Source organism: Pseudomonas sp. GW822-FHT02E03 (genome assembly GCF_058802325.1).
Genome location: NZ_JBXAOA010000012.1, coordinates 57182 through 151539, shown reverse-complemented (window position 1 = coordinate 151539; position 94358 = coordinate 57182). Strand labels below are relative to the sequence as shown.

The window sequence follows — 94358 nt, the reverse complement described above, 5'->3', positions numbered from 1 at the left end:
CCCCCCCCCCCCCCCCCCCCCCCCCCCCCCCCCCCCCCCCCCCCCCCCCCCCCCCCGCTCCCACATTGGATCTTCATTGGTCTCAGATACCCGTCGTGCCTTGGGCTGCACCACCTTCAAGCTTGCGCCAGAGCAACCGCACATTGGCCTTGCGCACCAATGCGCAGCGGTACAGACGGATCTCCAGTGGCACATGCCATTGCGGGCCGCCGCAGACGACTAACTCACCGCGAGCCAGTTCGGCGCGCACGCTCAGTTGCGGTACCCAGGCGATGCCAAGGCCTTCCAGCGCCATGCTTTTCAGGCTGTCGGCCATGGCGGTTTCGTAAATAGTGGTAAACCTGAGGGCCCGCTGGCGCAACAGCATGTTGACCGAGCGCCCGAGAAACGCACCGGCACTGTAGGCCAACAGCGGCACGCTGGTTTCGCCTTCCAGGTCGAATAATGGTTTGCCATCGGCATCGGCGGCGCAGACAGGGAGCATTTCGGTGTCTCCCAGATGCAGCGACGGAAAAATCTCCGGGTCCATTTGCATCGCGGAGTCCGGGTCATAAAACGCCAGCATCAAATCGCAGCCGCCTTCGCGCAATGCATGCACCGCATCGCCAACGTTGGTCGCCACCAGTCGCGTGGCGATGTTCAGCCCTTCGTTGCGCAACTGCGCGATCCAGCGCGGGAAGAAACCCAGCGCCAGGGAGTGCGCGGCGGCGACTTGCATCACCTCGCCCTGCCCGCCTTCCAGGTGATGAAGGTGGCGCAGCACTTCACCCAGCTGTTCGACCACGGTTCGCGCGGTAACGAGAAACAACTGCCCCGCCGCCGTCAGCTCGACCGGCGTGCGAGAGCGATTCACCAGGGTCAGCCCCAGCGCGGCTTCGAGGCTGCGGATCCGTCGACTGAATGCCGGCTGAGTCACGAAACGTCGTTCAGCTGCCTGGGAGAAGCTGCGGGTGGCAGCCAGAGCACTAAAGTCCTCGAGCCATTTACTTTCCAGATTCATCACGCCCTCCCGGACACGCACCAATTTAGGTCACACGCTCGCCGCACACGCGGCGTCACACGGGCATTATGCCGAATGTGCATAGGCTAGTGTTTAACAGCATTGGCCCAAAATTCTTCACAAGCCTAGCATTTGCAGTGTTCCGGCACAGACCGGGTCCATATCGAGATGATTTCTATCATGTCCTCCGCTGCATCTTTCCGCACAGAAAAAGACCTGCTTGGCGTACTCGAAGTACCTGCTCAAGCGTATTACGGCATCCAGACCCTGCGAGCGGTGAACAACTTCCGCCTCTCTGGCGTTCCGATTTCGCATTACCCGAAACTGGTTGTCGGTCTGGCAATGGTCAAGCAGGCCGCCGCTGACGCCAACCGCGAGTTGGGTCACCTGAGCGAAGCCAAGCACGCTGCTATCAGCGAAGCTTGTGCCCGATTGATCCGCGGCGATTTCCACGAAGAATTCGTGGTGGACATGATTCAAGGCGGCGCTGGCACTTCGACCAACATGAATGCCAACGAAGTCATCGCCAACATCGCGCTGGAGGCCATGGGCCACAGCAAGGGCGAATACCAGTACCTGCACCCGAACAACGACGTCAACATGGCGCAGTCGACCAACGACGCCTACCCGACCGCGATCCGTCTGGGTCTGCTGCTGGGTCACGACGCGCTGCTGGCCAGCCTCGACAGCCTGATCCAGTCGTTCGCCGCCAAGGGTCAAGAGTTCAACCACGTTCTGAAAATGGGTCGCACCCAGCTGCAAGACGCCGTGCCAATGACCCTGGGCCAGGAATTCCGCGCCTTCGCCACCACATTGGGCGAAGACCTGGCACGCCTGAAGACGCTGGCGCCAGAGCTGCTGACCGAAGTGAACCTGGGCGGCACCGCGATCGGCACCGGCATCAACGCCGACCCGCGCTACCAGCACCTGGCCGTGCAACGCCTGGCGACCATCAGCGGTCACCCACTGGTGCCAGCCGCCGACCTGATCGAAGCCACCTCCGACATGGGCGCCTTCGTGCTGTTCTCCGGCATGCTCAAGCGCACCGCGGTCAAGCTGTCGAAGATCTGCAACGACCTGCGTCTGCTGTCCAGCGGCCCACGCACCGGCATCAACGAAATCAACCTGCCAGCGCGTCAGCCAGGCAGCTCGATCATGCCAGGCAAGGTCAACCCGGTAATCCCGGAAGCCGTGAACCAGGTGGCGTTCCAGATCATCGGCAACGACCTGGCCCTGACCATCGCGGCCGAAGGCGGCCAGCTGCAATTGAACGTGATGGAGCCGCTGATCGCTTTCAAGATCTTCGACTCGATCCGCCTGCTGCAGCGCGCCATGGACATGCTGCGCGAGCACTGCATCGTCGGCATCACCGCCAACGAAGAGCGCTGCCGTGAACTGGTCGAACACTCGATCGGCCTGGTCACCGCACTGAACCCGTACATCGGCTATGAAAACGCCACTCGCATTGCCCGTATCGCGCTTGAAAGCGGCCGCGGCGTGCTGGAACTGGTGCGCGAAGAAGGCTTGCTCGACGAAGAAATGCTCGCCGACATCCTGCGCCCGGAAAACATGATTGCTCCGCGTCTGGTGCCTCTGAAGGCTTGACCAAACGCCGGCTCTTTTGAAGAGCACGCTCACCAGGTCGAGGGACTAGACACCTCTCACCTTTTGAGGGCTTGGGGATTTACTCCCTCAAGCCCTTTTTTTTAACTCTTTGGCAGCCACAAACAGAATGTCTGGAAGCTGAAAAATGTGGGAGCGGGTTTGCTCGCGAAGGCGGTGCGTCAGTCACCCGCAATGGTGGATATCAAACCGCATTCGCGAGCAAGCCCGCTCCCACAAAAGAGCAGCTTCTACATAAGCCCGACGCCGGTAACGTCGGGTGTTTCAAAGCTTCGTTTCGTCGCTTGCACCACAACCGTGCAGACGGATGGCACTCTCCTATGTATAGTGCCGGCCCTCTTCGCGTGAGCGGTCGTCGGTAACGAGGCCCAAACCCATGCGAACCCGAACTAATAACAAACCCGCGAAATGGAACCGGGACGAACCTTCGCCTCACCTGTTGTGCCGCGCACAAGCGGGTGTAACGCGATGTGTCAACCACCCAGCATTCGCACACACAAAAAATAGCGAGGAATAATCCATGCTCGAAGTCATCAACGACTTCCTCTCAGGGAAAGTACTGATCGTGCTCATTGTTGGGCTCGGTAGCTACTTCACGATCCGCTCGCGTTTCGTCCAGTTCCGTCATTTCTTCCACATGTTCGCGGTGTTCCGTGACAGCTTGCGCAGCAGCGCCGGTCAACTCAGCTCGTTCCAGGCCCTGATGCTCAGCCTCGCCGGCCGCGTCGGTGCGGGTAACATCGCCGGTGTCGGCATTGCCGTGACCCTCGGTGGCCCCGGTGCCGTGTTCTGGATGTGGGTGACCGCGCTGGTCGGCATGTCCAGCAGCTTCTTCGAATGCTCCCTCGGCCAGCTCTACAAGCGCTGCGACTCCGAAGGCCAGTTCCGTGGCGGCCCGTCCTTCTACATTCAGCACGGCCTGCAGAAACGCTGGTTGGGCATGATCATGGCGTTCCTGCTGCTGATCACCTTCGGCTTCGCCTTCAACGGCCTGCAAGCCCACGCCGTAACCCACTCGCTGAACAATGCCTTCGGCCTCGACACCACTTACACCGGGCTGGGCCTGGCGGTATTGCTGGGTCTGGTGTTCATCGGCGGTATCAAGCGGATCGCCAAGGTCGCTGACCTGCTGGTACCGGTGAAAACCCTGGTGTACATCGGCGTGACCATCTACGTGATCGTGCTGCAGTTCGATCACGTTCCGGGCATGTTGATGACCATCGTCAAAAGCGCCTTCGGTCTGGACCAGGCGTTCGGCGGCCTGATCGGCAGCGCCATCGTCATGGGCGTGAAGCGCGGCGTGTTCGCCAACGAAGCAGGCCTGGGCAGTGCGCCGAACGTGGCCGCAGTGGCCTCGGTCGAGCACCCGGTCTCGCAAGGCGTGGTTCAAGCGTTCAGCGTGTTCCTCGACACCTTCGTGATCTGCACCTGCACCGCGTTGCTGATCCTGCTGTCGGGCTTCTACACCCCGGGCTTTGAAGGCGACGGCATTGCCCTGACCCAAAACTCCCTGGCTGCCGTGGTCGGTGACTGGGGCCGGATGTTCATCTCCGTGGCCCTGGCATTGTTCGTGTTCACCTCGATCCTCTACAACTACTATCTGGGCGAGAACAACCTGCGCTTCATGGTCGGTGAAAACCGCAAGGCGCTGATCGGCTACCGCGCGCTGGTACTGGTATTGATTTTCTGGGGTGCCATCGAAAACCTCGGCACCGTGTTCGCCTTCGCCGACATCACCATGACAATGCTGGCGTTCGTTAACCTGATCGCGCTGTTCCTGCTGTTCAAGGTCGGCATGCGCATCCTGCGTGACTACGATGACCAGCGCGCTGCCGGCATCAAGACCCCGGTGTTCGATTCGAGCAAATTCCCGGATCTGGACCTGGACCTGAAAGCCTGGCCGGCCAATCCGCCAGCCGCCGCTCCTACGGCCGCAGCCGAGCCGCAAGGCGTGACCGCAGCGCAACGCTGATCGGTAAAAAACCGGGCGCACCCTCTGCGCCCGGCGTGACACAGCTTGCGACCGGCGTCATGCTCGGTCGTAGGTTGTGGCAGCTTTTTTGATGCTGCCGTTCTGGTTCGAGCTTGAGACCGCATCGCTGCCATCGCGAGCAGGCTCGCTCCCACATCGTTTTCGGAGAACCTCCATGAATTCCTCGACTTTTCCTGCTGCCCAGCACGTCATGGTGCTCTACACCGGCGGCACCATCGGCATGCAAGCCAGTGCCCACGGGCTGGCCCCGGCGTCCGGTTTCGAAGCGCGGATGCGCGAGTATCTGCACAGCCAGCCTGAACTGGTGGTGCCGCAATGGCGCTTTCGCGAGATGGCGCCACTGATCGACAGCGCCAACATGACGCCCGCCTACTGGCAGCAACTGCGTGAAGCGGTGGTCGACGCCGTTGATGTCCAGGGCTGTGACAGCGTGTTGATCCTGCATGGCACCGACACCCTGGCCTACAGCGCCGCGGCCATGAGCTTTCAGCTGCTCGGCCTGCATGCCCGCGTTGTGTTCACCGGCTCCATGTTGCCGGCCGGCGTGACCGACAGCGATGCCTGGGAAAACCTCAGCGGTGCGTTGGTTGCTCTGGGCCAGGGCTTGGCGCCGGGCGTTCATCTGTATTTCCACAGCGAACTGCTCGACCCGACCCGTTGCGCCAAGGTTCGCAGTTTCGGCCGTCATCCGTTCAAACGGCTGGAGCGTCAGGGCGGCGGCGTGAAGGCGACTTCCGTGCCGGCGCAGCTGAACTACAACCAGCCTAAACAGCTGGCGAAGGTCGCAGCGCTACCCCTGTTCCCCGGCATCGGCGCCGAGCAACTGGATGGCTTGCTCAACAGCGGTATTCAGGGCCTGGTGCTGGAATGTTATGGCAGCGGTACCGGGCCAAGCGACAACCCCGCGTTTCTCGCCAGCCTGGAACGGGCGCGGGACAAAGGTGTGGTGGTGGTCGCGGTTACGCAATGCCATGAAGGTGGTGTGCAGCTCGACGTGTACGAGGCGGGCAGCCGCTTGCGTGACGCCGGTGTGTTGTCCGGTGGCGGCATGACTCGCGAGGCGGCATTCGGCAAATTGCATGCCCTACTGGGTGCAGGGCTTGAGACCACTGAAGTTCGACGGCTGGTTGAGCTCGACCTGTGCGGCGAACTGAGCTGAATTGAGCTGACACAACACAAAACCCTGTGGGAGCGGGCTTGCTCGCGAAGACGGCAGCATATCCTGCATCAATGTGACTGACAGGACGCTTTCGCGAGCAAGCTCGCTCCCACAGGATCGTCGTTGGGCATATAACTTGCTCGCTTCCAGTTACTTAAAGACTGGAACACCCCATGCTCCACTCTCACCTCACCACCCTCAATGCCGTCTCCCTGGTGCTCAACACCTTCAAGGCCGAAGGCCTGTCCAGCGAAGCGTTATTGGCAGGCAGCGGCATCAGCGCGGCGGATCTGAGCCGGGCGGACACGCGCATCACCACCAATCAAGAGATGCTGGTTTGTGCCAACGCCGTCGCGTTACGTCGCGATATCGGCCTGGAACTGGGCCGGCGAATGCATGTTTCGTCCTACGGCATGCTCGGGTACGCCTTACTCACCAGCGCCACTTTAGGTGACGCCTTGCGGTTGGCGCTGCACTATCCGGCGCTATTGGGAACACTGTTCGAGTTGAGTCTGGAAGAGGATGGCGAGCGCATCTGGCTCACCGCGGGCGACTATCGGGAGAATCCGGCGCTGGCGCCCTTCAATGTTGAGTTTTGCCTGGTCTCGATGAAAGTCACCTGCGAAGACTTGCTCGGCCACCCTCTGCCGCTGCTCGGCGCCCGCTTCGAACACCCGGCGCCGGATTATCAGGCGCGCTACGCCGAGCGTTTCGACTGCCCCTTGCAGTTCGATGCTGTGTCCAATGCCTTTGCCTTCGATAAGCGCTGGCTCGAACAACCCCTGCCTCTGGCCGACGCCATCACGCACCAGGCCATGGCCGAACGCTGTCGCAAGCAAAACACCGAGTTCACCGGGCGCCAGGCCTGGCTCGGGCGTATCCGCCAACTACTCGCTGCGCAACTCAACGCCGCCCCGGGCCTGGATGGGCTGGCCGAACAGTTGAACTGCTCGGCGCGCACCCTGCGTCGACATCTGAAGGACCTGGGCTGCAGCTATCAGGAACTGCTCGATGAATTGCGCTTCGAGCAGGCCAAGCGAATGCTCTGCGAAGATCAATTGCCGATCTATCGGATTGCCGAGGCGTTGGGGTTCAGCGAGACCGCAAGTTTCCGCCATGCGTTTGTGCGCTGGAGTGGCGTGGCACCCAGCCAGTTCAGGCCACACCGATAACCCCTGTGGGAGCGGGCTTGCCCGCGAAGAGGCCAGTACATTCGACGCATCTCCATTGGCTGGGCCACCGCTTTCGCGGGCAAGCCCGCTCCCACAGGTTCGGCATTCCACGCCTGACACGGGAGCATCGCAGCACCAATAAGGGGCGAATTTCGGTCAAATCTTTTGGCCATATCGATCCCCTTTTGGCCTTTCCTGCCGTTCTCCCAAACGCCGCCCGCCGCAAGACTGTGTGCAACCAATCAGCCTGCGGAGAACAAGAATGCTGACGATCTACTCGCACGATCACCACCTGCATCACGGCCGTTGTGAATTGATGGACGGGCAACTGATGCCCTGCTTCGAAATGCCCTCGCGGGCCGACCATGTGCTGGCACGCGTACAGTCCCGCCATCTGGGCCCGGTCGAGGCGCCTCAGGATTTCGGCCTCGGACCGATCGAGCGCATCCACAGCCGCGATTACCTCGACTTCTTCAAAGGGGCCTGGGCGCGCTGGACCGAATTCAATACCGACGGCGACTTGCTGCCCTACACCTGGCCAGCTCGCACGTTGCGCCGGGTCATGCCCACCAGCCTGCACGGCCAGCTCGGCTATTACAGTTTCGACGGCGGTGCACCGATTACCGCCGGCACCTGGCAAGCCGCGTATAGCGCGGCGCAAGTTGCGCTCACGGCCCAAGCGCAAATCCAGCGCGGTGCCCGCAGTGCCTTCGCCTTGTGCCGTCCACCGGGACACCATGCCGCCAGCGACTTGATGGGCGGTTATTGCTACCTCAACAACGCTGCCATCGCCGCTCAGGCATTCCTCGATCAGGGCCACGAAAAGGTCGCGATCCTCGATGTCGATTACCACCACGGCAACGGCACCCAATCGATTTTCTATGAACGCAGCGACGTGCTGTTCACCTCGATCCACGGCCATCCGGAAGCCGAGTTTCCGTTCTTCCTCGGCTACGAAGACGAACACGGTGAAGGCCCGGGTGAAGGGTTCAACTTCAACTACCCTTTGCCCGCCGGCTCAGGCTGGGACCGCTGGAGCGCGGCGCTGGAGCAGGCCTGCAAAGAGATCGAACAGTACGGCGCCGACATCGTCGTCGTATCCCTGGGCGTCGATACGTTCAAGGACGACCCGATCTCCCAATTCAAACTCGACAGCCCGGATTACCTGGCGATGGGCGCGCGCATCGCGGGCCTCGGCAAGCCGACGCTGTTCGTGATGGAAGGCGGTTACGCCGTAGAAGAAATCGGCATCAACGCCGTGAACGTTCTCGAAGGTTTTGAAAGCGCCCAATGAGGAATTAGAACAATGAATCGACTCAAGCGTCTTATCGTTCCAGTGCTATACGCCACCGTATTCAGTGGTGCCGTTCACGCCGAAGAGCGCACGTTGCGGGTGTACAACTGGTTTGACTACATCACCCCCAAAGCGCTGGAAGATTTCAAGGCCCAGAACACCCAGACCAAACTGGTCTACGACATCTTCGACACCAACGAAGCACTGGAGGCCAAGCTGCTGACCGGCAACTCCGGTTACGACGTGGTGGTGCCGTCCAATGTGTTCCTCGCCAAGCAGATCGAGGCCGGGGTGTTCCAGCCGCTGGACCGCAGCAAACTGCCGAACTGGAATCACCTCGATCCCAAGCTGATGAAGTTGATCGAAGCCAACGACCCGGGCAACAAATTCGCCGTGCCGTACATGTACGGGACCATCCTGATCGGCTTCAACCCGGACAAGATCAAGGCAGCTTTGGGCGACAACGCACCGGTGGATAGCTGGGACCTGATCTTCAAGGAAGAGAACATCAGCAAACTCAAACAGTGCGGCGTAGCCCTGCTCGACTCGCCGTCAGAGATCCTGCCGCTGGCCCTGCAACACCTGGGCCTGGACCCCAACAGCAAGAAGCCGGCGGACTACGCCAAGGCTGAAGCGCTGCTGATGAAGATCCGTCCGTACATCACCTACTTCCATTCGTCCAAGTACATGGCCGACATCGCCAACGGTGACATCTGCGTCGCGGTCGGTTACTCCGGCAGCTTCTCCCAGGCCGCCAACCGCGCCAAGGAAGCCAAGAATGGCGTGATCGTCGACATGCGCCTGCCCAAAGAAGGCGCGCCGATCTGGTTCGACATGCTCGCGATCCCCAAAGGCGCGAAAAACCCGGAAGACGCCTACACCTTCATCAACTACCTGCTGCAACCCCAGGTCATTGCACCGGTCAGCGACTTCGTCGGCTATCCGAACCCGAACAAGGACGCCACGGAAATGGTCGACCCGGCGATCCGCAACAACCCGAACCTGTACCCGACCGAAGCGGCGATGAGCACGCTGTACACCCTGCAACCGTTGCCTCGCGATGCCGAGCGGGCGCGGACCCGGGCCTGGACCAAGATCAAGTCCGGCACCTGATCCGGGCGGCGCGACTCACACCGGGCGCCAGATCTCTTTGAGCCTCGCCAGTGCCGATTCGATAGCCGTCTCCGGCACTGCGGCGAACCCCAGGACCAGCCCCGCTCGCTGGTCCTCGGGAAGCGTCGTGTCTGGCAGCCAATAACTGCTCAAACCATTGATCTCCACCCCGACGCTGGTGGCTTGTTCAATCAATTCGCGCTCACGAGTCACGCTGTCGACACGTACCGTCAGGTGCAAACCGGCCGCCACGCTGGGCAGCTTACCGACGCCCGGGATATCCACAGGCCAGCCATTGAGCAACACGTTACGCCGACTCAACGCAGCGCGGCGCATACGTCGGATATGCCGCTGGAAATGCCCGGCGGCCATGAACTCGGCCATTACCGCCTGGGTGCTGACCTCCGAGTGCCGTACGTCCACCGCACGACGCTGGGAGAACGCCTCAACCAATCCGGGCGGCAACACCAGATAACCCAGTCTTAATGCCGGGAATGCGACCTTGCCGAAGGTTCCGACATACAGCACCCGCCCCTGTCGATCCAGTGCAGCCAACGGCGCTAGTGGTGCACCGCTGTAACGGTATTCGCCATCGTAGTCATCCTCGACGATCCACCCTTGGGTGCGTTCGGCCCAGGCCAACAATTCAAGACGTCGCGCCAGACTCATGACCACCCCGGTCGGGTACTGATGCGACGGCGTGACGTAAGCCAATCGACAATCGCTGAGCGCCGCCAATTCGGTGCAATCAATACCCTCACTGTCCACCGCTATCCCGTGCAATCGCGCGCCGGCTACAGCGAACGCATGACCCGCCGCTCGATACCCCGGATTTTCAATCCCCACCCCATCGCCAGGCTCCACCAGCAACTGTGCACAAAGGCTAATCCCCTGTTGTGCGCCACTGGTGATCACAATTTGCTCAGCCGTGCATTGCATGCCCCGCGAACTGCGCAAGTACGCAGCAATCAGCCCACGCAATCGTGCATCACCCGCTGGGTCGCCGTAACACAGTTGTTCTAAATCCGGCTTACGCCAGAAAGCCGCATTCAGCTTGGCCCAGACCTCGAAAGGAAACAGATCGAAGGCTGGAACGCCGACCCGAAATGCCCGAGGCGGACCACTGGGAGGCAAGGTCAAATGGTTCTTTTCAACCCGGCCCAAAGCACCGCTGTGGATAACTTTACTGGATGAAACCACAGGTAAATCCAGCCAATTTGTGGATAAGGCTGTGGGTAACCCTGTTGAAAACCCTGTGGATACTTTTGTGGATAATTTTTTCACCGACACCGCGGCCTGAGGCAATTGCGCGACATAAGTCCCGTCGCCAACACGCCCCTCGATGAAGCCCTCAGCGTAAAGCTGATCGTAGGCACGGACCACGCTGTTACGGGAAATCGATAACGCCGCCGCCAGATCGCGACTGGCTGGCAGTCGTGTGCCGCTGGCCAGTCGTCCGTCGAGCACTCGCACCCGCAGCGCTTGATAGAGCTGACGACTCAGGCCCTGGCGGCGGTCGAGTTCGATACCCGCCGGATTGAACGACGAGGGAAGCGGCGTATTCGACATGGTAATGGACCTATGAAATTGGTCATTAATGGCTCTTACAACAGACCAATAGCCTGCCTAGGATGCAGGCATTCGCCAAGGAATATTTCCATGTATACGCCCAGCAATTTCGCCATCAATGATTTGAATGAGCTGCATCAGCACATCCTCGGCGCCCGTCTTGGCGTTTTGGTCACCCACGGTGTGCAAGGCCTGCAGGCCAGTCATTTGCCTCTGCTGCTGAATGCTGACCACGGCCCGAATGGAACCCTCTACGGCCACTTCGCCAAAGCCAATGCGCAATGGAAGGAACTGCAGAACGGCGCTGAAGCGCTGGTGATATTTGCCGCCGCCGACGCTTATGTGAGCCCAGGGTTTTATCCGGCCAAAGCCGAACACGGCAAAGTGGTGCCAACCTGGAACTATGTGGCCGTACACGCTTATGGCACTGGCGAAGTGTTCACCGATACCGATCGCCTGCGCGATCTGGTCAGCGCATTGACCGAGCGCCATGAAGCCGGTCGCCCCCAGCCGTGGAAGGTTGCCGATGCCCCCGCCGACTATATCGACGGCATGCTCAAGGCCATCGTCGGTTTTGCCTTGCCGATCCAGCGGCTGGAGGGCAAACGCAAGCTCAGTCAAAACCGTAGTCCCGCAGACATCGCCGGTGTGCGCGAAGGGCTGGCCGCCAGCCCTGATGTTCACGACCAGGCCCTCGCCCACTTGATGCCATAAGGAACGAACATGAGTCAGATCGACATCCGCCAGGTTACCGCCGACGATCACGCCGCCTGGCTGCCGCTGTGGCAAGCCTACTTGCGCTTCTACAACACCGAATTGCCCGACGCAGTCACCCAGAGCACCTGGCAGCGCCTGCTCGACCCGAGCGAACCGACTCACGGGGCGCTGGCCTGGGCCGACGGCAAAGCGGTGGGCATGGTGCATTTCATCTATCACCGCTCGAACTGGAGCATCGAAAACTCCTGCTATCTGCAAGACTTGCTGGTGACGCCAGAAACCCGCGGCACCGGCGTCGGTCGGCAACTGATCGAATTCGTCTACACCACGGCCAAGGCCGATGGGTGCTGCAAGGTTCATTGGCTGACCCACGAAACCAACGCCACCGCGATCCAGCTCTATGAGCGCATCGCCGAGCGTCCCGGTTTCATCCAGTTTCGCCACGCCCTATAAGGTTCAAGGAGAGCAGCATGTCGACTTCACTCGCGGACTGGAAAGGTGTTCCGCCACCCTCGGTTCAACTGATCGAAGGGCGTTTCATCCGCCTGGAAAAACTTGACCCGGCCCGTCACGCCGACGGCTTGTGGGAAGCCCTGGAAGGCCCGGGCTCGGATCCGAAGCTCTGGGATTATTTGCCCTATGGTCCTTTCCCGGAACGCAGCGCTTTCAACGATTGGCTGAACAATCACGCGGCCAACAGCGATCCGTATTTCTTCACGGTGATCGACCGTGCCAGCGGCGACGTCCAGGGCATCCTCAGCCTGATGTCGATTGTCCCTGCTCAGGGTCGCATCGAGATCGGCCATGTGACCTTCGGCGCAGCGATGCAGCGTTCCCCGAAAAGTACCGAGGCGGTTTACCTGCTGGCCAGGGAATCCTTTGTCTTGGGTTATCGGCGTCTGGAATGGAAATGCAACAACGGCAATGCCCGTTCCAAGTATGCGGCGCAGCGGTTGGGGTTCACTTTTGAAGGGGTGTTCCGCCAGCACATGGTGGTCAAGGGTCAGAACCGAGACACCGCGTGGTATTCGATTCTGGATTCGGAATGGCCAGCGATTGGCGCGGGGTTCGAACGATGGCTGTCGGATGAGAACCAGACGGGGTCGGGGCAGGTGAAAACGTTGGCGGAGTGCCGGTAAAGTCCCAATAGCAAAAGATCGCAGCCTTCGGCAGCTCCTACATTGGAATGCGTTCCCATGTAGGAGCTGCCGAAGGCTGCGATCTTTTGATCTTTCTTTTTAAGCCAACTTTTGCGCCAACACCGCAATATGCTCCGGCCCGATCCCGCAGCAACCACCCAAATGGCTGGCCCCACGCTTCTGCCAATCAGCCGCCCATTGCAGATACCCCGGCGGGTCGAGATCGTCGCGCAACGGGTCCAGACCGTCGTTGGCCGTGGCCTCTTTCGGCTGCGGCGGGAAGGCATTGGCGTACGCGCCAATGTGAATCTTCACCCCCAAGCGTTCGAAGGTTTCCCGCGCCGCATCAATCGCAGCGCCAATCACTTCTGGCTGGCTGCAATTGAACAGCAAAGTCTCGACGCCCAACTCAGCCGCCACTGCAGCGGCCTCAGCCACAGGCTCACCGGAGCGCAAACGCGGCACTTCGTCGGCGTCTTCATCCTTCAGGGTAAACGACAGCCAGAACGGCTTGCCATCCTTCGGCAGACCGGCATGGATCGCCCGTGCCTCGACGATCGAGCTCTGGGTTTCCGCCAGCCACAGGTCGACATGAGGCGCCAGGCCATTGACCAGAGGCGTCAGCAGCTCAGTCACCCGCGCTGCATCGAACAAGTCCGGGCGATAGGAGCCGAACAACGGCGGCAATGACCCGGCCACGCGCACCGGTTTGCCCGCCGCATCGACTGCACGCCGAGCCAGCTCACCGGCCAACGCCGCAAGAGCCTGACCTTCAGCCGCGAAACGCTCTTCGCCAATATGGAACGGCACCACCGCGTAACTGTTGCTGGTGATCACATTGGCACCGCTTTCGATATAAGCCGCGTGCACCGCCTCCACCGCTTGCGGCGCTTCGCTCAAGGCCAGCGCCGACCATTCAGGCTGCCTGAACGGCGCCCCTCGGCGCTGCAGCTCACGACCCATGCCGCCATCCAGAATTACCGTGCTGCCTGCGCCCATATGCTTTTCACTCATAAGCTTATGAAAATAACTCACTATCAGAGTCGTTCTTATAACTATTTAATACGCACCGTACGGTTAATAACAACCTCTTTTTTTCAGGGATCAACTGTGAAATTTCAACCACTGCTGGCCCTGGGCCTGACGATTCTGGCTGCCTCCACTCAAGCCTTTGCGGGCGCCACACTGGACCGCATCGAGCAAAAGAAAGAACTGGTGGGCGTGTTGATGGAAAGCTATCCACCCTTCTCATTCCTCAACGATCAAAACCAGCTCGACGGTTTCGACGTAGACGTGGCCAAGGCCGTAGCGGACAAACTGGGCGTCAAATTGCGCCTCGAAACGCCGTCCTGGGACGTGATCGCCGCCGGTCGCTGGAGCGGGCGTTACGACATCTGCATCTGCTCCATGACCCCGAGCAAAGCCCGCGCCGAAGTCTTCGACTTCCCGGTGGAGTACTACGCCTCCCCTGCCGTGATCGTGGTCAACGCCAAGGACGACAGTATTCATAGCGCCAAGGACCTGAGCGGCAAAAAAGTCGGCCTCACCAGCGCCTCCAGCTATGAAAGCTACCTGAACAAAAACCTGGTGATCGAAGGCGCCGAAGACACCCAACTGCAATACCCGTTCGAGAATGTGCAGATCGCCCCGTATGACACCGACAACGTCGCGTTCCAGGATTTGGGCCTGGGCACTGGCGTGCGTCTGGACGCGATTCTCACCAACCTGGTGACCGCACAACCACGCCTGAACGAAGACAAGCGCTTCAAGCTCGCCGGTGAGCCCCTGTACTCGGAGCCGAACTCGGTGGCCATCGAAAAAGGCGACGCCCAGTGGGACGCCAAAGTGCGTGATGTGTTTGCCCAGTTGAAACAGGACGGCACCTTGAGCAAGCTGTCGCAAAAATGGATCGGTGCCGACATCAGCAAATGACTTCTTTCCCCAAACCACCTCAGCCGCCGCAACCGGTGGCTGAGTCGATGCTGCAACGGATTTTCGGTTTCCGCACGCGGCTGTACCTGACCTGGGCAGCGATGTTCGGCTTGTTCGCGAGTTTCTTCCTGAGCTTCGACCTGAAGTTCTCGATCATCCTCGACAAACTGCCGAACCTGATCGGCCTGCACCTGGCGCCCAACGGCTTTCTGCAAGGCGCAGCGCTGACGCTGTTTTTGTGCCTGTGCTCGATCGTGGCGTCATCACTGCTGGGCTTCATCACGGCTTTGGCTCGGTTGTCGAAAAGCGCGGTGGCGTTCGGTATCGCGAGCTTCTATGCCTCGTTCTTTCGCGGTACACCGCTGCTGATCCAGATCCTGCTGATCTACCTCGGCCTGCCACAACTTGGCATCGTGCCCGGCGCCATCGCCGCCGGCATCATTGCCCTGTCGCTGAACTACGGCGCGTACCTGAGCGAAATCTTCCGCGCCGGCATCCTCGGCGTCCCCCATGGCCAACGCGAAGCGTCATTGGCCCTGGGCATGCGCGAAACCGTGATCTTCTGGCGCGTCACCCTGCCCCAGGCCATGCGCACCATCATCCCGCCCACCACCAACCAGTTCATTTCCATGCTCAAAGACTCGTCACTGATTTCGGTGATGGGGGTTTGGGAAGTGATGTTCCTGGCGCAATCGTATGGGCGCTCGAGTTATCGCTATATCGAGATGCTCACGACAGCGGCGATTATTTATTGGCTGATGTCGATTGGACTGGAGCTGATTCAGGCGCGGATGGAGCGGCATTATGGGAAGGCGTATTTGAGCCGTAGCCAGGTTTAAAGCAAAAAGATCGCAGGCTTCGGCAGCTCCTACTCGGGATTCACTCGCCTTGTCTCACTGATTCAGCACAGTAAGCCTTGTGGGCGCGGCGGTGCGGAGATCCTGCTTGCTCGCGAATGCGGCGTTACATTCAGCATTCATATTGGCTGATACTCCGCATTCGCGAGCAAGCCCGCTCCCACACAAGGATTGTGGCGCTCCCAAATACCGGGCGAAAAAAAAGGGGAGCACATGCCCCCCCGAGGTTTAAAGCGGTATATCGAGGCTGTTAACTCAGCCTTCGATCTCGATCAGTATTTCGCCCGGGTTCACCCGGTCGCCCTTGGCCACGTGGATGGCGGTGACTTTGCCGGCGATGGCCGATTGGACTTCGGTTTCCATCTTCATCGCTTCGGTGATCAGCACGGCCTGGCCGGCTTTCACGGTGTCGCCTTCCTTGACCAGGACATCGACGATGTTGCCCGGCATGGTGGTGCTGACGTGGCCCGGTGCAGTGGCTTGCTTGCGCTTGCTGCTACCGCCGCTGACGAATTCGTTGAGCGGTTCGAACACCACTTCTTCCGGCATGCCGTCGATGGACAGATAGAAGTGGCGCTTGCCTTCCGACTTGACGCCCACACCAGTGATGTCGACGCGGTAGGTTTCGCCGTGAACGTCGATGACGAACTCGGTCGGCACGCCTTCGCCGCCGGCCGACGTCACGCCGCCCGCTTCCGGAATTGGCAACAGCACCTCCGGTACGAGGGTGCCGGCTGCACGTTCTTCGAGGAATTTGCGGCCGATGTCCGGGAACATGGCGTAGGTCAGAACGTCTTCTTCAGACTTGGCCACGGCACCGATTTCGGCACGCAGTTTGGTCATTTCCGGCTTGAGCAGATCGGCCGGACGCACGTCGATCACTTCTTCGCTGCCGATCGCCTGACGACGCAGTTTTTCGTTCACGGTGCCCGGCGCTTTGCCGTAGCCGCCTTGCAGGTAGAGCTTCACTTCATTAGTGATGGTTTTGTAGCGCTCGCCGGCCAGCACGTTGAAGAACGCCTGGGTGCCGACGATTTGCGAGGTCGGGGTCACCAGCGGCGGGAAGCCGAGGTCTTCGCGAACGCGAGGGATTTCCGCCAGCACTTCGCTCATGCGGTTCAGCGCGCCCTGCTCTTTCAACTGGTTGGCGAGGTTGGAAATCATCCCGCCCGGAACCTGGTTGACTTGAACGCGGGTGTCGACAGCGGTGAATTCGCTTTCGAACTGGTGGTACTTCTTGCGCACGGCGTAGAAGTACAGACCGATCTCTTGCAGCAGTTCCAGGTTCAAGCCGGTGTCGAACTCGCTGCCTTTAAGGGCGGCGACCATCGACTCGGTACCCGGGTGGCTGGTGCCCCAAGCGAAGCTGGAGATTGCGGTGTCGATGTGGTCGGCGCCGTTTTCGATGGCCTTGAGTTGGCACATCGCGGCCAGACCGGCGGTGTCGTGGGAGTGAATGAACACGGGCAGCGATTGCTCGCTTTTCAGAGCCTTGACCAACTCGCCAGTGGCGTACGGGGTCAACAGGCCAGCCATGTCCTTGATCGCCACGGAGTCGCAACCCATGGCTTCCATTTGTTTGGCTTGGGCCACGAACGCCTCGATGGTGTGCACCGGGCTGGTGGTGTAGGCGATGGTGCCCTGGGCATGCTTGCCGGCAGCTTTTACCGCTTCGATGGCGACTCGCAGGTTACGCACGTCGTTCATCGCATCGAAAATGCGGAACACGTCGATGCCATTGACTGCCGCCTTGGCAACGAAGGCTTTGACCACGTCGTCGCTGTAATGGCGGTAGCCCAGCAGGTTCTGGCCACGCAGGAGCATTTGCAGACGCGTGTTAGGCAAGGCCGCGCGCAGTTGGCGCAGACGCTCCCACGGGTCTTCTTTCAGGAAGCGTACGCAGGCGTCGAAGGTCGCGCCGCCCCAGCATTCCAGCGACCAGTAGCCGACTTTGTCGAGCTTGTCGCAGATCGGCAGCATGTCTTCGGTGCGCATGCGGGTGGCGAGCAGCGATTGGTGGGCGTCGCGCAGGATTGTGTCGGTAACGTGGATTTGTTTGCTCATTGTTCTATTCCTCACAGGCCTGCGTGGGCGGCGATGGCGGCGGCGATGGCCAGGGCCAGCTCTTCGGGTTTGCGCTTGATCGAGTAGTTGGTCAGTTCAGGGTGGCTTTCAACGAAGCTGGTGTTGAACTGGCCGCTACGGAATTCCGGGTTACGCAGGATTTCCTGGTAATACGCGGCGGTGGTCTTGACCCCTTGCAGACGCATGTCGTCCAGAGCTCGCAAGCCACGGTCCATCGCCTCTTCCCAGGTCAGCGCCCAGACCACCAGTTTCAGACACATGGAATCGTAGAACGGCGGAATGGTGTAACCGGTGTAGATCGCCGTATCAGTGCGCACTCCAGGGCCGCCGGGCGCGTAGTAACGGGTGATCTTGCCGAAGCTCGGCAGGAAGTTGTTTTTCGGGTCTTCGGCGTTGATCCGGAACTGCAACGCGAAACCGCGGTGCTGGATGTCTTCCTGTTTCACCGAAAGCGGCAGGCCGGACGCGATGCGGATCTGCTCGCGCACAATGTCGATGCCAGTAATTTCTTCGGTGATGGTGTGTTCCACCTGCACCCGGGTGTTCATTTCCATGAAGTACACCTCGCCCTCGGCGAGCAGGAACTCCACGGTGCCAGCGTTCTCGTAACCCACAGCCTTGGCCGCACGCACCGACAGGTCGCCGATGTAGGCGCGCTGTTCCGGGGTGAGTTGCGGGCTCGGAGCGATCTCGATCAGCTTCTGGTTGCGACGCTGGATCGAGCAATCACGCTCGAACAGGTGCACCACGTTGCCGAAGCTGTCGCCGAGGATCTGCGCTTCGATGTGTTTCGGATTGACGATGCATTTTTCCAGGAACACTTCCGCCGAACCGAAAGCCTTGGTGGCTTCGGAAATGACCCGCGGAAAGGCTTGTTCGAGTTCTTCGCGACTGTTGCAGCGACGAATGCCGCGGCCGCCACCACCGGAGGTGGCCTTGAGCATTACCGGGTAACCGATGCGGTCGCCTTCGGTCAGGGCTTCTTCGATGCCCGACACGTTGCCTTCGGTGCCCGGGGTGACCGGTACGCCAGCCTTGATCATGCTGCGGCGCGCTTCGGTCTTGTCGCCCATGCGGCGAATCACTTCAGCCGATGGACCAATGAATTTGATACCGCGTTCGGCGCAGATGTCTGCCAGCTCGGCATTTTCCGAAAGGAAGCCGTAGCCGGGGTGCAACGCGTCGCAACCGGTTTCCACCGCCAGATTCACCAGCTTGCGCGGGTTGAGGTAGCCGGCCAGTGGCTCGGCACCGATGCTGTGGGCCTCGTCCGCACGCTTCACATGCAAGGCATGGCGGTCGGCGTCGGAATAGATCGCGACCGAGCGAATGCCCATTTCGGCGCAGGCGCGCACGATTCGTACGGCAATCTCACCACGGTTGGCAATCAGGATCTTTTTTATCACTTGGAGGTTCCCTTGAGCCGGTGGTACCCACGACCTGTCACACCAGGTCGACGCGTGACCAAATGTTTCAATTCAGTCGCAGCTCCACACTAGCCTTCGCAAGGGATTAACAAAAATGAATAATAATTGGGTTACACATAAGCAAAGACTTATAGTTGAAGCATCAGCCTCCGCTCAGGGTCTCTAGAAAATGCGTAAGTCATTGATGCGTATGACGTTGCGTCAATTGCAGATCTTCAATGAGGTGTGCGACTTAAGGTCCTACAGCCGTGCAGCCGACGAAATGTCTCTCACACAACCTGCCGTGAGCCTACAGATTCGTCAACTCGAAGAGCTGATCGGCCAACCGTTATTCGATTATGTCGGCAAAAAACTCTACATGACCGAGGCGGCCGAAGCACTGCAGCGCGCCAGCCGGGACATTTTCGGGCGCCTGGAAAACCTCGATATGCAGCTGTCGGACATGCAAGGCTCACTGCAGGGTCAGCTGAAACTGGCGGTGGAATCCAGCGCCAAGTATTTCGTACCGCACCTGTTTGCCGCCTTCAAACGCCAGCATCCCGAAGTGAACCTGCACCTGACGGTGGTCAACCGTGGCCAGGTCATCCGGCGCCTGTCGGATAACCGTGATGATCTGGTGATCATGTCGATGGTCCCACAGGACATGGGGCTGGAGTTTCTACCGTTCCTCAACAACCCGATTGTCGCCGTGGCGCCGCCGGATCATCCACTGTGTCACATGGGCCCGCTGCGCTTGCAGGATCTTGAGCCCTACACGTTGCTGTTGCGCGAACACGGTTCCGGCACGCGACTGGCTTGCGAAGAGTATTTCAAAGAGAAACGTGTGCACTTCACCCAAACCCAGGAGGTGGCCTCGGCCGAAGCGCAGCGTGAATGCGTATTGGCGGGTCTGGGCGTGGCGCTGTTGACGCGCCACGCCCTGAACCTTGAATTGGCAACCGGCGGATTGATCGAGTTGCCAGTCGAAGAGCTGCCGCTGTACCGCAGTTGGTGCCTGGTGCAGGCCAAGGCCAAACGGCTGTCACCGGTGGCCCATGCATTCCTTGCGTTTATCCGCAGCGAACGGGCGCAGATCAGCGCGCTGGTTGAGCGTTTCGACGGGAAGCTGCGGGAGCCGCCTGCCAGTAATTGAGTTCCAGATCGTCAGGAAAATCGCCAATTTCGGCCAGTAGCTGGCGGCGTTCGCAGCGATCTTCGATGGCGCGGCGAAATTCCATGCGGCGCTGATCTTCTTGCTGGCGACGGGTTTTGACGGCGCTGTTGCGTTCTTCGTAGGGCTGAGCCATTTCGAGTCTCCCAAGGCGAGTACGGGAGTTACAAGATAGGTGCCAGGGATGACGGTTTGGCGGCGGGAGGGTTACAGAGGTGTGAACAATGGCGGATGACAGGGGTATTTTTAAGGACGCCTTCGCGGGCAAGCCCACTCCCACAGGGTTCGGTGGTGTTCACGCCTTTTGCGCAACACCGCCGATCCTTATGGGAGCGGGCTTGCCCGCGAATGAAGGTCGGAACGACCTTCCAGCAATCTCAGATCAGAATCAATCGTCCAGCGCTTTCACCGATTTGGGCGACAGCCGCAAGCTGCGAAGGCTGCGTTTGACGCTTTTCAGGTGATTGACCAGGCTCGGACCGCGGGCCATGGCCACGCCCATCGCCAGCACATCGATCACTACCAGGTGCGCAATGCGCGACGTCAGTGGCGTATAGATTTCGGTGTCTTCATGCACATCGATCGCCAGATTGACGGTCGACAACTCGGCCAACGGTGTCTGGCTCGGGCACAACGTGATCAGCGAAGCGCCGCTCTCGCGCACCAGATTGGCCGTGATCAACAGGTCCTTGGAACGCCCGGATTGGGAAATACAAATCGCCACGTCGCTCGGCTTCAAAGTGACCGCCGACATCGCCTGCATGTGCGGGTCGGAATACGCCGCTGCAGTCAGCAGTAAACGGAAGAACTTGTGCTGGGCATCCGCCGCCACTGCGCCCGACGCACCGAAGCCATAGAACTCGACACGCTGGGCCTGAGACATGAGCGACACAGCCCTCTGCAACTCCACCGGATCGAGTTTCTCGCGAACCTCCATCAGCGTATGCAGGGTGGTGTCGAAGATTTTCAGGCTGTAATCGGCGACTGAATCGTCTTCATGGATCGCGAACTGCCCGAAGCTCGCGCCAGCCGCCAGGCTCTGCGCCAGTTTCAATTTCAAATCCTGGAACCCGGAGCAACCAATGGCGCGGCAAAACCGCACGATGGTCGGCTCGCTGATGCCCACGCTGTGGGCCAGGTCGGCCATGGAGCTGTGCATCACCGCCGCAGGGTCAAGCAGCACGTGGTCGGCGACTTTGAGCTCCGACTTGCGTAACAGGTGGCGGGACTGGGCGATGTGTTGCAGCAGATTCAAGGGGCTGGACTCTTTGTTATTGGCAGGTGCCGGGGATGTAGCACGCTTGTAGTTATACTACATGAATCGGCTTTTTGCCTGCTCAATGCGTAACTCAATGCCCCCATTTCATGCGCCATGCGCTCCATGTAGCCCTCTCGGTCCTTGTCGCAGCTGGCGAAGCCTGCTGCTACAAAGGGTTGGCGTCGCGACGTAAAAGCTCGGCCAGGTTGGCGGCCTCGACCGGACGACTGATCAAATACCCCTGCACTTCATCGCAGCGCTCGACTTTCAGAAACTCCAGCTGCTCCGGCCGCTCCACCCCTTCAGCCACCACCTTCAACGACAGGCCATGGGCCATGGCAATGATCGCCCGGGTGATCGCCGCATCCTCACTGCTCTCCCCCAAACCGCGGATAAACGCCTGATCGATTTTCACGTAGTCCACAGGGATGCGCTTGAGATAGCTCAGCGACGAATAGCCAGTGCCAAAATCGTCGATGGCCAGTTTCACCCCAAGGTCGCGCAACTGCTGGAAGGTCGCAATGATGTGCTCGACGCTGTCCAGCAACTGGCTTTCGGTGAGCTCCAGTTCCAGGTAGTGCGGCGCCAGGCCGGTTTCCTCCAGCACCTGGCGCACCAGGCTCACCAGTTTCCCCTGTCGCAACTGATGCACCGACAGATTGACCGACACCCGAATCGGCTCCAGTCCCTGACGCTGCCACTCGCAGGCTTGCCAACAGGCCTGGCGTAAAACGAACTCGCCAATAGCGCCGATCAGCCCCGTTTCCTCGGCCAGGCCGATGAAACTCCCCGGCGGCACTTGGCCCAGAGTCGGGTGATGCCAGCGTACCAATGCCTCGGCGGCATTCAGCCGGCCGGTGGCGAGGCAGAGTTTCGGTTGATAAAACACTTTCAACTGCTTTTCTTCGATGGCTTTGCGCAACTGGTTCTCGAGCTGCAAACGCTCGAGCGTGCTGGCTTGCAGGCTGTCGGTATAAAACTGGAAGTTGTTGCCGCCCAAGTGTTTGGCATGCTGCATGGCCATGTTCGACTGGCTGACCAGCGCAGAAATCTCCCGCGCGGTGTCCGGTAACAGGCTGATGCCCATGGACGCGCTCATCACCAATTCATGACCCTCGACGGTGATCGGCAAACGCAGCTTGGTCGACAATCGGGTCGCCACGCGCGCCAGGCTCGACAGGTTGCCGTAGGTATCGAACAGCACTGCAAATTCATCACCGGACAACCGGGCGATGGTGTCCGCTTCCGGCAGCGCATTGACCAGACGCCGGGACATTTTCTGCAATAACTGATCGGCGATTTCGTGGCCGAGGCTGTCGTTGAGCAGCTTGAATCGATCCAGATTGATGTGCAGCAGTGCCAGGCTACGCCGACCGCCCTGACGCACCCGTTGATGAGCCTCATGCAGCCGTTCGCGGAACAACGATCGGTTGGCCAATCCCGTGAGCTCGTCGTAATGGGCGAGGTAACGCATGCGCTCTTCGGACTCACGCCGAGCAGACAGATCAGCGAAGAAGCCGACAATATGACTCACTTTTCCCCGTGAATCACGCACCGCATTCAATTGCAACCATTGCGGATACAACTCGCCATTCTTGCGCGTTTCGACCAACTCGCCTTGCCAGCTACCGTGCAGCTCCAGCGCCTGACGAATCGCTGCGTAATGCCGGCGCGCGTCGCGACTGCAGGGTAACTCGACCACATTGCGCCCGAGCATGTCGTCGATGTCATAGCCAGTCACCCGACTGAAGGCCTGATTGGCAGCAATCAGCGCGTAATTAGGGTCAAGAATGACGATGCCCTCGCTGGCGGCCTCGAACACCGTCGCCGCCAGTTGACGCTGCTCTTCCAGGTGCTTGCTGGCACTGATATCGCGTCGAGTGCCGACCATACGGATCACCCGGCCGTTTTCGCTACGCTCAACCGCTCGACCACGGTCCTCGATCCAGACCCAATGGCCATCGCTATGCCGTACTCGATATTCGATCTGATAATCCTCGGTACGGCCCTTCAAATGCTCGACCAGCGCCCTCTTCAGCGCTGGCAAGTCGTCGGGGTGCAGCCTCGGCTTGAGGTGGCGGAGCATCGCCGTCACGTATTCCGGCTCTAGCCCGAACAACTCCTGGAGCTGAGTGTGATGGACTTCGTCTGTCTGCAGGTTCCAGTCCCACAAACCGAGTTCGCTCGCCTTCAACGCCAGCGCCAGCCGCGCTTCGCTCTTGCTCAGGGCCTGGTTGGCCGCGTCCAGCTCCAGACTGCGTTGGACGACCCGATTTTCGAGATCGACCTGGGTTTCACGTAATTCGTCTTCGGCGCGGCGGCGCTGGTCGATTTCCTTGGCCAGTTCGTGGTTGAGCTGATCGCTGCGACGTTGCGCCTGCTGCAAGTGCTCGATCAGGGCCTGATTTTGAAAGCGCCGCAACAACCCCTGGTTGATCAGCCGATTGACCTGCCAGGCGACCACGCTCAACGAACCCAGCAATATCAGCCCAAACCAGCCCCAGCCCTGTTCCTGTTCATCCCCGCCCCAGAACAGATAGCCGATGGCCGGCAACAGACAGGGCAAGGTAAAGGACAGAAAAGCCGGCAGGCTGACGGCATAGGCGACGCTGGCCGAGAGCGCCGCGGCGCCGATCAGGCCGAACACCCAGGCTTGCTGCATGAAATTGTCCGCGGGCACCAACGCGATGCCGGCACCGGCCAGGGTCAGGCCAGTCATCGCAGAGCCGAGCATGAACATACGACGCCAGACCGGATGGGCCTGACGGTTGGGAATCGCCGAATCGAAAGCCGCGACTTGAATCACCCGCAACGCCACCAGCGACAATAACCAGATCAGCCAGACGCTCACCACGAAGTAACGCTGCGGGCTCCAGAGCAAGCCGGCGCACACCAGACCGTTGATCAGCATGAACAGCGTAGGCAACAGTGAGCCCTGGTACAGCAGACGCGTGCGTTCTACCGCCATTTCCATGGCGTACTGTTTGCGGATAACCCGGGGCTCCACAGAGGGGCCCGACAGGTCGGAGCTGAGGGTCATAGGCAATGTTCTTGTTCTTATAGTGAGCATGCGAGCCCGAATTGTGAACGGAGCATACACAAGCAAATGCCCGGACCAAACTGCCTCAGGTCATAAAACAGACAAAAATATCGGCTACCCGCATAGACTCCAAAAGCAGCCAGACGAGCCCCGCCAACGCTTGCAGCCGGTGACCGACCGGTCGTCATCGGTGCTTCTTTCATCGGCTAATGCAAAGCTCGGTTTGCCCGGTGTGACGGCGCACCCTAGAATGCCCCGATGCGCGATGATCTCTCCCTTCTGCTGAACTCCCTCAACGATGCCCAACGTCAGGCCGTAGCCGCCTCCGTGGGTCGTCAGTTGGTCCTGGCCGGTGCTGGCTCCGGTAAAACCCGAGTGCTGGTGCACCGTATTGCCTGGTTGATCCAGGTCGAAAACGCCTCGCCCCACTCCATTCTGTCGGTGACCTTCACCAACAAGGCCGCTGCCGAGATGCGTCATCGCATCGAGCAGCTGATGGGTATCAACCCGGCCGGCATGTGGGTCGGCACCTTCCACGGCCTGGCGCACCGCTTGCTGCGGGCGCACTGGCAGGAAGCCGGCCTGAGCCAGACCTTCCAGATTCTTGACAGCGACGACCAGCAACGGTTGGTCAAGCGGGTGATCCGCGAGCTGGGTCTGGACGAGCAACGCTGGCCGGCCCGACAGGCCCAGTGGTTCATCAACGGGCAGAAAGACGAAGGTCTGCGCCCACAACATATTCAAGCCAGCGGCGATTTGTTCCTGGCAACCATGCGCAGCATTTATGAAGCCTATGAGGCCGCGTGCCTGCGCGCCGGCGTCATCGATTTCTCTGAACTGCTGTTGCGCGCCCTCGATCTGTGGCGCGATCACCCGGGCCTGCTCGCCCATTATCAGAAGCGCTTCCGGCACATTCTGGTGGACGAATTCCAGGACACCAACGCCGTGCAGTACGCCTGGTTGCGTCTGCTGGCCAAGGGTGGCGACAGCCTGATGGTGGTCGGCGACGACGATCAGTCGATCTATGGCTGGCGCGGCGCGAAAATCGAGAACATTTATCAGTATTCCGACGACTTCCCCGATGCCCAGATCATTCGTCTGGAGCAAAACTACCGCTCCACAGCCGGGATCCTCAAAGCCGCCAACGCCCTGATCGCCAACAATACCGGGCGCATGGGCAAAGAGTTGTGGACCGATGGCGGCGAAGGCGAAGCAATCAATCTGTACGCGGCGTTCAACGAACACGATGAAGCACGCTACGTGGTTGAAACCATCGAAAGCGCGCTGAAAACTGGCTTGGCTCGCAGCGATATCGCGATTTTGTACCGCTCCAACGCCCAATCGCGCGTTTTGGAAGAAGCCTTGCTGCGTGAGCGCATTCCATACCGCATTTATGGCGGTCAGCGCTTCTTCGAACGGGCAGAAATCAAGAACGCCATGGCGTACCTGCGTTTGCTGGAAGGCCGTGGCAACGATGCGGCCCTTGAGCGTGTGATCAACGTTCCGGCCCGTGGCATTGGCGAAAAAACCGTCGAAGCCATACGCGATCATGCGCGCCACAGCCATGTGTCAATGTGGGAAGCCATGCGTCAGCTGGTGGCGAACAAAGGCCTGACCGGTCGCGCTGCCGGTGCCCTTGGGGCATTTATGGAGCTGATCGAGAACCTCGCCGCCAAGTGCCTGGAAATGCCGCTGCATTTGATGACTCAGACCGTCATTGAGCAATCGGGGCTGATTGCCTACCACCAGGCGGAGAAAGGCGAGAAAGGCCAGGCCCGGGTAGAAAACCTTGAGGAATTGGTCAGCGCCGCGCGTAACTTCGAAAACCCGGAAGAGGATGAAGAGCAGTCGCCATTGGCGGCGTTCCTCGGTCACGCCTCGCTGGAGGCCGGAGATACCCAGGCCGACGAACACGAAGACAGCATTCAGTTGATGACCCTGCACAGCGCCAAGGGCCTGGAATTCCCTTACGTGTTCCTGGTGGGCATGGAAGAAGGCCTGTTTCCGCACAAGATGAGCCTGGAAGAACCCGGCCGTCTTGAAGAGGAGCGCCGCTTGGCCTACGTCGGTATCACCCGGGCGATGCAGAATCTGGTGCTGACTTATGCTGAAACCCGACGCCTGTACGGCAGCGAGACCTACAACAAGGTGTCGCGTTTCGTACGTGAAGTGCCGAAAGGCCTGATTCAGGAAGTGCGGCTGTCCAACAGCGTCAGCCGCCCGTTCGGCGGTGGCCAGCAGCAGAGTTCCAGCAGCCTGTTCGGCGGCAGCGAGATCCCGGACACCGGGTTCAGCCTCGGTCAGACCGTGCGGCATTCGGTGTTCGGCGATGGTGTGATCCTGAATTTCGAAGGCGCCGGCGCTCAGGCGCGGGTGCAGGTGAACTTCAGCGAAGGCAGCAAGTGGTTGATGCTGGGTTACGCCAAGCTGGAAGCGATCTAATCAGGCCTGATCGTTCCCACGCTCTGCGTGGGAATGCATCCCGTGACGCTCCGCGTCACAGTGGACGCAGAGCGTCCATGGCGGCGTTACCACGCAGAGCGTGGGAACGATCTATCTGCGTTCAGCCCGCTGCGGTCATTCCTACAGAACCTATCCACTCGTCCTACAGACCAAAGTTAACAAGTCTTATTGCGTGACCGGAGGCTGAACACTACCTGTCAGGCAAAAGCCCGAAACACTCTGCCGCTAGCCAGCAACACTTCAGCTGTGCAACATGGCGCGCGTGCCTTCCACAAATTGGGAATTCCCTTTATGAAACGTTTTCTTAGCATCGCCATGGCGTTGTGCATTGGCCTGACGATGAGCCTCGACGCCAATGCCGCCAAGCGCTTTGGTGGCGGCAAGAGCTCCGGCGCTGCGCCGACTCACCAGACCAGCCAAATGGCTCCTTCTTCTGCTGCAGGCGGCGCTGCTGCCACTGCGGGCGCGGCCGGTGCTGCTGGCGCCGCCACCAAGGCCAGCGGTGCTTCGCGCTGGCTCGGCCCTCTGGCCGGTATCGCCGCCGGTGGCCTGCTGGCCTCCATGTTCATGGGCGACGGCTTTCAGGGCATGCAGATCTTCGACATCCTGATCATGGCGGTCATCGCCTTCCTGGCCTTCCGTTTCATCGCCGCCCGTCGTCGCAAGCAGCAGGAGCATATGGCTCCAGCCGGCGCGCCGATGCAGCGTGAAGTGTTCGAACAGAAACCAACAGCCATGGGTTCGATCTTCGGCGGCTCGGCAGCACCGGTTGCCGCTCGTCCGGTGATCAACGCGCCGGCCTGGTTCAATGAACACAACTTCATTGAAGCGGCCCGCAACCACTTCCAGTCCCTGCAGCAACATTGGGACGCCAACGAAATGGACAAGATTGCCGAGTTCGTGACTCCGCAACTGCTGGAGTTCCTCAAGCGCGAACGTGCCGATCTGGGCGACGGCTTCCAGTCGACCTACATCGACAACCTCCAGGTACAACTGGACGGCGTTGATGACCGTGCGGACAAGACTATCGCCACCCTGACCTTCAGCGGTGTGTCGAAGTCCTCGCGCTTTGATCAGGGCGAAGTGTTCAGCGAAAGCTGGAACATGGAACGTGCACAGGGCGAAAACCAGCCTTGGCTGGTGGCCGGTATCCGCCAGAACGGCTGATCACTTCCCGCGTTTCACCTGTTGTAATAAAACCCCGGCCTCGGCCGGGGTTTTCTATTTCGCGGTTGCATCTATAGCGAGCTACTGTATAAACCGCCCCAACTAAACCGCGCCATCAAGCAAGAGGATCCCGGACGTGGAAGAAATCATCGAACAACTGCGTGAAGCCAACGAACCGGTACCGGTCCCCTTGGAATTGCCTGACGAAGATCAGATTGTGGAAATCGAAGAGCAACTGTTCATCGACATCCCATTCGTCTTCAGAGAATTTTTGCTGACCGTCAGCGACGTGGTCTACGGCAGCCTGGAGCCGGTGACCGTCACCGATCCGCAGTCCCACACCTACCTGCCGGACGTTGCCGCCAACGCCTGGGATGCTGGCGTCGATCGCAGCATGATTCCGATCTGCCAGGACGGTGACAATTATTACCTGGTCGAAGAAGACGGCACCGTGGTGTTGTGGCTGGCTGAGGAAGAGTTGCTCGCCGAAGAAACCTGGGAATCGGTATGGCACTGGGCGCGGGACGTCTGGCTGGAAAGCTGATTTACCCTGATGCATCGCGTGTTCAATGCCCGGACGATTCCTTGTGATTGTCCAGCGTTTCCAGCAAAGCCACCTGCATCCGCGTATGCACGCGGATGAACCAGCGCCAGAGCAGCGCCGCCACCGCGGCCGCGACTATGACGATCAGCACCAGCAACTTGTTGGTCGGCAGAATACTGGCCGACAAGGCTGTCAGCAGCAGGAAAATCACTAACAGCGAGAGTATCGGGATCACTTCGGCGATCACCCGACGCACTCGCTGTGTGTGGCGGCCGGCCATTTCCGGTTTCACACCCATCTCTGCCAGCAGCATCGACAGCGCCTTGAGCTTACGATAGGCGGCGATCAGGAACGGCAGTGACAACAGCAACGCCCCGCCCCAGATCAACGCTTTCTGCCAGCTCGGGTCGCTGACCCAGGCTTGCAGGTAAACGGACATGCGCTCGGCGAAGAACGCGCCCGAGAGAAAGATCGCAATCACCAACGCCAGATTCACACCTACCTGCAACAGAATCCGCCGGATCATCGACGCCAACAGTGCGCCCTCGCCCTGAGGCTGAATGCTGCGCAGCCATTCGCCATACATCCCCAGCACACGGCTCAGACGCTGCGGCATCACTGCCGCAAGCTTGATCGACAGCGGATCGGCCGCGCGGATCAGATACGGCGTCAACAGCGTGGTGATCACCGAGACGGCCACCGCCACCGGGTAGAGAAAGTTGCTGGTGACCTGCAGCGTCATGCCCAACGCCGCGATGATGAAAGAGAATTCGCCAATCTGTGAAAGCCCCATCCCCACGCGCAGTGAGGTGCGTCCGTCATTGCCGGCGATAAAGGCACCGAGGCCGCAGGACAACATCTTGCCCAGCACCACTGCCACCGTGATCACCGCGATCGGCCAGGCGTATTGCAGCAGGATCATCGGGTCGAGCATCAGGCCGATGGCGACGAAGAAAATCGCACTGAACAAGTCGCGAACCGGCTCGATCAACTGCTCGATCTTCAGCAGTTGTCGCGATTCAGCCATGATCGCGCCAATCAGGAACGCGCCCAGGACCATGCTGTATTCAAGTTTGACCACCAACAGGCAGAAGCCGAAACACAGGCCCAGTACGGTGATCAGCAGCATCTCGTTGCTGTCGAACTTGGCCACATAGGCCAGCAGCCGCGGCACCAGCAGAATGCCAATAACCAGTGCGACAATCATGAACAGTGAAAGCTTGCCGACCGTGGAAAACACTTCTCCGGAACTGACGGTTCCGCTGACCGCGATGCTCGACAGCAACGCGATGATGCCAATGCCGAGGATGTCTTCGACGATCAGCACGCCGAAGATCAGCTGTGCAAAACGCTCGTTCTTCATCTTCAGGTCGTTGAGCGCCTTGACGATGATGGTGGTCGAGGAAATCGCCAGGATCGCGCCGAGGAACAGCGAGTCCATGGTATTCCAGTCGAACCAGCGGCCGATTTCATAGCCGATCCAGATCATCAGGACGATTTCCAGGAACGCTGCGATGAACGCCGTGGCACCGACCTTGAACAGCTTGCGCAGGCTGAACTCCAGCCCCAGGCAGAACATCAGGAAAATCACCCCGAGTTCGGCGAGGGTCTTGATGGTTGCTTCATCGTGGATCAGGCTGAACGGAGGCGTGTGCGGGCCGATTATGAAGCCGGCGACGATATAGCCGAGCACCACCGGTTGTTTGAGACGATGAAAGAGCACGGTCACCACACCCGCGATCAACATGATCACTGCCAGATCCTGAATGAAACTGATGGCATGCATGGCGTAGGCTCCTTGGAGTGGCCTTTCGAAGGGTAACACCGCGACTTCTGGCAGAAAGGCGGTGCAATATATGGAAACAGATCGATCCGGGAGTGACGGCGACCATCCGCCCGGCGTCCCGATAACTGTTGGTTTGAAAAACCAAGCACCCGCAGAGGTGTAACCCCGAATCCTGCCTTGAACCCGTGAGTACGTTATGGAACCCGGAAACGCCCAGCTGTCGATGACGGTATTGATGACCCCCGACATGGCCAATTTCTCTGGCAATGTCCACGGCGGCACCCTGCTCAAATACCTCGATGAAGTGGCCTACGCCTGCGCCAGCCGCTATGCCGGCCGCTATGTGGTGACCCTGTCGGTGGATCAGGTGATCTTCCGCGAGCCGATTCACGTCGGCGAACTGGTGACCTTTCTGGCGTCGGTCAACTACACCGGCAACACCTCGATGGAGGTGGGCATCAAGGTCGTGACCGAGAACATCCGCGAGCGCTCGGTACGCCACACCAACAGCTGTTTCTTCACCATGGTCGCGGTGGATGACCAGCGCAAACCGGCCGCAGTCCCACCGCTGCAACCGCAGAACAGTGAAGACAAGCGTCGGTACATGCAGGCCCAGCAGCGTCGGCAGATTCGTCAGGAACTGGAAAAGCGTTATCAGGACATCAAGGGCGACGCCTGAGCTATTCAGTCAGTTTGACGGTGTTCATTAGATCGTCTTCGCGAGCAAGCCCGCTCCCACAATGGATCTTCAGTGCACACAGATTTCGTGTACGACAGAGAGCCAGTGTGGGAGCGGGCTTGCTCGCGAATGGGGTCGACGAGAAGCTCAGAGGCTGATCGCCGTCGCTTCGAACCGCACCCGCGGATGGGCAATCCGGTCCTGCGCCCGCACCAGTTCCAGCTCATAGCTGGCGCAGGCCTGGGTTTCCAGCATCACTTCATGCACCGCCGCCGCGGTGAATTCGAAGGCACTCACCAGACTGTCACCCAGCAGCACGCGCGCCAGGAACAGCCCGGCAGTCAGATCGCCAACGCCCACCGGCTGACGCGGAAACGCCAGCAGCGGCCGACGCAGGTGCCAGCTGCCTTCGGCGGTCACCAGCAACATCTCGAAGCCATCCGCCAATTTGCCGGGATAGTCCAGATGCTTGACCAGCACCGCCTTCGGACCGCGCGCCAACAGCGCTCGCGCCATGGCCAGGCAATCGAACAGTGACTGCGCCTTGCGCCCCGAGAAGCTGTTCAGCTCCAACTGGTTCGGGCACATGAAGTCGGCCACCGCTGCCGCCTCTTCCAGCAGAAAATCGCTGACCTCGGCTGGAACGGTACAGCCCTTCTCCGGATGGCCCATCACCGGGTCGCAGAGGTATACCGCTTTGGGATTGATCGATTTGATTCGATCCACGCCCGCGAGAATCGCTCGGCCCTGGGCCGCGCTGCCGAGGTAGCCGGACAACACGGCATCGCAATTGCCCAGCTCACCAATTGCAGCGATTCCTTCTACCAATTCCGGAATCTGATGCGGAGCCAGCACTTCCCCGGCCCACTGGCCATATTGCGTATGGTTGGAGAACTGCACGGTATTGAGCGGCCACACGTTCACCCCGACCCGCTGCATCGGGAAAACCGCGGCGCTGTTGCCAGCGTGGCCGAACACCACGTGGGACTGGATGGCGAGCACATGGGGCGTACGTTTCATGCGGTGAGTTTTCCGTCAAACGATTGAAATTCGAGCCGCGCAGTATGCGACTAAACGCAGCCTGTACGACAGACCGGCGACGCAGTTAAGCTGGCACTATCTTGTTGGAGCACCCTGTTGATGCTGACCCTCGGAAATATCTTCGTGCTGATGCTGCTCGCCACCGGTGGCGCGTGGTTGTGGCACAACCACGGCTTGCGCGAACGTGCGCTGGAGCGGGTCATGCAGCATTGCGCCAAGCTTCGGATCGAGCTGCTGGACGGCAACGTAGCCTTGAAGAAGATCGCTTTCATTAAAGACGCCAACGGCCGTCGGCGCCTGGCCCGTGTGTATAACTTCGAATTCACCGTGACCGGCGAAACCCGCCACACCGGCACCATCACCCAGTTCGGCGCCCACAGCGCACAGATCGAGCTTGCGCCCTACCCGATGCCGTTCGACGACACTCCGCCGGTGGTCGATATCGCGAAGCCCAGAGCCGAGGTGATTGAACTGAGTCAGTGGCGGCAAGAACACACCAAGTGGCGGCCTTGAAGGTAGTTGTTGTCAGTTAAATCCATTCGCGAGCAAGCCCGCTCCCACATTTGATCTGTTGTGCTGCACAACTTGTGTGCACATCACAGTCCCTCTGTGGGAGCGGGCTTGCTCGCGAATAGGCCTTCTCAGGCGGTGAAAAATCAGCTAGTTCGCTTGAACCCTGCACCCCACCAGCCCCTCCTGCAGCTCTTCAACAGCCTGCTGCTCACTGAAAATCAGCTCAATACGCGAATCCCGACGCCATTCGCTGGGTTGCCAATCCAGTAACGAGTTATCCAGCGCATTGGCCGACACCCAACCCTCAACGCTGTGGATAACCAATTTCGCCCGCCGCCATTCAAGGCGCTCAAGCCACTCCCCGATCAATACGGCATCAAATACCTGACTCGGATGCCACCGCCATCCAACACTCCAGCCACCCTCTTGCGCCTGACTCAAGCAAATCGGCAGCGTGGGGTCGGTCCAGATGGCCGGCATCTGCGCCAATCCCTTGGGCATGACAAAGTTATCCACACCCCCGACAGCCTGAGCCCCGAGCCCCGGCAACTCACTCAATGGCAAAACGGCTTGCTGCGTCCAGTACAAGGGACGCGTCGGCAACTGTGCGGCGATTCGCTGGCGATCACTGTCGTCGAGGCCTTCTGCCTTGTTCAGCAACAGCAACCCGGCACTGTCCAAGGCTTGCTGTTGCGCCGCAGGCAGCGGTTTTCCGGCCGCGAGCGCCTGGGCATCCAGCACCAGCACGCACGGCTGCACCGCCAGGACGCCTTGCCACGGCGCCTCACTCAATTGCCGGAGTAACTGCGCCGGATGCCCTAGCCCGGAGGGTTCGATGAACAGTCGATCCGGTCGTGCCTTGCGCAGCAACCGCCCGAGGCCGATCTGAAACGGTGCACCATTGACGCAACACAAACAGCCCCCGGCCACTTCCCCCAGTGCGATACCATCGGCATCCTGGGTCAACAGCGCGGCATCCAGACCGATCTGGCCGAACTCGTTGATCAACACTGCCCAGCGCTCACCCACGGGCCGTTGCGCCAGCAGGTGCTTGATCAGGCTGGTCTTGCCAGCGCCTAGCGGGCCGGCAATGACGTGGGTGGGAATGTTCTGCAACATGGTCGAGGTTTTCTGAGGAGGTAAAGAGGTTGATGGGATTGTCGTTGCTTCTGGCGCTCACGTCGGGCGAAGCGCTGGCTCAGGCCTGCGTGGTGCACAGCACGGCTGAGCGGCTCGACGTGAAGGTCTGCCAGCAAAACCGCAACATCCCGGAAAAACTGTTCGCCGACGGATTCTGCCAGCCGAATCTGCCCGGGCAGAAAGTCGAAGTGCAGTACGTCGACCAATGCCCTACCGGCGCGTTCGGGGTGTGCAGCAACGCTCAAGTCGCCAATATGCCCTACCGGCAGGATATTCACTATTACGGCGTGGCCACCGATGCGGCGTATTTGAAGCCGTTTTGCGAAGCCCAGAGCCAGGGAACCTGGCTCAAACCTTGAGCGGCTAGCTCAGCCAGTCAAGGGTCAGGATCAAACGACGCTCTCCCGGCGCTGGTTGCGGCGAACGGTGGATCAAACCGAAGCCTTCGTTGCCGTGCCACTTCTCCCCTTTAAGCAACGCCACTTCGCCGCTGGTGATTTGCTGGATCAGCGACTCGTCCTGCGGTTCGGCGTCAGGTTTACCTAATTGCCAGCGATCCATCGCCCCTTCTTTCAGCCATTGGCTGCCGATACCTGCGTAGGTGGTGATCAACCGCACGGGCACGTGATCGACGTGGAAACGCGGGCACATGGCTGTGTCCAGAACCCGCAGGCGCAGGCCGATACGCTGGGCGCCCAACAGGCAAGCGAAAGCGCTGACCAGCCAGGAAATATCGGCGATAAAGCCTTCGTAGCCCTCAAGGTCGCTGAAGCCTGAGGCTAAACCGTGGAGATTGGGTTCGGCGTCATCGCCGGGCATTTCCAGGGACAGTGACTCGGCCAGCGGCTCGTTCAGGGACAACAACAAACGACCGAAATCGGCAATGTGCGCCGGGAGTTGGCGTTGCCAGAGGGCGAGGTTCACGCCGTCGTCCAGAATTCCGGTCAGCGCTTTGGGCGTATCACCTTGAACCTGACGAATGACCGGTCGCAGCTTCAGACTGGGCGCCAACATCAGGCGGCCGCCTCTTCGTGCCAAGGACCGAACGGATCGGGCAGTAACTGCCAGCCCTCGACGCCCAAGGCCATTTCAGCATCCGTCAGCAGGCAGTTATCGAGTTCGGCGGCGAGTTGCGCAAAGTCGATGTTCTGGCCGATAAACACCAGTTCCTGGCGGCAATCACCGGTGGCGGCCGTCCAGTTTTCCATGATCCCGGCGGTGCTTTCTTCGTCTTGCGGCCACTGGTTTTTCGGCACGAAACGCCACCAGCGCCCGGCAAAACCGTGGCGCATCAAGCCGCCGGCCTGGGACCAGCTGCCAGCATCCCTGTGTTTGCTGGCCAGCCAGAAATAGCCCTTGGAGCGCAGCAATTTGCCGTTCACCCACGGACGATCGATGAAGCTGAAGAAGCGTTGTGGATGAAACGGTCGCCGCGCCCGATAGGCCGTGGAGGCGATACCGTACTCCTCGGTTTCCGGCACGTGTTCACCGCGCAATTCCTGCAACCATCCCGGCGCCTGAGCGGCTTTTTCGAAGTCGAAGCGCCCGGTGTTGAGGATTTTCTTGAGCGGCACTTCGCCCATGACCATCGGAATGATTTCCGCCTGGGAATTGAGCCGTTCAAGGATCGCGATCAACTCTTGGCGCTCGTTACTGCCGATCAAATCGATCTTGCTGATCAGGATCACGTCGGCGAATTCGATCTGCTCGATCAACAGGTCAGTGATCGAGCGTTCGTCCTCCTCGCCCAGGGTTTCGCCACGGGAAGCGAGGCTTTCGGCGGCTTGATAGTCGAGCAGGAAGTTCATGCCGTCGACCACGGTAACCATGGTGTCTAGCCGCGCTATGTCCGCCAGGCTCTGCCCTTCTTCATCGCGAAACGTAAAAGTTTCCGCTACGGGCAAAGGCTCGGAAATCCCCGTGGACTCGATCAGCAGGTAATCGAAACGACCGTCTCTGGCGAGTTTGCTGACTTCTTCGAGCAAATCTTCCCTCAAGGTGCAGCAGATGCAGCCGTTACTCATTTCCACGAGTTTTTCTTCGGCACGATTCAAGCTGACATCGCGCTGAACTTCGCTGCCATCAATGTTGATCTCACTCATGTCATTGACGATCACCGCGACACGCAAATTTTCGCGATTACGTAGTACGTAATTAAGAAGTGTACTTTTTCCGGCACCGAGAAAGCCCGACAGGACGGTCACGGGGAGACGATTGGGCATCAGGTATTCCTCATCAGGATGTGGCCGGTCAAATCGCCCGTTGATGGCGTTCGCGCAGCTCTTCACGTTCTTTGGCTTCAATACACAAAGTGGCGGTGGGTCGCAGCAGCAGGCGCTTGAGACCAATCGGCTCACCGGTTTCGCGGCACCAGCCGTACTCGCCGCGAGCCACGTGCTCGAGGGCTTCGTCAATCTTGTCCAGGAGCTTCTTTTCCCGCTCCAGCAGGCGCAGTTGCCACTGGCGCTGTTCTTCGGCGCTGCCGATATCGGCGGGATCGCTGTGGGGTTCCTGCTCGCGTAACGCGTCGAACTCGCCGGCAATGCGCTCCTGCAGCTCGCTGCGCTGAGCCAGCAACAGCTCGCGAAAGAAACCTTGCTGGGCGTCGTTCATGTAATCGGCGGCGGGTTGAGCGAGGAGTTCTTGTTCAGTCATGGCGGTGAATCATCAGAGCGGGTGTATTTTTATGTTATAGTATAACAATGCAAATAAGCCACTCCCCTCTTGTTACTCACGACAAAGGGCACGATGCTTTAAACCGTCCGCCCTTTTGAGAAATGCCATGGGAAACGCCCTGAAACTCTCGCTATTGAGCCTTTCGCTGCTGATTGCGGTCGATGCCTGGGGACAAATCCCGAGTCTGGCCAACTGCACCCGCAGCGCCAATCTGCTGGCCTGCGTAGATGCCGACGGCAATGCCTACAGCGTTAACACTGTCGGTAGCACGATCTATCTGCGCGGCTTCGAAGTAGCCGGCAAACGCCAATGGGCACAAACCAACAGCCGCTACGGGCAACTGACATTCTTCACGGGCATCGCATCCGATGGTGAAGCCTGGGTCGGTTACAACCGCCGGGTTGGCTGGACAACCATCAATCGGTTTTCCAGTTCCGGCGGCAGCAGCGGCAAGTTCACGTGTAGCCGGATGACCGGCTGCTAGGCCTGCATCTTCTTCTGTTCCTGTTGCCAGGCGATGTAGCTGTTCACCGGTGGGTTCTTCTGAAAATAGCGCTGCAAACCTTCGAACAAACCATCCGCCACGGCTTGTTGATGACGGGCAGTCACCAGTCGCTGGCTGTCGCGGGGGTTTGAGATGAAGCCGGTTTCCACCAGAATCGACGGCACATCCGGAGACTTCAATACAGCGAATCCCGCTTGTTCCACGCGCTTCTGATGCAGTGTGGTGATGCCTGCCAGGCTGCCAAGCACCGTACTGCCCAGTTGCAAGCTGGCGGCGATGGTGGCATTCATCGACATGTCGAGAATCACCCCGGCGAGCATCGGATCCTTATCCTTGAGATTGAGCAGGCTGGTGGCACCCAGCAGGTCTGCACCGTTCTCCCGTTGCGCCATGAAACGCGCCGTGGCCGAGGTCGCGCCGCCTTCGGACAGGCAGTACACCGACGCACCTGAAGCGGTGAGACGCGGCGCCGCATCCGCATGAACCGAGATGAACATGTCGGCATTGTGCTTGCGGGCGATCTCCACGCGTTTACGCAGCGGGACGAAGAAGTCGTCGTTGCGCACCAGTTTCACGTCGAAGCCCTTCTCGCGCTTCAGCCGCTTGGCCAGCAATTGGGCGATCGACAGCACCACGTCTTTTTCCCGCTCACCTTTGGCACCGACCGCGCCCGGGTCTTTGCCACCGTGACCCGGGTCGACCACCACGATGATGTCGCGCTTGGGGTGAGCCTTGGCGGGGACGGGTTCAGGTTTTTCCGACGGCACCGCCGCAATCTGTAGCGGCGCGGCGGTCTTCAGATCGAGCACCAATCGGTGCCCCTGCCCGTCCTGGGGCGGCAGCAGGAAACTGTTGAGCTGCACCGGGCCGCTGAGGTCGAGGACAATCCGCGTATCGCCCCGACCGAAATGTCCGGAGCGGATTGAGCGAATCACCGTATTGCTGAGTGCTAACTGACTGAAATCGCCACTGAGATTGGCGCCACTCAGATCAATGATCAGCCGCTGCGGAGCGCTCAGGGAAAACGTCTTGTATTGCACCGGCCCGCTCAGATCGAACACCAGTCGCAGCTTGTCGTCCGAACGCCACAGTCGTGCATTGCGAATTTGCGTGGCCGACACACCAAAGGGTAAAGCGAAGGCCGCGCTGGCCAGAATCAGGTTGAGCAAGTGACGTCTGTGCATGGTGAAAGCCTGCTCACGAAAAAGGCATCGTCGATTTGATTGTTATAATATAACATGCCAAATCAACTCCCACGATGGACCTGCTCATGAATGCGCTGACTCTGCCGGATATCGCCGCGCAGGCCTCACGCCAAGCCCTGCCACTCGATTGGGTGGGCATGTGCGGCATTGCTCTTCCTGTTTTATTCGATGGCCAGCGACTGAGCGCAAAGGCCGACGCTGGCGTTAGCCTCGACGATGGAGAGGCGCGCGGCATCCATATGTCGCGGCTGTATCTGGCGTTGGAAATGCTTGAGCAGGAAAACCTTTCGCCCGCGTTATTGCGGCGAGTCTTGCAAAATTTTCTCGAAACCCATGAAGGACTTTCCCGCAACGCTTACCTAAAAATTCACACCGATCTATTGCTCAAAAGACCTGCGCTCGTCAGTCCACTGGCCGGCTGGAAAACTTATCCGGTGAGCATCGAAGCCAGTTTGAAAAACGCGATGTTCCACGTGGAACTAAAAATCGATGTTCCTTATTCCTCAACCTGCCCGTGCTCAGCGGCACTTTCGCGGCAGTTGATTCAACAACAATTCGTGGATGACTTTGCCAACAAGTCGCTGCAACACGCCGACGTTCTGGTTTGGCTCGGTTCCACGAAAGGCATCGTCGCCACGCCGCATAGCCAACGCAGCAATGCGCGATTGCAGTTGCGTCTGGTCGATTATCTGGATGACCTGCCGTTGATCGCCGCGATCAACGATGCGGAAGCAGCCCTCGGCACCGCAGTGCAAACCGCCGTGAAACGCGCCGATGAACAAGCCTTCGCCCTCGCCAATGGACAGAACCTGATGTTCTGCGAAGACGCCGCTCGACGCTTGAACCTGGCCCTGAAACGCTCCGCCGGAATCAACGCCTTTCACGTGCGAGTCGTTCACGCCGAAAGTCTTCATGCCCACGATGCTGTCGCCGAAAGTCGCTGGAATTGGGAGGCCGCATGATCCAATGCCAAGCCTTGCGCTGGGGCGCACCCGGTCAACCGCTCACTCCGTCGGTGGATTTCCAGTTGCCCAAAGGAAGTCTGACCGCTGTCATCGGTGCCAACGGTTCGGGTAAAACCAGCCTGCTGAAAGTCATCGCCGGTCTGCAAAAGCCACTGGCTGGAAAAGTCATCATTGATGTTCCACGCAAAGGCGGCCTTTCGTTCCTGCCTCAGCAACAACATCTGGATCGGCAGTTCCCCATCAGCCTGCAAGAGTTGGTGGCCGCAGGTTTCTGGGGCAGCAAGCAAACTCCGGAAATTCGCAGCCAACGCCTCAAGTCTGCGCTGGAAGACTGGTGCCTGAGTGGCCTGGAACATCGCCCATTGATGGCTCTCTCCGGGGGCGAATTGCAGCGTGCCCTGCTCGCCCGGTTGAGTCTCGCCGAAGCCCCCTTGCTGCTGCTCGACGAACCCCACGCCGCACTCGACGAACTCGGCCAGGCGCTGCTCTGGAAACACATCCATGCCTGGCATGCCGAAGGTCGAACGCTGGTGGTGGTGTGTCATGACCTGGCCGCCGTGCGCCAACACATCCCACAAGCCCTATTGATCAAAAGCAGCGGCTGCGTCCTCGGCCCCAGTACCGATCTGATTCGCCAACAACCCCAGACGCAGGTGGCTTGATGATCGCTGCCGCTCAGCTTTGGCAACCGTTCCACGAATTCGCATTCATGCGCCGGGCATTGCTTGGTGGTCTCGTTCTGGCGTGCAGCACCGCTCCGCTTGGGGTGTTTTTGATTCTACGGCGCATGAGCCTGATCGGCGACGCGGTGGCTCACGGCATCTTGCCGGGCGCCGCATTGGGCTTCTGGTTCGCCGGTTTGAGTTTGCCCGCGTTGACCATCGGTGGCCTCGGTGCTGGTCTGAGCATGGCCGGACTGGCGGCCTGGATCACCCGCCGCACCGGCCTGCGGGAAGACGCGAGCCTGGCCGCGATCTACCCGATATCGCTGGCCAGCGGCGTGCTGATCCTCGGCATTGCCGGCAAGCGACTGGACCTGTTGCACCTATTGTTTGGCTCGGCGCTCGCGGTCGACGGGCCGACTTTGACCGGCATGATTTGGGTCTCGGGCTTCAGCCTGATCGCCATGGCCCTCATCTACAAACCCCTGTTGCTGGACACCCTCGACCCGCTATTTCTGCAAACCGTCAGCCGCCTCGGGCCACTGGCTCATGGGGTATTTCTGACGCTGGTGGTGCTGAACCTGGTGATCGGTTTCCAGGCCATCGGCGCCCTGATGGTGGTCGGTTTGATGATGCTGCCGGCCGCAGCTTCTCGCTTCTGGAGTCGTCGCTTGCCGGTACTGATGGTCATCGCCACGCTGCTCGGCTGCCTCTCGGTCTGGTTCGGCTTGTTGCTGTCGTTTTACTACTCGCTACCCAGCGGCCCGGCGATTGTGCTGGTGGCTGGCGCTTTGTATCTGCTGTCCGTGGTGTTCGGTCCGGTGCACGGTTTGCTGCGCCGCCCGCCTTTGCTCACATCCCAATGAGGTGTAACCCGATGCGCGCTTTACTCGTGCTGTTCAGTCTGATGCTTTCGATGTCGCTGTCTGCCGCGGAAAAACTCCAGGTAGTCACCAGCTTCAGCATCCTCGCCGACATGACCCATCAGGTCGGCGGCGACCATATCCAGATCACCAACATGGTCGGGCCGGACGCCGATGCCCATACCTACGAGCCGACCCCGGACGATGCCAAAGCATTGCTCAAGGCCAGATTGATCATCAAGAACGGGCTAGGTTTCGAGCCATGGCTGGACCGTCTGGTGACCAGCACCGAGACCAAAGCTGCGGTCATCAGTGCCAGCCACGGTGTCATTCCACGCTCGCTGGATGAAGACGGCGAAACCATTCCCGACCCACACGCCTGGCACAACCTGGCGAACACCGAGCTGTACATCAGCAACATCACCAAAGCGCTGATTGCCGCCGACCCTGCCAACAAAGCCGACTACGAACACAACAGCCAGGCCTATCTGAAAAAGATCTACGCCTTGCTCGCCGAGGCCAAAGCCAAGCTCGGTTCGCTGCCGCAGGGTAATCGCAAAATCGTGACCTCCCATGACGCCTTCGGCTATCTCGGTCAGGCGTACGGCATCGACTTCATGGCACCTCAAGGACTGTCTACCGAACGTGAACCGTCGGCCGCCGAAGTCGCTGCGCTGATCACCCAGATCCGTCAGGCCAAAGTCAAAGCGGTGTTCATGGAAAACATCAAGGACGCACGCCTGCTCAAGCAAATCGCCGATGAAAGCGGCGCGCATATCGGCGGGACGCTGTACTCCGATGCCCTCGCGGCGACCGGCCCGGCCAGCACGTTCGCCGGGTTGTTCGAATACAACCTCAACACCCTGTACAACGCGTTGAGCAAGCCATGATCCGCAAGAATCCTTCAGGCGATCTGCCGTTGATTGCCGAGTCGGCGTACGTGGATAAAACCGCCATCATCTGCGGCAAAGTGTTGATCGGCGAGAACGTGTTCGTCGGTCCTTATGCGGTGATTCGCGCCGATGAAGTGGACGACTCGGGCGAGATGGAAGCGATCACCATCGGCGCCAATTCGAACATCCAGGACGGCGTGGTGATCCACTCCAAGTCGGGGGCGGCGGTGACCATCGGCGAGTTCAGCTCTATCGCCCACCGTTCCATCGTGCATGGCCCCTGCACCGTTGGTAATCGCGTATTCATCGGGTTCAACAGCGTGCTGTTCAACTGCGCGGTGGGCGACGGTTGCGTGGTGCGGCACAACTCGGTGGTCGATGGTCGTGACTTGCCTGAAGACTTCTACGTGCCCTCCACCACGCGCATCGGCCCCAACACTGACCTGTCGCAGTTCCCACCGGTGAGCGTCAGTGCCTCGGAGTTTTCCGAGGATGTGGCGCGCACCAACGTTGATCTGGTGCGGGGCTACAAGCCCTGCAAAACGAATTCTGACCATGAGCAGCGTGTTGATTCGCAACGCCCGGCTGGTCAATGAAGGTCGTGAATTCGACGGCGATCTGTTGGTGAGCCACGGTCGCATCGTCAAGATCGCCAGCAGCATCGAAGGTGAAACGGCCGCCGTGGAAATCGACGCCAACGGCCAATGGCTGCTACCGGGCATGATCGATGACCAGGTGCATTTCCGCGATCCCGGAGCGCCGGACAAGGGCAGCTTCCATACCGAATCCAGGGCGGCAGTTGCCGGCGGCATCACCAGCTTCATGGACATGCCCAACACCTCCCCGGCCACCCTGACCCTCGCCGCGCTGGCCGACAAGAAGCGTCGAGCGGCGACCAGCTCAGTGGCCAATTACGGTTTTCATTTCGGCGTGAGCAACAACAATCTCGATACCGTCGCCGCGCTCAATCCTTGTGAGGTGGCCGGAGTCAAAGTGTTCATGGGCGCCTCCACCGGCAACATGCTGGTGGACGATCCACGGATTCTCGAGCGGCTCTTCGCCGAGGTGCCGACCATTTTGTTGGCTCACTGCGAACACACACCCAGCATCGAAGCCAATGCCGCAAACCTGCGAGAGCTGTTCGGCGAGCACCTTCCACCCGCCGCTCACCCGCTGATCCGCAACGCCGAAGCGTGCTTTCGCTCCTCCTCAATGGCCGTTGATCTGGCCAGGCAACACGGCACCCGACTTCACGTTTTACACTTGAGCACGGCCCGCGAACTGGCGCTGTTCGAAGACCAGCCGCTGGCACAGAAGCGCATCACCGCCGAAGTCTGCCTGCACCACTTGCTGTTCGATGATCGCGACTACCCGAGCCTTGGCAACCTGATCAAGTGCAACCCGGCGATCAAGACTCAGGCCGACCGCGATGCTTTGCGCAAAGCATTGTTGAGCAATCGACTGGACGTGATCGGCAGCGATCACGCGCCTCATACCTGGGCCGAAAAGCAGCGGCCCTACAGCCAGGCGCCGTCCGGTTTGCCGTTGGTGCAACACGCCCTGCCCGCGTTGCTGGAGCTGGTGTCCGATGAGATATTGCCGATCACCACCCTCGTGGCCAAGACCAGTCACCGGGTCGCCGATTTGTTTGCCATCCCCGACCGCGGCTACCTGCGCGAAGGCTATTGGGCAGATCTGGTATTGATTAAACCCGAGCCCGGTGGCGTTGCGGTTTCCCGGCAGCCGATCCTTTCGCAATGTGGCTGGACGCCCTTCACCCACCACTGTTTTCGCCACAGCGTCACCACTACGCTCGTGTCGGGGCAAATTGCCTGGCACGACCAACGTCTTAATGACAGCTGCCAGGGTTTAGCCCTACGGTTTATGCGCTAGCGCGTTATCGAAAACATTCGAGAACACGATCATGATCCACATCACCCTGCCCGATGGTTCATTGCGTGAGTACGATCAGCCGCTGTCTGTGTATGAGGTCGCTGCGAGTATCAGTCTCGGGTTGGCCAACGCGGCGGTGGCCGGGCGGGTCGACGGCGTGTTGATGGATTGTGGATTCCTGATCAAGGGCGATGCCCGAGTCAGTATCGTCACGCCTCAGGAGCCCGATGGCCTGGAAATCCTTCGCCGGTCCTGTGCGCTGATGTTGGCCATGGCCGTCAAACAGCTTTTTCCGCACGCGCAATTGCGGACCGGATCGTCGCTAGGTGACGGTTTCTTTTATGAGTTTGCTTTCCAGCGCTCTTTAACTCTGGCCGAGCTGCCAGTTATCGAAGCGCGCATGCATGCACTGGCGGCGACCAACCATTCGATCCGCCGGGAACCAGCTCCCCAGGCGACGTCAACTGAACGGTTATCGCTGTATCGCTTGGGGGATTTTGAAAGTTTCGCAGCAGGCCCGCATGTTCCCACCACCAAGGTATTGCAAGCATTCACTCTGGACCATATCAGCGGCACGTCGCAGCAACGGATCTACGGCACGTGCTGGTCCAGCCAACAGGAGCTGGACACCTGGCGAGCGCCGCCGCAGGTGATGGTCGTGAACATCGATGAACGTCAGACCGCTTATGCGCACTCAGTAACCCAGGCACTGCGCCGCCGCGAACTGCGGGCCAACTCGGACCTGCGTAACGAGAAAATCAGCCACAAGATTCGCCAGCACAGCCAGAAAGTGCCGTATCTGCTGGTAGTGGGAGAGAAGGAAAAGGAAGGCGGGTTTGTCAGCATGCGCAGCGGCAGTGGAGAGGATTTCGGGGAGAAAGGGATTGAGGCGGTGTGTGAATTGTTGAATCCGCCCAAGATTCAAGGTGACTAAACGGACGTCATCGCGGGCAAGCCCGCTCCCACAGGGATCGCGTATGACCTTGTGGGAGCGGGCTTGCCCGCGAAGCGTTTAGGCCCGTGGTTTAACGGTCCCGCAATCCTGCCCCAACCACACAGCGCGAGTATCGAGGCTACCCTTCTGCTGAATGCCAGTGGCGTTGAACGTGCCGTTGACCTTGGTGGTGAATTCACGATCGCTGAGGAATGTGGCGACACCCGCACCTTGCGCTTTCGGACAGCTGAAACGGAATTTCCATTGGTTGCCGGTACGTTCGGTGATTTGCTGCTTACAGCCCGATTGTGGGTCCGTCAGTGGAATGTTGTCGGTCTTCACCTGCTCAGGCGTCAGGCACGCCCGAATCCCTTTGCCGCCCATAGTGATGCCCTGCTTCTCCAGCTGCGCGCGCTGTTCAGGGGTCATCTGACTCTGTATCTGGCCGAGGATCAGTTGCAAATCGGGCAGGTTCTGGTCATCGACCTTCATGTTGCTTGAAGTCATTTCCCACAAGCCCGGCTGCAACATCTGCGCCTGAGCAGCCACAGGAAGTGTCAAACCAAACGCAATGGCCAAACCCAGCAGACGAACGTTCATCGAGTAACTCCTGATCATTAGTGGCCGTTAGACGTCAGCCACGGGCTTCGGTTCATGGGCCAATTAAATAGCGACATTCTGCCCGGAACATGGTCTGTTAAGCATTGAATCTTCAGGAGCAAGGCTGCCCCATGGATTATTTTGGACCGCATGTTTTCGGTTATCTGATCGCAATCCTGCACACGCTGGGTTCGATTGCCGCCATCCATGCCGTATTGACCGTTCGGACCGCTCAGGGCTCGATCGCCTGGGCTCTGTCACTGCTGTTCATTCCCTACCTCACGCTTATCCCTTATCTGGTCTTCGGCCGCAGCACCTTCGATGGCTATATCAAGGCCCGGCGGCAAGCCAACGAGGAAATGCGCAAGGCCATCTCCGAGCTGAACTGGCGCCCCTGGGTAGAAGAGGCACTGGCTGCTCGTGCCTCCAGCGCCTACGCGTCTTTGAGGGCCATGCCGAAACTGGGGCGCATGCCGTGTCTGGCGAATAACGAAGTACACCTATTGATTGATGGCCAAGCCACCTTCGATGCGATTTTCGACGCCATCAGTAACGCCCGGCAAGCGGTGCTGATCCAGTTCTTCATCATCCACGATGACCGCCTCGGCCAACGCCTGCACACCTTGCTGACCAAGAAAGCTGCCGAAGGCGTGGCGATTTACTTGCTCTACGACCGCATCGGCAGCCACTCCCTGCCCCACAGTTACGTGCAACCGTTGCGCGATGCCGGTATCGAGGTCAAAGCCTTCGCCACCCGCAGCGGCTGGCTCAACCGCTTTCAGGTCAATTTCCGCAACCACCGCAAGATCGTCGTGGTCGACGGGATTGTCGGTTTTGTCGGCGGGCTCAACGTCGGCGACGAATACATGGGCGAAAAACCGCCCCTGGCACCATGGCGCGACACCCACGTGCAAGTGCGCGGGCCGGTGGTGGCCTGCATGCAGGAGTCCTTTGCCGAAGACTGGTTCTGGGCGGCCCGTTCGCTGCCGCCGTTGATCCTGCCGGAGGTTTATCCAGATCACGGCGTGCTCTGCCAATTGCTGGCCACCGGCCCGGCGGATTCCTACGAAACCTGTTCGCTATTCTTCGTCGAAGCCATCCATGCGGCAACGGAACGGGTGTGGATCACCACCCCTTACTTCATCCCCGACGAAGCGGTGTTCGCCGCGTTACGACTGGCAGTATTGCGTGGTGTGGATGTACGGATTTTGTTGCCGTCGCGGGCGGATCACCGGATCGTCTACGCCGCGTCCAGCCTTTACGCCTTCGAAGCAGTACGTGCTGGCGTACGCTTGTTCCGTTACCAGCCGGGGTTCATGCATCAGAAAGTGGTGCTGATCGACAGCGAAATCAGCGCCATTGGCAGCGCCAACATGGACAACCGTTCGTTCCGGCTGAATTTCGAAGTGATGTTGCTGACGGTCGACAGTCCGTTTGCTGCCGAAGTGGAACAGATGCTCAACGATGACTTCGCCCAGGCTCACGAAATCGCCAAAGAAGAAAGCCGGGAGACCCACCGTCTGCAACAGATCGGCATGCGGATCGCCCGGCTTATTTCACCGATTCTTTAAGGGTTGTAAATGTCGTCGCGGGTCCAGGGCAGTTCATGGCTGCCATCGGGATGGGCTTTCACCGCGAGAATTTGATGCAGGTTGATCCAGCCTCTGGCAAAGGCATAGGCGCACCCTGCCAGGTACAACCGCCAGATCCGTAAAGCCTGTTCTGGCACCAGTTTGCTGGCGGCTTCCAGATTGTCTTCCAGGCGTTCGCTCCAGTGGTCCAGGGTTCGCGCGTAATGCAGGCGCAGGCTCTCGACATCGACGATTTCCAGCCCCGCTTCGCTGATCTCGGCCGAGATCATCGACAGATGCGGCAGCTCGCCGTTGGGGAACACGTACTTCTCAATGAATTCACCAGCGCCGCGCCCAACCGGACGACCATCGGTGTGCTTGGCGGTGATCCCGTGGTTCATCACCAGGCCACCCTCTTTCACCGCGCCGAACAAGGTTTTGCAGTACTCGGACAGGTTCGCGTGGCCAACGTGTTCGAACATGCCGACGCTGACCACCTTGTCGAAGCGTCCGTCCTGAGGCAAATCGCGGTAGTCGAGCAGTTGCAGTTCGATCTGATCCTCCAGGCCTTCGGCTTTCACCCGTTCACGGGCCAGTTCCAATTGTTCCTTACTGAGCGTGATCCCGAATACCTTCGCGCCGAACTCACGAGCGGCATACCGCGCCAACCCTCCCCAGCCGCAACCGACATCCAGCAGATACTCGCCTGGTTGCAAGCGCAACTTGCGGCACAGGTGGCGAAACTTGGCTTGTTGGGCTTGCTCAAGGGTTTCACTGCCGGTCTCGAAGTAGGCGCAGGAATATGCCATGTCGCTGTCGAGCCACAGTTGGTAAAACGCGTTGGAAAGGTCGTAGTGGTAGGAGATGGCTTTGGCATCGGTTTCTTTGTCATGAACCGTGCGCACCGGTTGTGCATCTTGATCTTCGTTGATCAGCGCCTGACTCCACTCATCGCAGACACGAATCACATCGCTGATAGAGCCTTCCAGCTCCAGCTTGCCTTCGACAAACGCCGCCCCCAACGCGTCGAGGCTGGGATGGGTGAACTGGGTAACCATGTGTGGGTCCTTGACCACAATGGTGACGCTGGGCGTCGGCCCCAGATTGAACTCATGGCCGTCCCAGAGTCGCAAGCGAAGCGGTAATTGCAGATTCTGTAAGGCCGGTGGAAGTTGCGCGAGCATGAAAAGTCCCCCTTGTTTCAGACGTCAAATCTGAGGGTAGACCATCCTTGAAAAATAGCAGGCTATCGAATTAATAGCCTTTTTCTATTCCCGGTATTGCCTGCAACACTGAAACCATCCAACGGACGATCGTTGAAAATGACCGCCTTACCCTAGATGACTACAAATCCGGTACACAGTTCTGAAAAGTTGTAGACGCTCACACCTCATCCTTAAGCTTGAGTAGGGGTTCCTGAAAGCGTAGCAAACGCCCGGCATTCCCGAGCACTAATAACGTGCTCAAGTTGTGTAACAGCGCGGCAATCATCGCCCCTGCCACGCCGAGCCAGCCGAATGCGGCGAACGCGACGATGGCCAGGGTCCAGCCCAACCCGATAATCACATTGACCTGCAAGGTCTGGCGGCATTGGCGACTCAAGCGCACACAGGTCCCGAGCCGGCGCAGGTCGCTGCCGATCAGTACGATATCGGCCGAAGCCAGCGCGATGTCCGCACCGCCTGCGCCCATCGCCACGCCGACCACACCGGCCTTGAGCGCCAGGGAATCGTTGATGCCGTCTCCCACCACCATCGGCCGGAACCCGCTGCCGATTTCTTTCAGCACACGATTGAGTTTGTCCTCGGGTAAGGCCTGGGCTTCGACATCGCTGATGCCCACATTCCGGGCCAGCGTATGCGCAACGCTTTGCCGATCCCCGGTGAGCAACAACTGACGACCCAAACCCAGTTCACGCAACTCACTCAGGGCAAACCGGGCCTCGGGTTTGATACTGTCAGCGAGCAACAGCCAGGCGAGAAATTCACCGTTGAGTGCCAGCCCGGCAATCGGGCCGTCGTGTTCGGGCACAGCTGATGTGGCGATGCCCAATTGTGCGAACAGCTCCGGACGACCGAGGGCCGCTTCTCCCTGTTCGGTCATCGCCACGACACCCAGCCCCTGACGCTCATGAATGTCAGAGAGCAGCAGAAAGTGTTCCTGAGTGACCAATCCGGCCAAGGCGCGGCTGACCGGGTGACTGCTGGCGGAACCGAGGCTGGCGGCGAGCTTCAGTACGTGACTGCGATCTTCCAGCGGACTGTCGATGGATTGCAGGCGCAAGGTGCCGAATGTCAGGGTTCCGGTCTTGTCGACCACCAACGACGTCAGGTCAGCCAACTCTTCGAGGAACGCCGAGCTGCGAATCAGAATCCCGTGCCGAGCCGCCACCGCCACCCCGGCAATCGCCGTGGCCGGTGCCGACAACACCAGCGCGCAAGGGCAAGCTGCGACCAACACCGCGAGCATCGCTTGCGCATCGTTGGTCACAAACCAGGTCACGGCGGCCAGCAGCAACACCAGCACCATGTAGCTTCCGGCGTAGCGTTCGAGCAAGCGGGTGATCGGCGGCTTGGAACGTTCGGCACTTTGCATCAGCGCAATGACTTTACCCAGGGTCGATTCGTTACCGGTGCGGGTCACTTCAATGCGCAGCAGGCCATCGAGATTGATCGCCCCGCCGAACACCGGCATGCCCACGCCGGCTTCTATTGGCACCGACTCACCGGTAATCGATGCGGTGTCGAGGCTTGCCTGACCGGACAACACCCGGCCATCCGCCGGCACTCGATCACCGGCACGCACCTCCACAAGGTCACCGGCCTTGAGGGTGCCGTTGTCGACTTCAACGACGGAACCGTCAGCCTGAATCTTGCGCGCGTGGCTGCGGGTCAGTTTGCCGAGGGCATGAATCGCTTCCTGGGAACCGATTACGCTGCGCTCTTCCAGCACGTGGCCGAAGATCATGATGATCGGCAGCAACGCCGCAGTGAGCAGATCGCCTGTGGCCCAGGCACCGAGCATGGCCAGGGCGATCAGTTGATCGGTGATCCCGTGCAGGCTCGGATAACGCAGGCTGTACCACGCCGAGCGCATGACCGGCACGGCGACCAGCAAGGAGGCAAAACCCAATAGCAATTGGCTGACTCCGGTCTGCTCCGGCGACAACCAGCGCCAGATCAGGCCCAGCGCAAGCAACCCAAGCGCGAGCATGGCCAGGGTCAACTGGCGCGCGGCGCTACGTTGTTCAACCGAGGACAACATGCTCGGCGCGGCGGCGGTTTGGGCAGTCATTGCGCAGCTCCCTGAATGATCAGGCGGGAATCGTCTTTCGGATCAACCGTAGTCACCGAGCCGGCCTGCCCGAGAATCTTCGGCATCCGCTCACGGTAAATACGCAGCAGCATTTGTGGGTCAGTGCCCTGCTGTTGCGCCTTGGCCAAACTCAGCACTGTGGCGGTGTCGGCAGAGGCTTTGGCCAGGCGTTCGCTGGCTTGGGCGTGAGCCACTTGCAGCGTGCGGTCGGCTTGTTCGTTGGCGGACTGAGTCAGCTTCTCGGCTTCAGTGCGCGCGTTGGCCACGGCTTTGTCGGCCTGCTGGCTGGCGGTTAACACCGCGTTGAACGCGTTCACCGCCGGGCCGGGCAGACTCGATTGCACATCGACCCGCGCCACTTCAATGCCCATCCCCTGCCCGGTCGCCGTCAGTTCGGCCAAGCGTTGATTGATGCCCCGTACCAGATCACCGCGTAGACGTTCGCGGCGCTCAGCGGCCTGATTGTCGGCGCCGATCAGTTCCGGTCGAGCCACCAGGATGGTATCCAGGTCTCGCGCAGCGGTGAGTGCCAAGGCACTGCGGGTCACCAGCCGATCCAGTGCCGGCAGCACATGTTCACCTTGGAGAACGAAGGCATAGGGCTCGGTGACTTTGTAGAACACCCGCACATCCAGTTGCACGACGCCCGCATCACCGGTCAGCAGATAACCGGAACCGGCGAGCGCATCGCTGAGGGGCGTGGCGAAACTCGCGACTCGATCGGCCTGCAATGCAGCATCCGAGCGCAGCAGACTTTCCACCCGACGTTCGATCACCCGATCCGCTGCCGGTAACAAGATGACCTGCTCGAACGGGCGCGGCCATGCCAACAGCAAACCGGCATTTTGAATGCGATCCAGTGCGCCAAAGTGCAGCACCACGGCACGATTTTGCGGGTCGATTTGCCGCACATTTGAGAATGCCCACGCCAGCGCAGCCAGCACGGTCACGGCGTACAGCGCCAGAAAAGCCAAGCGCCCGGCCTGAATCCACGGGCTGCTCAACTCATGTGTTCCACGTGGAACTTTTAAATTCATGGCTGCAACCCGGGCTTGCTATCGAGCGTCGGCGGACCGTCAACCAACACCCGGAACGGTGCGGCATCGGTACGTAAAATCAGTTTGGTGCCTGGCGTGACGATAGTGCCCAAGGTGTCGAGAGAGCGCAGCAAGTTGTAGAGCTGCGGCGAACCGGCGTAGGCACGGCCGTAAATCTGCGCGGCTTCGACGCGGGATTGGGCTTCGATGTCCGCAGCTTTCACCGTCGCATCGGCTTGCACAATTCGCGCATCACGCTCGGCCGCAGAGCGAATTTGCGCAGCTTCCCGCTTGCCGATGGCCGTGCGTTCAGTGGCGATGGTTTCACGCTCGGCGCGCATACGATCGACAGTCGCGGTGAGCGTCACCGACGGCAAGGTCAAACGCTCGATGCCGACTTGCAGCACTCGCACGCCATAAGTGGTGAGCAACTGCTGATCGATCTGCTGACGCAGCTGCGCTTCAAAATCGGCGATGCGCACTTGGTTGGCATCGGTGTTCACCAAATTGGCCAGATCAAAACTGCTGGCGGTGGTTTCCAGCGCCGAGCCGACAAAGGTGCGGATCTGCCGCGCGGCTTCGTCCGGCTGGTTCTGTACGGCGCGCATAAAGCGTTGCACGTTGTCCGGATCACCCTGCACCTGCCAGGCCACGTAGGCTTGCACGATGATGCGCAGACCATCGCGCGTGCCCACATCCTGCAAACCGCTGGAGGTGGTACGCAGCCGCAGATCCACCGGGATCGCCGCCTCGAACGGTGCCGGCAAGCGCCAGCCAAGACCGGGTTCCAGCAACACCCGCGATGGATTGCCGAAGCGAGTGATGACCGTGGCCTCCCCCGAGCGCACCTGCACCAGGCTCGCCGCCGCAATGGCAAACGCCACCAGCAGCGCCGCCCATCCCATTCGCCGCCACGGGAAAGGGCCAGCTTCGTGTGGATCACCGTGGTGATGATGGTGATGGCCGTGGTGATGCCCGCCATGGCCATGATCGTGACCAGCGTGGTCATCGTGATCGCGATTGTGTGTAGGCGTCGGCTGGCTCAATGGACGGCTCCTGGCTGAACGGTATTACGCGGCGGCGCAGGGTCAGCCGGCAGCGTGAATGTACGTAGGTCGATGGTCGGCGCATTGCTGTTGCCGCCCAGACGATGATCGAGAACCAGCAGCCTGGCGTTGGCCAAACCTTGGGTCAGCTGGCTGAGGTATTGCTCCAGCACGAAGGCCTGGCCGGCGCTGGAAAAAGCCTTTCGCTCGGCGGCAAATTTCAGGTCGGCGGCCTGAGCGGTCGAGTTGATTTCATGAGCACTGGCCGTGGCTTGATCGTGAGCGATGCTGGCCTGCAATTGCGCCTGGTTAGTCGCCTCCGCCGCGGCACCGCGCTCGCGGGAGATCAACGCCTGAGCAGCAATCTGCGCCGCTTGCACGCCGTGATAAGCATTAGCCGCCCCCGCAGGCGGGTGGATGGCCTCGACCACCGTGGCGAGAATTTCCACACCGCTATCGAGTTTTTGCAGATCAGCCTGCACGGCGCCGCCGATCTCTTCGGCCAGCCCTACCCTGTCCTCGCCGAGCAAACCATCGAGGGTTCGCGAGGCGAAATCGTGCACCAGAATCCGGCTGGCGGTGCTGCGGATCAACGTTGGCACATCGGCGCTGTTGTACGTTGCTGCCAGCGCCGCCTGATCGCTCAGGCCGATGCGATAGACGAAGCGCACGTCCATATTGACGATCTGGAAGCTCTGTTTGTCGGCGCGGCTACTGGCGATGACCTGGGATTTGTCGTTCACATGGCTGGCGTCCCACAAGCGATTGGCAATCGCCGGTGCCGGGCCTTCGGCTGGTTCGGCCTCGACCGGTGCCGACATTTCGCCGACGCTGGTGGCCAACTCGTGGACCACACCGTTCTCGACGCTCAGCACACGACCCAGCGGCCATGGCAAACCGGCGTGCAAACCAGGACCGAACACCTCCACCGGTTTGCCGAAACGCTCGTAGATACCGCGCCCTTGCAGGGGTATTTCGTGAATACCGGTGAGCGACCAACCGACGATAGCCACCACCGCCAGCACCGGCAAAAACGCCCGGCGCATGTAGGTAAAGGCCCAGATTTGCCGCAGGTCGATACCGAAGCGGTTGTGCAGTTCGTGCTGCAATGCGAGCAAAGGTTGCGGCGGCCAACGCAGCATGTCGGCGACGAAGCTTCGCGCCAGCAAGGCCGGTTCCAGCTGTTCACGACGAGGACTGAACAGCGACAACACGGCCCGCAGCAGCAACTCGACGGCGACCAGCCCCGGCAGCACACCGATCAGCACCGCCAGACGCACCGGCCAGACCGACGTTTCGCTGCCAAATAACAAACACAGGGCGCTGAGCACCAGGCAAACAATCGCGACCCGCGTCAGCTGCGCCAACGGCCCTGCTTCGGGCCACTGGGCGACGTTTTCCTGCGCCAGTTGCCGCTCCAGCACCAGCAAACCGAAAGCCAGCAGCAACGCCAGCGTGGCGCCGACACTGGCCGACAACCCCAGCGCGGCGGGCGGCAAGGTCAGATTCCAGACTTGCCCGATGCTGTACAACATCAATAACGCCCAGCCAGCCAACCATAGCGTCGGCGCACCAATCTGCCCCAGCAAGCGCAACCATCGTTGGCTGATGCGGTCCAGCAACCGCTCGTACCAGCCTTCAGCGGCAACGACTTCCTCAGCGACAACCACCGGCACCGACAATGCTGGACTCATCGCCCGTGCGCGCCACTGCGTTACCCACCAGGCCGATTGCAGGCCGGCGACCAGCACCAGCAAACCGGCGCTCTGATTGACCAGCAACGCCGGCCAAAGCGACTGCGGCGCAAACAGTCCGACAAAAAACGCCAGCACCAACCCTGCGCCAGCCAAGGCCGCCAAACCGATCGCGAATTGCCGCAATCGACGTCCTTGAACGACCGCCTGCTGGAAGCGCGGTAGTGCTGCTATTTGTGCCTTATCGTCATCGAGATCGACTTGCATACCACCCCAGCCATCGCTCACATCACAGTTCGTTACGATATAACGAAAGTAGTGAAATATTCGTCGTAAATCGCTCTATCTAAAAGCGCCGGACCTGTCGCCAAGCTGAAGCCTTGACCGAAATGGCTCGAAACGCACATATTACGTTCGTAATTTTTATCCGAGACTACGTTTATCGATCCTGCCCTCTTTCATCAGGAGTACCACCACCATGAGCACCTATGACGTCGTGATTCTGGGCGCAGGCCCCGGCGGTTATAACGCAGCGATCCGCGCCGGCCAGCTGGGTCTGAAAGCAGCCTGCGTGGAAGGCCGCGCCACTCTTGGCGGGACCTGCCTGAATGTCGGCTGCATGCCATCCAAGGCGCTGCTGCATGCCTCCGAACTCTACGACGCGGCCATGGGGGCGGAATTTGCCAACCTGGGGATTGAGGTCAAACCTGTCCTCAACCTTGCTCAAATGATGAAACAGAAAGATGAAAGCGTTACCGGGCTGACCAAAGGCATCGAGTTTCTGTTTCGCAAAAACAAAGTCGACTGGATCAAGGGCTGGGGCCACATCGACGGGCCGGGCAGCGTCACGGTGACCGACAGCCAGGGTGGCAAGACCCAGCTGACGGCCAAGGACATCGTCATCGCCACCGGTTCCGAACCCACTCCCCTGCCCGGCGTGGACATCGATAACAAACGCATCCTCGACTCCACGGGCGCGCTGTCGCTGAGCGAAGTGCCGAAGCACTTGGTGGTGATCGGCGCCGGGGTGATCGGCCTGGAGCTGGGCTCGGTATGGCGACGCCTGGGGGCTCAGGTGACGGTGGTCGAATTTCTCGACCGGATCTGTCCCGGTGTGGATGGCGAAGCGGGCAAGACCCTTCAGCGCTCATTGAGCAAGCAAGGCATCCGCTTCAAGTTGAGCTCGAAAGTCACCAGCGCCACGACATCGGCGAGCGGTGTTCAGCTCAGCGTCGAGCCGGCCGCGGGTGGCACCGCCGAGTTGCTTGAAGCCGATTACGTGTTGGTGGCCATTGGTCGGCGCCCTTATACCCAAGGCCTGGGGCTGGAGAACGTCGGTCTCGCCACGGACAAACGCGGCATGCTCGCCAATAAGGGCCACCGCACCGAGGCCGCTGGCGTCTGGGTGATCGGTGATGTCACGTCTGGGCCGATGCTCGCCCACAAGGCCGAAGACGAAGCCATGGCCTGCATCGAGCAAATCGTCGGCAAGGCCGGCGAGGTCAATTACGACCTGATCCCCAGCGTGATCTACACCAAACCGGAGCTGGCCAGCGTCGGCAAGACCGAAGAACAGCTGAAAGCCGAAGGTCGCGCCTATAAGGTCGGCAAATTTCCCTTCACCGCCAACAGCCGGGCGAAGATCAATCACGAAACCGAAGGCTTCGCCAAAGTATTGGCTGATGAGCGCACCGACGAAGTCCTCGGCGTGCACCTTGTGGGCCCCAGCGTCAGTGAGATGATTGGCGAATATTGCGTAGCCATGGAGTTCAGCGCCTCGGCCGAAGACATCGCCCTGACCTGTCATCCGCACCCGACCCGCTCCGAAGCTTTGCGTCAGGCGGCAATGGATGTGGAGGGGATGGCGACGCAGATGTAAGGCCGATGGTCTGGCGATGACTGAACTGGCGCTTTCGCGAGCAAGCCCGCTCCCACACTGGTTCTGTGAACACCACAGATCAAATGTGGGAGCGGGCTTGCTCGCGAATGGGGCGACGCGATCTAAAGCGGCAAATGCCCCAACGGCAACGCCCCTGGGGTCTTCACCGTGTGAATCGCAAAGTTGCTGCGAATGTCGCTCACACCCGGCAATTTCAGCAATCGCCCGGTGAGAAAACGGTCATAGGCGCGCAAATCCGGCACCACCACCTGCAGCAGAAAATCCGATTCCCCTGACACCAGGAACGCCGAAATCACCTCGGGCAATGCCGTCACGGCCAGGCGAAAGGCTTCGGCCTGTTCATCGTTGTGTCGTTCAACTTTGACCCCGACAAACACCGTCAGTCCAAGGCCCACTTCATCTCGATCCAGATTGGCCTGATAGCCGCGAATCACGCCCGCCTCTTCCAGCATCCGTACCCGACGCAAACAGGGCGAGGCGGACAAACCGATTTCGTCAGCCAATTGCACGTTGCTCAGGCGACCGTCCCGTTGCAGCGCCGCGAGAATCTTGCGGTCGTAGGCGTCCAGTTTCATGATTTGGCAGATCCCGATAGTTCGCTCATCAAAAAATAGCAGGTTATGCTAAATATCGAGCCTTTAGAAGCTGACTACGCAACCTCCTGCCCTGCCCCTCGGACTTAGACTGATCCCCACCAGATCGACAACGAATGGGGTGCAACATGGCAGGACTCTGGCTGTTTTTCATGGCATTGGCGGTGGTGTACCTGTTGCCGGGCCCGGACATGATTCTGCTGTTGCAGACCGGCGCGCGTCAGGGCAAAGGCGCGGCGCTGGCCACGGCATTGGGGCTGGGCATAGCGCGCGGTTGTCATGTGGCCTTGGCTGCGTTGGGTTTGGCGGCGCTGTTCAAGACGGCACCCTGGACCTTCGACGTGGTGCGCCTGGTCGGGGCCGCGTACCTGCTGTGGATCGGCATTCAGTGCCTGCGCACCACGATGCTGCCGAGCTTGAACAGTGCAGGTTCCACGACTGAAAAATCGCATTGGCGCGAGGCGATCCAGCGCGGTTTGCTGACCAACCTGCTCAACCCCAAGGCGCTGCTGTTCTGTTCGGTGCTGTTGCCGCAGTTCATCGAACCTCACGCCGGGCCAGTGCTCGCGCAATTCGCAACGCTGGGCGTGATGCTGGTCGGTGTCGGGTTGTTGTTCGACAGTGCCTACGCACTGGTCGGCGCCGCACTGGGCCGCTGGCTGCAACGCAGTCCATCGGCCCAGCGGGTGCAACAGTGGTTGTTCGGCAGCCTGCTGATCGGCTTCGCGGTGCGGCTGACCTTTGTGCAGCAGGCTTGAGGGTTATTGCGCTCTACGACGGCGGCGACTGATCAATAACAGCGCCGCTGCCGTAATCGCTAACACTCCGCCAATCTGCAATGGTTTTTTGTAGGGCCGCAGAGCAGATCGCGCAGCGTCGGTGACTTGAGTCACATAACGCTTATCAGCGCTCTGGAAGTCTGGATCCTGGCATTGATGACCGAAATCACCGGCCCAGATCACATACGGTCCCTCCTCTACGTAACGGCGGTAGAACGCGCTTTGCTCTTGCAGGCCGGTACCCCACGTTGAAGCCTTGCACAGCACTGAAGCAAACGCCTGACTGGTATGAGGAAGGTGATCAGCGGCCTTACTCGCCAAGGCTGTGGCGATATAACGGTAATGGAAACGTTCATCCGGTTGCGCCGCCGTGGCTTGCCGGCGCTGCACCTCACCCTCGGCTATCAGCGGCCCGACCTTGAGATCGGGAGCCTCCAGACTGTAATTGCCGCCGAAGGTCGCGTAATCCGGGGACATTTCGTAGCCCAATAACTCCATCCCATCGTAGCGGGCCACTGTCGCGGCGTAGTAGTAAGCGAATGCCCGTTTGGTCGGCCACCACTTTGATTCGGCGTCGTTGCGCAACTCCCCATACCACTTGGCTTTAGCCTGCAAGACCGCATTATCGAAATACCCTGGCGCTTCGTCATAACGCCCTTCACGCAACAGGCGCCGCCCGAGCAAATTGCGCAGGTTCGCGGCTACCGGCAACGGCACATAATTATCGCGATCCTGTTGGCTGAGCGGCGGCGGTGCGGGCACCTGAGTGTCGACGTAGTGCTTGAGTTCATCGAGGGTCAGCACCCGCTCGGCAACAGTGGCCGCGTCGTACCAGTAAATGCTTTGGCTGCGATAGAGCTGATCAAAGGCTTGCAGATAATCCCCGCGTTGCAGGGCAAGGATCGCGCTTTCGCCGTCGACCCGGCACTTGGGCTGCACTGTTTCGTAATCCCAATCCGGGGTCCGTCGCTCACCCCAGGATTCGTTCTGCGGGAAGGCCTGGGCTGCCTTGGCATAGGCCGCGGCGGCAGCGCCTTTGTCGCCATCACGCAACGCGAGTTTCGCCCGCAGCCACCACGCTAGGCCGCCGTCACCGGCGTGTTCGAGGAAGGCTTTGGCACTGGCGTAATCGCCCTGCTGATAGTTCATCGCCGCCAGGCGATCCGCGTTATCCAGGCTGCCGCGGGTGCTGTTTTGCAGCAGCTTGATCAGTTTCTGTTCGCTTGGCGGCTGATCACCGAATGACCAGCCCAGTCGACTGATCAACGACGCCGTCACCAGTTGCTGCACCGCTTTACCCTTGAGCAACACGGCCAGTTGATCGTCGGGCATTACCATCAGATCGGCCATCAACAACTTCAACGAGCTGTAGCCCACCGCCGAACCGTGGAGGTTCTGCGTCGCATAAAGTTCGATGGCGCTGTCCCAATCGCCAGCGGTGCGGGCCACTCGCGCTTCTTCGCCGAGGCTGGCAACACCCAGTTCCAGCGGGTCGCTGAAGCCGTCGATACTCAGCTGACGAGTTTGCTCGAAAGCCTTTCGGGATTGAGCCAACAGGTCGGGACCTGCGCCCGCCTCTGAACTCATGGCAAACAGTGTCCGCCCCAACGAGTAAGCCGCCCAGGTACTGCGCAACGCGCGTTGATCCGCCGGCAGCGCCAGCACTTTCTGAAAATATTCAGCGGCCAAACCATGGTCACCCGCGTTGAACGCCACCGCGCCCGCCAGATAGAACATGTGTTCGGCCGGCAGGCTCGCGCCTTGCTCTTCAACCTGACGGGCATCGGTCAGGCTGCGCAGCTGTTGCACCAGCGCTTGCTGCTCAGGCGTCAGACCGGCCTGTTCGGCGGTGTTGCGCTGACCCGCGTAATCCGGCGCATCGCCGTAACCGTCCCCCGGAATGTTGGTGGCAGCCGTGACATTTTTCAGTCCCGCGATGGCATGCCCGAGGCGACTGATCTCAAAGTTGAAGTTACCTTCCGGCAGTTCCGCCAGCGACTGGCCACGGTTGTCCAGCAGGCGCATAGGGAATTCCGGCCCGCAGGCCAACGCTGAACCCAACGGCAGGCTGAGGCTCAGGCAAAGCAGATGGCGGGGCCAGTTACGGGTGAACATTCGAACCTCCTTGATCAATAGTTGCGCAGCGTGCCCAACCGATGGCGCGCTGCCCGCCGGCCGGGATTCGACCCTCGCGCAGGCGGGTGAAGGTAAGCAGATCCGGGCGCTGTTGCAACGCATAACCGGCCAATGCATCGGCGCCATCGCAGCCCTGCACCGCCAGAGTCAGGCGTTCGGGCCAGGCGCTGTCGAGGTTGCCTTGGTTGCTGACGCTGATGTCGTAGAGGCCGTCCTGCGCCGAGAGCTTCAGCCCCACGCGGCTGTCGAGCATATCGCCACGCGCCACAGCGATTAGCGTCGTCAGGCTCCAGGCCCTGCGATCATTGGTCAGCGGCAGGCGAAACCAGATCAGTCCGGCCAAATGAGCCGGTGGATCGGCGCGCAACTCGGTGCCGAGTTTGCTCAGTTGCAGCGGATCCGCCAGTAACTCCCGGCGTTTGCCGCCCCGCTCGATGGGCACTTCGCTTTCCACGACCGGCGCGCCACTGGCCCCTGGCAACAACGCCACGCCATAAGCCGGCAGCGCCAGATAAAATGGTTTCGAGGTGATACGGCTCCAGGCCTTGGCCCATTGCCGGGCCTGATCCGGGTCGAACAGCCCACGCCGTGGATCGCTCACCGCGTGCACCTGCAATACGCTGCTGTCGACCGTCGCCAGCAGCGCCGGCAATTCGGGGCTGTCGAGCCAGGCCGGCAACGCGGTGATGCTCAGTGGCAAGGAGGCCGGCAGAACCGCGCGTAAATGCGTGAGGAATTCGCGGTAGGCCGGTAGCCGAGCGTTGCCCGCATCGTGGTCGATTTCCACGCCGGAGAGGATCAGCCCCTGCCCTTGCCAATCGCTGAGCACCTGCTGGATGTGCGCCGTGACCTCGTCCTGATCCAGCCCCTTGAGCTGGCCATCCAGACGAATCACCGCAATCAGCGGTCGACCATCACGCTTGAGCAGCGTCGGATCGATCCGCGCCCGGCTCCAGCCGGCCTGCGGAAACGCCTGCAAGGCCAGTACACGCAAGGTCGAGAAATCGGCGCGGCTGTCGCGTAGCGCGGCGTCATGGGCCGACGTCCATTGGCGTTGCCAGACGTAGAGTTGCTGATCGAGCGGCGGCGCGTCCTGTTGCTCGCAACCGTTGAGCAACACCGCTGCCAGCAAAACGATCAAGCGTGTGAAAAAAGCCATGAAAAACCTTATCCCTGAAATACAAAAAGGGCCTCTGAAGGCCCTTTGTCGCTCTGCTCATTACCCTACTCAGCCATTGGCTTGCGGGCAATGATCACCTGACTTTTCGCCACCACCGCATCCAGCGCCTGTTTAATCTGCGCCCCCCGTGGCGAGGACAGAACGGCTTGCCAGGTTTCGGCCCAATGGTTGAGCAACGGATGGTCGGCATTACCGAGATCAACCTTGGCCTCCCAGAACAACAGCATCCACATCGACCAATAGAAACCGTATTGGCTGTGACTGAGAACTTCCAGCCCAGCATCGCCGACCATCGCCTTGAACTGCTCTTCACTGATGATGCGAATGTGGTTGGGCTTCTGGAAATACTCCGGCGCGGCGATGTCTTTTTGCAGGTCTTCGGAACTGGGGTGCGGAACACTGAGCAAATACAGCGCCCCGGGCTTGCCGACCCGCACCAGTTCGGCGAGGAACTGTGCCGGATCGTCGACGTGCTCGATAACTTCGGTGGACACGACCCGGGTCGCGGTCGCGTCGGCAATCGGCAGCGGATTGCAGTCCGTGACGTGGCACTCGATGCCCCGCGCCGGCGTGTCGCTCAGGCGCTGACGAGTCGCTTCGACCTTGGCGGCGTCGATGTCGGCAATGATGATCTTCGCCCCGCGCATGCCGCAGAAATGCACGTTGCCCCCGTCACCGCAGCCCACATCCAGCAACGTGTCCTCGGGGCTGACCGGGAAACCGGTGAACAGCTCGTTAGTTTGCTGGTTGAACCAGCCGCTGAGCGTCGCGTCGTGCAAACCGAGCATGAACGGGTCGACCTTGTCCGGGACCGACGGTTCTGGCGTCAGCGGCTGCGCGGCAGCGGAGCTGCCTGTGAGTTTCTTCAAAAGGCTCAGCATGAGGTAGCTCCAGAGGATGGGATAGCGGTTCGGGACGCGCCCAAACGTTGCACCAGCGAGGCGCCGCGATTACGCAGGGGCATTTCAATGAAGCGGTAGTTGAATTCACTCAATAGGACGACCAGCCCGCAAGCGATCAGCAACATCAGGATCGGCTGGCCGGCCGGGCTGGGCAGACCGACCGCCTGCAAGCGAAAGGTGAATTCGCGCACCAGAAAGTAGGCCGGGATGTGGATCAGGTAAATCCCGTAGGAACGGCTGCCGACCCAAGTCATCAGATTTTTCAGCCATCCACGGGGTATCAGGTAATCACGGTTGTAGGACGCTACCCAAACCAGCATCGCACTGAGCAACGCAATCACGCCGACACGGTAATGGGTAGGCTGAAATCGATCGGTCGCCAGCATACTCAGCAGCGCGACAATGACCGCCAACACCGAAACGCCAACCAACGGCCGACGCAAGAACGTCGGTTCCCAGCGCCTGTATCCAGGTTGCACACTCCACATCGCCAACAACACGCCGAGGGCCAGTGCATCGGTTCGCACCACCATCAACATCGGCGTGCGCGACGTTAATAACTGCACCGCCACCAGCGCCAGCAGCGCCCAAGCCAGGTACTTGCGGCAGAGCAGAATCATCAACGGAAACAATAGGTAGAACTGCTCCTCCAGAGACAGGCTCCAATAGACGAAACTGGCACCGTATTCGTAATGGAGGAAGCTGTCGGCGAAACGGAAATTAGCGTATTGCGCCAGCCCGGCCAGGGTGGCCTGCACATTGGCATGGAGCGAACCGAAGGCGCCGGAGCGGTTGAGAAATACACAGGCCAGCAGCGTCAACGTCAACCACAACCACGCTGAAGGCAACAAACGAAAAGCTCGGCGCAGCCAGAAATTGCGAATCTGCTGCCAGTAGTCCTGGCGTGTACGGCAGCCTTGCAACGCCGGTATCAGACTGCGTGCGATGACGAATCCGGAGATGGCAAAAAACAGATCGACGCCCCACCACAATTGCCCATAGACACTGATGGTCTGCAGCAGTGGCGACGTAAACAAGTTGATTTGCAGGTGCTGGAACAACACACCGAGTACCGCAATGCCCCGCAACAACTCGATATCCATGATCCGCTTGTTGCTCATGCCGTCCTCCTGGACGTTACCTGAGCCTCCACCGGTTTGCGGGCGATGATCACCTGACTCTTGGGCATGAACTGATCAAGCAGCTGCTTGATCGCCAGACCGTTGGGTTGCGCCAGCAGGTCTTGCCAGGTTCTCGCCCAGCTCTCCATCAGAGGGGGGTATGGCCCGTGAATCCGGTCACGAACGGCACCACTGAGATCGTTGCCCCCGGCGCGTTCGCTGGCCCAGAAAAAAATCATGCCCATGACCCAGAAAAAACCGCTGGATTGACGGTGCTCGATGACCAGTCCTGCGTTCTCGACAAGCTCGGTAAAGCGCTCACGGGAAAAGATCTGGATATGGTTGGGAGACTGGTAGTAACTCGGCGGCGCGATGCCTTTTTGCAAGTGCTCACCCACCGGGTCCGGAACACTGATCAAATATTGCGCACCCGGACGCCCCATGCGCACCAGCTCAGCCATGAACTGCTCGGGCTCATCGACATGCTCAAGCACTTCAGTGCAGACAATCTTGCTCGCGCAGCCGTCGCGCAACGGTAGCGGCAGACTGTTACTGACCAATCCCAGGCTGGCGACACCAGATTCCGCCCTGACGCGTCGGGCAAGGTCCTGCACCTTGTCCAGCTCGCTGTCGGTGAATATCACAGAAGCGCCCTGACGCACGGCAAACAGCGTTGAACCACCCTCGCCACACCCCACATCCAGGAACGTGTCGTGCGCCGTGATAGCGAAGCCCTTGAGCAGCTCACCGCTGTCGTTGAGAAACCAGCCATCCAGCACAGCATCGCGCAGGCCGCAGTCGCGGGGCGAGGCAGCGCCTTCGAAGACGTTCGCCGCTTGCATGGCAGTCTCGTCCTTGCGCTGGAGTTGGGCCGCCACGCGATCAACAGGTTTGCCGTGGACCTTGTGGTGTTCCAGTACATCGGCGATGAATGCTTTCAACCGCGTGTAAGTACGGTCCTGGCTGCAGAATGCCTCCAGCCGGTCTATGGCATGGGCCGACATGGTCGCGTAGCGATCGTCGTCGTGTCGGGCCACGTCATAACTGGCCTGATAGGCCTGGCACAGCGACTCCCAATTGGCGGTATAGCGCAACGTGCGGTAGGCAGAGCGTGGATCATGAGGCCAGTTGGTCAGCTCTTCTGTCGACTCGATGATGAAGGCGTTATCGGCATCGACGTAATCACCCATCGCCGTGTTCGACGGAGCCACTGCGGGTTTGCCGCAGGACATGAATTCCATCAGCGGCAGACACTGCCCTTCCCCATACGACGTGTTCACCACGTAACGGGTTGCCTGCACCAACTGCTCGTAATCGGCGTCCGCCAGATACCCGTAGATCAACACGATCCGGCAACGATAGGGCTGATTCTGGTACAGCTTGGGCAGCAGATCGCTCAGCGCCTGCTCGGCATCGAAATGGGTCAGCTTCAAAACCAGCGTCGCGTCTTCCACATCACGGAATGTGGAGCAAAAAGCGCTGAGCATATCCTCCCAGTTTTTACGGCCATCGCAGGGGTTGAACACCGACGTGTAGACAACGCCGTCGAGCATCAACTCCCGCTCGCCAACCGGAGCCTTGAAATCAATGCCCGTGCCTGTGCGCAACGGCGCTGGAGCATAAGCCCGCAGATCGACTGCCCGGCTATCGACCAACAGCCCCTTGAGCTTGAGTCTGACCTGACCTGCCAGCGGTCGCCGTTCCAATTGCCGTCCCCGTGCACAGAACCGGTCCCACACCGGAGACGGTATCGCGGTGATGGGATAATCGGCGCCCATGGCATTGCGCACCGCATTGACCGTGTAGCTGGAATGGGTAATCGCCGCACCTGTCGACGCCAGAACATTGCGCCAATCGTTGCGCGGATCGTCGTACCAGCTTTCGTCCGGAATGGTGCTGAATTCCCATGCAAATACCGGAACGGTCGGGCACGCATAGTGAGTGGCCGTGCGGTGGGGAGGCGAGAACGACAGAAACACGCATTCTTCATTCCGGGCCAGGCATTCACCGTAAAGGCGGTCGACCTCCTCATCGGGGTTGGTGACTTCCAGCACCGTGCCCAGTCGTTCGAGCACGGGGCGAAATTCCTTGAGTACGAAGTAGTAACTGTATTCAGCACGACCAAGATTTTGGGTGATGGTGCTCTGATTGGTTTCCGAATAAATCAGGATCAGCATGATGCGTTATCCGCCACGTTGACGGCCGAGGCCGTTTCCAACTCGCCCGCCTCCGGCCGCCCGAGAAACGCCAGCAGGCGCGGTTGCCATGAAGTGACCAGGCAGTAATCGTGCATGCGCGCGATGGCAGCACTCGACATGGCCTCGTAGGCCTGTGGTTGTTCCTTGGCCATCGCGTAACTTTGCTGGAACGCGATTTTCAGCGAGCCCCAATCCGGCCGATATTGCCGGGTGCGATAAAGCGTGCGGACATCCTGCGGCCAGGCCGCAGGCTCGGCACTGGACCTGACCACAAACGCCACGGTGTCGTCGATGTAGTCCTCCATGGCACTGTGATCCGGCGCGATGGCCGGCGTACCGCGGGCCATGAACTCCATCACTGGAAGACACACTCCCTCACAATGTGAGGCATTCACGTAGAAGCTCGCAGCCTGGTAAAGCCGTGTCGATTGCGACTCATCCAGTTCGCCATGCAATACCAGCACTCGACAGGCAAACGGTGAGAGCTGCCTGAGCACGGTGAGTACTTCGACGTAATAAGCCGCAAGATCGGCCTGGGTGATTCTCAACACCAGCGTGGCGTCCGACGTGTCACGAAACGCCCAACAAAACGCCGAGATCAATCGCGGCCAATTGCTGCGGCCATCCTTGGGGTCGAACACGCTGACATACACCACGCCATCGACCCTGGTTTCGGCCCGCTGGCCGAGGTCCGGCAAATCGAGTGCTGGCGGTGCAGGTATGGGCAGCGGACCCGCCACGCCCGGCAGGTACTTGGCCAGCCGCGAACGCAATGTGTCCGATAAAAGATCCTGGACGCCTTCCCAATACCACTGCTTCAGATACTGGATTCGATGGCCACGCTCCGGCAGTGACGGCCCTCGAACAACGTCCCTAATCCAGGCCCGCAGATAGTGCTTGGCAATAATGAAGCGTCGATGTGGCGTCAGGGGTGGAGGTTTCAGCGCCTCAATGCGCGCCAGCTCTTCAGCGGTAGGCACCGGGGGAAGCAGATCGTCGGCGTGCAGCCTAAGCACCCGCGTATCGAGAATGCAGCCGGTGATATCAACAGTGCTCCCCGGGTTAATCGGCACTGGCTGCACGGGTTCGCTGGCGGTGGCGAAAGCTTGCCAAAGCGGCACGGGCAGGACCAGCACCGGGAAGTCCTCGCCCAACGCCTTGCGGATCGCCCGTGCGGCGTGGCTCGAGAGCGTGATGACTCGACCGTGAATACCAAGGATGCGACGCCAGTCTTGCTGCGGGTCGCTGCTTTCTTGCCCAGTGGGGATCGAGTCGAACTCCCAGGCCATCACGCAAACGGTCGGGCAGCTGAGGTCCGTGGGGGTGTCATGTGGCGCGGCGAACGAGAGGAAAATACTTTCCTGACGCTCTTGCGACAGTCGCCGGACAAGGGGGTCGACCTCTGCGATCGACGCCACAATATGAACGCTTCCAAAGCTCCCGAGCACCCGTCGGTAAGCCTGGAGGATAAACGCGTAATCGTATTGAGGACGACCGACCGTTTGACCAGTCAGGTTATCGTTCACGGCTGAGTAAAGAATGAAATTCATAGCATCCCACAATGAAACTGCCATCCCGGCAGCCCCACTTTATGACGGTAGAGAAACGGATAAAGCCAGGTATCACCTGTGCCCTTCCATCGTCTTCGTACCCGTCTACGTTCTTGTTTTAGTGGTCAGTTTCGCGGAGTTTCAAAATAACCCTGCCGAACCCTGGGCGATCGTGACGAGGGGCATTCTAAACACATCCGTTAAGGGTTCGTGAACCGCTCGGCGAGAATAAATAGGCCTGCGAAAACGAGAACTGACCGGTCACGGTGGGACCTGTTGAAATTGCTGCGCAATTGGCACAGATTGACTACCAAACAACTACAACAACGACTTTGCCTGTCTTCCTACGAAGATTTTTCTTCGGTCTGACAGACTTTCCCTAAAGCCTGCGGGAAATGGCAGAAGTTTAGACATTGAGGGGACCGCTGCTTGAAAAAGCGTCTGTTCGTAACGGGTCTGAGTGGATTCGTAGGACAACACATCCAATCTCGTCTGAAGGCTGATGCCTCGGAATGGGAACTGCTGCCTGCCCCTTCCCGTTACGATCTCGTACAGCCAGAAAGCCTTGAAGGCCTGTGGCCGCAGATGCCCGATGCGGTCATTCATCTGGCCGGCCAGACCTTCGTTCCCGAAGCCTTTCGTGATCCGGCACGTACGCTGAATATCAATCTGCTGGGCACCCTTAACCTGCTTCAAGCCCTCAAAGCCCGTGGCTTCGCCGGTACGTTCCTGTACGTCAGCTCCGGTGACGTCTATGGCCAGGTCAACGAAGCCGATCTGCCCATCACCGAACGCCAGCCACCCTGCCCGCGCAATCCTTATGCCGTGAGCAAACTGTCGGCGGAGTTCCTGAGCCTGCAATGGGGCCTGAGCGAAGGCTGGCCGGTGCTGGTCGCTCGTCCGTTCAACCACATCGGCACCGGGCAGAAGGACAGCTTCGTCATCGCCAGCGCGGCGCGGCAGATCAGCCGAATCAAGCAAGGCCTGCAAACACCGCAACTGGAAGTCGGTGACATCGACGTCACTCGCGATTTTCTCGATGTGGGCGACGTGGTGTCGGCCTACTTCGCCTTGCTGGAAAAAGGCACGTCGGGACAGGTCTACAATATTTGCTCGGGGCGCGAGCAGAGCATTCGCAGTTTGATCGAACAGCTGGGGGATCTCGCCCAGGTCGATGTGCAACTGATTCAGGATCCGGCGCGTCTTCGCCGCGCGGATCAACGTCGCGTTTGTGGCAGCCATGCCAAGCTTGCCCAGACCACAGGCTGGACGCCTGAAATCACAACACAACAATCCTTGCGGGCGATCCTGTCCGACTGGGAGAAGCGAGTACGACAAGAATGACAAAAAGTGCATTGATCACAGGGATCACCGGTCAGGACGGCGCCTATCTGGCCAAGTTGCTGCTCGACAAAGGTTATAAAGTCCATGGCCTGGTGGCGCGGCGCAGCAGCGATTCACGTTGGCGACTGCGCGAGACCGGGATCGAGGGCGATATCGTCTATCTGGATGGCGATATGGCCGATGCCTGCTCGGTGCAGCGCGCCGTAATCAAATCGGCACCGGATGAGGTTTACAACCTGGCGGCGCAAAGCTTTGTCGCCGCCTCCTGGGATCAACCGGTGACCACCGGCATCGTCGACGGCCTGGGCGTGACTCACCTGCTCGAAGCGATCCGTCAGTTCAGTCCGCACACCCGTTTCTATCAAGCGTCCACCAGCGAAATGTTTGGCTTGATTCAGGCCGAGCAGCAGGACGAAAACACGCCGTTTTATCCGCGCAGCCCTTACGGCGTGGCCAAACTCTATGGCCACTGGATCACGGTGAACTATCGCGAAAGCTTCAACCTGCACGCCAGCAGCGGGATCCTGTTCAACCACGAATCACCGCTGCGCGGCATCGAGTTCGTGACCCGTAAAGTCACCGACGCCGCCGCCCGCATCAAACAGGGCAAACAGCAGGAACTGCGCCTGGGCAACATCGACGCGAAACGCGATTGGGGATTTGCCGGCGACTACGTCGAAGCCATGTGGCTGATGCTGCAACAGGACACGCCTGACGATTATGTGGTCGCCACCGGCGTGACCACCACCGTGCGCGAAATGTGCCGCATCGCCTTTGATCACATTGGCCTCAACTACCGCGACTACGTGAAGATCGACCCGGCGTTTTTCCGCCCGGCCGAGGTAGAAGTGCTGCTTGGCAACCCGGCCAAGGCCCAGCGCGTACTGGGCTGGAAGCCAAAAACCGATCTGGACACCTTGATCCGCATGATGATGGATGCGGACATCAAACGCGTTGCCAAGGAGTAGGCCATGCTGATTCCCGTGATTCTCTCCGGCGGTGCCGGCACCCGGTTGTGGCCGGTGTCCCGCGAAGGCCATCCCAAGCCGTTCATGATCCTGCCCGACGGTCAGTCGCTGCTGAGTAAAACCTATCGGCGTGCGGCCGGCTTGCTCGATGGCTGGGGCGATATCGTCACGGTGACCAACCGCGACTATTACTTCCAGAGCAAGGATCACTATCAGGAGGCGTGCCTGGAGCGCCATCGCGGGCATTTTCTGCTCGAGCCGACGGGCCGCAACACAGCCCCGGCCATTGCGGCGGCAGCCCTTTCGCTACAAGCCCTGCACGGCGACGAAGCGATCATGGTGGTGATGCCCGCCGACCATCTGATTCTCAACGAAGACGCCTTGAAAAGCGCGGTCGAGCACGCCGTGGCGCTGGCCAAGTCTGGTCATCTGGTGACGTTCGGCGTCGTGCCGACAGCCCCGGAAACCGGCTTCGGCTACATCGAAACCGGTGCCCCGCTGGACGACAAAGGCGCCGCCAAGGTGCAGCGCTTCGTCGAAAAACCCGACCTGCAAACCGCCACGCATTATCTGGAGAGCGGCAACTTCCTGTGGAATTCGGGGATGTTCTGCTTCTCGATCGCCACGCTGCTGGCCGAGTTGCACCTTCACGCCCCCGCATTGCTGGAACAGGCTCGGGCCTGCATGGCGGCCAGTGCGCCGGTGGAAACCGGCGGTTGCCTGCAACAGGAACTGTCGCCAACGCACTTCGCCGAAATCACCGACATCTCCATCGACTACGCCTTGATGGAGCGCTCCGACAAAGTGGTCGTGGTGCCAGCCTCCTTCGACTGGAGCGACATCGGTTCCTGGGGCGCCGTGGCCGCATTGGTGCCAGCCGATGCACAGAACAATCGCGCCAGCGGCGAGGCGATCTTCATCGACAGCCACAACAACTTCGTCCAGAGCGAAGACCGGTTGGTCGCCGCAGTGGGTGTGGATAACTTGATCATCATTGACACTGCCGATGCAGTGCTGGTGGCCCACGCCGACCGCGCCCAGGATGTGCGCCGGGTAGCCCGGCAGCTCAAGGACAAAAAACACGAAGCCTATCGCCTGCACCGCACAGTCAGCCGCCCGTGGGGCACTTACACCGTGCTCGAGGAAGGTCCGCGCTTCAAGATCAAGCGTATCGTGGTCAAACCCGGCGCCAAGTTGTCGTTGCAGATGCACCACCACCGCAACGAGCACTGGGTGGTGGTCGAAGGCATGGCCAAGGTCACCAACAACGGTTCCGGGTCGCACCTGGTGGCCAAGAACGAGTCGACGTTCATTGCCGCCGGGCACAGGCACCGTCTGGAAAACCCCGGCGTGATCGACCTGGTCATCATCGAAGTGCAAAGCGGTGAATACCTGGGGGAGGACGATATCGTTCGCTTCGAAGACCAATACGGCAGGACGGTTTGAATGTTGCTTTCCCTGTATCGCTCGCTGTGGGGCTATCGAGGTTTCATCCTCGGTAGCGTCAAGCGAGAGTTTCAAGCACGTTATCGCAATTCGCTGTTCGGTGCCCTGTGGACCGTACTCAACCCGTTGTCGATGATCGTCGTCTACACAGTGATTTTTTCCCACGTCATGCGCGCACGCTTGCCGGGTGTGGATGACGGCATGGCCTACAGCATCTACCTTTGCGCCGGGTTGCTGACCTGGGGCCTGTTTTCGGAAATCACCCTGCGCAGCCAGAACATGTTTCTGGAAAACGCCAACCTGCTGAAGAAAATCAGCTTCCCGAGAATCTGCCTGCCGGTGATCGTGCTGTTCAATGCCGGCATCAACTTCGCGATCATCATCGGGCTGTTCCTGGGCTTTCTGCTGATCACCGGGCGCTTGCCGGGCATGGCCCTGCTGGCGTTGCTGCCGCTGATCGCGCTGCAAGTCATGTTCTGCGCCGGTCTGGGGATGATCCTCGGCGTGTTGAATGTGTTCTTTCGCGATGTCGGGCAACTTTTCGCCATCTGCCTGCAATTCTGGTTCTGGCTGACACCGATCGTTTACCCGCTGAGCATCCTGCCCGAGTGGGTCCAGCGGCTGTTGCAACTCAACCCGCTGACGAACCTGATGGGCAGTTACCAGAACCTGTTCCTCTACGGCCAATGGCCGGTCTGGAGTTCGCTGCTGCCGATTTTCGTGATCGGTGTGTTGTTCTGCGTGATCGGGCTGCGACTGTTTCGTCAGCGGGTCGGCGAAATGGTGGATGAACTCTGATGGGACACATACGCGTGACGGGCCTGGGCAAGGCCTACAAGCAATACCCCACACGCTGGAGCCGACTGGCTGAGTGGCTGATCCCGTTTTCGCCGATCCGCCATCGCCAACACTGGGTGCTGCAAGACGTAGCGTTCGAAATTGCTCCCGGTGAAGCGGTGGGCATCGTCGGGGTCAACGGTGCCGGCAAAAGTACCTTGCTGAAGATGATCACCGGCACCACCCAACCCACCTGTGGGCAGATCCAGCTCGAAGGCCGCGTTGCCGCCCTGCTGGAACTGGGCATGGGGTTTCACCCGGAGTTCACTGGTCGACAAAACGCGATCATGGCCGGGCAACTGCTGGGCATGCAGGTCGAAGAAATCGAAGCCCTGATGCCACAGATCGAACATTTCGCGGAAATCGGCGAAGCCATCGACCACCCGGTGCGCACCTACTCCAGCGGCATGCAGATGCGCCTGGCGTTCAGCGTGGCCACCGCGCGGCGCCCGGACATCCTGATCGTCGACGAAGCGCTGTCGGTGGGCGACGCCTACTTCCAGCACAAGAGCTTCGAACGCATCCGCAGCTTTCGCAGGGCCGGCACCACATTGCTGATCGTGTCCCACGACCGCTCGGCGATTCAGTCGATCTGCGACTCGGCGATTCTCCTGGAGAACGGTCGCATGGCCATGCACGGCAAGCCCGAAGCCGTCATGGACTACTACAACGCCCTGCTCGCCGAGCGCGAAGGCCAGACGGTGCGTCAGGAAATGCTCGCGGACGGCCAGGTGCAAACCGTTTCCGGCACCGGTGAAGCCGGGATCCTCAGCGTGCGCATGCTCGATGAGCGCGAACGTGCCATCGATGCCGCCGAAGTCGGCCAGCCGGTCGTGCTTGAGGTGCAAGTCGAAGTGCGCCAGGACATTGAACGCCTGGTGCTGGGTTTCATGATCAAGGATCGCCTGGGCCAGGCCATGTACGGCATCAATACCCATCGTCAGGACCTCGCCCTCACCGATCTGCAGGCCGGCGAGCGGCTGACCTACCGCTTTGCCTTCGTCATGGGCCTGGGCAAGGGCAATTATTCCGTGGCCCTGAGCCTGTCGCGACTGGACTCGCACCTGGACCGCAATTTCGAGTGGCGCGACTACGGCCTGGTGTTCCATGTGATCAACAACCGACACGAAGACTTCGTCGGCTGTTCGTGGCTGGCGGCGAAAACCACCATCACCCGCGCGGCCGAATCGATTGTTTCGGAGCACACGCCATGACCCGTCTACTGGTGGAGTGCACGTACGTGTTCCAGCACCCCAAGGTCAATTCGGGCATTCAGCGGGTGGTGCGCAACGTCATCAACCAGTTGCCTGAACGCGTCGATGGCGTTGAGTGCATCCCGGTGGTGATGCTCAAGGGCAAGCTCTACCGGGTTCTGAAACTGAGCCCTTCAGGCATCCCTTTTTTCAACGGGCTGATGGAGTTCGGTGGGCGCCTGGAGCGATTGGCTCATCGTTTCTGGCAACTGCACCAGCGCCTCGACAAACGCTGCACCTCGCGATGGACCCGGCGCGCGCTGTACGCGGCTTACCGCCTCACGGCGCTGGCGGGTTTCAGCGTACCGCTGCGTCTGATTGATCAGATCAATCACTATCACCTGCCCAAACGTTGCTCGCCGCTGCAGCATCAACCGGGCGATCAACTCGTGTTGCTGGATTCGTCCTGGCACGCCGATTTCTTCCCGTTGGCCGAACAACTCAAACGCGAAGGCGTGGGCATTGTCTCGGTGATCTACGACCTGATTCCCCTGACCCACCCGCAGTTCTACGACACGCGACTGGTGCAGATTTTCAACGAGTGGTTCGACTGGATCGCCAAAACCGCCGACGGCTACGTGGCGATTTCCGCCACGGTGCGCGATCAGGTGCGCGATGAATTGCATCGTCGCGTCGGTCCTGCCAAAGCCGACACCTTGTGGTTCGACTACTTTCACCTGGGCTCGGAGCTGGACCTGCGCGAAGAAACCGCCGCTGTCGAAACACGCCTGACCCGGCTGTTCGATACCCCCGAACCAGTGTTCCTGATGGTCAGCACCATCGAGCCGCGCAAGAACCACGACTACTTGCTGGACGCCTTCGAACTCGCCTGGGCCGCAGGCTCCACTGCCCGTCTGTGCATCGCCGGGCGCATTGGCTGGAAATGCGATGCCCTGCTCGCCCGGGTGCGCAATCACCCGGAGCTGAACAGGCGGTTGTTCATGTTTAACGACCTGAGCGACACCAGCCTTGAACACGCCTATTCCCACGCCAGTGCACTGGTGTTTCCGTCCTACGTCGAAGGCTTCGGCCTGCCACTGGTAGAAGCCATGCAGCGCGGTTTGCCGGCCATGGGCAGTGACATCCCGGTCTTCCGCGAAATAGGCGGCGAGTTCATGGCGTACTTCGACCTGGCCGAACCACAAAACCTGGCCGATCTGGTTGCCCGATTCGAGAGCAGCAAACAATTCCCGGCCGCCCGCGATGTGGCGGACTGGCGCTGGATTGGCTGGCGTGAAGCCAGTGCGCAACTGGCCGAGCGAACCCTGCGCAACCTGGTGGAAACACCCGTCGTGCAAGAGAGGCAACATGCGAATTGCCCTTAACGCCCGAATCCTCCAGGCCCCGCGCACCGGCATCGGCCATTACGTCGCCGAACTGGTGAATGCCCTGGCCGGTGAGCCCGATGTCGAGTTGTCGCTGTTCCATGGCTGGGGCTGGAGTTCTTCGCTACCCGATGCTGCCATGCCGGGCTACTCGCGACTGACGCCGTTGCTGCGGCAGATACCGGGGGCGTATCAGGCTCGACGCTGGCTGGCGCAGAAACGCTTTGATCAAGGCCGTGCGCAGGCGATCGACCTTTATCACGAACCCAGTCTGTGGCCGTTGTCGTTCGACGGCCCGACGGTCATCACCCTGCATGACCTGACACACCTGCACTATCCCGAGACACAACCCCCGGCACGCCTGCGAGAAATCGAGCGGCGACTGGCCGATGGCGTGCAACAGGCGCAGCTGATTCTCACCGACTCGCAGTACATTGCCGACGAGGCTCAAGCCTGTTTCGCACTGCCGGCCGAGCGTTTTGTAGTTGCCCCGCTGGGCGTGGCGGCACGTTTCCACCCACGCGAACCCGAGGCCATCGATACGTTGCTCAAGGCCCACGGGGTCGAGATGCGGGATTATTTTCTCTGCGTAGGCACCCTGGAGCCACGCAAGAACCTGACGCTGGCCCTGCGCGCCCACGCCCAACTTCCGGAAGCATTGCGTCAGCGCTTTCCGTTATTGATCGTGGGCATGGCCGGCTGGCAGCGCGAACACTTCAACGATGAGCTGCGCCAGGCATTGGCCAATGGTCATGTGTGTTTGCTCGGTTATCTGCCCGACGAGCAGGTCGCGCAGCTGTTGGCAGGCGCCCGGGCGCTGATTTTCCCGTCGCGCTATGAAGGCTTTGGTCTACCGGTGCTGGAGGCCATGGCCAGCGGCACGCCGGTCATCCTGACCCGACGTTCGGCCATGCCCGAAGTCGCAGGCGTTGCGGGCAACTATATTGAACCTGACGATCCAGACGGCTTGCGCGATGCCATGCGCCGTCTGATCGACGATCAAACACATTGGCAGGCATGCTCGAACGCCGGATTGCAGCAGGCAAGGCTATTTTCCTGGGAGCGCTGCGCGAAGATCACCGCCCGCGCCTACCGCCAGGCCATGGGAGGTTGAATGCGAGTTCTTCATTTTTTCAAGACGTACCTGCCTGACTCGGTCGGCGGGATCGAACAAGTCATCTTCCAGTTATGTGAAAGCGGCGCCCAGCATGGCATTGAAAGTCAGGTGTTGACCCTCAGTGCCGATCCGACACCGCCGGTGGTGCAACTCGGTCAGCACGAAGTCCATCGGGCCAAACTCGACATTCAGTTCGCTTCCACAGGCTTTTCTTACAGCGTCTTCAAGCAATTTCGCGAAATGGCCGCTGAGGCGGACGTGGTCAATTACCACTTCCCGTGGCCGTTCATGGACCTGGTGCATTTCTTCAGCGCCATGAACAAACCCAGCGTAGTGACCTACCACTCGGACATCATTCGTCAGAAGCACCTGCTCAAACTTTACCGGCCACTGATGAACCGCTTCCTTGCCAGCGCTGACCGGATCGTCGCCGCCTCTCCTAACTATCTGCACACCAGTGATGTGTTGCAGCAGTTTCAGGACAAGACCCGCGTCATTCCCTATGGCCTGAACAAGGCAGGTTATCCACAGGCCGATAACGAACGCATGAACCATTGGCGGCAAAAGCTTGGGGATAAGTTTTTCCTGTTTGTGGGCGTGATGCGCTATTACAAAGGCCTGCACATTCTGCTCGACGCCTTGAAAGACGTGGATTACCCGGTGGTGATTGTTGGCGCCGGGCCGCTGGAAGCCGAACTGCACGCCCAGGCCGCAGCGTTGGGTTTGCGCAATATTCACTTTCTGGGGCGTCTTGGCGACGAAGACAAAGTCGCGCTCCTGCAACTGAGTTACGCGATCGTATTTCCTTCGCACCTGCGCTCCGAAGCGTTCGGCATCTCGCTGCTCGAAGGCGCGATGTACGGCAAACCGATGATCTCCAGCGAAATCGGCACCGGCACCAGCTACATCAACATCCACAACGAAACCGGGCTGGTGGTGCCGCCGAGTCATCCACAAGCGTTCCATGAAGCCATGCGCACACTCTGGGAAAACCCGACGCTTGCAGCCGAAATGGGCGTGAAGGCAGAGGCGCGTTATCGGCAGTTGTTCACGGCGGAAGAAATGGGTCGCAAGTGGACGACGTTATACGAAGAACTACTGGAAGAAAAATCCCTGTCCTACGCCTAACTCATGTGGGAGCGGGCTTGCTCGCGAAAGCGATTTATCATTCAACACTTGTGTTGTCTGACACTCCGCTTTCGCGAGCAAGCCCGCTCCCACATTAAATCAGCTGTGTGGCGCAGGTTTTGGTACGGCAACGTTATCCAGCATCCGGTTCACCGCCAGTTCTGCCAGCATGACGATCTGTTGAATCGCCATCGCCGTATACCGATGTGGCCCTTCCAGATACCCCGCAAAATCACTCGCCATCACACTGGCCTGGGCCAACGATTCACAGGTGTGGGCCAACAGGTCTTCGTCTTTGATATCCGGCGCAACCATGTACATCGTGCTCGGTTTGCGGGCCATGGGGGATTTGAGGGCTGAGGGGTTGAGGTAGTGATCGAGCGCGCGGTTAGCGGCTTCGTTGAGTTTTTTGGAATCGAGGGATTCGTAGGGGGAAACGTCGTCGGTTTCAGGGGGATTTGGTGTTGCTTTGAACATGGTGAAACTCCATTCGAGGACTGGAGTTCGCCAACACTGCGACCAAGCAGAAAGGTGGCGAACCGTACGCGGGTTGGTCGACCAGGGAATGGAAACCCGGCAGGGCCTAAGCCCTCCCACGCACAGCTCGCCATGAAGCAAGCATAAAAGTGCGCCATTCTAAACCTGGGCGACCAAACCCGATCACTGAATTTGCAGCGACCCCCAAAGCCTATCCCTCCGACTTCTGACACGACAACCGCTAGAACGTGTCGGAATCGTCCTTCAGAACAGCCAAATCTGTAGGATATTCGCAATTGTTTTCAGGCCAGCCGAGATCAAATGTGGGAGCGGGCTTGCTCGCGAAGGCTGTTTAACATTCAACATGGAAGTTGTCTGACACACCACTTTCGCGATCAAGCCCGCTCCCACAGGGGATTTTCTCTGTTGTCTGGTTCAATTACAGATCCAACACCAACGCTGCAAACCCTGAGCCGGAATCGCGCAAAAAATCAGCATCTGTCCGTTATCCAGTCCTGCCGCCGGCGGCTGTGGATAACTCACCTGACCGCTGATCAACCGGGTTTTGCGGATGCATTCGCCTGCGCCCAGGTCCCGGTCAGCAAACTGGTGGGTGACACGCCGTCAAAGCGCCAGCGCAAGGCCAGTGCCGCGGGCCGTCGCACCACGTGCTCCACCTCGAATGTCCACAACCGCTCGGCCCCTTGAAAGGCTTCGACTTGCGGGCCTTCGAGGATGATTTGCGTGCGACCGCTGAGGTGCAGCAAGTCACCGGAATCGAAATCGATGAACAGCAAACCGGCTCGAGGATTGATCAGCAGATTGCCCAACGTATTGAAGAACAGATTGCCGGCGAAGTCCGGGATAGTCAGGCGATTGCCCTCTACCTGGACGAAACCGGCCTGCCCACCCCGGTGAGAAACGTCCACCGAGCGTTGGCCATCGACGTCCACATAACTGGCGACAAAGAAGGTATCGGCGCCGGCAATCATGGCTTTGGCCGCGTCATCCAGCCCGTTGAGGTGCTGCGCGACACGGGTCGCCGGATCCGCCAAGGGCACCGAGCGAAATTGGCGCAATTGAATGTATTTCGGGCAATTACCGAAAGATTGCTGCACCGTCACCTCGAAGCCGCTCGTTGTCACAGCGCCAACTCGGCCATTGAGACGGTTGCGACGTCGGGTGTGCAGCTCAATACCGAGCAGACCGATCGCCGCTCCCTCTTGCAATTGCGCAGGGTCGTCGTGGCCAGGCAGGCTGCCAAACTGCAACAGCGCAGGCTCTGGAGAATGGGCAAAACCTGGCGCCCCTTCCAGAATGCTGGCCCAAGCGTTGCCGTCAGCATCCACCGCGCCGTACAGCATGAACGGCAGTTGCTGATAGAAGGTGCGGTGCTGATCCGGCATCTCGCTGCGAATCACCCTACGACCTAACTCCTCCATTCGCTCGGCGACACCCACGTGAGCCTGCAACTGTGTCTCGCCTGCGTGCCAAGGTGAACGTTCCATAACGGCTTCTCCCCTGCGCTCATCGCGCAACAAGAACAGCCCGACTGAGGCGGGCTGTGAACATCAGGCAGTTTTTTGCAAACCGGCCACGGTGCGTGGCATGCCGACAAACCCTGGCAAGACTTCAACCCGTGCCAGCCAGGCCCGAATGTTGGGGTAGTCATCCAGCGACACATTGCCTTCCGGAGCATGGGCGATGTAGCTGTACGCGGCGATGTCGGCGATGGTCGGCTCGCCACCGGCCAGATAGGCCGTTGCGCCCAGTTCCTGATCGATTACTTTGAGCCAGCTGTGGGCGTAAGCGATCACCTCTTGCGCGTTGTAAGGCGCACCAAATACGGTGATCAGCCTTGCCCTGCCCGGGCCGAAGGCAATCGGCCCGGCGGCGACCGACAACCAGCGCTGAACCTTGGCCGCACCGACCGGGTCGGTTGGCAGCCAGCGACCGTTGCCGTATTTCAGCGCAAGGTAGACCAGGATCGCGTTGGAATCAGCCAGCACCACGCCTTGATCATCAATCACCGGCACTTGCCCAAACGGGTTGAGCGCCAGAAAATCCGCTTGCTTGTGGGCGCCCTTGGCCAAATCGACGAAGATCAGCTCGGTCGGCAGTTGCAACAAAGCCAGCATCAGCTCTACACGGTGAGCGTGGCCAGAGCGGGGGAAGTTGTAGAGTTTGATCGCTTGCATGGTCGACTCCGCTGGGTGGTGGCGCCGTCCAGGAAAGATCAGCGCCGATAGGGGGCTATCTTCCATCCGCAACCAAAACAACAGAATAACCAGCAAACGCAATCCATTATTTCAGCCAGTGCAATAACCCTTCAGCCAAGCAGGGCTGGGTGTTCGCGCAGGACGTTCACCGCGAAGTCCACGAAACTACGGACCCGCACCGGGGCCTTGCGCCCACCCTGGTAGACCACGTGAATGGGCAATGGCGGCAGTTCGAAGTCAGCCAGAACAATTTCCAGCTCACCGGCCGCGACTTTGCTCGCCACTTGATACGACAGCACTCGAGTCAGTCCCAGCCCCATGGCGGCAGCCGTGATAGCCGCCTGATTGGCGGTGACCACAAGACGCGGTTCCAGACGAACGCTGATCGGCTCTCCCGCGTCAATGAACGGCCAGCTTCTGTGCTGACCGATAGACGAGGTGGCGATGATCGGGGCTGTGCTCAAATCTGCAGGATGGCGGGGCCGACCATGGTCGGTCAGGAATCCAGGGGACGCGCAGATCACCCGCCGCACTTCGCCCACGCGAATTGCATGTTGATTGCTGTCAGGCAACTCACCGATGCGCACAGCCACATCGATGCCCTCCTCGACCATGCTCACCACCCGGTCGACCAGTAGGGCGTTGATGCTGACTTCAGGAAATTGAGACAAGTAACCGACCATGACCGGCGTAACGAACAAGTCACCGAACAACACCGGCGCCGTGATCGTCAGTTGCCCACGGGGTTGGGCGTGGCTCCCGGCCGCCGAATCCTCCGCTTCCTGCACCTCGGTGAGAATTCTCCGACAATCCTCCAGATAACGCTGACCCGCCTCGCTCAAATGCACGCTGCGGGTGGTACGTGTCAGCAATTGGGTGCCAATGCGCTTCTCCAGTGCCGCCACGGCGCGGGTGACACTGGCCGCCGACATCCCCAAACGCCGCGCCGCCGCCGAGAAGCCTTGTTCCTGGGCGACGGTGGCGAAGACTTGCATTTCCTGGAAGCGGTCCATGGATTAACTCCTGAGCACTGAAAAACGCGAGGCCGACAGTTCCCGATTGGACCTGGATATCGCTGGAAGAGGATGAGCCGTGCAGTTTTACTGGCATTCTGATTATTGTGACGTATAACCCTGAACGTTCACGCTTTCAATTGCTGAGACCGTATCCAGATGCCCTCCATCTACCAACTTAAACCTGCCTTCCAGAATCTGTTGCGACCGCTGGTGCAGCGATTGTTCGATAACGGCACCACCGCCAATCAAATCACCGTGCTGGCCGGCGTCATTTCGGTCGTGACGGGCGTCGCGATTGCCTGTTTCGCCAATCACCTGTGGGTATTTCTGCTAATTCCCGTGTGGATGATCCTGCGGATGGCGCTGAACGCCATCGACGGCATGCTGGCCCGGGAATTCGGCCAGCAGTCGCGCCTCGGCGCCTACCTTAATGAACTGTGCGATATCGTTGCCGACAGCGCGCTGATCCTGCCTTTCGCCCTGATTCCCGACGTGAGTGTGTTGATTGTGCTGTTGGTCACGCTGCTGGCATTGTTCAGCGAGTACAGTGGCGTCCTCGGGCCAATGATAGGCGCATCGCGGCGTTATGACGGCCCGATGGGCAAGAGCGATCGCGCGTTTGTACTGGGCGTCTTGGCCACCGGCATTGCCATCGGCTGGATCAACGCATTGTGGATTAACGTTGTGTTTGCGGTGGTCGCCGTCCTGCTGGCTTACACCTTGGTCAACCGGGTCCGTCTGGGCCTGAAAGAAGTGCAGGAAAACGCTCCCTCGGCATAAGGCCCTCAGCGTAAGGCTCCCCAAGCATAAGGAAAGTGCAATGCGTGAAACTCAGAATAAGACCTTCACTACCCACGACGGCGTTGAACTGTTCTACCGCCATTGGCCGGCCACGGCGGATAATTCGGGCGAACCGCGCAAGGCAGTGCTGCTGTTTCATCGCGGCCATGAACACTCGGGGCGTATCGCTCACCTGGTGGATGAACTGGACCTGCCAGCGTTCGACTTCTTTGCCTGGGACGCGCGCGGCCATGGTCAGTCGCCGGGCGCTCGCGGCGACAGCCCGAGTTTCGCCACCAGCGTGCGGGACGTGCAGACCTTTTGCGATCACCTGAACGCGACCCATCAGATCGACGAAGAGAACATGGCCGTGATCGCCCAGAGCGTCGGCGCGGTGATTGCCTCGACCTGGGTCCACGACTATGCACCGCGCATCCGTTCGTTGGTGCTCGCGTCACCCGCATTCAAGGTCAAGCTCTACGTCCCTTTCGCCCGTCCGGGCCTGGCACTGATGCGCAAGTTTCGCGGCAACTTTTTCGTCAACAGCTACGTAAAAGCCAAGTTTCTCAGTCACGACCCGGAGCGCGTCGCCTCCTACGACAGCGATCCGCTGATCACCAAGGCGATTTCGGTGAATGTGCTGCTCGGCTTGTATGAAGCCGCTGACCGTGTGGTGGCCGATGCGCAGGCGATTCAAGTGCCGACCCAGCTGCTGATTTCCGGTTCGGATTTTGTGGTCCACCGCAAACCCCAGGAACAGTTTTTCGAACGTCTGGGCAGCCTGAAAAAGGAAAAACACATCCTCCCGGGCTTCTTCCACGACACGCTTGGGGAACGTGATCGCGCCGTGGCCGTCGCCAGCGCCAAACGCTTTATCCTGCAAAACTTTGAATACCCGCTGGACCGGGCCTCGCTGCTCGATGCCGACAAGATCGGCCTGACCTGCGCCGAATCCGAATCCCTCGCCGCCCCGCTGCCGCACAACTCGTTGCGTGACCTGTACTGGCGCATGACCCGCGCCAGCATGCGCTTGGGCAGCCGACTGTCAGATGGAGTGAAACTGGGCTTCGACACCGGTTTCGACTCCGGCAGCACCCTGGACTACGTGTACCGCAACCAGCCCACCGGCAAGGGCGGGCTTGGGCGGATGATTGATCAGAACTACCTGAATTCCATCGGCTGGCGCGGCATTCGCCAGCGCAAACTCAACGTCGAAGAGTTGCTGCGCCTGACCATGGCCAAGCTGCGCGAAGAAGGCCGACCGGTGCGCATCGTCGACATCGCCGCCGGTCACGGCCGCTACATTCTCGAAGCCTTGCAAGGCGTCAGCCCGCTACCGGAATCGATACTGTTGCGCGATTACAGCGACATCAATGTACGTGACGGTGGTGCGCTGATTCGCGATAAGGGCCTTGGGGACATCGCGCAGTTCGTGAAAGGCGACGCGTTCGACCGCGCCGACCTGGCGGCACTGGAGCCAAAGCCGACACTGGCGGTGGTGTCCGGGTTGTATGAACTGTTTGCCGACAATGCACTGGTCGGCGGCTCTCTGGCGGGCCTGGCCGAGGCCGTGGAGCCCGGTGGCTATCTGGTCTACACCGGTCAACCCTGGCACCCGCAGCTGGAACTGATCGCCCGCGCCCTCACCAGCCACCGTCAAGGCCAGGCGTGGGTGATGCGTCGGCGCAGCCAGGCGGAAATGGATCAACTGGTGGAAGCAGCGGGTTTTCGCAAAATCACCCAGCGAGTGGATGAATGGGGGATCTTCACCGTGTCCCTCGCGCAACGGGTGCAATGATGGGCGCTGCCCCGAGAGAGCCGGGTTTGCTGAAACCCGCCGTGCTCCGGTTGCTGGTGCTGGCACCGCTGTTTTTCGCCAGCTACGGCTTTGCCACATGGGTCACGGCCCAGCGCAGCGATGTCGCCACCTTCGTTTTCGATTGGGAAAGCGCCATGCCCTTCTGGGCCTGGACCATCGTCCCCTACTGGACGATAGATCTGCTGTACGGTTTTTCGCTGCTGCTACCCGATAGTCGCCATGAGCTCAAGCGCCACGCCTTGCGCCTGCTGAGTGCTCAAGTGATCTCTATCAGTTGTTTCCTGTTATGGCCGCTGCGCTTCACCTTCGAACGGCCTGAACTGGATGGAGTGTTCGGCTGGCTGTTCGCGGTGCTGGCCGGGTTCGACAAGCCGTTCAATCAGGCACCATCGCTGCACATCGCCCTGCTGGTGATTTTGTGGGTGATGTACCAACGGCACTCTCAAGGGCTGTGGCGCTGGCTGGTGCACGGTTGGTTCGCATTGATCGGGATTTCGGTGCTGACCACTTATCAACATCACTTTATCGACTTACCCACAGGCGCCCTCGCCGGCTGGCTGTGCGTGTGGTTGTGGCCACTGGATCGGCCCAGCCCCTTGAGTAGCCTGCGGTTGGCCAAGGACCCGAAACGCTGGCGCCTGGCCCTGCGTTATGGCGTCGGCGCGGCGATATTCGCCCTTCCAGCCTTTGGCCTGAGCGGCGGATGGCTGTGGCTGATCTGGCCCGCCGTGGCATTGCTGTTGGTGGCGCTCAACTACACGCTGCTGGACGCCGCCGGGTTTCAGAAACGCGCTGACGGCCGCCTTAGCCCGGCCGCCCGTTGGTTATTTGCGCCTTACGTGGCAGCGGCGTGGATCAACTCACGGCTTTGGACCCGCAAACATCCACAGCCCAATGAGGTTGTGGATAACGTTTGGCTCGGCAGGCTTCCCGACGCTGAGCAATTGGCGCCGTTCAAAGCTGTGGTCGATCTATGCGCTGAGCTGCCGCTCAACCCGAGAGGCCGCGCCTATCAAAGCGTTCCGATACTCGACCTGACCGCGCCCAGCGCTGAGCAATGCCTCGCCGCCGCCCAGGCCATTGAACACCTGCGCCAGCAAGGTCCATTGCTGGTCTGTTGCGCTTTGGGCTATTCACGCAGCGCCACCGCTATCGCGGCCTGGTTGCTGCACAGCGGTCGAGCGGCCACTGTCGATGCCGCCGTGGCGATGATCCAGGCCGCACGCCCGCAAGTGGTGCTCCATCCGGCTCATCGCCAAGCCCTGGAGAACGCCTATGCCGGTTGATATGGAACTGCACGTGGTCGCCAGCCTGCTGCGCCGGGGCCGCACCCTCGACCAGTTATCCACAGGGCTGACCTTGCTGGGTGTGTTGTTCGGCCTGCTGCAACTGCTGCTGATCACCCCGACGGCGCCATTCTTGATCCTCAGCGCCTGGCTGATCATCCTCGGGCTATGGCAAAAATACTGGGCGCTGCGCGTGGCCTTCGACGCTGACCTGTTTACCCTGATGGCCCGAGACGCTGACGCTTTGTCAGACCGCACTCAAGCCCTCGACCAGGCCCTGCAAAACCTCGGCCTGCAACCGGCCAACCGTGCTGGCCGGCCCTGGACCGAACGTCAGCGCGGGGGGCTTAAACTGCTGCGCAAACAGGCTGTCCTGCTGGCCGCCCAAGTGCTGCCACCCTTGGCTGTCATCCTGGCCAGCCCTTGGCTGCCCTTCGCTGGATAAGGAAATCGTTCATGTTCGAACCTGTGGTCGCCACCCTCATCACCTCCATGGCCCGAACCGTTACTGGCGCCCGCAGCCTGTGGATGGGTTGCGCGCCGGAACCCGTGCAGCGCATTTATTTTGCCAACCACAGCAGCCACGGCGACTTCGTGCTGCTTTGGGCCTCGCTGCCTTCCACCCTGCGCAAACTTACGCGACCGGTGGCCGGCAGCGACTACTGGAACAAGAGCGCCTTACGCCGTTACATCATCAGCCGGGTGTTCAACGGCGTGCTGATCGATCGCGAGCGCAAGGACCCTGTGGATAACCCGTTGCAGCCCATGCTCGACGCCCTGGAGAACGGTGATTCGTTGATCATCTTTCCTGAAGGCACGCGCAATCTGGAAGAGGGTTTGCTGCCGTTCAAAAGCGGCCTGTATCACTTGGCAAAACGTTACCCACAGGCCCAGGTGATTCCGGTGTGGATCGCCAACCTCAACCGGGTCATGCCCAAGGGCCGTGTGCTGCCACTGCCGCTGTTGTGTACCACCAGTTTCGGCGCGCCCCTGCAACTGACTGAAGGCGAGAGCAAAGAGCAGTTCCTTTCACGCAGCCGCGACGCACTGCTGGCCCTCGCCCCGGAGCATTCCTGACATGGATAGACAAACCCTGATGCTGTTCGGCGGGATCGGCATGATCCTGGTGCTGGCTTCACTGATTGGCCTGATCCTCAAACTGCGCACCCGGGGCACGCCCAATGCAGTCATCGAGAACCTCAACGCCCGCATCAACGCCTGGTGGGTGATGGTGGTGGTGATCGGCATCGCTTTTTGGCTGGGCACCGGCGCGGTGATCCTGCTGTTTTACGCGGTATCGTTCTATGCGCTACGCGAATTCCTCACCCTCATGCCCACCCGACGCAGCGACTACCCGGCGCTGGTGGCAGCGTTTTACCTGGCATTGCCACTGCAATATCTGCTGATCTATTCCGATTGGTACGGACTGTTCTCGATCTTTATTCCGGTGTACGTATTTTTGCTGCTGCCGATCCTTGCGTCTCTCGGCGGCGACAGCACGCACTTCCTCGAGCGGGCGTCGAAAGTGCAATGGGGCTTGATGATCGCGGTGTTCTGCGTGTCGTTCGTCCCCGCCCTGCTGACACTGGACATCGTCGGTTATGAAGGTCGCAACCTGCTGCTGATCGCGTACCTGGTGATCGTGGTGCAGCTGTCGGACGTGCTGCAGTACGTTTGCGGCAAGTTGTTCGGCAAACACAAAATCGCGCCCACTCTGTCGCCGTCGAAAACCGTTGAAGGCTTTGTCGGCGGCGTTCTGTTGTCCTCGCTGATTGGCGCAGCCTTGTGGTGGACCACACCATTCAGCCCGTGGCAGTCGTTCTTGATTGCGCTGCTGATCAACCTGCTGGGGTTTGCCGGCGGCATCGTGATGTCGGCGATCAAGCGTGATCGGGGCGTGAAGGATTGGGGACACATGATCGAAGGCCACGGCGGGATGCTGGATCGACTGGATTCAGTGTGTTTTGCGGCACCGATCTTCTTTCATCTTGTGCGGTATTGGTGGACTTGAAATAGCTGACCCTCAAAAAAAAAGACCGCAGCCAAAGCTGCGGTCTTTTCATTTCATGGCTTGTGGATAACTTATTCCACAGTCACCGACTTCGCCAGGTTACGCGGCTGGTCAACGTCAGTGCCTTTCAATACGGCCACATAGTACGAAAGCAGCTGCAGCGGAATGGTGTAGAGGATCGGCGACAAGATGTCATGGATGTGTGGCATATGGACGACATGAGTGCCTTCGCCATTGGTCATGCCAGCCTGTTCGTCGGCGAAGACGATCAGTTCACCGCCACGGGCGCGGACTTCCTGGAGGTTGGATTTCAACTTCTCCAGCAGTTCGTTGTTCGGCGCCACAGTGACGACGGGCATGTCGTTATCCACAAGTGCCAACGGGCCATGTTTCAGTTCGCCCGCCGGGTAGGCTTCTGCGTGGATGTAGGAGATTTCCTTGAGCTTGAGGGCCCCTTCCATCGCCACCGGGAATTGCGCGCCGCGACCGAGGAACAGTGTGTGGTTCTTCTCGGCGAACAGCTCGGCGATTTTCTCCACAGTGCTGTCCATGGCCAGGGCTTCGCCCAAACGGGTCGGCAGGCGACGCAGTTCTTCGACCAGTGTGGCTTCGACACCTTCGGCCAACGTACCGCGAACCTGACCCAGAGACAGGGTCAGCAACAGCAGGCCAACCAGTTGAGTGGTGAAGGCTTTGGTCGAGGCCACGCCGATTTCGCGACCGGCCTGAGTCAGCAGCGTCAGGTCCGATTCACGCACCAGGGAGCTGATGCCGACGTTGCAGATTGCCAGGCTGGCGAGGAAACCGAGCTCCTTGGCATTGCGCAGCGCGGCCAAGGTGTCGGCGGTTTCACCTGACTGGGAGATGCTCACGAACAGGGTGTCGGGCTGCACCACTACCTTGCGATAGCGGAATTCGCTGGCGACTTCGACCTGACATGGGATGCCAGCCAGTTCTTCGAGCCAGTAACGGGCAACCATGCCGGCGTGATAGCTGGTGCCGCAGGCGACGATCTGTACATTGCGTACCTTGGCAAACAGCTCGGCCGCTTGGGGACCGAATGCCTCGACCAGCACCTGGTTCTGGCTCAGACGACCTTCGAGGGTGCGCTGCACCACTGCCGGTTGCTCGTGAATTTCCTTGAGCATGTAATGGCGGAATTCGCCCTTGTCAGCCGCTTCGGCCCCGTCACGGTACTGAACGCTTTCACGCTCGACGAGTGCGCCGTTGATGTCCCAGATCTGCACGCTCTCGCGGCGAATTTCGGCGATATCGCCTTCTTCCAGGTACATGAAACGGTCAGTGACCTGACGTAGCGCCAATTGGTCCGAAGCCAGGAAATTCTCCCCCATACCCAGACCGATCACCAATGGGCTGCCACTGCGGGCCGCCACCAGGCGATCCGGTTGAAGGGCGCTGATCACCGCCAGACCGTAAGCACCGTGCAGTTCTTTGACGGTCGCTTTCAGGGCGACTGTCAGGTCGGGTTGCAGCTTGAGTTTTTCGTGCAGCAAATGCGCGATGACTTCAGTGTCAGTGTCCGACGTGAACACGTGGCCCAAAGCCTTGAGTTGCTCGCGCAGGGCTTCATGGTTCTCGATGATGCCGTTGTGCACCACCGCCAGATCGCCCGAAAAATGCGGGTGCGCGTTGCGTTCGCACGGCGCGCCGTGGGTCGCCCAGCGGGTGTGGGCAATGCCCAGACGGCCGACCAGAGGCTCTTCGATCAGCGCCTGTTCCAGTTCGCTGACTTTGCCCGGACGACGCGTGCGCAAGAGTTTTTCATCGTTGGTGTACACCGCCACACCGGCGCTGTCATAACCACGGTATTCCAGACGCTTGAGGCCTTCGAGCAGGATGGCGGTAACGTTACGTTCTGCGACTGCACCGACAATTCCACACATGCTAGTTCTCCTGACTGACGGCGGCGCAAATCAAATTAATGCCGCGGGCCTGAATCTGATCGCGTGCCGCAAGTGGCAGACGATCATCGGTAATGAGGGTATGGACGCTGCTCCATGGCAGCTCCAGATTGGGAATTTTTCGGCCGATCTTGTCGGCCTCGACCATCACGATCACTTCGCGGGCAACCTCGGCCATGACACGGCTCAAGCCCAGCAATTCATTGAAGGTGGTGGTCCCGCGTACCAGATCGATGCCATCGGCACCGATAAATAGCTGATCAAAGTCATATGAGCGTAGTACTTGCTCGGCCACCTGACCCTGGAAGGACTCGGAATGCGGATCCCAGGTCCCGCCGGTCATCAACAGCACCGGCTCGTGCTCGAGTTCGCTCAAAGCGTTGGCGACATACAGGGAGTTGGTCATCACCACCAGACCCGGTTGCTGACCGAGTTCCGGGATCATTGCGGCGGTGGTGCTGCCGCTGTCGATGATGATTCGCGCATGCTCGCGGATCCGCGTGACGGCGGCGCGGGCAATCGCCTGCTTGTATTTGGAAACCGGTTGGCCGAGATCGGCGACCAGTTCCTGAGGCATGGTGACCGCCCCGCCATAACGACGCAGCAACAGACCGTTGCTTTCAAGCGCGGCCAAGTCCTTGCGAATCGTAACTTCCGAAGTTTCGAAGCGCTTGGCCAACTCATCCACACTGACTTCCCCCTGCTCATTGAGCAAGGCGAGGATGTTGTGGCGGCGTTGGGGCGTGTTGCGCTTTGACATGGCTTGGTAAGTTTCGATTCGAAAGATAACGTAAGCAATCAAAACCCATTAGCGAAACTTCGTCAAGCGCGACACGATAAAAATGATCTGTGGATAAAAAGCTTCGCGGGCAAGCCTCGCTCCTACGGACGGTGATATTCCGTAGGAGCGAGGCTTGCCCGCGAAAGCGATCTCATGGCCAGCACATCATGAACTGTGGATAACTCAGCTCTTCTTGAGCTTCTCTGGCCGTTTCCAGCCATCGATGTTCTTCTGCCGAGCGCGACCCACGGCCAACTGAGCTTTATCCACATTCTGGGTAATGGTCGAACCCGCCGCCGTGGTTGCACCCGCTGAGATATCCACAGGCGCCACCAACGAATTGTTGGAACCGATGAATACATCTTCGCCCAACACGGTTTTCCACTTGTTCGCCCCATCGTAGTTGCAGGTAATGGTGCCTGCGCCGATGTTGGTGCGCGCACCGATCTCGGCGTCGCCCAGATACGTCAAGTGACCGGCCTTGGCGCCCTCGCCCATATGGGCGTTTTTCAGTTCAACGAAGTTACCCACATGCGCGCCAGCTTCCAGCACCGTACCCGGACGCAAACGAGCGAACGGGCCGGCATCGCTGCCTTCACCGAGTATTGCGCCTTCGATATGGCTGTTGGCCTTGATCACTACGCCTTTGCGCAGGGTGCTGTCCTTGATCACGCAGTTCGGGCCAATCACCACGTCGTCCTCGATGACCACTTTGCCTTCGAGGATGACGTTGATGTCGATCAGTACATCCCGACCGACGGTGACCTCACCACGTACATCGAAACGTGCCGGGTCGCGCAGGGTCACGCCCTGAGCCATCAAACGACGAGCGGCGCGCAGCTGATAGTGACGCTCAAGCTCGGCCAGTTGCTTGCGATCGTTGGCGCCCTGCACTTCCATAGCGTCATGGGGGTGTTCGGTAGCCACCACCAGACCATCACTGACCGCCATGGCGATCACGTCGGTCAGGTAGTACTCGCCTTGGGCATTATTGTTGGACAACCGGCTCATCCAGTCGCCCAAGCGTTCAAAAGGAACTGCCAGGATGCCTGTATTACCTTCAGTAATGGCGCGTTCGGCGTCGTTGGCGTCTTTCTGCTCGACGATGGCGGTAACCTTGCCGGCAGCATTGCGGACGATGCGGCCGTAACCCGTCGGGTCATCCAGCTCGACAGTCAACAGGCCCAGTTGCTGCGGTGCAGCCAGCTTGAGCAACCGTTGCAGGGTTTCGACTTCGATCAAGGGTACGTCGCCGTAAAGAATCAGCACGGTATCGGACTCGATGAACGGCACAGCCTGGGCCACCGCATGTCCGGTACCCAGCTGTTGATCCTGCAGGACGAAATTCAGGTCATCGGCCGCCAGACGCTCGCGCACCGCTTCGGCACCATGTCCGATCACCACATGGATGCGTTGTGGATCTAGTTGCCGGGCCGTGTGGATAACATGGCCAAGCATTGAGTTACCGGCAACAGGATGCAGGACTTTAGGCAAGGCCGAACGCATGCGCGTGCCTTGGCCGGCAGCGAGGATAACGATTTCAAGAGACATGACAGACTACTAATCCTGGGGGTCAGCGGCTGCGACCGGTGATGAAAGTCGGAAAAGAAAAAAGGGTAGCCGAGGCTACCCTTTTTAATCAATCGCGCAATAAGTCGATGGCCTATTAGTGGCCGAACTTCTTGCGGATCTGCTGGACGGTGCGCAGCTGAGCTGCAGCCTCGGCCAGACGTGCGGCAGCAGCTCCGTAATCGAACTCTGCGCCTTTGTCATGCAGGGCCTTCTCGGCAGCCTGAACTGCTTCCCGAGCGGAGGCTTCATCCAGGTCGGCAGCACGTTGCACGGTGTCGGCAAGAACCTTGACCATGTTCGGCTGAACCTCGAGGAAACCGCCGGAGATGTAATACACCTCCTCTTCCCCGCCCTGCTTGATCAGGCGGATCGGACCCGGCTTGAGATTGGTGATCAGCGGCGCGTGACCCAGGGCGATACCAAGATCACCCAGTGCACCGTGCGCAACCACCATCTCGACCAGGCCGGAAAAGATTTCCCCTTCCGCGCTGACGATATCGCAATGGACTGTCATAGCCATCTGATTGCCTCAACCTAAATTAGCGCCCGTTGCCGGGCGCCGGGATTACAGTTTCTTGGCTTTCTCGATCGCTTCTTCGATGCCGCCGACCATGTAGAACGCTTGTTCTGGCAGGTGGTCGTAGTCACCGTTGAGGATGCCTTTGAAGCCAGCAATGGTGTCTTTCAGGGAAACGTATTTACCCGATGCACCGGTGAAGACTTCAGCCACGAAGAACGGCTGCGACAAGAAACGCTGGATCTTACGAGCACGGTTTACCAACTGCTTGTCGGCTTCCGACAGCTCGTCCATACCCAGGATCGCAATGATGTCCTTCAGTTCTTTGTAACGCTGCAGAACATACTGTACGCCGCGAGCGGTGTCGTAGTGGTCCTGGCCGATTACGTTCGGGTCCAGCTGGCGCGAAGTCGAGTCGAGTGGATCGACCGCCGGGTAGATACCCAGGGATGCGATGTCACGGGACAGAACGACGGTGGCGTCCAAGTGGGCGAAGGTGGTCGCTGGCGACGGGTCAGTCAAGTCATCCGCCGGTACGTATACCGCCTGGATCGAGGTGATCGAACCGTTTTTGGTCGAAGTGATACGCTCTTGCAGAGTACCCATCTCTTCGGCCAGGGTCGGCTGGTAACCTACTGCGGAAGGCATACGGCCCAGCAGTGCGGATACTTCAGTACCGGCCAGGGTGTAACGATAGATGTTGTCGACGAACAGCAGAACGTCGTTACCTTCGTCACGGAACTTCTCGGCCATGGTCAGGCCGGTCAATGCTACGCGCAGACGGTTACCCGGCGGCTCGTTCATCTGACCGTAAACCAGTGCCACTTTGTCCAGAACGTTGGAATCCTTCATCTCGTGGTAGAAGTCGTTACCCTCACGAGTACGCTCACCCACACCGGCGAACACGGAATAACCGCTGTGCTCGATGGCGATGTTACGGATCAGTTCCATCATGTTTACGGTTTTGCCTACACCGGCACCACCGAACAGACCGACTTTACCACCCTTGGCGAACGGGCAAACCAGGTCGATAACCTTGATGCCGGTTTCCAGCAGGTCGTTGCCGCCCGCTTGTTCAGCGAAGGTTGGCGCAGGACGGTGAATGCCCCAGCGCTCTTCGGTGTCGATCGGGCCAGCTTCGTCGATCGGGTTACCCAGAACGTCCATGATCCGGCCCAGGGTCGCTTTACCGACTGGTACGGAGATAGCTGTGCCAGAGTCAGTGACTTCCAGACCGCGCTTCAAGCCCTCGGTGGAACCCATCGCAATGGTACGAACCACGCCGTCGCCCAGCTGTTGCTGAACTTCCAGGGTGGTTTCGGCCGCGCTCACTACTTTCAGCGCGTTGTAGATGCTCGGTACGCTGTCGCGTGGAAATTCCACGTCGATAACGGCGCCGATGATTTGAACGATACGTCCGCTACTCATAGCTGGATCCTCTGAATATTTGAACCGTTAAACCGCGGCAGCGCCGCCGACGATTTCCGAGATCTCTTGGGTGATCGCAGCCTGACGCGCCTTGTTGTAGACCAGCTGCAAATCGCTGATCAAATCACCGGCGTTGTCGGTAGCGTTCTTCATCGCGATCATCCGCGCAGCTTGTTCAGCCGCGTTGTTCTCGACCACCGCCTGGTAGACCTGCGACTCCACGTAACGGACCATCAAGCCGTCAAGCAGCTCTTTGGCGTCCGGTTCGTACAGATAATCCCAGTGGTGCTTGAGTTCTTGATCCGGGGTTGCCACCAGTGGAATCAACTGCTCCACGGTAGGCGATTGCGTCATGGTGTTGATGAACTTGTTGGATACCACGGACAGGCGGTCAATACGGCCGTCCAGGTAGGCATCCAGCATCACCTTGACGCTGCCGATCAAGTCATTGATCGACGGCTCTTCACCCAGGTGGCTGATAGCTGCAACGACGTTACCGCCGAAGTTGCGGAAGAAAGCCGCACCCTTGCTACCCACTACACACAGATCAATCTCGACGCCGTTTTCGCGGTTTACCGCCATGTCCTTGACCAGGGCCTTGAACAGGTTGGTGTTCAAGCCACCACACAGACCACGGTCACTGCTCACCACAACGTAACCGACGCGCTTTACTTCACGGTCGATCATGAATGGGTGGCGATATTCCGGGTTGGCGTTGGCCAGATGGCCAATAACCTGGCGGATGCGCTCCGCGTAAGGACGGCTAGCAGCCATGCGCATTTGTGCCTTGCGCATTTTACTGACCGCCACTTTTTCCATGGCGCTGGTAATCTTTTGCGTGCTTTTGATGCTCGCAATCTTACTGCGAATCTCTTTTGCGCCTGCCATGTAACACCTATCAGGTTAGCAAGCGGGAGCCTTGCGGCTCCCGCTGCGGCTTACCAGGTTTGGGTGGCCTTGAACTTCTCGATACCGGCTTTCATGCCAGCGTCGATTTCGTCATTGAAGTCACCCTTCACGTTGATCTTCGCCATCAATTCGGCGTGATCGCGGTTGAAGAAAGCAATCAGCGCTTGTTCAAAGCTGCCGATCTTGGCGATTTCGACGTCAGTCAGGAACCCACGCTCAGCGGCATACAGCGACAGCGCCATGTCAGCGATCGACATTGGTGCGTATTGCTTCTGCTTCATCAGCTCGGTAACGCGCTGACCATGCTCAAGTTGCTTACGGGTCGCTTCGTCCAGGTCAGAAGCGAACTGGGCGAATGCCGCCAGTTCACGGTACTGAGCCAGAGCGGTACGGATACCACCGGACAGCTTCTTGATGATCTTGGTCTGAGCGGCACCACCCACACGGGATACCGAAACACCGGCGTTCACTGCAGGACGGATCCCGGAGTTGAACATGGCCGATTCCAGGAAGATCTGACCGTCGGTGATGGAAATCACGTTGGTCGGAACGAACGCGGAAACGTCGCCAGCCTGGGTTTCGATGATCGGCAGTGCGGTCAGGGAACCGGTTTTGCCGGTCACTGCGCCGTTGGTGAACTTCTCTACGTATTCTTCCGAAACGCGGGATGCGCGCTCCAGCAGACGGGAGTGGAGATAGAACACGTCGCCTGGGTAAGCTTCACGGCCTGGTGGACGGCGCAGCAGCAGGGAAATCTGGCGGTAAGCCACTGCTTGCTTGGACAGATCGTCATAAACGATCAGCGCGTCTTCACCGCGGTCGCGGAAGAATTCACCCATGGTGCAACCGGAGTATGGAGCCAGGAACTGCAGTGCTGCAGATTCCGAAGCGCTCGCCGCCACGACGATGGTGTTAGCCAGTGCGCCGTTTTCTTCCAGCTTGCGAACAACGTTGGCGATGGTCGATTGCTTCTGACCGATTGCTACGTAGACGCAGAAAATGCCGCTGTCTTTCTGGTTGATGATCGCATCGATCGCCAGAGCGGTTTTACCGATCTGACGGTCACCGATGATCAGCTCACGCTGGCCACGGCCGACAGGGATCATGGCATCGACAGCCTTGTAGCCAGTCTGTACAGGCTGGTCTACCGACTTACGCCAGATCACGCCTGGAGCAACTTTCTCGACCGCATCGGTCTCGGTGTTGTTCAGCGGACCTTTGCCGTCAACTGGGTTACCCAGTGCGTCGACTACGCGACCCAGCAGTTCCTTACCAACCGGAACTTCGAGGATGCGGCCGGTGCACTTGGCGCTCATGCCTTCAGCCAGAGACTGGTAGGAGCCCAATACAACGGCACCTACAGAGTCTTGCTCAAGGTTGAGAGCCATACCGAAGACGCCGCCCGGAAACTCGATCATCTCGCCGTACATGACGTCGGCCAGACCGTGAATCCGCACGATACCGTCAGATACGCTGACGACAGTGCCTTCGTTACGGGCTTGAGAGGTCACATCGAGCTTGTCGATGCGGCCCTTGATAATTTCACTTATTTCGGAAGGATTGAGTTGCTGCATTGCTCTGCTGCCCCTTCAAACTCAAGATTTCAATGCTTCGGCAAGGTTCGCGAGTTTGCCGCGAACCGAGCCATCGATAACCAGGTCGCCGGCGCGGATGACAATGCCCCCAATCAGGGATTTGTCTTCCTCGACTTGCAGGCGCACTTCCCGGTTGAGTCGTGCACTGAGAACCTTGGCGAGTTTGTCTTGCTGTTCTTGGTTCAATGCAAAAGCACTGGTCACTTCAACGTCTACCGACTTCTCTTGTTCAGCCTTGTACAGGTCGAACAGAGCGGATATCTCCGGCAAAAGCGGGAGACGGTCGTTTTCGGCAACGACGTTAATGAAGTTCTGTGCCTTGGCATCAAACTTGTCGCCGCACACGTCAATAAACGTGGCGGCCTTGTTTGCGCTCGTCAGTCGCGGGGCCTTGAGCACGCGCTGCATGGTGTCGTCTTGCGACACTGCTGCAGCCAGGCCGAGCATGGCTGACCAAGAGGCCAGTTGCTGGTGGGCCTGGGCGTGCTCGAAGGCTGCCTTAGCGTAAGGTCGGGCCAACGTGGTCAAT

General features: G+C 59.8%; 81 protein-coding genes and 3 pseudogenes (1 of these 84 cut by a window edge). 43 read left to right on the top strand and 41 right to left on the bottom strand.

Annotation, left to right across the window (positions count from 1 at the left end; all coding sequences use genetic code 11):
- Nucleotides 1-82 precede the first annotated feature (82 nt).
- Nucleotides 83-1000, bottom strand: coding sequence for a LysR substrate-binding domain-containing protein (locus AC1RQB_RS12135; protein ID WP_008073533.1), 918 nt, complete (start codon nucleotides 998-1000; stop codon nucleotides 83-85).
- Between the two features lie 180 nt (nucleotides 1001-1180).
- On the opposite strand from AC1RQB_RS12135, the gene aspA reads away from it, so the two are divergent.
- The 6 genes from aspA (at nucleotide 1181) to AC1RQB_RS12105 (ending at nucleotide 9354) form a co-directional block, all read left to right on the top strand.
- Nucleotides 1181-2605, top strand: coding sequence for an aspartate ammonia-lyase (aspA, locus tag AC1RQB_RS12130; RefSeq protein WP_008073535.1), 1425 nt, complete (start codon nucleotides 1181-1183; stop codon nucleotides 2603-2605).
- 538 nt (nucleotides 2606-3143) lie between these two features.
- Nucleotides 3144-4595 carry an alanine/glycine:cation symporter family protein gene (locus tag AC1RQB_RS12125; protein ID WP_008073537.1) on the top strand — a complete coding sequence of 484 codons (1452 nt, stop codon included), beginning with the start codon at nucleotides 3144-3146 and terminating at the stop codon, nucleotides 4593-4595.
- A gap of 175 nt (nucleotides 4596-4770) precedes the next feature.
- Nucleotides 4771-5775 (top strand): asparaginase, encoded by a 1005-nt coding sequence (locus tag AC1RQB_RS12120; protein ID WP_063342074.1) that lies wholly within the window; start codon nucleotides 4771-4773, stop codon nucleotides 5773-5775.
- Nucleotides 5776-5948: 173 nt separating this feature from the next.
- Nucleotides 5949-6947 (top strand): AraC family transcriptional regulator, encoded by a 999-nt coding sequence (locus AC1RQB_RS12115; RefSeq protein WP_063342073.1) that lies wholly within the window; start codon nucleotides 5949-5951, stop codon nucleotides 6945-6947.
- 262 nt (nucleotides 6948-7209) lie between these two features.
- Nucleotides 7210-8241, top strand: a complete 1032-nt coding sequence (locus AC1RQB_RS12110) for a histone deacetylase family protein (protein ID WP_063342072.1) — start codon at nucleotides 7210-7212, stop codon at nucleotides 8239-8241.
- A gap of 12 nt (nucleotides 8242-8253) precedes the next feature.
- On the top strand, nucleotides 8254-9354 hold the full coding sequence (locus tag AC1RQB_RS12105; RefSeq protein WP_063342071.1) for a polyamine ABC transporter substrate-binding protein: 1101 nt from the start codon (nucleotides 8254-8256) through the stop codon (nucleotides 9352-9354).
- A 15-nt stretch (nucleotides 9355-9369) separates the two neighbouring features.
- Here the strand turns inward: AC1RQB_RS12105 and pdxR are convergent, their stop codons facing one another.
- Nucleotides 9370-10923: a MocR-like pyridoxine biosynthesis transcription factor PdxR gene (pdxR, locus tag AC1RQB_RS12100; RefSeq protein WP_063342070.1), complete on the bottom strand. Its 1554-nt coding sequence runs from the start codon at nucleotides 10921-10923 to the stop codon at nucleotides 9370-9372.
- Nucleotides 10924-11013: 90 nt separating this feature from the next.
- Here pdxR and AC1RQB_RS12095 point away from each other — a divergent pair, with 90 nt between their 5' ends.
- From AC1RQB_RS12095 to AC1RQB_RS12085, 3 genes are read left to right on the top strand one after another with little or no spacing between them, the layout of a single operon-like run.
- Nucleotides 11014-11637, top strand: coding sequence for an FMN-binding negative transcriptional regulator (locus tag AC1RQB_RS12095; RefSeq protein ID WP_063342069.1), 624 nt, complete (start codon nucleotides 11014-11016; stop codon nucleotides 11635-11637).
- 9 nt (nucleotides 11638-11646) lie between these two features.
- Complete coding sequence (locus tag AC1RQB_RS12090; RefSeq protein WP_008073550.1) at nucleotides 11647-12093, top strand: GNAT family N-acetyltransferase; 447 nt, start codon at nucleotides 11647-11649, stop codon at nucleotides 12091-12093.
- A 17-nt stretch (nucleotides 12094-12110) separates the two neighbouring features.
- The gene (locus AC1RQB_RS12085; RefSeq protein WP_063342068.1) at nucleotides 12111-12779 is read left to right on the top strand and encodes a GNAT family N-acetyltransferase; all 669 of its coding nucleotides are present in this window, start codon (nucleotides 12111-12113) and stop codon (nucleotides 12777-12779) included.
- 99 nt (nucleotides 12780-12878) lie between these two features.
- Here AC1RQB_RS12085 and AC1RQB_RS12080 read toward each other — a convergent pair whose 3' ends face one another.
- Nucleotides 12879-13778, bottom strand: a complete 900-nt coding sequence (locus AC1RQB_RS12080) for a homocysteine S-methyltransferase family protein (RefSeq protein ID WP_063342067.1) — start codon at nucleotides 13776-13778, stop codon at nucleotides 12879-12881.
- Between the two features lie 111 nt (nucleotides 13779-13889).
- On the opposite strand from AC1RQB_RS12080, the gene AC1RQB_RS12075 reads away from it, so the two are divergent.
- Together AC1RQB_RS12075 and AC1RQB_RS12070 are read left to right on the top strand one after the other, a co-directional pair.
- Nucleotides 13890-14711, top strand: a complete 822-nt coding sequence (locus AC1RQB_RS12075; protein ID WP_008073557.1) for an ABC transporter substrate-binding protein — start codon at nucleotides 13890-13892, stop codon at nucleotides 14709-14711.
- Complete coding sequence (locus AC1RQB_RS12070) at nucleotides 14708-15550, top strand: amino acid ABC transporter permease (RefSeq protein ID WP_207267419.1); 843 nt, start codon at nucleotides 14708-14710, stop codon at nucleotides 15548-15550. The genes AC1RQB_RS12075 and AC1RQB_RS12070 overlap by 4 nt, the downstream gene beginning before the upstream one ends.
- A 273-nt stretch (nucleotides 15551-15823) precedes the next feature.
- On the opposite strand, the gene oadA is transcribed toward AC1RQB_RS12070, so the two are convergent.
- Entirely contained in the window at nucleotides 15824-17632 is a 1809-nt protein-coding gene (gene oadA / locus AC1RQB_RS12065; protein WP_063342066.1) for a sodium-extruding oxaloacetate decarboxylase subunit alpha, read from the bottom strand.
- An 11-nt stretch (nucleotides 17633-17643) separates the two neighbouring features.
- Nucleotides 17644-19059 (bottom strand): acetyl-CoA carboxylase biotin carboxylase subunit, encoded by a 1416-nt coding sequence (locus AC1RQB_RS12060; RefSeq protein WP_007896523.1) that lies wholly within the window; start codon nucleotides 19057-19059, stop codon nucleotides 17644-17646.
- A gap of 190 nt (nucleotides 19060-19249) precedes the next feature.
- Between AC1RQB_RS12060 and AC1RQB_RS12055 the strand changes: the two genes are divergently transcribed.
- Complete coding sequence (locus AC1RQB_RS12055; protein ID WP_008073561.1) at nucleotides 19250-20212, top strand: LysR family transcriptional regulator; 963 nt, start codon at nucleotides 19250-19252, stop codon at nucleotides 20210-20212.
- Here the strand turns inward: AC1RQB_RS12055 and AC1RQB_RS12050 are convergent.
- The 3 genes from AC1RQB_RS12050 to AC1RQB_RS12040 all read right to left on the bottom strand — a co-directional run bounded on the left by AC1RQB_RS12050 (nucleotide 20154) and on the right by AC1RQB_RS12040 (nucleotide 24528).
- Entirely contained in the window at nucleotides 20154-20366 is a 213-nt protein-coding gene (locus AC1RQB_RS12050; RefSeq protein ID WP_008073563.1) for a PA3496 family putative envelope integrity protein, read from the bottom strand. The genes AC1RQB_RS12055 and AC1RQB_RS12050 overlap by 59 nt on opposite strands.
- A gap of 252 nt (nucleotides 20367-20618) precedes the next feature.
- Nucleotides 20619-21485 (bottom strand): transcriptional regulator HexR, encoded by an 867-nt coding sequence (gene hexR, locus AC1RQB_RS12045; RefSeq protein ID WP_007896526.1) that lies wholly within the window; start codon nucleotides 21483-21485, stop codon nucleotides 20619-20621.
- A 169-nt stretch (nucleotides 21486-21654) separates the two neighbouring features.
- Entirely contained in the window at nucleotides 21655-24528 is a 2874-nt protein-coding gene (locus AC1RQB_RS12040) for an EAL domain-containing protein (RefSeq protein ID WP_008073565.1), read from the bottom strand.
- 258 nt (nucleotides 24529-24786) lie between these two features.
- Between AC1RQB_RS12040 and uvrD the strand changes: the two genes are divergently transcribed.
- From uvrD to AC1RQB_RS12025, 3 genes are all read left to right on the top strand, one after another.
- A complete protein-coding gene (gene uvrD / locus AC1RQB_RS12035) occupies nucleotides 24787-26970 on the top strand; it encodes a DNA helicase II (RefSeq protein WP_063342065.1) in 2184 nt (727 codons plus the stop codon).
- A gap of 312 nt (nucleotides 26971-27282) precedes the next feature.
- The gene (locus AC1RQB_RS12030) at nucleotides 27283-28158 is read left to right on the top strand and encodes a Tim44 domain-containing protein (RefSeq protein ID WP_008073568.1); all 876 of its coding nucleotides are present in this window, start codon (nucleotides 27283-27285) and stop codon (nucleotides 28156-28158) included.
- A 136-nt stretch (nucleotides 28159-28294) separates the two neighbouring features.
- Nucleotides 28295-28702, top strand: coding sequence for an SMI1/KNR4 family protein (locus AC1RQB_RS12025; protein WP_008073570.1), 408 nt, complete (start codon nucleotides 28295-28297; stop codon nucleotides 28700-28702).
- A gap of 22 nt (nucleotides 28703-28724) precedes the next feature.
- Here AC1RQB_RS12025 and AC1RQB_RS12020 read toward each other — a convergent pair whose 3' ends face one another.
- Nucleotides 28725-30488: a cation:proton antiporter gene (locus AC1RQB_RS12020; protein WP_008073572.1), complete on the bottom strand. Its 1764-nt coding sequence runs from the start codon at nucleotides 30486-30488 to the stop codon at nucleotides 28725-28727.
- 196 nt (nucleotides 30489-30684) lie between these two features.
- On the opposite strand from AC1RQB_RS12020, the gene AC1RQB_RS12015 reads away from it, so the two are divergent.
- The gene (locus AC1RQB_RS12015; protein WP_007896533.1) at nucleotides 30685-31167 is read left to right on the top strand and encodes an acyl-CoA thioesterase; all 483 of its coding nucleotides are present in this window, start codon (nucleotides 30685-30687) and stop codon (nucleotides 31165-31167) included.
- A gap of 147 nt (nucleotides 31168-31314) precedes the next feature.
- Here AC1RQB_RS12015 and pdxY read toward each other — a convergent pair whose 3' ends face one another.
- Nucleotides 31315-32187, bottom strand: coding sequence for a pyridoxal kinase PdxY (gene pdxY, locus AC1RQB_RS12010; RefSeq protein WP_063342064.1), 873 nt, complete (start codon nucleotides 32185-32187; stop codon nucleotides 31315-31317).
- Between the two features lie 120 nt (nucleotides 32188-32307).
- Between pdxY and AC1RQB_RS12005 the strand changes: the two genes are divergently transcribed.
- Nucleotides 32308-32721 carry a DUF3301 domain-containing protein gene (locus AC1RQB_RS12005; RefSeq protein WP_007896535.1) on the top strand — a complete coding sequence of 138 codons (414 nt, stop codon included), beginning with the start codon at nucleotides 32308-32310 and terminating at the stop codon, nucleotides 32719-32721.
- A gap of 147 nt (nucleotides 32722-32868) precedes the next feature.
- Here the strand turns inward: AC1RQB_RS12005 and AC1RQB_RS12000 are convergent, their stop codons facing one another.
- On the bottom strand, nucleotides 32869-33840 hold the full coding sequence (locus AC1RQB_RS12000; RefSeq protein WP_207267420.1) for a CobW family GTP-binding protein: 972 nt from the start codon (nucleotides 33838-33840) through the stop codon (nucleotides 32869-32871).
- 32 nt (nucleotides 33841-33872) lie between these two features.
- Here AC1RQB_RS12000 and AC1RQB_RS11995 point away from each other — a divergent pair, with 32 nt between their 5' ends.
- Nucleotides 33873-34220 (top strand): hypothetical protein, encoded by a 348-nt coding sequence (locus AC1RQB_RS11995; protein ID WP_063342063.1) that lies wholly within the window; start codon nucleotides 33873-33875, stop codon nucleotides 34218-34220.
- A gap of 4 nt (nucleotides 34221-34224) precedes the next feature.
- On the opposite strand, the gene AC1RQB_RS11990 is transcribed toward AC1RQB_RS11995, so the two are convergent.
- From AC1RQB_RS11990 to dksA, 3 genes are read right to left on the bottom strand one after another with little or no spacing between them, the layout of a single operon-like run.
- The gene (locus AC1RQB_RS11990) at nucleotides 34225-34875 is read right to left on the bottom strand and encodes a DUF1826 domain-containing protein (RefSeq protein WP_063342062.1); all 651 of its coding nucleotides are present in this window, start codon (nucleotides 34873-34875) and stop codon (nucleotides 34225-34227) included.
- Nucleotides 34875-36083 (bottom strand): zinc metallochaperone GTPase ZigA, encoded by a 1209-nt coding sequence (zigA, locus tag AC1RQB_RS11985; protein WP_008073586.1) that lies wholly within the window; start codon nucleotides 36081-36083, stop codon nucleotides 34875-34877. The genes AC1RQB_RS11990 and zigA overlap by 1 nt, the downstream gene beginning before the upstream one ends.
- A gap of 28 nt (nucleotides 36084-36111) precedes the next feature.
- On the bottom strand, nucleotides 36112-36516 hold the full coding sequence (dksA, locus tag AC1RQB_RS11980; protein WP_008073587.1) for an RNA polymerase-binding protein DksA: 405 nt from the start codon (nucleotides 36514-36516) through the stop codon (nucleotides 36112-36114).
- 127 nt (nucleotides 36517-36643) lie between these two features.
- On the opposite strand from dksA, the gene AC1RQB_RS11975 reads away from it, so the two are divergent.
- Nucleotides 36644-37021, top strand: a complete 378-nt coding sequence (locus tag AC1RQB_RS11975; protein ID WP_063342061.1) for a hypothetical protein — start codon at nucleotides 36644-36646, stop codon at nucleotides 37019-37021.
- On the opposite strand, the gene AC1RQB_RS11970 is transcribed toward AC1RQB_RS11975, so the two are convergent.
- Nucleotides 37018-38226, bottom strand: coding sequence for an N-acetylmuramoyl-L-alanine amidase (locus AC1RQB_RS11970; protein ID WP_008073589.1), 1209 nt, complete (start codon nucleotides 38224-38226; stop codon nucleotides 37018-37020). The two genes, AC1RQB_RS11975 and AC1RQB_RS11970, sit on opposite strands and share 4 nt — an antisense overlap.
- A gap of 86 nt (nucleotides 38227-38312) precedes the next feature.
- Here AC1RQB_RS11970 and folE2 point away from each other — a divergent pair, with 86 nt between their 5' ends.
- The 7 genes and pseudogenes from folE2 to AC1RQB_RS11935 all read left to right on the top strand — a co-directional run bounded on the left by folE2 (nucleotide 38313) and on the right by AC1RQB_RS11935 (nucleotide 44457).
- Nucleotides 38313-39209 (top strand): GTP cyclohydrolase FolE2, encoded by an 897-nt coding sequence (gene folE2, locus AC1RQB_RS11965; protein WP_063342060.1) that lies wholly within the window; start codon nucleotides 38313-38315, stop codon nucleotides 39207-39209.
- Entirely contained in the window at nucleotides 39206-39874 is a 669-nt protein-coding gene (locus AC1RQB_RS11960; protein ID WP_063342059.1) for a metal ABC transporter ATP-binding protein, read from the top strand. Before folE2 ends, AC1RQB_RS11960 begins: the two co-directional genes overlap by 4 nt.
- The gene (locus tag AC1RQB_RS11955; protein ID WP_063342058.1) at nucleotides 39874-40740 is read left to right on the top strand and encodes a metal ABC transporter permease; all 867 of its coding nucleotides are present in this window, start codon (nucleotides 39874-39876) and stop codon (nucleotides 40738-40740) included. The genes AC1RQB_RS11960 and AC1RQB_RS11955 overlap by 1 nt, the downstream gene beginning before the upstream one ends.
- An 11-nt stretch (nucleotides 40741-40751) precedes the next feature.
- The gene (locus tag AC1RQB_RS11950) at nucleotides 40752-41627 is read left to right on the top strand and encodes a metal ABC transporter substrate-binding protein (protein WP_063342057.1); all 876 of its coding nucleotides are present in this window, start codon (nucleotides 40752-40754) and stop codon (nucleotides 41625-41627) included.
- A pseudogene (locus AC1RQB_RS11945) lies at nucleotides 41624-42183 on the top strand (gamma carbonic anhydrase family protein). The gene AC1RQB_RS11950 and the pseudogene AC1RQB_RS11945 overlap by 4 nt, the downstream one beginning before the upstream one ends.
- Before the next feature lie 2 nt (nucleotides 42184-42185).
- Nucleotides 42186-43523 (top strand): dihydroorotase, encoded by a 1338-nt coding sequence (locus AC1RQB_RS11940; RefSeq protein ID WP_063342056.1) that lies wholly within the window; start codon nucleotides 42186-42188, stop codon nucleotides 43521-43523.
- A 31-nt stretch (nucleotides 43524-43554) separates the two neighbouring features.
- The gene (locus AC1RQB_RS11935; protein ID WP_063342055.1) at nucleotides 43555-44457 is read left to right on the top strand and encodes a His/Gly/Thr/Pro-type tRNA ligase C-terminal domain-containing protein; all 903 of its coding nucleotides are present in this window, start codon (nucleotides 43555-43557) and stop codon (nucleotides 44455-44457) included.
- Between the two features lie 78 nt (nucleotides 44458-44535).
- Here the strand turns inward: AC1RQB_RS11935 and AC1RQB_RS11930 are convergent, their stop codons facing one another.
- Nucleotides 44536-45057: a DUF3617 domain-containing protein gene (locus AC1RQB_RS11930; protein ID WP_008007839.1), complete on the bottom strand. Its 522-nt coding sequence runs from the start codon at nucleotides 45055-45057 to the stop codon at nucleotides 44536-44538.
- A gap of 131 nt (nucleotides 45058-45188) precedes the next feature.
- Between AC1RQB_RS11930 and cls the strand changes: the two genes are divergently transcribed.
- Nucleotides 45189-46628: a cardiolipin synthase gene (cls, locus tag AC1RQB_RS11925; RefSeq protein ID WP_063342054.1), complete on the top strand. Its 1440-nt coding sequence runs from the start codon at nucleotides 45189-45191 to the stop codon at nucleotides 46626-46628.
- Here cls and cfaB read toward each other — a convergent pair.
- The 5 genes from cfaB to hflK (AC1RQB_RS11900) form a co-directional block, all read right to left on the bottom strand.
- Nucleotides 46625-47812 (bottom strand): C17 cyclopropane fatty acid synthase CfaB, encoded by a 1188-nt coding sequence (gene cfaB, locus AC1RQB_RS11920; protein WP_063342053.1) that lies wholly within the window; start codon nucleotides 47810-47812, stop codon nucleotides 46625-46627. The genes cls and cfaB overlap by 4 nt on opposite strands.
- A gap of 199 nt (nucleotides 47813-48011) precedes the next feature.
- The gene (locus AC1RQB_RS11915; RefSeq protein WP_063342052.1) at nucleotides 48012-49922 is read right to left on the bottom strand and encodes a cation-translocating P-type ATPase; all 1911 of its coding nucleotides are present in this window, start codon (nucleotides 49920-49922) and stop codon (nucleotides 48012-48014) included.
- Entirely contained in the window at nucleotides 49919-50980 is a 1062-nt protein-coding gene (gene hflK, locus AC1RQB_RS11910) for a protease modulator HflK (RefSeq protein ID WP_063342051.1), read from the bottom strand. Before hflK (AC1RQB_RS11910) ends, AC1RQB_RS11915 begins: the two co-directional genes overlap by 4 nt.
- The gene (gene hflC / locus AC1RQB_RS11905; RefSeq protein ID WP_081235254.1) at nucleotides 50977-52026 is read right to left on the bottom strand and encodes a protease modulator HflC; all 1050 of its coding nucleotides are present in this window, start codon (nucleotides 52024-52026) and stop codon (nucleotides 50977-50979) included. Before hflC ends, hflK (AC1RQB_RS11910) begins: the two co-directional genes overlap by 4 nt.
- Complete coding sequence (gene hflK, locus AC1RQB_RS11900; RefSeq protein WP_063343914.1) at nucleotides 52023-53987, bottom strand: protease modulator HflK; 1965 nt, start codon at nucleotides 53985-53987, stop codon at nucleotides 52023-52025. The genes hflC and hflK (AC1RQB_RS11900) overlap by 4 nt, the downstream gene beginning before the upstream one ends.
- A gap of 211 nt (nucleotides 53988-54198) precedes the next feature.
- Here hflK (AC1RQB_RS11900) and lpdA point away from each other — a divergent pair, with 211 nt between their 5' ends.
- Entirely contained in the window at nucleotides 54199-55599 is a 1401-nt protein-coding gene (lpdA, locus tag AC1RQB_RS11895; RefSeq protein WP_063342049.1) for a dihydrolipoyl dehydrogenase, read from the top strand.
- 122 nt (nucleotides 55600-55721) lie between these two features.
- Here the strand turns inward: lpdA and AC1RQB_RS11890 are convergent, their stop codons facing one another.
- On the bottom strand, nucleotides 55722-56195 hold the full coding sequence (locus tag AC1RQB_RS11890; protein WP_007896573.1) for an Lrp/AsnC family transcriptional regulator: 474 nt from the start codon (nucleotides 56193-56195) through the stop codon (nucleotides 55722-55724).
- Nucleotides 56196-56341: 146 nt separating this feature from the next.
- On the opposite strand from AC1RQB_RS11890, the gene AC1RQB_RS11885 reads away from it, so the two are divergent.
- A complete protein-coding gene (locus AC1RQB_RS11885) occupies nucleotides 56342-56971 on the top strand; it encodes a LysE family translocator (protein ID WP_063342048.1) in 630 nt (209 codons plus the stop codon).
- Between the two features lie 3 nt (nucleotides 56972-56974).
- Here the strand turns inward: AC1RQB_RS11885 and AC1RQB_RS11880 are convergent, their stop codons facing one another.
- From AC1RQB_RS11880 to AC1RQB_RS11850, 7 genes and pseudogenes are all read right to left on the bottom strand, one after another.
- The gene (locus AC1RQB_RS11880; RefSeq protein WP_063342047.1) at nucleotides 56975-59107 is read right to left on the bottom strand and encodes a hypothetical protein; all 2133 of its coding nucleotides are present in this window, start codon (nucleotides 59105-59107) and stop codon (nucleotides 56975-56977) included.
- Entirely contained in the window at nucleotides 59094-60287 is a 1194-nt protein-coding gene (locus AC1RQB_RS11875) for a DUF3142 domain-containing protein (RefSeq protein WP_063342046.1), read from the bottom strand. The genes AC1RQB_RS11880 and AC1RQB_RS11875 overlap by 14 nt, the downstream gene beginning before the upstream one ends.
- A 65-nt stretch (nucleotides 60288-60352) precedes the next feature.
- The gene (locus AC1RQB_RS11870; protein WP_063342045.1) at nucleotides 60353-61189 is read right to left on the bottom strand and encodes a class I SAM-dependent methyltransferase; all 837 of its coding nucleotides are present in this window, start codon (nucleotides 61187-61189) and stop codon (nucleotides 60353-60355) included.
- Nucleotides 61183-62331: an acyltransferase family protein gene (locus tag AC1RQB_RS11865; protein ID WP_063342044.1), complete on the bottom strand. Its 1149-nt coding sequence runs from the start codon at nucleotides 62329-62331 to the stop codon at nucleotides 61183-61185. The genes AC1RQB_RS11870 and AC1RQB_RS11865 overlap by 7 nt, the downstream gene beginning before the upstream one ends.
- Nucleotides 62328-63173, bottom strand: a complete 846-nt coding sequence (locus AC1RQB_RS11860) for a class I SAM-dependent methyltransferase (RefSeq protein WP_081235355.1) — start codon at nucleotides 63171-63173, stop codon at nucleotides 62328-62330. The genes AC1RQB_RS11865 and AC1RQB_RS11860 overlap by 4 nt, the downstream gene beginning before the upstream one ends.
- Nucleotides 63174-63230: 57 nt before the next feature.
- Nucleotides 63231-64508, bottom strand: a pseudogene (locus AC1RQB_RS11855) (glycosyltransferase); the annotation flags it as partial.
- The gene (locus AC1RQB_RS11850) at nucleotides 64502-66103 is read right to left on the bottom strand and encodes a glycosyltransferase (RefSeq protein WP_063342043.1); all 1602 of its coding nucleotides are present in this window, start codon (nucleotides 66101-66103) and stop codon (nucleotides 64502-64504) included. The gene AC1RQB_RS11850 and the pseudogene AC1RQB_RS11855, both read right to left, overlap by 7 nt.
- 405 nt (nucleotides 66104-66508) lie before the next feature.
- Between AC1RQB_RS11850 and AC1RQB_RS11845 the strand changes: the two genes are divergently transcribed.
- Genes AC1RQB_RS11845 through AC1RQB_RS11810 form a run of 8 tightly spaced genes read left to right on the top strand, consistent with a single transcriptional unit; the run spans nucleotide 66509 to nucleotide 75497 of the window.
- Nucleotides 66509-67423, top strand: a complete 915-nt coding sequence (locus AC1RQB_RS11845) for a GDP-mannose 4,6-dehydratase (RefSeq protein WP_063342042.1) — start codon at nucleotides 66509-66511, stop codon at nucleotides 67421-67423.
- Nucleotides 67420-68391 carry a GDP-mannose 4,6-dehydratase gene (gene gmd, locus AC1RQB_RS11840; protein ID WP_008073617.1) on the top strand — a complete coding sequence of 324 codons (972 nt, stop codon included), beginning with the start codon at nucleotides 67420-67422 and terminating at the stop codon, nucleotides 68389-68391. The genes AC1RQB_RS11845 and gmd overlap by 4 nt, the downstream gene beginning before the upstream one ends.
- 3 nt (nucleotides 68392-68394) lie before the next feature.
- Entirely contained in the window at nucleotides 68395-69837 is a 1443-nt protein-coding gene (locus tag AC1RQB_RS11835; RefSeq protein ID WP_063342041.1) for a mannose-1-phosphate guanylyltransferase/mannose-6-phosphate isomerase, read from the top strand.
- Complete coding sequence (locus tag AC1RQB_RS11830; protein WP_063342040.1) at nucleotides 69838-70635, top strand: ABC transporter permease; 798 nt, start codon at nucleotides 69838-69840, stop codon at nucleotides 70633-70635.
- Entirely contained in the window at nucleotides 70635-71888 is a 1254-nt protein-coding gene (locus AC1RQB_RS11825) for an ABC transporter ATP-binding protein (RefSeq protein WP_063342039.1), read from the top strand. The genes AC1RQB_RS11830 and AC1RQB_RS11825 overlap by 1 nt, the downstream gene beginning before the upstream one ends.
- Nucleotides 71885-73252: a glycosyltransferase family 4 protein gene (locus AC1RQB_RS11820; RefSeq protein ID WP_063342038.1), complete on the top strand. Its 1368-nt coding sequence runs from the start codon at nucleotides 71885-71887 to the stop codon at nucleotides 73250-73252. The genes AC1RQB_RS11825 and AC1RQB_RS11820 overlap by 4 nt, the downstream gene beginning before the upstream one ends.
- Nucleotides 73236-74366 carry a glycosyltransferase family 4 protein gene (locus AC1RQB_RS11815; RefSeq protein ID WP_063342037.1) on the top strand — a complete coding sequence of 377 codons (1131 nt, stop codon included), beginning with the start codon at nucleotides 73236-73238 and terminating at the stop codon, nucleotides 74364-74366. Before AC1RQB_RS11820 ends, AC1RQB_RS11815 begins: the two co-directional genes overlap by 17 nt.
- Nucleotides 74367-75497 carry a glycosyltransferase family 4 protein gene (locus AC1RQB_RS11810; RefSeq protein ID WP_063342036.1) on the top strand — a complete coding sequence of 377 codons (1131 nt, stop codon included), beginning with the start codon at nucleotides 74367-74369 and terminating at the stop codon, nucleotides 75495-75497.
- Between the two features lie 99 nt (nucleotides 75498-75596).
- Here AC1RQB_RS11810 and AC1RQB_RS11805 read toward each other — a convergent pair whose 3' ends face one another.
- The 4 genes and pseudogenes from AC1RQB_RS11805 to AC1RQB_RS11790 form a co-directional block, all read right to left on the bottom strand.
- Entirely contained in the window at nucleotides 75597-75974 is a 378-nt protein-coding gene (locus AC1RQB_RS11805) for a DUF6124 family protein (protein ID WP_008073624.1), read from the bottom strand.
- A gap of 572 nt (nucleotides 75975-76546) precedes the next feature.
- A pseudogene (locus tag AC1RQB_RS11800) lies at nucleotides 76547-77482 on the bottom strand (pyridoxamine 5'-phosphate oxidase family protein); the annotation flags it as partial.
- Between the two features lie 63 nt (nucleotides 77483-77545).
- The gene (locus AC1RQB_RS11795; protein ID WP_063342035.1) at nucleotides 77546-78172 is read right to left on the bottom strand and encodes a glutathione S-transferase family protein; all 627 of its coding nucleotides are present in this window, start codon (nucleotides 78170-78172) and stop codon (nucleotides 77546-77548) included.
- 131 nt (nucleotides 78173-78303) lie between these two features.
- Nucleotides 78304-79206 carry a LysR family transcriptional regulator gene (locus tag AC1RQB_RS11790; RefSeq protein ID WP_063342034.1) on the bottom strand — a complete coding sequence of 301 codons (903 nt, stop codon included), beginning with the start codon at nucleotides 79204-79206 and terminating at the stop codon, nucleotides 78304-78306.
- 159 nt (nucleotides 79207-79365) lie between these two features.
- On the opposite strand from AC1RQB_RS11790, the gene AC1RQB_RS11785 reads away from it, so the two are divergent.
- From AC1RQB_RS11785 to AC1RQB_RS11760, 6 genes are read left to right on the top strand one after another with little or no spacing between them, the layout of a single operon-like run.
- A complete protein-coding gene (locus tag AC1RQB_RS11785; protein WP_007896586.1) occupies nucleotides 79366-79989 on the top strand; it encodes a CDP-alcohol phosphatidyltransferase family protein in 624 nt (207 codons plus the stop codon).
- A gap of 40 nt (nucleotides 79990-80029) precedes the next feature.
- Entirely contained in the window at nucleotides 80030-81787 is a 1758-nt protein-coding gene (locus tag AC1RQB_RS11780) for a bifunctional alpha/beta hydrolase/class I SAM-dependent methyltransferase (RefSeq protein ID WP_008073629.1), read from the top strand.
- The gene (locus AC1RQB_RS11775; RefSeq protein ID WP_063342033.1) at nucleotides 81784-83094 is read left to right on the top strand and encodes a phosphatase PAP2/dual specificity phosphatase family protein; all 1311 of its coding nucleotides are present in this window, start codon (nucleotides 81784-81786) and stop codon (nucleotides 83092-83094) included. Before AC1RQB_RS11780 ends, AC1RQB_RS11775 begins: the two co-directional genes overlap by 4 nt.
- The gene (locus tag AC1RQB_RS11770; RefSeq protein ID WP_063342032.1) at nucleotides 83084-83539 is read left to right on the top strand and encodes a hypothetical protein; all 456 of its coding nucleotides are present in this window, start codon (nucleotides 83084-83086) and stop codon (nucleotides 83537-83539) included. The genes AC1RQB_RS11775 and AC1RQB_RS11770 overlap by 11 nt, the downstream gene beginning before the upstream one ends.
- An 11-nt stretch (nucleotides 83540-83550) precedes the next feature.
- On the top strand, nucleotides 83551-84171 hold the full coding sequence (locus AC1RQB_RS11765) for a lysophospholipid acyltransferase family protein (protein ID WP_007896593.1): 621 nt from the start codon (nucleotides 83551-83553) through the stop codon (nucleotides 84169-84171).
- Nucleotide 84172: 1 nt separating this feature from the next.
- On the top strand, nucleotides 84173-85105 hold the full coding sequence (locus AC1RQB_RS11760; RefSeq protein ID WP_008007875.1) for a phosphatidate cytidylyltransferase: 933 nt from the start codon (nucleotides 84173-84175) through the stop codon (nucleotides 85103-85105).
- Nucleotides 85106-85176: 71 nt separating this feature from the next.
- On the opposite strand, the gene glmS is transcribed toward AC1RQB_RS11760, so the two are convergent.
- The 8 genes from glmS to AC1RQB_RS11720 all read right to left on the bottom strand — a co-directional run.
- Nucleotides 85177-87009 (bottom strand): glutamine--fructose-6-phosphate transaminase (isomerizing), encoded by a 1833-nt coding sequence (gene glmS, locus AC1RQB_RS11755; RefSeq protein WP_063342031.1) that lies wholly within the window; start codon nucleotides 87007-87009, stop codon nucleotides 85177-85179.
- Nucleotide 87010: 1 nt separating this feature from the next.
- Complete coding sequence (locus AC1RQB_RS11750; protein WP_007903040.1) at nucleotides 87011-87787, bottom strand: DeoR/GlpR family DNA-binding transcription regulator; 777 nt, start codon at nucleotides 87785-87787, stop codon at nucleotides 87011-87013.
- Nucleotides 87788-87991: 204 nt separating this feature from the next.
- Nucleotides 87992-89359, bottom strand: coding sequence for a bifunctional UDP-N-acetylglucosamine diphosphorylase/glucosamine-1-phosphate N-acetyltransferase GlmU (gene glmU, locus AC1RQB_RS11745; protein ID WP_063342030.1), 1368 nt, complete (start codon nucleotides 89357-89359; stop codon nucleotides 87992-87994).
- 115 nt (nucleotides 89360-89474) lie between these two features.
- On the bottom strand, nucleotides 89475-89900 hold the full coding sequence (locus AC1RQB_RS11740; protein ID WP_007903037.1) for a F0F1 ATP synthase subunit epsilon: 426 nt from the start codon (nucleotides 89898-89900) through the stop codon (nucleotides 89475-89477).
- Between the two features lie 45 nt (nucleotides 89901-89945).
- On the bottom strand, nucleotides 89946-91325 hold the full coding sequence (gene atpD, locus AC1RQB_RS11735; RefSeq protein WP_007903035.1) for a F0F1 ATP synthase subunit beta: 1380 nt from the start codon (nucleotides 91323-91325) through the stop codon (nucleotides 89946-89948).
- Between the two features lie 27 nt (nucleotides 91326-91352).
- The gene (gene atpG / locus AC1RQB_RS11730) at nucleotides 91353-92213 is read right to left on the bottom strand and encodes a F0F1 ATP synthase subunit gamma (protein WP_007903034.1); all 861 of its coding nucleotides are present in this window, start codon (nucleotides 92211-92213) and stop codon (nucleotides 91353-91355) included.
- 50 nt (nucleotides 92214-92263) lie between these two features.
- Nucleotides 92264-93808, bottom strand: a complete 1545-nt coding sequence (gene atpA, locus AC1RQB_RS11725) for a F0F1 ATP synthase subunit alpha (RefSeq protein ID WP_007903032.1) — start codon at nucleotides 93806-93808, stop codon at nucleotides 92264-92266.
- 21 nt (nucleotides 93809-93829) lie between these two features.
- Nucleotides 93830-94358 carry the 3' portion of a F0F1 ATP synthase subunit delta gene (locus AC1RQB_RS11720; RefSeq protein ID WP_007903030.1) on the bottom strand. Its footprint extends 8 nt past the window's final position, so only the last 529 of its 537 coding nucleotides appear in the window; its start codon lies beyond the right edge, outside the window — the gene reads right to left on this strand; the stop codon is at nucleotides 93830-93832.

Coding starts and splice junctions, on each gene's coding strand:
- AC1RQB_RS12135 (WP_008073533.1), bottom strand. CDS start 1,000: ATGAATCTGGAAAGTAAATGGCTCGAGGACTTTAGTGCTCTGGCTGCC.
- aspA (WP_008073535.1), top strand. CDS start 1,181: ATGTCCTCCGCTGCATCTTTCCGCACAGAAAAAGACCTGCTTGGCGTA.
- AC1RQB_RS12125 (WP_008073537.1), top strand. CDS start 3,144: ATGCTCGAAGTCATCAACGACTTCCTCTCAGGGAAAGTACTGATCGTG.
- AC1RQB_RS12120 (WP_063342074.1), top strand. CDS start 4,771: ATGAATTCCTCGACTTTTCCTGCTGCCCAGCACGTCATGGTGCTCTAC.
- AC1RQB_RS12115 (WP_063342073.1), top strand. CDS start 5,949: ATGCTCCACTCTCACCTCACCACCCTCAATGCCGTCTCCCTGGTGCTC.
- AC1RQB_RS12110 (WP_063342072.1), top strand. CDS start 7,210: ATGCTGACGATCTACTCGCACGATCACCACCTGCATCACGGCCGTTGT.
- AC1RQB_RS12105 (WP_063342071.1), top strand. CDS start 8,254: ATGAATCGACTCAAGCGTCTTATCGTTCCAGTGCTATACGCCACCGTA.
- pdxR (WP_063342070.1), bottom strand. CDS start 10,923: ATGTCGAATACGCCGCTTCCCTCGTCGTTCAATCCGGCGGGTATCGAA.
- AC1RQB_RS12095 (WP_063342069.1), top strand. CDS start 11,014: ATGTATACGCCCAGCAATTTCGCCATCAATGATTTGAATGAGCTGCAT.
- AC1RQB_RS12090 (WP_008073550.1), top strand. CDS start 11,647: ATGAGTCAGATCGACATCCGCCAGGTTACCGCCGACGATCACGCCGCC.
- AC1RQB_RS12085 (WP_063342068.1), top strand. CDS start 12,111: ATGTCGACTTCACTCGCGGACTGGAAAGGTGTTCCGCCACCCTCGGTT.
- AC1RQB_RS12080 (WP_063342067.1), bottom strand. CDS start 13,778: ATGGGCGCAGGCAGCACGGTAATTCTGGATGGCGGCATGGGTCGTGAG.
- AC1RQB_RS12070 (WP_207267419.1), top strand. CDS start 14,708: ATGACTTCTTTCCCCAAACCACCTCAGCCGCCGCAACCGGTGGCTGAG.
- oadA (WP_063342066.1), bottom strand. CDS start 17,632: ATGAGCAAACAAATCCACGTTACCGACACAATCCTGCGCGACGCCCAC.
- AC1RQB_RS12055 (WP_008073561.1), top strand. CDS start 19,250: ATGCGTAAGTCATTGATGCGTATGACGTTGCGTCAATTGCAGATCTTC.
- AC1RQB_RS12050 (WP_008073563.1), bottom strand. CDS start 20,366: ATGGCTCAGCCCTACGAAGAACGCAACAGCGCCGTCAAAACCCGTCGC.
- AC1RQB_RS12040 (WP_008073565.1), bottom strand. CDS start 24,528: ATGACCCTCAGCTCCGACCTGTCGGGCCCCTCTGTGGAGCCCCGGGTT.
- uvrD (WP_063342065.1), top strand. CDS start 24,787: ATGCGCGATGATCTCTCCCTTCTGCTGAACTCCCTCAACGATGCCCAA.
- AC1RQB_RS12030 (WP_008073568.1), top strand. CDS start 27,283: ATGAAACGTTTTCTTAGCATCGCCATGGCGTTGTGCATTGGCCTGACG.
- AC1RQB_RS12020 (WP_008073572.1), bottom strand. CDS start 30,488: ATGCATGCCATCAGTTTCATTCAGGATCTGGCAGTGATCATGTTGATC.
- AC1RQB_RS12015 (WP_007896533.1), top strand. CDS start 30,685: ATGGAACCCGGAAACGCCCAGCTGTCGATGACGGTATTGATGACCCCC.
- pdxY (WP_063342064.1), bottom strand. CDS start 32,187: ATGAAACGTACGCCCCATGTGCTCGCCATCCAGTCCCACGTGGTGTTC.
- AC1RQB_RS12005 (WP_007896535.1), top strand. CDS start 32,308: ATGCTGACCCTCGGAAATATCTTCGTGCTGATGCTGCTCGCCACCGGT.
- AC1RQB_RS12000 (WP_207267420.1), bottom strand. CDS start 33,840: ATGTTGCAGAACATTCCCACCCACGTCATTGCCGGCCCGCTAGGCGCT.
- AC1RQB_RS11995 (WP_063342063.1), top strand. CDS start 33,873: ATGGGATTGTCGTTGCTTCTGGCGCTCACGTCGGGCGAAGCGCTGGCT.
- AC1RQB_RS11990 (WP_063342062.1), bottom strand. CDS start 34,875: ATGTTGGCGCCCAGTCTGAAGCTGCGACCGGTCATTCGTCAGGTTCAA.
- zigA (WP_008073586.1), bottom strand. CDS start 36,083: ATGCCCAATCGTCTCCCCGTGACCGTCCTGTCGGGCTTTCTCGGTGCC.
- dksA (WP_008073587.1), bottom strand. CDS start 36,516: ATGACTGAACAAGAACTCCTCGCTCAACCCGCCGCCGATTACATGAAC.
- AC1RQB_RS11975 (WP_063342061.1), top strand. CDS start 36,644: ATGGGAAACGCCCTGAAACTCTCGCTATTGAGCCTTTCGCTGCTGATT.
- AC1RQB_RS11970 (WP_008073589.1), bottom strand. CDS start 38,226: ATGCACAGACGTCACTTGCTCAACCTGATTCTGGCCAGCGCGGCCTTC.
- folE2 (WP_063342060.1), top strand. CDS start 38,313: ATGAATGCGCTGACTCTGCCGGATATCGCCGCGCAGGCCTCACGCCAA.
- AC1RQB_RS11960 (WP_063342059.1), top strand. CDS start 39,206: ATGATCCAATGCCAAGCCTTGCGCTGGGGCGCACCCGGTCAACCGCTC.
- AC1RQB_RS11955 (WP_063342058.1), top strand. CDS start 39,874: ATGATCGCTGCCGCTCAGCTTTGGCAACCGTTCCACGAATTCGCATTC.
- AC1RQB_RS11950 (WP_063342057.1), top strand. CDS start 40,752: ATGCGCGCTTTACTCGTGCTGTTCAGTCTGATGCTTTCGATGTCGCTG.
- AC1RQB_RS11940 (WP_063342056.1), top strand. CDS start 42,186: ATGAGCAGCGTGTTGATTCGCAACGCCCGGCTGGTCAATGAAGGTCGT.
- AC1RQB_RS11935 (WP_063342055.1), top strand. CDS start 43,555: ATGATCCACATCACCCTGCCCGATGGTTCATTGCGTGAGTACGATCAG.
- AC1RQB_RS11930 (WP_008007839.1), bottom strand. CDS start 45,057: ATGAACGTTCGTCTGCTGGGTTTGGCCATTGCGTTTGGTTTGACACTT.
- cls (WP_063342054.1), top strand. CDS start 45,189: ATGGATTATTTTGGACCGCATGTTTTCGGTTATCTGATCGCAATCCTG.
- cfaB (WP_063342053.1), bottom strand. CDS start 47,812: ATGCTCGCGCAACTTCCACCGGCCTTACAGAATCTGCAATTACCGCTT.
- AC1RQB_RS11915 (WP_063342052.1), bottom strand. CDS start 49,922: ATGACTGCCCAAACCGCCGCCGCGCCGAGCATGTTGTCCTCGGTTGAA.
- hflK (WP_063342051.1), bottom strand. CDS start 50,980: ATGAATTTAAAAGTTCCACGTGGAACACATGAGTTGAGCAGCCCGTGG.
- hflK (WP_063343914.1), bottom strand. CDS start 53,987: ATGCAAGTCGATCTCGATGACGATAAGGCACAAATAGCAGCACTACCG.
- lpdA (WP_063342049.1), top strand. CDS start 54,199: ATGAGCACCTATGACGTCGTGATTCTGGGCGCAGGCCCCGGCGGTTAT.
- AC1RQB_RS11890 (WP_007896573.1), bottom strand. CDS start 56,195: ATGAAACTGGACGCCTACGACCGCAAGATTCTCGCGGCGCTGCAACGG.
- AC1RQB_RS11885 (WP_063342048.1), top strand. CDS start 56,342: ATGGCAGGACTCTGGCTGTTTTTCATGGCATTGGCGGTGGTGTACCTG.
- AC1RQB_RS11880 (WP_063342047.1), bottom strand. CDS start 59,107: ATGTTCACCCGTAACTGGCCCCGCCATCTGCTTTGCCTGAGCCTCAGC.
- AC1RQB_RS11875 (WP_063342046.1), bottom strand. CDS start 60,287: ATGGCTTTTTTCACACGCTTGATCGTTTTGCTGGCAGCGGTGTTGCTC.
- AC1RQB_RS11870 (WP_063342045.1), bottom strand. CDS start 61,189: ATGCTGAGCCTTTTGAAGAAACTCACAGGCAGCTCCGCTGCCGCGCAG.
- AC1RQB_RS11865 (WP_063342044.1), bottom strand. CDS start 62,331: ATGAGCAACAAGCGGATCATGGATATCGAGTTGTTGCGGGGCATTGCG.
- AC1RQB_RS11860 (WP_081235355.1), bottom strand. CDS start 63,173: ATGCAAGCGGCGAACGTCTTCGAAGGCGCTGCCTCGCCCCGCGACTGC.
- AC1RQB_RS11850 (WP_063342043.1), bottom strand. CDS start 66,103: ATGGCAGTTTCATTGTGGGATGCTATGAATTTCATTCTTTACTCAGCC.
- gmd (WP_008073617.1), top strand. CDS start 67,420: ATGACAAAAAGTGCATTGATCACAGGGATCACCGGTCAGGACGGCGCC.
- AC1RQB_RS11835 (WP_063342041.1), top strand. CDS start 68,395: ATGCTGATTCCCGTGATTCTCTCCGGCGGTGCCGGCACCCGGTTGTGG.
- AC1RQB_RS11830 (WP_063342040.1), top strand. CDS start 69,838: ATGTTGCTTTCCCTGTATCGCTCGCTGTGGGGCTATCGAGGTTTCATC.
- AC1RQB_RS11825 (WP_063342039.1), top strand. CDS start 70,635: ATGGGACACATACGCGTGACGGGCCTGGGCAAGGCCTACAAGCAATAC.
- AC1RQB_RS11820 (WP_063342038.1), top strand. CDS start 71,885: ATGACCCGTCTACTGGTGGAGTGCACGTACGTGTTCCAGCACCCCAAG.
- AC1RQB_RS11815 (WP_063342037.1), top strand. CDS start 73,236: ATGCGAATTGCCCTTAACGCCCGAATCCTCCAGGCCCCGCGCACCGGC.
- AC1RQB_RS11810 (WP_063342036.1), top strand. CDS start 74,367: ATGCGAGTTCTTCATTTTTTCAAGACGTACCTGCCTGACTCGGTCGGC.
- AC1RQB_RS11805 (WP_008073624.1), bottom strand. CDS start 75,974: ATGTTCAAAGCAACACCAAATCCCCCTGAAACCGACGACGTTTCCCCC.
- AC1RQB_RS11795 (WP_063342035.1), bottom strand. CDS start 78,172: ATGCAAGCGATCAAACTCTACAACTTCCCCCGCTCTGGCCACGCTCAC.
- AC1RQB_RS11790 (WP_063342034.1), bottom strand. CDS start 79,206: ATGGACCGCTTCCAGGAAATGCAAGTCTTCGCCACCGTCGCCCAGGAA.
- AC1RQB_RS11785 (WP_007896586.1), top strand. CDS start 79,366: ATGCCCTCCATCTACCAACTTAAACCTGCCTTCCAGAATCTGTTGCGA.
- AC1RQB_RS11780 (WP_008073629.1), top strand. CDS start 80,030: ATGCGTGAAACTCAGAATAAGACCTTCACTACCCACGACGGCGTTGAA.
- AC1RQB_RS11775 (WP_063342033.1), top strand. CDS start 81,784: ATGATGGGCGCTGCCCCGAGAGAGCCGGGTTTGCTGAAACCCGCCGTG.
- AC1RQB_RS11770 (WP_063342032.1), top strand. CDS start 83,084: ATGCCGGTTGATATGGAACTGCACGTGGTCGCCAGCCTGCTGCGCCGG.
- AC1RQB_RS11765 (WP_007896593.1), top strand. CDS start 83,551: ATGTTCGAACCTGTGGTCGCCACCCTCATCACCTCCATGGCCCGAACC.
- AC1RQB_RS11760 (WP_008007875.1), top strand. CDS start 84,173: ATGGATAGACAAACCCTGATGCTGTTCGGCGGGATCGGCATGATCCTG.
- glmS (WP_063342031.1), bottom strand. CDS start 87,009: ATGTGTGGAATTGTCGGTGCAGTCGCAGAACGTAACGTTACCGCCATC.
- AC1RQB_RS11750 (WP_007903040.1), bottom strand. CDS start 87,787: ATGTCAAAGCGCAACACGCCCCAACGCCGCCACAACATCCTCGCCTTG.
- glmU (WP_063342030.1), bottom strand. CDS start 89,359: ATGTCTCTTGAAATCGTTATCCTCGCTGCCGGCCAAGGCACGCGCATG.
- AC1RQB_RS11740 (WP_007903037.1), bottom strand. CDS start 89,900: ATGGCTATGACAGTCCATTGCGATATCGTCAGCGCGGAAGGGGAAATC.
- atpD (WP_007903035.1), bottom strand. CDS start 91,325: ATGAGTAGCGGACGTATCGTTCAAATCATCGGCGCCGTTATCGACGTG.
- atpG (WP_007903034.1), bottom strand. CDS start 92,213: ATGGCAGGCGCAAAAGAGATTCGCAGTAAGATTGCGAGCATCAAAAGC.
- atpA (WP_007903032.1), bottom strand. CDS start 93,808: ATGCAGCAACTCAATCCTTCCGAAATAAGTGAAATTATCAAGGGCCGC.